Source organism: Arenicella chitinivorans (assembly GCF_014651515.1).
GTDB lineage: Bacteria > Pseudomonadota > Gammaproteobacteria > Arenicellales > Arenicellaceae > Arenicella > Arenicella chitinivorans.
The window spans coordinates 56,062-171,404 of the sequence record NZ_BMXA01000004.1; the positions used below are offsets into that span (position 1 = coordinate 56,062).

General features: G+C 49.7%; 98 protein-coding genes and 2 tRNA genes (2 of these 100 only partly in view). 42 read left to right on the plus strand and 58 right to left on the minus strand.

What is annotated here, in order from left to right; all coding sequences use genetic code 11:
- Positions 1-2,304 carry the 3' portion of a translocation/assembly module TamB domain-containing protein gene (locus tag IE055_RS12025; protein WP_189401413.1) on the plus strand. The gene continues 1,215 nt to the left of window position 1, outside the view, so only the last 2,304 of its 3,519 coding nucleotides appear in the window; its start codon lies beyond the left edge, outside the window; its stop codon occupies positions 2,302-2,304.
- 14 nt (positions 2,305-2,318) lie between these two features.
- On the opposite strand, the gene IE055_RS12030 is transcribed toward IE055_RS12025, so the two are convergent.
- A complete protein-coding gene (locus IE055_RS12030; protein WP_229794270.1) occupies positions 2,319-4,901 on the minus strand; it encodes a glycoside hydrolase family 3 protein in 2,583 nt (860 codons plus the stop codon).
- 398 nt (positions 4,902-5,299) lie between these two features.
- Here IE055_RS12030 and IE055_RS12035 point away from each other — a divergent pair, with 398 nt between their 5' ends.
- Positions 5,300-7,975 (plus strand): glycoside hydrolase family 16 protein, encoded by a 2,676-nt coding sequence (locus IE055_RS12035; protein ID WP_189401416.1) that lies wholly within the window; start codon positions 5,300-5,302, stop codon positions 7,973-7,975.
- Between the two features lie 58 nt (positions 7,976-8,033).
- On the opposite strand, the gene IE055_RS12040 is transcribed toward IE055_RS12035, so the two are convergent.
- Positions 8,034-9,221, minus strand: coding sequence for a helix-turn-helix domain-containing protein (locus IE055_RS12040; protein ID WP_189401419.1), 1,188 nt, complete (start codon positions 9,219-9,221; stop codon positions 8,034-8,036).
- Between the two features lie 352 nt (positions 9,222-9,573).
- Between IE055_RS12040 and IE055_RS12045 the strand changes: the two genes are divergently transcribed.
- The 5 genes from IE055_RS12045 (at position 9,574) to IE055_RS12065 (ending at position 17,484) form a co-directional block, all read left to right on the plus strand.
- Positions 9,574-12,444 (plus strand): TonB-dependent receptor, encoded by a 2,871-nt coding sequence (locus IE055_RS12045; RefSeq protein ID WP_189401422.1) that lies wholly within the window; start codon positions 9,574-9,576, stop codon positions 12,442-12,444.
- Positions 12,445-12,627: 183 nt separating this feature from the next.
- Positions 12,628-14,175 carry a tryptophan halogenase family protein gene (locus tag IE055_RS12050; protein ID WP_229794271.1) on the plus strand — a complete coding sequence of 516 codons (1,548 nt, stop codon included), beginning with the start codon at positions 12,628-12,630 and terminating at the stop codon, positions 14,173-14,175.
- 29 nt (positions 14,176-14,204) lie between these two features.
- The gene (locus IE055_RS12055) at positions 14,205-14,927 is read left to right on the plus strand and encodes a SapC family protein (protein ID WP_189401428.1); all 723 of its coding nucleotides are present in this window, start codon (positions 14,205-14,207) and stop codon (positions 14,925-14,927) included.
- A gap of 20 nt (positions 14,928-14,947) precedes the next feature.
- Positions 14,948-15,958, plus strand: coding sequence for a cupin-like domain-containing protein (locus tag IE055_RS12060; protein WP_189401430.1), 1,011 nt, complete (start codon positions 14,948-14,950; stop codon positions 15,956-15,958).
- A 35-nt stretch (positions 15,959-15,993) separates the two neighbouring features.
- Positions 15,994-17,484, plus strand: a complete 1,491-nt coding sequence (locus tag IE055_RS12065) for a tryptophan halogenase family protein (protein WP_189401433.1) — start codon at positions 15,994-15,996, stop codon at positions 17,482-17,484.
- Between the two features lie 4 nt (positions 17,485-17,488).
- Here the strand turns inward: IE055_RS12065 and IE055_RS12070 are convergent, their stop codons facing one another.
- Positions 17,489-18,499, minus strand: a complete 1,011-nt coding sequence (locus IE055_RS12070; protein WP_189401437.1) for a cupin-like domain-containing protein — start codon at positions 18,497-18,499, stop codon at positions 17,489-17,491.
- Between the two features lie 183 nt (positions 18,500-18,682).
- Between IE055_RS12070 and IE055_RS12075 the strand changes: the two genes are divergently transcribed.
- Positions 18,683-20,023, plus strand: a complete 1,341-nt coding sequence (locus IE055_RS12075; RefSeq protein WP_189401440.1) for a malectin domain-containing carbohydrate-binding protein — start codon at positions 18,683-18,685, stop codon at positions 20,021-20,023.
- An 86-nt stretch (positions 20,024-20,109) separates the two neighbouring features.
- Here the strand turns inward: IE055_RS12075 and IE055_RS12080 are convergent, their stop codons facing one another.
- The 3 genes from IE055_RS12080 to IE055_RS12090 all read right to left on the minus strand — a co-directional run bounded on the left by IE055_RS12080 (position 20,110) and on the right by IE055_RS12090 (position 27,886).
- Entirely contained in the window at positions 20,110-23,355 is a 3,246-nt protein-coding gene (locus IE055_RS12080) for a di-heme oxidoredictase family protein (RefSeq protein WP_189401443.1), read from the minus strand.
- A gap of 143 nt (positions 23,356-23,498) precedes the next feature.
- Positions 23,499-26,339 (minus strand): discoidin domain-containing protein, encoded by a 2,841-nt coding sequence (locus tag IE055_RS12085; RefSeq protein WP_189401446.1) that lies wholly within the window; start codon positions 26,337-26,339, stop codon positions 23,499-23,501.
- A 638-nt stretch (positions 26,340-26,977) separates the two neighbouring features.
- Entirely contained in the window at positions 26,978-27,886 is a 909-nt protein-coding gene (locus IE055_RS12090; protein WP_189401449.1) for a LysR family transcriptional regulator, read from the minus strand.
- Positions 27,887-28,012: 126 nt separating this feature from the next.
- On the opposite strand from IE055_RS12090, the gene IE055_RS12095 reads away from it, so the two are divergent.
- Positions 28,013-28,378 carry a DoxX family protein gene (locus IE055_RS12095; protein WP_189401452.1) on the plus strand — a complete coding sequence of 122 codons (366 nt, stop codon included), beginning with the start codon at positions 28,013-28,015 and terminating at the stop codon, positions 28,376-28,378.
- Between the two features lie 508 nt (positions 28,379-28,886).
- On the opposite strand, the gene IE055_RS12100 is transcribed toward IE055_RS12095, so the two are convergent.
- The 4 genes from IE055_RS12100 to dnaG all read right to left on the minus strand — a co-directional run bounded on the left by IE055_RS12100 (position 28,887) and on the right by dnaG (position 33,109).
- Positions 28,887-29,003, minus strand: a tRNA-Val gene (locus IE055_RS12100).
- Positions 29,004-29,100: 97 nt separating this feature from the next.
- A tRNA-Ile gene (locus tag IE055_RS12105) sits at positions 29,101-29,177 on the minus strand.
- A 47-nt stretch (positions 29,178-29,224) separates the two neighbouring features.
- Entirely contained in the window at positions 29,225-31,087 is a 1,863-nt protein-coding gene (gene rpoD, locus IE055_RS12110) for an RNA polymerase sigma factor RpoD (RefSeq protein WP_189401455.1), read from the minus strand.
- 192 nt (positions 31,088-31,279) lie between these two features.
- On the minus strand, positions 31,280-33,109 hold the full coding sequence (dnaG, locus tag IE055_RS12115; protein WP_189401457.1) for a DNA primase: 1,830 nt from the start codon (positions 33,107-33,109) through the stop codon (positions 31,280-31,282).
- 214 nt (positions 33,110-33,323) lie between these two features.
- Between dnaG and IE055_RS12120 the strand changes: the two genes are divergently transcribed.
- The 3 genes from IE055_RS12120 to IE055_RS12130 all read left to right on the plus strand — a co-directional run bounded on the left by IE055_RS12120 (position 33,324) and on the right by IE055_RS12130 (position 35,872).
- Positions 33,324-34,883, plus strand: a complete 1,560-nt coding sequence (locus tag IE055_RS12120; RefSeq protein WP_189401460.1) for a hypothetical protein — start codon at positions 33,324-33,326, stop codon at positions 34,881-34,883.
- Between the two features lie 61 nt (positions 34,884-34,944).
- Positions 34,945-35,652: a hypothetical protein gene (locus tag IE055_RS12125; RefSeq protein ID WP_189401463.1), complete on the plus strand. Its 708-nt coding sequence runs from the start codon at positions 34,945-34,947 to the stop codon at positions 35,650-35,652.
- 64 nt (positions 35,653-35,716) lie between these two features.
- Positions 35,717-35,872 carry a hypothetical protein gene (locus IE055_RS12130; protein ID WP_189401466.1) on the plus strand — a complete coding sequence of 52 codons (156 nt, stop codon included), beginning with the start codon at positions 35,717-35,719 and terminating at the stop codon, positions 35,870-35,872.
- A gap of 150 nt (positions 35,873-36,022) precedes the next feature.
- Here IE055_RS12130 and IE055_RS12135 read toward each other — a convergent pair whose 3' ends face one another.
- Together IE055_RS12135 and rpsU are read right to left on the minus strand one after the other, a co-directional pair.
- Positions 36,023-36,469 (minus strand): GatB/YqeY domain-containing protein, encoded by a 447-nt coding sequence (locus tag IE055_RS12135; RefSeq protein ID WP_189401469.1) that lies wholly within the window; start codon positions 36,467-36,469, stop codon positions 36,023-36,025.
- Positions 36,470-36,511: 42 nt separating this feature from the next.
- Entirely contained in the window at positions 36,512-36,727 is a 216-nt protein-coding gene (gene rpsU / locus IE055_RS12140; protein ID WP_113955348.1) for a 30S ribosomal protein S21, read from the minus strand.
- A gap of 259 nt (positions 36,728-36,986) precedes the next feature.
- Here rpsU and tsaD point away from each other — a divergent pair, with 259 nt between their 5' ends.
- The 10 genes from tsaD (at position 36,987) to IE055_RS12190 (ending at position 53,716) form a co-directional block, all read left to right on the plus strand.
- Positions 36,987-38,018, plus strand: a complete 1,032-nt coding sequence (gene tsaD / locus IE055_RS12145) for a tRNA (adenosine(37)-N6)-threonylcarbamoyltransferase complex transferase subunit TsaD (RefSeq protein WP_189401471.1) — start codon at positions 36,987-36,989, stop codon at positions 38,016-38,018.
- 212 nt (positions 38,019-38,230) lie between these two features.
- Positions 38,231-48,667 (plus strand): hypothetical protein, encoded by a 10,437-nt coding sequence (locus IE055_RS12150; RefSeq protein WP_189401474.1) that lies wholly within the window; start codon positions 38,231-38,233, stop codon positions 48,665-48,667.
- 94 nt (positions 48,668-48,761) lie between these two features.
- Positions 48,762-49,259, plus strand: a complete 498-nt coding sequence (locus IE055_RS12155) for a phage tail protein (protein WP_189401477.1) — start codon at positions 48,762-48,764, stop codon at positions 49,257-49,259.
- A 14-nt stretch (positions 49,260-49,273) separates the two neighbouring features.
- On the plus strand, positions 49,274-49,792 hold the full coding sequence (locus tag IE055_RS12160) for a phage tail protein (protein ID WP_189401480.1): 519 nt from the start codon (positions 49,274-49,276) through the stop codon (positions 49,790-49,792).
- A 13-nt stretch (positions 49,793-49,805) separates the two neighbouring features.
- Entirely contained in the window at positions 49,806-50,330 is a 525-nt protein-coding gene (locus IE055_RS12165) for a phage tail protein (protein ID WP_189401483.1), read from the plus strand.
- Positions 50,331-50,343: 13 nt separating this feature from the next.
- A complete protein-coding gene (locus IE055_RS12170) occupies positions 50,344-50,772 on the plus strand; it encodes a hypothetical protein (RefSeq protein WP_189401486.1) in 429 nt (142 codons plus the stop codon).
- An 81-nt stretch (positions 50,773-50,853) separates the two neighbouring features.
- A complete protein-coding gene (locus tag IE055_RS12175; RefSeq protein WP_189401490.1) occupies positions 50,854-51,705 on the plus strand; it encodes a hypothetical protein in 852 nt (283 codons plus the stop codon).
- Between the two features lie 13 nt (positions 51,706-51,718).
- The gene (locus IE055_RS12180) at positions 51,719-52,627 is read left to right on the plus strand and encodes a lipase family protein (RefSeq protein WP_189401492.1); all 909 of its coding nucleotides are present in this window, start codon (positions 51,719-51,721) and stop codon (positions 52,625-52,627) included.
- Entirely contained in the window at positions 52,624-53,121 is a 498-nt protein-coding gene (locus IE055_RS12185) for a GNAT family N-acetyltransferase (protein WP_189401495.1), read from the plus strand. Before IE055_RS12180 ends, IE055_RS12185 begins: the two co-directional genes overlap by 4 nt.
- An 82-nt stretch (positions 53,122-53,203) precedes the next feature.
- Entirely contained in the window at positions 53,204-53,716 is a 513-nt protein-coding gene (locus tag IE055_RS12190; RefSeq protein WP_189401498.1) for a TIGR00645 family protein, read from the plus strand.
- A 44-nt stretch (positions 53,717-53,760) separates the two neighbouring features.
- Here the strand turns inward: IE055_RS12190 and IE055_RS12195 are convergent, their stop codons facing one another.
- Entirely contained in the window at positions 53,761-55,179 is a 1,419-nt protein-coding gene (locus tag IE055_RS12195) for an MATE family efflux transporter (RefSeq protein WP_189401501.1), read from the minus strand.
- Positions 55,180-55,588: 409 nt separating this feature from the next.
- Positions 55,589-55,828: a DUF6356 family protein gene (locus IE055_RS18095; RefSeq protein WP_373299209.1), complete on the minus strand. Its 240-nt coding sequence runs from the start codon at positions 55,826-55,828 to the stop codon at positions 55,589-55,591.
- Positions 55,829-55,939: 111 nt separating this feature from the next.
- Between IE055_RS18095 and IE055_RS12200 the strand changes: the two genes are divergently transcribed.
- Positions 55,940-56,419: an Lrp/AsnC family transcriptional regulator gene (locus tag IE055_RS12200; RefSeq protein ID WP_229794272.1), complete on the plus strand. Its 480-nt coding sequence runs from the start codon at positions 55,940-55,942 to the stop codon at positions 56,417-56,419.
- A 429-nt stretch (positions 56,420-56,848) separates the two neighbouring features.
- Here the strand turns inward: IE055_RS12200 and IE055_RS12205 are convergent, their stop codons facing one another.
- The 6 genes from IE055_RS12205 to plsY form a co-directional block, all read right to left on the minus strand.
- Positions 56,849-57,994, minus strand: coding sequence for a helix-turn-helix transcriptional regulator (locus IE055_RS12205; protein WP_189401503.1), 1,146 nt, complete (start codon positions 57,992-57,994; stop codon positions 56,849-56,851).
- Between the two features lie 36 nt (positions 57,995-58,030).
- A complete protein-coding gene (locus IE055_RS12210) occupies positions 58,031-58,309 on the minus strand; it encodes a DUF6916 family protein (RefSeq protein ID WP_189401507.1) in 279 nt (92 codons plus the stop codon).
- Positions 58,310-58,418: 109 nt separating this feature from the next.
- The gene (locus IE055_RS12215; RefSeq protein WP_189401510.1) at positions 58,419-58,874 is read right to left on the minus strand and encodes an ester cyclase; all 456 of its coding nucleotides are present in this window, start codon (positions 58,872-58,874) and stop codon (positions 58,419-58,421) included.
- 90 nt (positions 58,875-58,964) lie between these two features.
- Positions 58,965-60,662, minus strand: a complete 1,698-nt coding sequence (locus IE055_RS12220) for a hypothetical protein (RefSeq protein WP_189401513.1) — start codon at positions 60,660-60,662, stop codon at positions 58,965-58,967.
- Positions 60,663-60,681: 19 nt separating this feature from the next.
- Complete coding sequence (locus IE055_RS12225; protein ID WP_189401515.1) at positions 60,682-62,031, minus strand: deoxyribonuclease II family protein; 1,350 nt, start codon at positions 62,029-62,031, stop codon at positions 60,682-60,684.
- Positions 62,032-62,143: 112 nt separating this feature from the next.
- Positions 62,144-62,758 carry a glycerol-3-phosphate 1-O-acyltransferase PlsY gene (gene plsY, locus IE055_RS12230; protein ID WP_189401518.1) on the minus strand — a complete coding sequence of 205 codons (615 nt, stop codon included), beginning with the start codon at positions 62,756-62,758 and terminating at the stop codon, positions 62,144-62,146.
- Positions 62,759-62,842: 84 nt separating this feature from the next.
- Between plsY and IE055_RS12235 the strand changes: the two genes are divergently transcribed.
- Positions 62,843-63,202, plus strand: a complete 360-nt coding sequence (locus tag IE055_RS12235) for a dihydroneopterin aldolase (protein WP_189401521.1) — start codon at positions 62,843-62,845, stop codon at positions 63,200-63,202.
- Between the two features lie 311 nt (positions 63,203-63,513).
- Complete coding sequence (locus tag IE055_RS12240) at positions 63,514-63,843, plus strand: hypothetical protein (RefSeq protein WP_189401524.1); 330 nt, start codon at positions 63,514-63,516, stop codon at positions 63,841-63,843.
- A 70-nt stretch (positions 63,844-63,913) separates the two neighbouring features.
- Here IE055_RS12240 and amaB read toward each other — a convergent pair whose 3' ends face one another.
- The 3 genes from amaB to IE055_RS12255 all read right to left on the minus strand — a co-directional run bounded on the left by amaB (position 63,914) and on the right by IE055_RS12255 (position 67,852).
- Positions 63,914-65,413: an L-piperidine-6-carboxylate dehydrogenase gene (gene amaB / locus IE055_RS12245; RefSeq protein ID WP_189401526.1), complete on the minus strand. Its 1,500-nt coding sequence runs from the start codon at positions 65,411-65,413 to the stop codon at positions 63,914-63,916.
- A 133-nt stretch (positions 65,414-65,546) separates the two neighbouring features.
- Complete coding sequence (locus tag IE055_RS12250) at positions 65,547-66,734, minus strand: acyl-CoA dehydrogenase (RefSeq protein ID WP_189401530.1); 1,188 nt, start codon at positions 66,732-66,734, stop codon at positions 65,547-65,549.
- Between the two features lie 17 nt (positions 66,735-66,751).
- The gene (locus IE055_RS12255) at positions 66,752-67,852 is read right to left on the minus strand and encodes a saccharopine dehydrogenase family protein (protein ID WP_189401533.1); all 1,101 of its coding nucleotides are present in this window, start codon (positions 67,850-67,852) and stop codon (positions 66,752-66,754) included.
- Between the two features lie 129 nt (positions 67,853-67,981).
- Between IE055_RS12255 and IE055_RS12260 the strand changes: the two genes are divergently transcribed.
- On the plus strand, positions 67,982-68,413 hold the full coding sequence (locus IE055_RS12260) for an Lrp/AsnC family transcriptional regulator (RefSeq protein ID WP_189401536.1): 432 nt from the start codon (positions 67,982-67,984) through the stop codon (positions 68,411-68,413).
- Here IE055_RS12260 and IE055_RS12265 read toward each other — a convergent pair.
- A complete protein-coding gene (locus IE055_RS12265) occupies positions 68,397-69,329 on the minus strand; it encodes an acyl-CoA desaturase (RefSeq protein WP_189401539.1) in 933 nt (310 codons plus the stop codon). The genes IE055_RS12260 and IE055_RS12265 overlap by 17 nt on opposite strands.
- A gap of 221 nt (positions 69,330-69,550) precedes the next feature.
- On the opposite strand from IE055_RS12265, the gene pyrF reads away from it, so the two are divergent.
- From pyrF to IE055_RS12285, 4 genes are all read left to right on the plus strand, one after another.
- Positions 69,551-70,372 carry an orotidine-5'-phosphate decarboxylase gene (gene pyrF / locus IE055_RS12270; RefSeq protein WP_189401541.1) on the plus strand — a complete coding sequence of 274 codons (822 nt, stop codon included), beginning with the start codon at positions 69,551-69,553 and terminating at the stop codon, positions 70,370-70,372.
- A gap of 3 nt (positions 70,373-70,375) precedes the next feature.
- Positions 70,376-72,082 (plus strand): SWIM zinc finger family protein, encoded by a 1,707-nt coding sequence (locus IE055_RS12275; protein WP_189401543.1) that lies wholly within the window; start codon positions 70,376-70,378, stop codon positions 72,080-72,082.
- A gap of 254 nt (positions 72,083-72,336) precedes the next feature.
- Entirely contained in the window at positions 72,337-73,113 is a 777-nt protein-coding gene (locus IE055_RS12280) for a hypothetical protein (protein WP_189401546.1), read from the plus strand.
- Entirely contained in the window at positions 73,110-74,489 is a 1,380-nt protein-coding gene (locus IE055_RS12285; RefSeq protein WP_189401549.1) for a glycosyltransferase family protein, read from the plus strand. The genes IE055_RS12280 and IE055_RS12285 overlap by 4 nt, the downstream gene beginning before the upstream one ends.
- 25 nt (positions 74,490-74,514) lie before the next feature.
- Here the strand turns inward: IE055_RS12285 and IE055_RS12290 are convergent, their stop codons facing one another.
- Positions 74,515-75,219 carry a class I SAM-dependent methyltransferase gene (locus tag IE055_RS12290; protein ID WP_229794273.1) on the minus strand — a complete coding sequence of 235 codons (705 nt, stop codon included), beginning with the start codon at positions 75,217-75,219 and terminating at the stop codon, positions 74,515-74,517.
- A gap of 85 nt (positions 75,220-75,304) precedes the next feature.
- Here IE055_RS12290 and IE055_RS12295 point away from each other — a divergent pair, with 85 nt between their 5' ends.
- Positions 75,305-75,616 carry a DUF6959 family protein gene (locus IE055_RS12295; RefSeq protein WP_189401555.1) on the plus strand — a complete coding sequence of 104 codons (312 nt, stop codon included), beginning with the start codon at positions 75,305-75,307 and terminating at the stop codon, positions 75,614-75,616.
- Here the strand turns inward: IE055_RS12295 and IE055_RS12300 are convergent.
- Positions 75,605-78,187: a M1 family metallopeptidase gene (locus IE055_RS12300; RefSeq protein ID WP_189401558.1), complete on the minus strand. Its 2,583-nt coding sequence runs from the start codon at positions 78,185-78,187 to the stop codon at positions 75,605-75,607. The genes IE055_RS12295 and IE055_RS12300 overlap by 12 nt on opposite strands.
- Before the next feature lie 19 nt (positions 78,188-78,206).
- Positions 78,207-78,671, minus strand: coding sequence for a MarR family winged helix-turn-helix transcriptional regulator (locus IE055_RS12305; protein ID WP_189401561.1), 465 nt, complete (start codon positions 78,669-78,671; stop codon positions 78,207-78,209).
- Positions 78,672-78,845: 174 nt separating this feature from the next.
- Between IE055_RS12305 and hppD the strand changes: the two genes are divergently transcribed.
- The 7 genes from hppD (at position 78,846) to IE055_RS12340 (ending at position 86,665) form a co-directional block, all read left to right on the plus strand.
- On the plus strand, positions 78,846-79,925 hold the full coding sequence (hppD, locus tag IE055_RS12310) for a 4-hydroxyphenylpyruvate dioxygenase (protein ID WP_189401564.1): 1,080 nt from the start codon (positions 78,846-78,848) through the stop codon (positions 79,923-79,925).
- A gap of 15 nt (positions 79,926-79,940) precedes the next feature.
- Complete coding sequence (fahA, locus tag IE055_RS12315; protein WP_189401567.1) at positions 79,941-81,260, plus strand: fumarylacetoacetase; 1,320 nt, start codon at positions 79,941-79,943, stop codon at positions 81,258-81,260.
- A 32-nt stretch (positions 81,261-81,292) separates the two neighbouring features.
- A complete protein-coding gene (locus IE055_RS12320) occupies positions 81,293-81,841 on the plus strand; it encodes a VOC family protein (protein WP_189401570.1) in 549 nt (182 codons plus the stop codon).
- The gene (gene maiA, locus IE055_RS12325) at positions 81,838-82,482 is read left to right on the plus strand and encodes a maleylacetoacetate isomerase (RefSeq protein WP_189401575.1); all 645 of its coding nucleotides are present in this window, start codon (positions 81,838-81,840) and stop codon (positions 82,480-82,482) included. The genes IE055_RS12320 and maiA overlap by 4 nt, the downstream gene beginning before the upstream one ends.
- A gap of 32 nt (positions 82,483-82,514) precedes the next feature.
- Complete coding sequence (locus IE055_RS12330) at positions 82,515-84,452, plus strand: acetoacetate--CoA ligase (protein ID WP_229794274.1); 1,938 nt, start codon at positions 82,515-82,517, stop codon at positions 84,450-84,452.
- Positions 84,449-86,173 carry an aromatic amino acid hydroxylase gene (locus IE055_RS12335; protein WP_189401581.1) on the plus strand — a complete coding sequence of 575 codons (1,725 nt, stop codon included), beginning with the start codon at positions 84,449-84,451 and terminating at the stop codon, positions 86,171-86,173. Before IE055_RS12330 ends, IE055_RS12335 begins: the two co-directional genes overlap by 4 nt.
- Positions 86,174-86,266: 93 nt before the next feature.
- On the plus strand, positions 86,267-86,665 hold the full coding sequence (locus IE055_RS12340) for a DUF6746 family protein (RefSeq protein WP_189401585.1): 399 nt from the start codon (positions 86,267-86,269) through the stop codon (positions 86,663-86,665).
- Between the two features lie 24 nt (positions 86,666-86,689).
- On the opposite strand, the gene IE055_RS12345 is transcribed toward IE055_RS12340, so the two are convergent.
- Positions 86,690-87,334: a TetR/AcrR family transcriptional regulator gene (locus IE055_RS12345; RefSeq protein WP_189401587.1), complete on the minus strand. Its 645-nt coding sequence runs from the start codon at positions 87,332-87,334 to the stop codon at positions 86,690-86,692.
- 106 nt (positions 87,335-87,440) lie between these two features.
- On the opposite strand from IE055_RS12345, the gene IE055_RS12350 reads away from it, so the two are divergent.
- Complete coding sequence (locus IE055_RS12350; RefSeq protein ID WP_189401590.1) at positions 87,441-87,878, plus strand: DUF1772 domain-containing protein; 438 nt, start codon at positions 87,441-87,443, stop codon at positions 87,876-87,878.
- A gap of 7 nt (positions 87,879-87,885) precedes the next feature.
- Here the strand turns inward: IE055_RS12350 and IE055_RS12355 are convergent, their stop codons facing one another.
- The 7 genes from IE055_RS12355 to IE055_RS12385 form a co-directional block, all read right to left on the minus strand.
- Positions 87,886-89,178, minus strand: coding sequence for a hypothetical protein (locus tag IE055_RS12355; RefSeq protein WP_189401593.1), 1,293 nt, complete (start codon positions 89,176-89,178; stop codon positions 87,886-87,888).
- Complete coding sequence (locus tag IE055_RS12360; protein WP_189401596.1) at positions 89,165-89,848, minus strand: ABC transporter ATP-binding protein; 684 nt, start codon at positions 89,846-89,848, stop codon at positions 89,165-89,167. The genes IE055_RS12355 and IE055_RS12360 overlap by 14 nt, the downstream gene beginning before the upstream one ends.
- Positions 89,849-89,858: 10 nt before the next feature.
- Positions 89,859-91,094, minus strand: coding sequence for an ABC transporter permease (locus tag IE055_RS12365; RefSeq protein WP_189401599.1), 1,236 nt, complete (start codon positions 91,092-91,094; stop codon positions 89,859-89,861).
- On the minus strand, positions 91,091-92,326 hold the full coding sequence (locus IE055_RS12370) for an ABC transporter permease (RefSeq protein WP_189401602.1): 1,236 nt from the start codon (positions 92,324-92,326) through the stop codon (positions 91,091-91,093). The genes IE055_RS12365 and IE055_RS12370 overlap by 4 nt, the downstream gene beginning before the upstream one ends.
- Positions 92,327-92,341: 15 nt before the next feature.
- Entirely contained in the window at positions 92,342-93,127 is a 786-nt protein-coding gene (locus tag IE055_RS12375) for an outer membrane lipoprotein-sorting protein (RefSeq protein ID WP_189401605.1), read from the minus strand.
- Positions 93,128-93,299: 172 nt separating this feature from the next.
- Complete coding sequence (locus IE055_RS12380; RefSeq protein WP_189401608.1) at positions 93,300-94,460, minus strand: DUF4785 domain-containing protein; 1,161 nt, start codon at positions 94,458-94,460, stop codon at positions 93,300-93,302.
- A gap of 11 nt (positions 94,461-94,471) precedes the next feature.
- Positions 94,472-95,293 carry a hypothetical protein gene (locus IE055_RS12385; RefSeq protein ID WP_189401917.1) on the minus strand — a complete coding sequence of 274 codons (822 nt, stop codon included), beginning with the start codon at positions 95,291-95,293 and terminating at the stop codon, positions 94,472-94,474.
- A 325-nt stretch (positions 95,294-95,618) separates the two neighbouring features.
- Between IE055_RS12385 and IE055_RS12390 the strand changes: the two genes are divergently transcribed.
- Positions 95,619-96,701, plus strand: coding sequence for a serine hydrolase domain-containing protein (locus tag IE055_RS12390; RefSeq protein WP_189401611.1), 1,083 nt, complete (start codon positions 95,619-95,621; stop codon positions 96,699-96,701).
- Here the strand turns inward: IE055_RS12390 and IE055_RS12395 are convergent.
- The 6 genes from IE055_RS12395 to IE055_RS12420 form a co-directional block, all read right to left on the minus strand.
- On the minus strand, positions 96,688-98,271 hold the full coding sequence (locus IE055_RS12395; protein WP_189401614.1) for a winged helix-turn-helix domain-containing protein: 1,584 nt from the start codon (positions 98,269-98,271) through the stop codon (positions 96,688-96,690). The two genes, IE055_RS12390 and IE055_RS12395, sit on opposite strands and share 14 nt — an antisense overlap.
- A gap of 59 nt (positions 98,272-98,330) precedes the next feature.
- Positions 98,331-99,053, minus strand: a complete 723-nt coding sequence (locus IE055_RS12400) for a ZIP family metal transporter (protein ID WP_189401617.1) — start codon at positions 99,051-99,053, stop codon at positions 98,331-98,333.
- A 138-nt stretch (positions 99,054-99,191) separates the two neighbouring features.
- Positions 99,192-99,587 carry a hypothetical protein gene (locus IE055_RS12405; protein ID WP_229794276.1) on the minus strand — a complete coding sequence of 132 codons (396 nt, stop codon included), beginning with the start codon at positions 99,585-99,587 and terminating at the stop codon, positions 99,192-99,194.
- Positions 99,581-99,958 (minus strand): hypothetical protein, encoded by a 378-nt coding sequence (locus IE055_RS12410; RefSeq protein ID WP_189401619.1) that lies wholly within the window; start codon positions 99,956-99,958, stop codon positions 99,581-99,583. Before IE055_RS12410 ends, IE055_RS12405 begins: the two co-directional genes overlap by 7 nt.
- Before the next feature lie 186 nt (positions 99,959-100,144).
- A complete protein-coding gene (katG, locus tag IE055_RS12415; protein ID WP_189401622.1) occupies positions 100,145-102,301 on the minus strand; it encodes a catalase/peroxidase HPI in 2,157 nt (718 codons plus the stop codon).
- A gap of 312 nt (positions 102,302-102,613) precedes the next feature.
- The gene (locus tag IE055_RS12420) at positions 102,614-103,048 is read right to left on the minus strand and encodes a MarR family winged helix-turn-helix transcriptional regulator (protein WP_189401624.1); all 435 of its coding nucleotides are present in this window, start codon (positions 103,046-103,048) and stop codon (positions 102,614-102,616) included.
- Between the two features lie 102 nt (positions 103,049-103,150).
- On the opposite strand from IE055_RS12420, the gene IE055_RS12425 reads away from it, so the two are divergent.
- Together IE055_RS12425 and IE055_RS12430 are read left to right on the plus strand one after the other, a co-directional pair.
- Positions 103,151-103,315 (plus strand): hypothetical protein, encoded by a 165-nt coding sequence (locus tag IE055_RS12425; protein WP_189401627.1) that lies wholly within the window; start codon positions 103,151-103,153, stop codon positions 103,313-103,315.
- 29 nt (positions 103,316-103,344) lie between these two features.
- Entirely contained in the window at positions 103,345-104,040 is a 696-nt protein-coding gene (locus IE055_RS12430; protein ID WP_189401630.1) for a siderophore-interacting protein, read from the plus strand.
- A gap of 92 nt (positions 104,041-104,132) precedes the next feature.
- On the opposite strand, the gene IE055_RS12435 is transcribed toward IE055_RS12430, so the two are convergent.
- The 17 genes from IE055_RS12435 to IE055_RS12515 all read right to left on the minus strand — a co-directional run.
- Positions 104,133-105,227 carry an alpha/beta hydrolase family protein gene (locus IE055_RS12435; protein WP_189401633.1) on the minus strand — a complete coding sequence of 365 codons (1,095 nt, stop codon included), beginning with the start codon at positions 105,225-105,227 and terminating at the stop codon, positions 104,133-104,135.
- A 604-nt stretch (positions 105,228-105,831) separates the two neighbouring features.
- The gene (locus tag IE055_RS12440) at positions 105,832-106,164 is read right to left on the minus strand and encodes a hypothetical protein (RefSeq protein ID WP_189401636.1); all 333 of its coding nucleotides are present in this window, start codon (positions 106,162-106,164) and stop codon (positions 105,832-105,834) included.
- A 217-nt stretch (positions 106,165-106,381) separates the two neighbouring features.
- Positions 106,382-106,999, minus strand: coding sequence for a CPBP family intramembrane glutamic endopeptidase (locus tag IE055_RS12445; RefSeq protein WP_189401639.1), 618 nt, complete (start codon positions 106,997-106,999; stop codon positions 106,382-106,384).
- A gap of 231 nt (positions 107,000-107,230) precedes the next feature.
- Positions 107,231-107,518 (minus strand): DUF3817 domain-containing protein, encoded by a 288-nt coding sequence (locus tag IE055_RS12450; RefSeq protein ID WP_189401642.1) that lies wholly within the window; start codon positions 107,516-107,518, stop codon positions 107,231-107,233.
- 409 nt (positions 107,519-107,927) lie between these two features.
- Positions 107,928-108,395 (minus strand): hypothetical protein, encoded by a 468-nt coding sequence (locus IE055_RS12455; RefSeq protein ID WP_189401644.1) that lies wholly within the window; start codon positions 108,393-108,395, stop codon positions 107,928-107,930.
- Positions 108,396-108,479: 84 nt separating this feature from the next.
- Positions 108,480-108,968 carry a YcxB family protein gene (locus IE055_RS18100; RefSeq protein WP_189401647.1) on the minus strand — a complete coding sequence of 163 codons (489 nt, stop codon included), beginning with the start codon at positions 108,966-108,968 and terminating at the stop codon, positions 108,480-108,482.
- A gap of 395 nt (positions 108,969-109,363) precedes the next feature.
- Entirely contained in the window at positions 109,364-109,771 is a 408-nt protein-coding gene (locus tag IE055_RS12465; RefSeq protein ID WP_189401650.1) for a GFA family protein, read from the minus strand.
- Positions 109,772-109,976: 205 nt separating this feature from the next.
- Positions 109,977-110,780, minus strand: a complete 804-nt coding sequence (locus IE055_RS12470; RefSeq protein ID WP_189401653.1) for a DUF4437 domain-containing protein — start codon at positions 110,778-110,780, stop codon at positions 109,977-109,979.
- An 85-nt stretch (positions 110,781-110,865) separates the two neighbouring features.
- A complete protein-coding gene (locus IE055_RS12475) occupies positions 110,866-111,219 on the minus strand; it encodes a hypothetical protein (protein ID WP_229794277.1) in 354 nt (117 codons plus the stop codon).
- Between the two features lie 62 nt (positions 111,220-111,281).
- Complete coding sequence (locus tag IE055_RS12480) at positions 111,282-111,629, minus strand: hypothetical protein (RefSeq protein WP_189401658.1); 348 nt, start codon at positions 111,627-111,629, stop codon at positions 111,282-111,284.
- Positions 111,630-111,740: 111 nt separating this feature from the next.
- Positions 111,741-112,268 carry a metallophosphoesterase family protein gene (locus tag IE055_RS12485; protein WP_229794278.1) on the minus strand — a complete coding sequence of 176 codons (528 nt, stop codon included), beginning with the start codon at positions 112,266-112,268 and terminating at the stop codon, positions 111,741-111,743.
- 31 nt (positions 112,269-112,299) lie between these two features.
- Positions 112,300-112,611: a DUF3658 domain-containing protein gene (locus IE055_RS12490; protein WP_189401660.1), complete on the minus strand. Its 312-nt coding sequence runs from the start codon at positions 112,609-112,611 to the stop codon at positions 112,300-112,302.
- Positions 112,612-112,690: 79 nt separating this feature from the next.
- Entirely contained in the window at positions 112,691-113,215 is a 525-nt protein-coding gene (locus tag IE055_RS12495) for a hypothetical protein (protein WP_189401663.1), read from the minus strand.
- A 102-nt stretch (positions 113,216-113,317) separates the two neighbouring features.
- Entirely contained in the window at positions 113,318-113,773 is a 456-nt protein-coding gene (locus IE055_RS12500) for an NUDIX hydrolase (RefSeq protein WP_189401665.1), read from the minus strand.
- Between the two features lie 227 nt (positions 113,774-114,000).
- Positions 114,001-114,216, minus strand: coding sequence for a BrnA antitoxin family protein (locus IE055_RS18105; RefSeq protein ID WP_189401668.1), 216 nt, complete (start codon positions 114,214-114,216; stop codon positions 114,001-114,003).
- The gene (locus IE055_RS12510; RefSeq protein ID WP_189401671.1) at positions 114,213-114,500 is read right to left on the minus strand and encodes a BrnT family toxin; all 288 of its coding nucleotides are present in this window, start codon (positions 114,498-114,500) and stop codon (positions 114,213-114,215) included. The genes IE055_RS18105 and IE055_RS12510 overlap by 4 nt, the downstream gene beginning before the upstream one ends.
- Positions 114,501-114,593: 93 nt before the next feature.
- A protein-coding gene (locus IE055_RS12515) for a DUF262 domain-containing protein (protein WP_189401674.1) crosses the window boundary here: on the minus strand, positions 114,594-115,343 show its end. The gene runs 852 nt beyond the window's last position; the window shows 750 of its 1,602 coding nt (coding positions 853-1,602); its start codon lies off the right edge, out of view; it ends in the stop codon at positions 114,594-114,596.

Consider the following 115,343-nt stretch of genomic DNA (forward strand, 5'->3'; position numbering starts at 1 on the left):
CAATCGCGCCCGATGCAGGCTGATCTCAACGTGCTACTCGGCATCGACCGTATCCGTGTTAACCAAGCGCGTTTCAGTAGCGGACAAACCATTGCGGAAGTAGAGGGCGAACTAGGTCAAACACTGGCCTTGAACTGGCGCTTAACTGCACCGGACTTGAACGATGTATTCCCGCAGCTTCATGGCCAGATCATCAGTCAGGGAAAAGTAAGCGGTAACCAGCAATCACCGATCATCGACGCCTCGCTGGATGCCCAGGCGCTGTCGCTGGGAGACCTAGCCATCGGCAGTCTAAATGCTGAGGCACAAGCCTCTCCGTACGATCCCAACGCACCGCTGCAAATCATGCTCGATCTCGGTGGCTTGCAGAGCAACGGCCAAATGCTGGCACAACAATTGACCATTAGTGTTGTTGGCACCAGTGCCCGCCACACGATGGACCTGGACGGGACACTCACACCGAATCGCGATCTATCGATCAATGGTACCGGTGGTTTCAATGCCAGCACCTGGTCCGGACGGTTTAACACAGTACAACTCACCGATCCGAGATTGCGCGATTGGCAATTGCAGGCTCCAATGGTAGTGACGCTAGACCAAAGTCAGGTCAGTGTGTCCAACACGTGCTTTGTCAACGGCGGGCAATCTGTATGCGGGGCGTTTTCTAGGTCACCGGCCTCCACCAACGCCAACGCCGAACTGCGAGATCTGCAACTAGCCAACCTAAACCGATTCATAATGCTGTACGACTTGCGCGCGTCAGGGGTTGCCAATGGAGAACTCCAACTTACTCAACGAGGGGCAGGCACTACCGCTCAGATTAGTGGCCAACTGCGATCAGACAATGCCATAATCAGCTGGGAAACCTTGAACGACGAGCAGTTAGAAACGGAAAGCCTGGCGTTTGAGTCGATAACCCTGTCGGTAGAACAACAAACTTCTTTGTCCGTGCGCGCGGACATTGAGCTGGAGAATAGTGACGGCGGTCACCTAAAGCTCGATGTGGCAAGGCCGTTCGGCAGCTCCGACTTTGAGTCCGCTCCGATCGAGGGCAGCACCACGCTGACAATTGCTGACCTATCTGTCATGCCGCCGTCGCTGTTGAACGACATCAACCTAAACGGACAGCTCGGTGTCGATGCCATCATTGCCGGTACACTCGCCGAACCGACGATTGATGTAACCGCCGATATCGACGATGCCGTCGCCCGAGTCCATCAGCTTGGCCTCAACTTAAAAAACATCAATCTCAAAGCCCGTTCCGACGGCAGCCCACAAATCCGATTAACTGGCGGGATGCAGTCCGGTGAAGGGCAATTGGATTTCGACGGCGTGATCGATGTCCAGCAGCTCAAACAGCCAACAATCAAGCTCACCCTGCGTGGGCAGGACCTGCAACTCGCGAACACCAACGATCTGCTCGCGGTCGGCGACGTAAACATCCAAACCCAAATCAGTAGTGCCTTGGTCGACGTCTCCGGCGACATCCTGATCAGCCAGGCCGAGTTGGATTTTAAAGTTCCAGAAAGCGCGGTACTGGCATCGGACGATGTGATTCTGGAAGGCGAAGATTCGCTGCGAACTCGTAGTAAACAGCGTCTCGACCTCGTCATCGACCTTGGTCCAAAAACCCATTTTCAAGCTCAAGGCTTGGACGCTACGCTGGCCGGAAAACTACGTGTGTATCAGAGACCGAATGGCATTGTCCGCGGCGAAGGGCAAATCAATTTGCGGAATGGACGTTACCAAGCATACGGGCAGGATCTGGCAATCGACCAAGGCAAATTGGTATTCACCGGAGGCAGTATTGATGACCCAACACTCGACATTCGCGCTCAGAAAACCGTCAACGACATGACCGCCGGTGTTGCCGTAAGTGGCCGCGCTCGAAGTCCAAGACTTAATCTTTATTCCACGCCAACCATGCCGGATCAAGACATACTGTCGGTGCTCATCTTTGACAAACCGGTCACTAGTCTGGGTTCACAAGACGGCATTACGCTGCTACGGATCGCTAATTCATTGCGCGGCGATGGACAAAGCCAAAGCATGATTGAAAAAACCACGGATAAGATTCAACAGACCCTTGGATTGACGGATTTAGCCTTGGACGTTAATGGCAACAGCCCCACAATTCAGGCAGGCAAACAACTGTCGTCAAAATTTTACGTTGGCTACGGTTATGGATTATTGGATGCGACTCAGTCGCTAATTCTTAAATATCAGTTGAATGATGCGTGGTCGATTAAAGCAGACGTCGGCGCCGACAGCGGCGCCGATCTACGATACCAGATAGAACGTTGAAACGTAAAACTGACTCAATTACAGGAAATCGCGGATTCCGAGTTGGTAATCACTATCTCAGAAAACGATAATTCCAGCTTACCACGCGACCGCAATTGGAATGGCACATCGATTTTTGTCAGGTTTGCACCAGCTTCGCTAAAGCACGACAAGGCTACTTGGATTGACTGCCACTCATGTCGAGGTAAGGCGCGCAATTGCGGGGCAAGATTGACGCTGCCGTTGCAGTTCACACCGCATAACATACTGAGGGTAACATCTGAATCCGAGATTTCCCCAATTCTGATCTGCATCCGCAAGACTGCCGAATCGCCAAACGTATTCGTCAAGTCCATCGGCTGGTCAGCAGTCAATGCGTACACAGCATCCCCGCCTGTGAACTCCAATAAGCGGGCGTCTTCTTGGAGTTCACGATCCAATGTCCGAATTTTTAGCCCCGCGACTTCCAGCACATTCGAGCTCATCTCCTGCAACTCTGTCACACGACCGGCCATTCCAGTCAGCGGCAATTGCACGGATTTACGGAATAGCACACGCTCTGTTACAGCTTTTTGGTGGGGCATTGGGACCCGTAATTCACTTAGGTTATCCGCGAACGTTGATGGTTCACCGTACCGCAGGCCAAACCCGTAGGGCAGTAGCGGGGCATAGTTCTCATCGCCTCGGTTAAGCACCGTTTGATCCGGACGAGCTGGCCATGAGAAGGACAGTCTACCTGTGAAATCATAACGCACGGTCCCATCGGGGGCTCGAAATAGCACGTCCGCCACACCTATACCTTCACTGCCAGGTAACCATGCAGCGACAAAGGCATCCGATGCGTTCAGTTCCGGGTTTACCCAAAGCGGTCGACCGGAAATAAACACCGATACGACTGGAATGCCTCGTGCCTGCAATTTTTTCAACAACGCCAAATCGCGTTTGTTACCTGCCTGATACTCAAGCGTCGCAATATCGCCATTCCCCTCGGCGTAGGGCTCTTCGCCAAATACCACAATTGCAACATCGGGTTTTTGCTGGTAATCGCCGTTAACTGAAAGTTCGGCCACGCCACCAGCTTCCGATACCCAGTGCTCAATCCCTTGAAATATCGACGTACCGCCTGGAAAATCATTATTTTTGTTGCCTGTGCCTTGCCACGTGATAGTCCAGCCACCGGACTGTTTACCAATATTGTCAGCGGCATCACCGGCGACCAAGACACGCTGATTCGGATTCAGCGGCAATAGCTGCGCGTTATTCTTCAACAATACTAACGACTCTCGAACAGCGCGTCGTGCGATTGCACGATGTTCCGGCGCACCAATGATTTCCAGCTTGCCAGATAATGCACGATTTGCCGGACTCGGCTTATCAAACACGCCAGCACGTATTTTGACCCGCAATACGCGACTCACGGCATCATTAATTCGGGATTCGGAAATCTCACCGCTTTTAACCTGCGCAATGGTATTAAACAGCAACGGCTTCCACGCATCCGATGGTGCCATAAATACATCGAGGCCAGCGTTAATAGCCTGACTGCAACCTTGATTGCTACAGCCTTTGATCTGGCCATGACCGAGCCAATCACCAACGACAAAGCCATCAAAACCCATTTTGTCTTTCAGTACATCGGTCAAAAGATATTTGTGGCCATGCATTTTTTTACCATGCCACGAATTAAACGACGCCATCACTGTCTGCGAACCCGCGCTCAAACCGCCAACGTAGCCCTGGGCATGCAAGTCAAAGAGATCTTGTTCTGACGCAATATTATTGCCCTGATCGACACCGTCTTGCGTACCACCATCACCCAAAAAGTGTTTGACGGTCGAAATCACGTGGTCATCATCCAAGAAATTCGACTCGCCATAACCGCCCTGAAGGCCTTTAACAATTGCAGCCGAATAGGCTCGGACAATCTCTGGGTCTTCTGAATACCCTTCGTACGTGCGCCCCCAGCGATCATCGCGCACCACGGCAACCGTAGGCGCGAATACCCAATCGATGCCGGTCGCCATAACCTCACGCGCCGTCGCACCAGCGATTTCTTCAATTAACGCAGGGTTATTTGTCGCACCTAGGCCGATATTATGTGGAAACAACGTAGCACCGATCACATTGTTATGCCCGTGTACCGCGTCGGTTCCCCAGATCGTGGGGATTGACGAGCCGTCCAACGTATCATCCACTGAGGCTTGATACATGGCTTCCGCTAATGCAACCCAATCTTGCGGCGTGGCATGCTTATTATTATTGGGGAATGCGCCACCACCATTTAGATATGACCCAAAGCCGTAGCGCCGCATATCTTCAACCGTCACATCGCGAATTTCAGGCTGAATCAACTGCGCTACTTTTTGCTCGAGTGTCATCCCAGCAATGATCTCTTGAATTTTGGTTTCGACCGACGCCTCTTTCGGTTTGATTGGTAGCTCTGGCCAAATTGAAAGATCGAAGTTACCACTACTAGAAGCGACTTTTTCGCCGTCAAATTTAGATAGAACTTCTCCGTTGACCTGAGGGGCATCATCGCAGGCACTAATTAATAGCAGTGCGATAGAGAGACCCAAGGCTCTCATAAAGGGGGCGATTTTGTGTTTAAGATTCGGCATTATTATTTTTATGTTTCGGCATTCCAATTGCTGTTTTATGAAGACGGTCATGCCACCTCCTAAGTCAGCATGACGAGTACCGAATAGTGCGTTAGCGCACTTTCGGGTTCGACCAAGTAATTACATATGACGTAATTTGTACAAGCTCTATTGCTCTGCGTTGCGCAGGCCACGATACTTTTCTCTGGGCTTACCCGCGCAGACTATTAATCGCAATGCACCCCCTGTAGCGACGCGTCCAAGTTTAAGCAGCCTCGGTAATTTGGTCGATTATCAAATTGGGCTGCACTAAATTAATAGTCATAAAGCGCCGCCAGTAATCAGCTTACTAAACGTCGAAAGGATTACCGATAAGAGCGCATGACTAAAATAAACAGCAACCATAAAGGAGAACTCACATGTCGAATCACCATTCGATGCGCCGTCGTGCAACCCTGCTCGCTGTCAGCGCACTAACTCTACTAACAAGTGGCTACAGTCACGCTCATCAATCCGAAGATTACCAATACTGGAAGCAAAGTCTGCGTCACGAATTTATGCTCTTGAAGCAAGGTTGGCGACCCGTCTGGCGGGATGAATTTTCTGGTCGTAAAATCAAACAGCGAAACTGGTCTCACGAAGTGAATTGTGTCGGCGGTGGTAATAATGAGAAACAGTGTTATACCGACCGCCCCGAAAACTCGTACGTGAAACACGGCAAGCTGCATATCGTGGCCCGGGAAGAAACCTTTAGCGGACCGGGACGTTATGACGACGATCCAAATTATGATCCCACGGACCAATCCGTCACGTTGCCGTATACTTCTGCGCGCCTGAGAACCAAGAATAAGTTTGACTTTAAATACGGTCGGGTTGAGGTTCGTGCCAAACTCACCGGCGGTCAGGGTATGTGGCCCGCGGTATGGATGCTGCCTACCGACAATGTCTACGGTGGATGGCCTAATAGCGGCGAGATCGACATTCTGGAAGCCGTTAACCTCGGAGTCTGGCCAAATGAAGTGCATGGCACACTGCATTACGGTCTGGCATGGCCACAATGGGAAAACCATGGCCAAACGTTGACGACCGACTTCAACCCAGCCGACGATTTTCATGTGTATGCGTTGGAATGGGAGGAAGGTGAAATCCGCTGGTACGTGGATGGCAAACATTATCAAACTCAAACGGCGGAAGGCTGGTACAACTATATTTGGAAAGGGCAAACCGAAGGGTTTGATGTCGCCAACTTTAATGCGCCGTTTGATGAAAAATTCCACTTAATTATGAATCTTGCCACTGGCGGCGACTGGCCTGGCAGCCCAGACACGAACTGGGCTGAGGACCGAGAGTTAGTGGTGGATTACGTTCGAGTCTATCAATGCAAACCGCGGCGTGGATACTGGTGGTTCGGCCACCGTCCCAACAAGCAAGATTGCGCAACCGTTGATCCGGATGTTGTGGTCAACTCCGACGCTGGTGCACCCGGCGTAAACGACTATCTAATCTATGACGATGGCGTTGAACCAGTCGAACTCGAACACAATGGTGCCAGCGTGACACAAGCCACTAACCCTGGTAGCTGGGAACTCGACCCAGGCACGGTATTTTTGAACGAAGTCGTGTTGGGCGACGAACGCGGCAACGTGCTTGATGTGCTCTTCAATGGAACCGGCAACGTGTTTTTATCCGCACAGAATATGGACCAAGCGCCCGAGTTCGACACCGGAGTACAGTTGACTGGTGGCGCCGGTTGGACCAACTATGGTGAAATTGAATTCAAACTGCGCGTGTTGGATGCCGCAGCCGACAGCCAATTCGTAGTGAAACTTGATAGCGGCTGGCCTAATCAGGGCCAGGTCGTGATCGATACCCCACCGAGCGGCGAGTGGCAGCAAGTGAAAGTAAAAGTGTCCGACTTGCTGGCCAACCCGAACCCTGACGGCGGCGGCGTTAACCTGAGCAATATTCAAAACTTGTTTGTACTCGAATACACAGGGACCAACGCCAGCATACAAATCGACGACATTCGTTTGCAATGTGCGATTAATACCGAGCCCGAAGTTTGGCAGCAAGATCAACTCTGCGGTATGTCACCTAAGGCAGCGCCACTGGTGCCTGTAGGGGACACGCTGGACATTTACAGTAATGGGATCACCTTGTGGCCGATTTACGACTGTTGTGGTGGTGTCGTAATTGCCGAGATCAACGACAATGGTGATAAGCAATTACAGTTCAGCTACGATAATGACCCCAACACGAATACGGTGACATTCTTCCAATCAGCCAGTCCTGCCGACTTGTCGAACTTTGCCGGTGGTACGCTGGAGTTCGATCTTCAGGTCTTGGCTCAACCAGGGAATCCAGCCGCAGATCCATGGATGATGAAAGTGGACTGTGTCCATCCGTGCAGTACCGGCGACATTCCATTGAATCAAAGTGTGGAAGGTGTGTTACCACAAACCGGCGTATGGCAACACTACACATTTAATATCAACGATCTCGTCGCTCGCGGCTTGAACCTGGCTTCGGTGGACGCCCCATTGGTGATCTTCCCAACTTGGGGCAGTCAGGATGGCGCAACCTTCAGGCTCGATAACGTTAAATGGACCAAGGGCGACGGTGCTGGCCCGCAATTGGCAACCCTGCCAGTCGATTTTGACGACACAAGTCAAATCTACAGCTTCTCTAACTTTGAAGGCGGTGTCGCCGAGGTGGTGGTCAACCCGCTGAGTAATAGTAGCAATGTAAGCGCACAAGTCGGCCGTATGTTGAAGTACAACGGCGCGGTGTATGCTGGTAGCACGCTAGCACTTGGCGAGTCGATTGATTTCTCACAAGGCACCACGATCACCATGAATGTGCTGGCGAATCGTTCAGTGCCGGTGTTGTTTAAACTAGAAGGGCTGAATGTCGAACTGAGTCAAACCTACTCCGGTTCTGGGGATTGGGAGCAACTGTCATTCGATTTCAGTGCTGTGGCCGGGGCCGGCGCCTCGGGCGTCACCTTAATCTTCGACCTAGGTGTCGCAGGTGATGCAGCCGGCGACCCTGGCAACTGGACGTTCTACTTCGACGATATTCAAATCGGAAACTAGACCTCACTCTGCCTTTAATGCGTGGCTTCGATCATCGTGCTGGGTGATCGAAGCCAGTTTACGCGCTTGAACTCTCCGCGGCCACTTTCTCGAGCTGCTGACTTCGATACTGCGTTGGCGTACAGCCGACCAGCTTCTTAAAAAAGGTGTTATACGTCGCCTTACTGTTAAACCCGCAATCTCCTGATATTTCGATCATGGTTTTATGCTTTTGGCTTGGATCCGCCAAGACGCGTTTTGCCTCGTCAATTCGATACGAATTCACAAACTCATAGAAGTTGGTCTTAAAGTGATGCTTGATGGTCACCGATAAGGTTCTTGGGTGCATCTCCAACTGATTCGCCAACTGTTCCAGATTCAACAAATGCTTCAAATACGGCTTTTCAGTAGCCATATGGGCCTCAATCCGTTTGGTCAAGGCGTCGTCAATCTTATATTTGTCTTCTTCCGTATGCGCTGGCTCCTCGGTGATATGCCCGTCGAACAAGGTTGAACGTTGCAGACTGAAGAACATCAGCGTAGTGATCAATGCGAAGGTGAGGTAGTTCCCCGCCAATCCGAGAGAATTAAAGATCGGGTCACTCAAATTTGGTGCAAAGTAGGTGACGATCAACACAATCACCGACCAACCGCGCACGCAGGTGAAAGCGATCACCAAAAAGCTGAGCCAACCAAAATCGATTTTCTCGATATTCGAATATCGATCTCGGATCTGTCGTCTCGCTTGACGCACGTCAATGACACACAAAACACCGAATGCCACACGCAGAATATCGCGTAAACCATTCAGCTTACCCATGATCGATGGCTGCTTAGCGCCCTCTTGTTGCTGCTCTAACAGCAGTAGTTTATCCGCCGTATCCTGCATATAAAAGGTGATCAAAATATAGACGGCAAATCCGATCGCAGGCAGTAAGTAGACATAGTCCTTACTTGACCACTTAAAGTCTCGATACAAAATCGATCGCGTGTACCACAGCAATAGCGGCCCCTCAAGCCACAGACCCAACTCGAATGCATGATAATAATTTGGTGATGCATTCAGCGCGATGTACTTAAAAACTTCGCCGTAGTTGACCAGGATATGAAACGGGATCGCGACTTGCGCCAAAAAGAAGCCGACCAAAAAATAATCACTGATCTGCCGTTCATGCTTAACGGTCAAGACCAAAACCACGAACAACAAGCTCTGAAAAGCCGTTGCCAACAGCAGCGTATCGTGAATATTGAAAATAGGAGCCGACATTGAATCCGATATTTTTATAATTATTGTTGGCGTAATTATAGTTGGTCGATCTGATTATGGACAGAATTGGTTCAAGACGGGTGGAATCAGCGTATAAATAACGGAATATGCAGTAACTTAGTCGCGTCGCCACGGAAATATTCCTAAATTAGCCTGGCATAGATGACGATGTGAATAGCGCAACAGGGTTTGGGCAGGGTCATCGCTCCACCGGGTGGCTTTTCTACGTACTACATTCGCATCCCATCTTTGTGCTTTACCACTTGTTCTCCACTGTATCTGCACGTGGGCACACGTGACAGTTGAGAAACACAAAAATTAGAATATTGTCACTTATAAAGAGAGGATAACCATGACTTCATACGTTCTTAACGGCGGCAAGACCAAGCTTGCTTGTGCCGTTTCGTCAGCGCTGTCACCGGTCTCAGCATCGCGCTCTGCGATGTTGGGTATGCTGGTGTGTGGTGCGATGATTGCGCCAGGTACGACCTTCGCTCAATCCGACGAACTAGAAACTCTGGAAGAAATCGTCGTTACCGGCTACCGCAGTAGTTTAGCACGCGCCACTGATTTGAAGCGAAACGCCAGCGGCGTCGTTGACGCGATTTCAGCCGAAGATATCGGCGTATTCCCTGACACCAACCTCGCTGAGTCCCTGCAACGTATCACCGGTGTTTCAATCGACCGTTCACGCGGTGAAGGGAGCCAAGTTACGGTTCGTGGCTTCGGCCCTGAATTTAACCTAGTCACACTGAATGGCCGTCAAATGCCAACTCATAATGGCGATAATCGTTCATTCGATTTTGCAGATTTGGCATCCGAGGGTATTGCTGGTGTGCAAGTGTATAAAACGGGTGTTGCCGACGTACCAACTGGCGGTATTGGTTCAACCATTAATATCCAGACTGCACGTCCATTAGATGCACCAGGCATGAAGTCTGTCGTGTCTTTGAAGGCGGTACACGACACGTCCACCACAAAAGGCGACGACCTGACCCCAGAAGTTTCAGGTATTTATAGCAACACATTCGCAGATGACACGATTGGTATCGCCATTGCTGGTAGCTATCAAAAACGTGACAACGGCGTCAACACAGGCACGGTAGGTGACTACAACAACTTCCCAGGAACTGCCGACCAAGATTGGGCGGCTGGTACCGCAGCATGGGGCGGCCTACCACGCGATGAGAACCAAATTAATCGTCCAGCGGATTCGGATATCTACGCAGTACCACAAAGCGTTGGTTATGAGATCGCCGAGTTCTCGCGTGAGCGTATTAACGGTCAATTAGCTTTGCAATGGCGCCCAAATGACAGCGTCACAACCACCTTAGACTATTTCTACTCAGAAGTTGATTTTGAGCGTACCTTTAACAATTACTCCGGTTGGTTCAACTTCGCTGGCGTGCAGTCTACGTACTCCGACGGTCCGGTTGCTTCACCACTGATCTACACAGAAGTTAACTCTGCAACTGATTTCGCAATGGCTGCAGGTCGCGACGGTACTCGCACTGAGAACAACTCTCTGGGCTTGAATGTTGAATGGCAAGTTAACGATAAACTGGCGTTAGAATTTGACTTTCATAGTTCAGAAGCCGAGCGCGGTGCTAGCGGAAATAACGGTACAGCGTCGCAATTGGCGATTGCCAGTTTTACCCGTCAACGCACTACGGCGTATCTGAATGGTGAGCTGCCAATCCTTGAGTTGGACTTAACTGGACCACTTAGCGCCGACGACATGATCGTGACCGGCAGCGTGTTTGATAACGAAGCGGCCAAGATGGAGATTCAACAGCTGTCGGCTGGCGGTGCCTATGAGTTTACTGACACCACATCAATCGATTTCGGTGTGCAGCTGACTGAGGTAGACAATCGATCGCAATTTTCGAACGTACAACGCGACACCTGGGGCGGCACAACTCAAGCTGGTGACATCGCTGACCTGTTAACCCCGGCATCAGCGGCTGACGCCTTTGACCAACTCTCTAACGGAAACGATTCACGTCGTCAAACCCAGTTCTTCGTGTTTGATATCGACGCGCTGATCGCGCGCACCGAAGCACTTGGTGCCACACAGTCTACCGGCGGTGATTGCGGTACTGGTTTATGCCCTAGCAGCAACTTCACGACGGACCGTATCACCGAAGAAGATTCCTCCGCAGCATACATCCAGGTTAATCTTGATCGCCAACTTGGGGATATTCCCGTCAGAATCAAAGCTGGATTACGTTATGAGGAAACCGACGTAGTCTCGCAAGCCTTAGTTCCAGTCTATGCGTCGGTGGTGCAACAAAGCGATAACGAGTTCTCAGCGATTCAAGCAGTGGATGCCAACGGCGCGGTTGTTCAGGATTTTACCCGTCTAACCGGCGAATACGACTTTATTCTACCCAACTTGGATATCCGGTTTGATTTGACCGACAACGTTGTGGCGCGGGCGTCGTATAGCGAAACAATTACACGTCCAAGCTTTGTAGACATCCAAGGCGGCCTGACGATCAATTCTTTGATTCGTGTAAGCGGTGGTAACGGCAATTCGGGCAACCCGGACCTGGATCCACTGGAGTCTAAAAACATCGACCTGTCTCTCGAGTACTATTTCGGCGGTAGTGATTACGCGTCGGTTGGCTACTTCAATAAAGACGTTAAAAACTTTATTGGTACGGCGATTTTCCAAGACCAAGTGCTGTTTCCAGGTTTGATTCATCCTGCCACAGGCGCGCCAGTCACGTTTGACGTAACTGCCCCGGTGAACAATGAAGATTCAAGCATTGATGGTTGGGAAATTGCGGTTCAAAAGACATTTGGCGACAGTGGTTTTGGTGTAATCGCCAATGCAACGATCGTGAACGGTGATCTGGAGTATGAGCCAACGAGTCTCGACACACAGTTTGTACTTCCAGGCTTAAGCGATTCTGCGAACCTGATTGGTTTCTATGAGAACGATCGCTTCCAAGCGCGCCTGATGTACAACTGGCGTGATGACTTTTTCAATGGAATCGCCGGTTCAGCAGCGGCTACACCAGGCCCGGTGAATGTCTCATCCTTTGGTCAATGGGACGTAAATATTCGCTACGTCGTGAGTGATAACTTGACGGTCTTCTTGGAGGGTCTGAATATCACAGAAGAAACAGTACGCACCTATGGTCGTGATGAACTTCAGGTTATTCAAGCGCTGCAAACCGGCGCTCGTTACAACTTGGGCGTGCGCTACGAATTCTAAACGTACCCTTCTGTGGACTGATAAATTGTAATTCAATTTAATCGCGAATCAGTCCACCTTGGCGGCGGGTTTCGACCCGCCGAGAGGATAGCGCCAAGGTAGGCCCGACTTGCCTCAGCGCTATCCTTTTTTTTAGTTCTCTTTTTATAACGATTAGCCTATTGTAGCGCTATGCATCAAACCATGAATAAAGTCGTCATCGTCGGCGGCGGCACCGCAGGCTGGTTGACCGCAGGTGTTTTAGCTGCGCGTTATCAGGCGGGCGAGCACGGTGTTGAGGTGGTTCTGATTGAATCACCGGATGTGGCCACAATCGGCGTTGGGGAAGGCACTTGGCCCTCTATGCGTGCCACACTTCAGTCAATTGGCGTGTCCGAAGCTGCGTTTATTCGAGAATGCGATGCCAGCTTTAAACAAGGTTCGTGTTTTCAAGGTTGGCGCAATGGCGGCGATAATCGTTACTATCATCCTTTCTCACTACCGCAAGGCTACAGCGAGCTTAATTTAGCGCCATTTTGGCAACCCCAAGCCGAGCAAATCAGCTTTGCCGATGCCGTTTCACAACAAAGCAGACTGTGTGAACTTGGCCTAGCACCCAAACAGGTATCGACGCCGGAATTTGCTTTTATACAGAATTACGGCTACCACCTCGACGCAGGCAAATTCGCCGATTTTTTGACACGACACTGCGTATCAAAACTTGGCGTCACCCATATTCGCGATCACGTCGTGGATGTGATACCGGACCAGAGCGGCTATATCCAAGAAATCAAAACACAGCAACACGGCGAACTACGCGGCGATATGTTCGTCGATTGTACTGGTTTCAGCAGCGTGCTCATCGGGCAGCATTATCAGGTGCCCATGCAGTCCATACAGCCGTATTTATTTAATGATCGAGCGCTGGCAGTACAGCTACCGTATACCGACCCCAACGCGCCTATTGCGTCTGCAACGCTGGCCACCGCACATTCGGGCGGTTGGATCTGGGATATTGGGTTACCTTCTCGACGCGGAGTAGGTGCGGTATATGCCAGTGACTTTATGCGCGATACCGAGGCAGAAGCGGCATTAATGACGTATCTGAGCAAACAAGTCGGTGCGACTATTGCGCAACAATTGACACCACGCACCATCAAATTTAACCCTGGTTATCGCGAACGATTCTGGCATAAGAATTGTGTCGCAATTGGACTATCTGCCGGCTTCGTTGAGCCGTTAGAAGCTTCCGCGCTGGTGATGGTGGAGTTTGCCGCCAAAATGCTGGCCGAGCAGTTACCTGCAAACCGCGAGACCATGATCATCACGGCAAAACAGTTTAATGAGAAATTTAATTATCGCTGGCAGCGTATTGTGGAGTTTCTCAAACTGCACTACGTCTTAAGCCAACGAAATGACTCGGAATATTGGTTGGCCCACCGCCAGACTGAAACAGTGCCGGACACCTTGCAAGCATCTCTCGATTTATGGCGCTACCAACCACCCTGGCATCTCGATACGCCGTATATCGATGAACTGTTCCCAGCCGCCAGTTATCAATATATTCTGTACGGTATGGGGTTTGTCACTGACACAGAAACACGCCGAATTCGACAACATGATGCGATGCAAACGAAAGCACATCAGTTGTTTCGCGAAAATGCCCAACGAACTCAACAACTCGCATCCGGCCTGCCTGACAATCGATCATTGATAGAACACATCAGGCAGTCAAAATGCGCCACACCATAACAACTAAAACAAACAATACATACAATGCTATGAGCAATTTTGAACTACTCAATCCAGCGCAACACAGCGATCTGAAGGTCATCACAGAACGCTCTGCCGACTACGGAGATGCCGTCAATTATGTCATGACGTTTCCGTTTGAATTTCGCAATATTCAGCATTGTTACCCGATCTTTTTTCAAAAGGATGCCACCAGTAGTGCGTTCTTCCCGATTGCCTTACTCGGTTTTGAGCAGAATGAGAATTTGTTCCTAGATAATCCCGGCTGGAATGCCCCGTATGTGCCGCTGATGATCCGTCGACAGCCATTTCTGATTGGCTATCAAACCGATGCAAATGATCCGAACCAACGTAATCCAATGGTATCCATCGACATGGATAACCCCAGGGTCAACGAAACCGACGGAGAAGCGTTGTTTTTGGAGCACGGCGGCACCAGTGACTTCTTGCAACAAGCCACTGAATCACTAGAACTGATCCACCAAGCACATGAACATAGCGCCAAGTTTATGGCGAAACTCGCTGAGCTCGAACTGCTCGAAGCATTTTCGATGACGGTCAAGCTAAACAACGGCAGTGAAAATCAGCTGTTGGGCTTTTACACCTTGAATGAGGAGAAAGTACAAAACTTGTCAGGTGATGTGTTATCGCAGCTCAACCAACAAGGTTTTTTGCAGCCGCTTTTTATGGTTATCGCGTCGCACTCCTGTGTGAGCGACTTAGTCGAGCGCAAGAATAAACAAGTGGCATAAAGCTACCCCAAATAGAACCAATGTCCATCGCAATCAAGTCAATTTCCGAAATCAGCGTAACGGGGGCAGATGCACTGCCAGCGTATATTTTTGACGCCAAGGAACCGCTTGTACTGCGAGGACTGGCAAGCGACTGGGAGATCGTCTCGGCCGCTCATGGTTCGGATAAACACGTCGCGGACTATCTACTGAATTTTGATCAGGGAACACCGCTTACGGTGTATCAGGGCAACCCTGAAATTAAGGGACGTATTTTTTATAACGAGTCGATGACCGGCTTTAATTTCGAGCGCACGCGACAAACCATGTCGGCGGTGCTGGCCGCCTTGTTTGCCGAAGCGGATGATGCGGAACCCAACACGTATTACGTGGGATCAACTCTGGTAGATCGATGGCTGCCCGGTTTTCGCGCTCACAATGACCTGCCTATTGGTCATCGCGAGCACCTGACCAGCCTGTGGTTCGGAAACCGCAGCCTGATTGCTGCACACTACGATGTACCAAGCAATATTGCCGTGTGTGCCGCCGGGCGTCGCCAATTTACTTTGTTTCCACCTGAACAAGCTGAGAATCTGTACATAGGGCCGCTCGATTTAACGCCATCCGGTCAGCCGATTAGTCTGGTTAATGCCGATGCACCAGAACTGGATCAGTTTCCTAAGTATCGCACGGCACTTCAGGCTGCATGTCAGGCGACACTCGAACCAGGCGACGCGATCTTCATACCAAGCATGTGGTGGCATCAAGTGAAGTCACTCGACGCCTTTAATGTGCTAGTGAACTATTGGTGGCGCGCGACACCAGCCTATATGGGCGCACCCTTGAATGCCCTACAACATGCGGTATTAAGTATTCGCGAACTACCGCCAGAACAACGCGTCGTATGGCGCGATATTTTCGAACGCTATGTGTTCGCCGCAACGGAACAGGACTGGAGCCACATTCCTAAGCATGCACGCGGCGTTCTGGACGACATTGATGAAGCGCGCGCACAAAGCATACGAGCACAGCTGCGCCGATTCCTGCAATAGGCGGGCGGCAACGATATTTAAGCAAGAGGGTTAACGTGGATTATCAGAAAATTAAACGAGTTGTTATTGCGGGCGGGGGAACCGCTGGCTGGATGGCAGCAGCATCTTTAGCCAAACTGTTAGGCAAGAATCTGGATATCTCACTGATCGAATCCGACGACATCCCGACTGTCGGCGTCGGTGAAGCAACCATTCCAACCATGCTCACGCTGCACGAATTGCTAGGCATCAATGAACGCGAGTTCATGGCCGAAGTCAACGGCACCTTTAAGCTCGGCATTGCATTCGAAAGCTGGCGCGATGTCGGTAAAGATTATATTCACTCCTTTGGGTTTACTGGTAAAGATTGCTGGGCAGCCGGCTTTCAACACTTTTGGCTCAAAGGCCAGCAACTCGGCATTGCCAAAGACTTTGGGCAATACTGTGCAGAATTGCTGGCCGCACAGCAAAATCGCTTCGCCGTGATGCCGAAAGGTGGCCTGAATTATGCCTACCACATCGATGCTGGCCGCTACGCCGGTTTTCTCCGACGTTTAGCAGAGAAACACAACGCCAAACGGATCGAGGGCAAGATTGTCAGCGTTAACCTGCACAACGAAACGGGCTTTATCGAATCATTGACACTGGCTTCGGGAAAAGTCATCGAAGGCGACCTGTTTATTGACTGTAGTGGCTTTCGTGGACTGCTGATCGAACAAGCGCTGCACACCGGCTACGATGATTGGTCACATTGGCTGCCATGCGATTCTGCTATCGCAGTACAGACCGAGTCAGTCGGCCCACCCATTCCGTATACGCGCTCGATCGCCCGTGAATCTGGGTGGCAGTGGCGCATACCACTACAAACTCGCGTCGGCAATGGCCTGGTGTTCTGTAGCCGCTATATGTCGGATGACGAAGGCATCCAACAACTGCTGGATAATATCGAAGGCAAACCGATTAACGAACCTCGTGTGATCAAATTCCTTACTGGAACGCGACGTAAGCACTGGAATAAAAACTGCATTGCGATGGGGCTTTCCAGTGGCTTTATTGAGCCGTTGGAATCCACCAGTATTCACCTGATTCAGCGCAGCATTACTCGTTTGATGCAGATGTTCCCCTACGACGGTATTCGCCAGCCCGATGTCAACGAATTCAATACGCAGATGCACGCCGAGATCATCAATATCCGCGATTTTATTGTGCTGCACTACCATGTTACAGAACGTACCGACTCGCCGTTCTGGCGCTTCTGCCGCTCGATGGATATTCCGGATTCGTTGCGTCACCGCATTGAATTGTTCAAACAAACTGGCCGTGTGTTTAAGGTGCCAACCGAATTATTTGGTGAGAATTCGTGGACACAGGTTATGCTAGGGCAGGGTTTGATGCCGGAGCAATATCATCCGATTGTTAATATGATGTCGGACGACGAGTTGAAGAACTTTCTGAACGGCATCGATCAAACGGCAAATAATTTGGTGAAGCAACTCCCGCAGCACCAGGAGTTTATCAACCACTATTGCAAAGCATCCGCGATGTGATCGCCTAAGTTAATCGCTCACGCAAGTACGCCAACACTGTTGCACGCTGATCAGCCGACATCTGGGTTGTGACATCGTGCAACGCTGGCGGTAGGTGGTCCACCGGGTCGCCTGTCTGATGGAACACAAAATAGTCAAATAACGCGCGCCAGGCTTCGCGTTGCGCTGCCGGTAAGCGCGCCATTGACATCATACTGTGCATCATACTGGCATTGGGCGATAAACCGTTTTCAACCTGTCCGCCCCACCAGTAGTTGATCAGAATGTTCAGGTCTTCCAACGCTTCGACCGCATGCCACCAGGCCGCAGGCATATAAATCGCATCACCCGGTGCAAGTTCAGCCTGCTGAGCGTTGTCTAAGGCTATTTCGAATCGAGGAAAGCGTGTTAGGTCCGGGGCACATAAATTCACCAGACTGATTGGCACACCACCAGGCGAATTCAGCATCGGCCCGACATACAGGTTTGCCACCTGCTCAGGCGGAAACAAGGTAAAACGTCGACGGCCAGCCACTACAGCGGCAATATTTAGGTCAGCGTCGTAGTGCGGTGCCACCAACGCGCGATTGCTAATCCACATGGTCGGCTTCACCGACGCTGGCAGTAAGGCCATTGGGTGCGTGTCGCGCATACCCGGAAATACGGTTTCGACATCCGCCGCCTGGATTGCGATGGCATGTGGCGCAGATTGAGTTCGCATTGCCAACAATTGATCCAACGTTGGCGCAAGTTCCGCCTGGACACTTTTAAAATTCACACCGGAAAGATCATCCGCATAGGAAAACGCACCCTGTATCTCCGGCTGACCAACCACCGTGAACGCACTGTGTTTTCCCGCATAGGACTTAAGAAAATCCACAACAGATTGATCATCTTGTTGTGATTTTTCGACAATCGGCCAGTCACCAACGAGTCCACGCATGACGGCGGGCTGCTGAATTGGCAATATTTCATGCTCAAACGTTCGCTGATCTACATTGTGCCATTCCGTGATCGGATTAAGTTTTTGATGCATAAGGACGCGCCTGATAAACAATCACAATTGGGCTAAGCATACGCCATCAGTTACGCACCTCGCGTATAAATTGCCGAATTCTAGGTTAGTTAGTCGCCGTGCAATCCAACGCTTTTTATAGTGTTGATCTGTGTGCTCACTCAGTGAGTCACTTCTGTATCCACCTATTTGGAGCTAACAATAATGACAATAAAACGATTAACTCAACGCCTAATATGTACCGGCTTGCTCACTGCCTCCTGCGTAAGTGTGGCGCAAACGCCAATCGATGAGACTGTGCAATTGGCAATCAATTATGGCGGCCCGGCGCACCATGGCGCAGATGGCATTGCCTATCAAGCCGACAATATTCATAACGGCAAGGTCGGCACAGTCGCGGACATTCGCGGCGCACAAGATCCCACCATCTTTCATACCTATCGAACTGGCGAAGTAGACCTTAGCTACCCATTAGACAATGGCGAGTACACCGTAACGCTGAGTTTTACCGAACCAGACGATGTAGCGGTTGGCGATCGCGTATTCGACGTGTTGATTGAAGGCGAGATGGTGATTCCAAACTTTGACATCTACCAGGCACGTGGCACAACCGCCAAAATGGCCGTGGTGTGGTCAATCCCGGCAGTCACAGTGCAAGATGGTCAGCTCGACATCCAACTTACAGCCGTTAAGGGAGAGCCGGTGGTGAGTGCGCTCGCCGTTCGCACGACACCACCTAAACGCGATGATTGGGAGCTGGTATGGCAGGATGAATTTGACTATGAAGGTGCACCAGACCCCACAAAGTGGACGCACGATATCTGGCCAGCGGGCAAGGTCAATCAAGAAGATCAGGCCTACACGGATCGATTAAAGAACGTTCGCGTTGAAAACGGCATGTTGGTGATCGAGGCCCATAAGGAGCAATACGACAATGCCGAGTATACGTCAGGGCGTATTCACTCTGCGGGCAAGGGCGACTTACTCTATGGGCGGGTTGATGTACGCGCCAAGCTGCCATATGGGCAAGGCACTTGGCCTGCGATCTGGATGTTGTCGACCAACCCATTCAAGTATGCAACTAATTGTAAAACTGCCGCTGAGTGGCAGGGCAATAATAAGTGCGATGCCTGGCCCAACTCCGGCGAAATTGACATCATGGAGCATGTTGGCTACGACATGAACCGGGTACATGGCACCGTACATACCAAAGCTTACTACTGGGTCATTGGTAAACAACGTCAAGCCACGATTGAAGCCGACAATGTCGACAAGCAATTTCATCTTTATAGCCTGATATGGTCACCAACGCGTATCGATATTCTGTATGACAACCAGCCATACTTTACGTACTTGAACCCGAATGAAGGTTGGGAAGGCTGGCCGTTTGATCACCCATTTCATGTCATCTTGAACATCGCCATGGGTGGCGGTTGGGGCGGCGCTGGTGGCCCTACCAATGATTCGATATTGCCAGCGCGTATGTTGGTCGACTACGTGCGCTTGTATCAATTACCGGAACACCTAACCAAACCAGCAAAATAAACCGTATAAAAAAACCCGGGTTGCACTCCACAACCCGGGTTTCTCGAGACCCCACGACTAGATAGTGTGGTGGGCTCTAGCCTCCACTACAAGGATTCCAAAAAGCGTAACAACGCGTTCTTATCGCTGGCCGACAAGGCTTGGTAATTTGCACGAGAATTCGCACCTTCACCGCCATGCCATAAGATGGCTTCTTCAATTGATCTAGCCCGCCCATCGTGCAGATACGCGTGATGCGGCGTACAGATTTCACCACCTTCCGCACCACTTGGATTGGTAACACCACCGGTGACGCAGGCGTGTAAACCAAGGCCCCATAATGGCGTGGTCCGCCACTCACGACCGCTGGCATCGCCTTCACCTAGATTATCTGCCAGGCCATCGCCCATATCGTGCAACAACATATCGGAATACGGGTGAATCGTCTGGTTCCGCGCTTCGGCCATCGGGTGATACGGGCTGGTTTGCAACGTTGGTGTATGACACCCAGCGCAACCGGTATTACTGAATACTTGCTTACCATAGACGATGGTTTGGTCTTCGAAACCCGATTCCCAACCGCGCTGCGGTCGTACACCCAAACCAGTCAGGTAAGTCACCAGCTTATCGATCTCAGCGTCCGGCAACATAGCGTTGTTGTTACTACAGCCTGACTGATTCGAACCACAATCCAAGTTTGGCATGAGCGACGTACGAACACCCATATCGGTATTCAGTGCCGACACCACTTGATGACGGATACTGCTGGTTCCGGCCTTCCAGCCAAAACGCCCGATGCGCGTGATCTGAGGATTGGCTGGATCCGCGACGCGATTTGCACGCCCTGAAATGCCATCGCCATTAACATCATTCGGATCTTCCAAGCTCTCTATCGTGGATTCAGGAATCGCCTCCAACAAACCAAGACCAACCAAACGTGGTGCGATACGCGCCGAAAAACGCGCTGGCGCGCCATTCTGGAACTGGTAGTTTGGTGCGCGTAGGCCATTTGCCACATTGGACCAGAATGCAATTGAGACTTCGCCTTCACCAGTGCCACCAACTCGGCGTGGTTGTAAGACCTTGCCGTACTGCGGATGCGGATTGCCATTGGCGTCGGCCGTTTTGAATACCCAGCGATCGAGCAGCTCATTATTTGGCGCCACTGGGGCACCACCATTACGCTCGTGGCAACCACTGCAACTGGCTTTGATGTATGGCTGACTTCCCGCTAACCCGGCTACTGTATTTAACACGCCATTTTCTGGGTCCTCATCGTGCTGACCATCAATAAATGAAGAGTGCAAAATTCGACGGCCTTCGAGGAATTTCTGACCATTCCCGTAACCGAGGTTGGTCGCCATTTGCATAAAGTGATCATTCGGCTCATCGGTGTACTGGTAATGAATGGTGGTGTTACCACCCAACCAATAAGAGGCCGGAATTTCGCGGCTGTCTTCCTGGAATTCACCACCACCCGGAACAAATTCACCGGCGTTTTCGGTGTACCACGGCACAATACCTTTACCGACGATATACAGAAAGGTGGTGCCGTAGTAATTGGCTTGGCCACGTGGGATATCGTTGCGACTGAACTGCGATATCTCGAATTCCAAGCGGTCGCCATTGCGGATCTCGCGATTGAACTGACGATTCAGATTGTCGGACTTAGTGTAGTTGTAGTACGTGCCGTCAAACCCAACGTACTGCATAATGCCACCGCCACTGTATTCAGCCACGGTATTACGTCCGAGGTACCACCAACGATTCTCAGCTTCGGAATCACTGAGCGGCCACAGGGTACGCACATTCATGGTGATGGTGTCACCACCTTTGGCTACGGTGTCAATGATTTCGATATTGCTGGCGCGGTGCTCAAAATAAAACTTGATGTAGTGATCGTAGGATTGGAACTGATCTTCTCGCGCATGGCGAGTTCGTGGTCGATCAGAGAAACGTGTTATTAGCGCGCTGCCGGTGTCGACTTGCGTGTCGGGCTCCAGCGGTGTGCTGCTGTTGTACAAGGGTGTCACGGTCGATGGTGGCGGAGTGGTCACCGGGCATCCATTTGCATCCACCTGGGTTCCTGGCGCGGTGTTGGGGCATTGATCGCTGCTGTCCGGGACACCGTCATTGTCGGAATCCGGATCGCTCGGGCCGTTGCTTAAGGTGCCGAATACGCGCATCTCAAAGATTGAATAGCCCCAATCATTCCCCGCACTGCGTGCGGTACCATACATACGCAGGTAACGATAACTGCCATTCACCGTCAGATCATCAGTACGATCGCCAACCTGACCGCCGCTGTAGGTATACAGTGGCGTCCAACTACTGTCATTGTTGGAGCCTTGAATCTGGTAGTTCGCGGCATTTGCATACTCCCAATCGATGCTCACGGCACTGATATCATAGGTTGCACCAAGATCAACTCGCAACCAACTTGGGTCTGTCTGAAAATTAGACTCCCAACGCGTGGTCGGATCGCCATCGAAGGCCAGTCCGGCGGCTTGCAAGGTGGTACTACCAATGGCAGATTTACCCAAGGCGATGTTGTTATTGCTCGGCGCCAAACTACCATATACCTTAAATTCATAGATTGAGTAGCCCCAATCATTCCCAGCACTGCGCGTGAGCCCATACATACGTACGTAGCGAAATGTGCCGCTCACCGCATGGGTGTCAGTGCGATCACCAAAACTACCGCCGGTCGCGTCATTCAGCACACTCCAATTGTTGCCGTCATTCGAGCCTTGCACCTGATAGTGCGCTGCGTTGGCTGCTTCCCAATCGATCGTGACACTCGACAGAGCATACGCAGCACCCAGATCCAACATCAGCCAACTGGGGTCGGTATTGAAATTTGATTCCCAGCGGGTACTGCCATCGCCATCAACCGCCAGTGATGCAGCTTGCAAGTTCGTGCTCCCAATCGCATTACTGCCCAAGGCAATATTGTTCCCAGATGGCGGTGGCGGCGGTGCCGCATCTTGATGCGTATAGGTTTTTACTGCGGTATCAAATGCGCCATTGGCACCCGTATCCCAGTAGGTAAACCAATACGTAATCTGATCCTGATTGTTTAAACCGCTGATATCGAGGCGGTTCACGCCATTCACAACCGGCATTCGCACATTCTGTTGTGGGCCGCTGTTAATCAGATAGTGTGCATCGGCCCAGGCCGACGTATTGATGTAGAGCTGCGCAGTGTCGCCATTGATGTGAACTGTACCGTTGTCGGCGTTTTGTGCGTGTGCTGCACTCATCGCGCATAGCAACGCAAACAGAATCGCGATTACGCGACTCGGATTGGTGCGCTGTGAGTTAGTCAGCGACTTGGATAATAAACTGATCATCGGATACTCCTGTAGGGTTGACGAGTAATCTGTGTTGCCAGTGTGTAGTGGTTGGTCGGCGCCTCAGACCATGTACCCGCCACACGTTAGCCCAGGTAGATGAGCCAAAACTTGTGGCGGGCACTGAAGGTGAAAGACAGGGCTTATTGTGACCCTAAGACCTCCATTTCATAGATTGAATAGCCCCAGTTATTACCGGCACTTCGAGTGGTGCCGTTCATGCGGACCCAACGATAGTTGCCCGACACATTTAAGGTGTCAGTGCGTGCACCAAATTGCCCACCGCTGAAACTCGCGATGGTGGTCCACGTTGCGTTATCGTTGGATGCCTGTACGGTATACGCTTCTGCGTTGGCCGCTTCCCAGTGGATTGTTACTTGCGACAGATTCGCACTGCCGCCAAGGTCGATCGTCAAGACACCGGGGTCCACATTGTGATTGGACTCCCAACGTGTGCTCGCATCACCATCAACCGCAAACGCCGCCGATTGCAACTGCGACGATGCCGTTGTTGACTTGTTCAGTGCCACATTCGTCGGTGTTGGACTGTTACCATGTACATAGGTCTGTGGCGCGGTGTCGATTACCATATTGCTGACCGCGTCAAAGTAGGTAAACCAGTAGCTGACTTGGTCGCCCGACTGTAACCCAGTCAGATCGTAGGTGTTCACACCGTTGGCTTGCGTCATGCGCAAATTCTGTTGAGGTCCACCATTCTTATTGTAGTGCACATCTGCCCAGCCGCTGGTATTGACGAAGAACTGTGCCACGCTGCTCGTTTGCGCGCTGATGCCGTAGTCTTCGCCTTGGCTGACCGGGCAACCAGTGACATCCACGGTGGTACCTGCTGGCGTGTTCGGGCATTGGTCCGCCGCATCATCGACACCATCACCGTCTGAGTCACTTGGCTGTTGTGAGTTCAAGTTGAATTCAATCCAGTTTAGATTCACCGCATCACCCGTAATATCGACACGCACGGTGTAAGTCCCCGCTTGTGCGATGTTCACCTGACCCAGGTTATGGGTTTCATACACTTGCCAGCCGCCGGTCGAGGTAAATGCGTCGCTGCCGACCACATTGCCGTTCAAGCTGATTGTGTAGGACGGGCCACTGGCGTTATCGGTTGCGACACGTGCTAACAGATCATAGTCCCCAACGCCGAGTTCCACACTGTATTCCAACCACTCACCTGCTGCGGTCCAACCCACGTTGTACGCGCCATTGGTGTCAGTCGTCGCCTCAATATCGACATCGTCGTTACGAGCTTCACCACCCGTGTTTCCGGCGGTTGTATCGAAATAGGCCACGTAATCCTGTGCTTGAATACGCTTAGTTTGTGGCGTGATCACAACGATCGGGCAACCATTAGCGTCGACTTGCGTACCAGGAGCTGTGTTCGGGCAATTGTCATTGTCATCAATCACACCGTCCCCATCACTGTCGGCTGGTGGATTGCCGCCACCTTCGTAGACAATATTGTCGATCGCATACTGAAAGGGTGCCGCAGGCAGGTTCGCACCGTCACTTGAGATGGCGAACATGTATTGCAACGACTGGATAGCGACTAGGTCACCGCGTAAATCCGCAACCGGGATTTCAACCTGGCCCCAGGCACCGTTTCTTACCAGTCCGTACTTAGTTTCAAAGGCCGGGAAGGTGATCCAATTTTCGTTGGTGTAGTTATCTGTCACACCAATTCGGAACGAGACATTGGCCGGAATCTGGATATTGAGTTTCAAAACACCTTCGGCAAAGTTACTCATGTCTCGAGGCTGATTGGTCTGAACCCCACCGCCAAACCAAGTGTTTTGACTGTCGTAGCTCCAAGCAATCACGTTGTCACCTTCAAACGGTGCGATAGACCCTTCGCTGCTGGTTGGATCCCAGAGGAAGACGCTTGAATCCACACCCGGCTCGAGTTTATTGGTGGTCGGTGTGTTATCCGTAAAAACGCCAAAGGTACCGGTTTCTGGTGTGGTCAAATCACCTTGAAACACTTCGCCGTGGCCGTTGTATTTGTAAATACGAATGTAGTCCACCAACATCTTGCCATTGTCTGGTGCCGTCACCTGACCCGCAGTCGCGGCGCTGGTGAAATTACCGCCAATCGCCATATTCATAATCAAATAAAATGGTGCGCGGAACGGGCCCTCATCAGAAAGCTCGATAGGCTCCTCGTACATATCATGCTCGACCCCGTTGTCAATGACGGTAAAACGCAGACTCTCAGGCGTCCAATAGGTACGGTAAGTGACAAAACGATCGTTCAAGGGGACCGTCGATACATACGCGTTGTCTGATTGCCAGGCCGTACTCGCAGCGCAGGTCTCATTGCCTGGAACACACGCCTGTTCTTCGTACGAAATTGCGTTGGCACCGGTAAAGTTGTTGATCGGTGGCGGGTCGGTTCGACCATCGTCGCTTGGATCATCATTGTGCGCATACCACTCAAGCCGAGCTTCGGTGCGATGCCCCATTTCCATCATGTCAATCTCACCTTTACGTGGCCAGGGCAGGGTTGACGTACCCAACATCCAAACAGCTGGCCAGTAACCCGTGTCGAGATTCGGAATTTGCATACGGTATTCAATCATGCCGTACTGCAGCGCCAGTTTGTTGGCCGAAAGTATCTTGCCGGAAGTAATCGGTCCGCCTGCTGGATGTTTAGCAATCAATTGTACGGCGGTATTCGTCGCTTGGCCCGGCGAAGGTTGGCCAGAGCTGATTGGCTCAATCGACACATTCGCTGTTTCATACGACTGCAACTCTTGATTGCCCCAACCGCACAAACCTTGCGCACAGCCGTTACCGACATCCACAGTCCAGACATCGCTGTTTAAGGTATCGAAATTGTCTGCCCAGAGTAATTCTCCGACTTGAGCTTGCGCAATCGCACTGAGCAGCCCCGAAGCCAGAATAAGAGATGAAGTCGCTACTCGCACAGATGTCTGTGCAGCGCGCGAGCGAGGTGATAGGTACTTCATTGCATTTGCTCCTAATAGTTATTCTTATGTGTTCGGATTTCAGGAAGGCAGCAGATGATCGCTCCGAAGCAGGATACGAAATTACCGAAGATTTTATCTCCACTACCTTCAATTCAGTGCCTTCTGAGTACTATTTGGCACTGTAATTTGAGTTAAAAATGAAACTCAGCAGATTGAGAACAACCAGCAGTGAGAGCGTATAGAAAGAGTCAGCTTACTCCACGGTGATTGCCCATCAGCACGCATACATTACTGTCAGTTATGAATGACAATCGACTAAGTTATGGTAGTTTCAATAATTTAGACGCCTTGAATAGCGCTCCAGAGTAGCGAGCTCTCAACACTCGAAGCGCAGATCGTACTCGGCGTAGTTGAACGCAAGCCCTAGATTTAAAGCGCGACGAACTGTCTAGATAAAAGAAAATTCAGGCATTTATACAGGCCGATCTAACGTGTTACTGCACAAGTTTGCCAGTTAGTGATGTTGCCCAAAATGAGTACAACCGGCTGGGTAATCAACGCAGTGGGACCGCGTAGCGTAATTCGAGGCAGCTGCCATCAGCCCTTCCACGTGTTAGTCTGAAATTAAATTACCCACGTTTGAATCTTCTCGTTGTTACGAAATGAATCTCACTTTTCTACCCCGACGACTCAATATGGTTGAAACTATATGCCTCGAACTGGTCCCATAAAGTTTGTGCTACTGGTCCTAATATTTGGTCCTTATTTTTAATCAGGTAATAGTCAAAGGTGACCCGACTCTGTATATCCTCTAAATTGAGCTCTAACAGGGTTCCATTATCAAGGCTTTTTTGAATCTGATGCTGAGGTAGCTTGCCCCAGCCCATGCCGCTCTCAATCAACATCTTCTTTGTGGCAAAGTCGTTCACATACCAACACCTTTGGCCATCTTGAACACCCCACCTCTTGTCCTTCGAATACTTCCCGGAATCTTGCACAACAATTTGGTATTCATTAAGCAGGTTTGTACTGGTCAGAAGTTCAGGATGACGGGCCAGTAGCTGCTCAGATGCGACATTAATCAGACAACCTGAACTCAGATAGTGCATTTTGAACTTTGTGTTTTGTATTAGCTCAGTACTTACCGGCGACAAACACAGAGTCGCCTGTTTCTCGGAAAGCGCCTCTACAGCACCAGTTAAACGCTCTTGCCTTAACACAATCTGTGTATCTGGGAATTGCTTTTGCACATGAGATAAGAGCGGAATGATACCTCGCAAATCATAAGAAGCTTCTGTTGCGAGAGTAATACTGGGTTCATTCCCTGAACTGATATGCCTAGCCATGTTCTGTAATGACGTGGCTTCATTTAACACTCGTAACGCATGTTGATACAGAATTCGCCCAGATTGCGTCAGTTCTAGCCGATACCCGGAACGACTAAACAGTGTCACCCCTAGCCCTATTTCTAACTGCTTGATGCTCTGACTTATTGCTGGCTGTGTTTTGTGTAAACGATCACTGGCGCCACGTAGCGACCCCAGTTCAGCAACGGATTGGAACATCAACAATTGATCAAGCTTCATAAATACCCCAACAAATAAAGAAAATGTTTATGTCATAAATAAAAACATTCAATATTATTTATATTATCACCAGATTAGTATGCATTTTCACTAGCATTATAGTTTTTAGGATCAACCGGAGAGAATATGAGTAAGTTCAAAACAATACTGGTGTGGCTATGCCTTGGGTTGGCTAGTCTGGCTTTTGCAGCAGCAGGGGCAGCCAAGCTGGCTGGTATCGAAATGGTCCATGCGTCTTTTGCCGAAATGGGGCTACCAATTTGGTTTGGTTACTTCATCGGTGCCTCTGAACTGGCAGGCGCTGTCGGTTTGTGGTTGCGCCGCACCAGCCGATATGCAAGCGCTGGTTTGTTTATCATTATGCTGGGCGCTACCTACTTTCACATAGTTTACGAATCATTTCCCAAGGCTATCCCAGCCATCGTTCTCGCAGGTCTGATGGTAGTTGTCTTCCTAACTCGCAAGACAAACTCAAATGACGACGCTCAGTAGCCTCAGTTACTACTGAGTTAATGCCCGCAGTATACCTTTCCGATGGTGGCGAACCGTTGCAACTCAAGGGGAAGCATAATCATGCAGAGCTGACTGATTTATTAAAATCACTGGTTACCATATTATCCACACCCGGCTTTCCCGCACTCGCTGTGCAAACTAATAGAATATGTAAGCGGTGCTACCGTTAAGAAGCAAAACACCGCGACATCCCTAATATGATATTTTCGGCCTACTTTGTTTATGGAATCTTTATCACTAATGAGCCAGGATGGAAATGCCGCGGTAATTGGAAAATCAACCACAACGACGATAGTTTGGTTTGCCAATAAGTAGCTTAGAGGCTAAACAATAGCCTCTTAGGGCCAGTCCAACTTAAAACGCGGTGGTTAAATTTTCTCTGCTGGGCCCACCTGGACTCGCACCAGGGACCAATGCCCGTTGTTATCAAGAGATGAGTCCACTGCGAACGGCGGTGCTGGACAGGAAGGTAACAGTGTCTTTTCTCTGGTGGGCCCACCTGGACTCGAACCAGGGACCAATGCCCGTTGTTATCAAGAGATGAGTCCACTGCGAACAGCGGTGCTGGACAGGAAGGTAACAGTGTCTTTTCTCTGGTGGGCCCACCTGGACTCGCACCAGGGACCAATGCCCGTTGTTATCAAGAGATGAGTCCACTGCGAACAGCGGTGCTGGACAGGAAGGTAACAGTGTCTTTTCTCTGGTGGGCCCACCTGGACTCGAACCAGGGACCAATGGATTATGAGTCCACTGCTCTAACCAACTGAGCTATAGGCCCCAGAGAAAAAGACACGCTCCTCGAGCGAGGAGCGCAATGATACAAAATTAGTTTTGTTCGAGGAAGCTTTTTAAGTGTTCAGAGCGACTTGGATGACGCAATTTGCGTAGCGCCTTGGCTTCAATTTGACGAATCCGTTCACGTGTCACGTCGAACTGTTTACCGACTTCTTCCAGCGTGTGGTCGGTATTCATACCAATACCGAAACGCATGCGCAGTACTTTGGCTTCGCGCGGTGTCAGACTTTCGAGAATTTCAGAGGTAGCGAACAACAAACCCGAAGTGGTGGCGGCTTCCATTGGCGCTTCGACGTTTTTATCTTCGATAAAATCACCCAGATTCGAATCTTCGTCGTCACCAATCGGGGTTTCCATGGAAATCGGCTCTTTGGCAATCTTGAGCACTTTGCGGATTTTGTCTTCCGGCATTTCCATTTTTTCCGCCAATTCTTCTGGCAATGCTTCACGACCTTTCTCTTGCAAAATCTGTCGCGAAATTCGATTCAGCTTGTTGATCGTTTCGATCATGTGCACTGGAATTCGAATCGTGCGCGCTTGGTCTGCAATAGAGCGCGTGATGGCTTGACGAATCCACCATGTAGCATAGGTCGAGAACTTGTAACCACGACGGTATTCAAATTTATCAACCGCTTTCATCAAACCAATGTTGCCCTCCTGAATCAGATCGAGGAATTGCAGACCACGGTTAGTGTATTTCTTGGCAATCGAGATGACTAAACGTAAGTTGGCCTCAACCATCTCTTTCTTAGCGCGACGTGCTTTCGCCTCGCCAATCGACATACGACGATTGATATCCTTGATTTCTTCGATGGGCACACCCAAGGTATCTACAATCCGCATCAACTTGGTTTGTGACATCACAATCATGGCCTGATTGTCTTCGATCTCGTCTTTCTTTTTGGCCGCCGCTAACAGCTTGTCGTAGAGCTTCTCATCGGTTTCGTTGCCCACAAATATCTCGATGAATTCTTTTCGCGAGATACCCGCTTCAGCAACCGCGATATCCATGATGGTTTTCTCAAAACCACGAATCACTTCCACTTGTTCACGAATCATCTCCCAAAGGTTTTCGATAACCTTGGGTACGAATTTGATCTCCATTAGGCCTTCAATCAGCTCGGCCTGCACTTTTCGTGCCTGCTTGCTGTCGTAGCCGTGGCTTTCAAGTGCTTTGGCATGACGTGCGTGTTGTTTACGCATCAAGGTGAAACGTTCGACGGCCTCGTCCATATCTGGACCGGTATCCACCGCCTTTTCAGAACTATCATCGTCCTCGTCATCATCGGCGTCATCACTCTCGCCGTCATCACTGTCGTCTTTGTTGTTCTGCGCAGCAGAACCAGACTGTACAGGATTCGGATCGATCTCGGCATTTGGGTCGATGAACGCCACCAGCAGATCGGTTAAACGCATTTCTTCTTTTTCGATTGCATCAAACGCATTCAGGATCGATTGAATCGCAGACGGACAGGCCGCCATCGCTTCAGTCGATTGACGGATACCGTCTTCAATGCGTTGCGCCAGATTGATCTCATCGGCGCGCGTCAGCAGATCAACCGTACCCATTTCACGCATGTACATGCGCACTGGGTCAGTCGTACGGCCAAACTCACTTTCAACCGCGGTTGCTAATACAGCATCCGTGTTGTCATCGTCTTCTTCTGCTTCCTTATCCGCCGCTGCTTTGTGCAATAAAGTGTCGGCATCTGGCACGCTGTCGAAGACATCAATCCCCATGTCGTTGATCATGTTAACTACCGACTCAATCTGATCGGTGTCATTCATGTCTTCTGGAAGATGGTCGTTGATTTCTCGATAAGTCAGGAAACCCTGCTCCTTACCTTTGAGAATTAGACGTTTGAGTTCGGTTTTTTTGCTACTCGAATCCATTAATGGAACCTCATATCAGCCCCTGCACCGTTCGAACGGAACAGCACATACAGCCAAATCGTGTAATGGGTTTTAAATCAGGTTAACGCTTAATTTTATAACATATATCATGAAAATTCGCGTTTTTTACAGTGAAACTCGTGTTGTTTGGCCTTTTTAAATAGGGACTTAGTCACGAATTATCAAGTACCATCACGATTTTAGGCTGTTTAAATAAAATTCGGTGAGTTGTTGCTTTCTGGCGTGCTCGGTCTCACTCAGTTCCGTAACCTTGGCTTTCTTGATTAAGGCTTCTAACTCGCCGTTAATTTGCTCCGGCTGCGATCGATTAAAATCCTCAATAATTCGTTGATTATTCATTCGAATCAGGTGCCGCGCTTCGTCGTCATCCAGTGACTCCTTATTATTGTGCGCATGGTTTGCAAGCGCCATCAGCGTATCGAAATAACTGGCTTGACGATAACGTTCAAGCAAGATTGCGGTCGTCGGTTTGTCAGTGGCAGCGCACACCGCATGAAGCTCCTGAATCGTGCCAATACCACGTACTTGCGTTTCAGGGATTGCATTCAACACCGTGAATTCCTCATAAAACTGTGGATACTGCAGAATCAACGACAACGCACGTCGGATCGGTGTGATGTATGTGTGCTGTTTACTGTGCGCCTGTGGCTTAGCCTGGCGTCGTGTCGAACCAACAGGTGGCGCAGAAGCCGCTTTGGCCGGCAACAGATCCGCTTCACTGACCTGAGTAATTAGAGACAACCGATCGACCAGTAGTTTCTTCAACACACCACCCGGTAGCTTTTCCAGCAGGGGACGCGCCAGCTTACTCAGTTTAGCGCGTCCATCAAGCCGGTTTACATCTGCTTGCGATTTTAATGTGTCTATCAAAAAATCCGGCAATGGCATGGCATCGCGCACTAACGCTTCAAAAGCCTCTTTGCCCACTTTTTTCACCATGGTGTCCGGATCTTCGCCATCAGGTAGAAATAAAAAGCTCATCTGATAGCCGTCTTGCAGCAACGGAAGACTGGTTTCTAATGCCTTCCAGGCTGCGGCTCGACCAGCTCGGTCACCGTCAAAACTGAAGGTGATGTTTTGTGTATGTCGAAACAAGCGCTGCAAATGCATGCTGCTGGTGGCGGTACCCAAAGTGGCGACTGCGTTGTCGATCCCGGCCTGCGCTAACGCCACCACATCCATATAGCCCTCAACCACTAGCACGCCGTCTGCGTCCTTGATACCCGCTCGCGCGCCATGCAAGTTATACAATTCCGAGCCTTTGTGAAAAATTGGCGTTTCCGGTGAGTTCAGGTATTTCGGGTTGCCTGCTTGTTCGTCGGCCTTATTCAGCACGCGACCGCCAAAGCCCACCACTCGGCCTCGATGATCATGAATTGGGAACATTATGCGATGACGGAAACGATCATAGACGCGTTTTTTGTCGTTTTCAGTCAACATGCCAGTATCAAGCAAGGCTTTTTGTGCTGACGTCGTGGCGCCATGCGTCGACATTAAATTGTCCCAACCAGGCGGCGCAAAACCAAGACCAAAACGCTTGGCAATCTGACCGCTTATTCCGCGTTGCTTTAGGTAGTCAATCGCCTGTTGCTTGTGAGTGTGTGCGCGCAATTGCTGCTGATAGAACTCATTGACGGTATCCATCAACTGGTACAGATCAATGCCCTGGCTAACCTTCGGTTTAGGCGTATGACCTTGCGACTCCTCAGGAATTTCCATACCCGCCAACGACGCTAACTTTTCGATCGCCTCGCGGAATTCCATGTGGTCGTATTCCATCAAAAAGCCAATCGCGGTGCCGTTCGCCCCACAACCAAAACAGTGATAAAACTGCTTAGCCGGCGAGACGGTAAACGATGGCGTTTTTTCGTTATGGAAGGGGCAACAGGCCTTGTAATTGGCACCGGCTTTTTTCAACGGAACGTATCCGTCGATCAGGTCGACCACATCCACGCGGTTTAGTAACTGATCAATAAAATGTTGAGGGATACGTCCGGCCATGTCGATATTCTACCTCGACCAAACCAAGAATAGGTGCTTTATCGACGACGCAACAGCCGATTTGGGTACGCTGTATTAATGTACGCCCTAGCTACGCCTAACGATATGTACTAAGCTTGTTAACTACGAAACGGGATTTTACGTGCTACTGGTTCAAACTCTACAATTCGTTGTAATACATTAGCATTCCTAAATTTGGGGGGAAGGTAGTTGTATGCGAAACGCAAAATTATTGCTGTTACTCGTGATCGCATTTGGGACCACTGCGGTTGACGGAAAAATTATTACCAAGTCGGTGAAATCACCCGTTGGGCTGCCCTGCAGCGATCTATTCAGCTACGCTGGGAAAACCTATTTCTGCGCCAAACACCCGATATATGGGGAAGAGCTTCATGCGTACAGTGGAACAGGCCCTCTTGGTACCACCACAATCATCGATCTTAGCGCTGGAATAGCCGGATCAAGGCCCTTTGGTTTATTCGAACTCAATGGCTTTCTGTTCTTTTTCGCTCAAACTCCCGCAGCCGGACACGCCCTCTGGCGCACCGACGGCACAGCACAAGGAACACAGCTCATTCGCTCTATCTCGCAGTCTTTCGGTGTTTATCCAACACCGATAAAATCGATTCTTGACTCTCGTGAAACGGTGGTTGGTCAGATCGCTGGGAGTGTTTACTTCGAAGGTTATTTGGATCCAAATGCTTCTGGTAATAGCGCGATGCCTGCAAAATTGTTCGTCAGCGATGGCACTTCGAGCGGGACTCAGGAAGTGATTGGCACCACGCTTGTTGCAGGCTCAGAAACCACCGCTAGGACGAACTATCTGGTACACAATAACGTGCTGTACTACTTGAGCGATGGGTCACTGAACGCAGTTTTCGGCAGCGCCAATAGCCTGGTCGCCAGTCTGCCTTTTAGCGCACAGCTACCCAAAACAACGTTCACCAAAATAAGTCATCTTAATAACATGGTGATCGATGCCGATGGCGAGATCTGGCTGAGTGATGGCAGCACCGGCGGTACCACACAATATCGGCAAGCAGTAGATCCCGGCGAGCCATACCATTTTCTAGTACCGATTGCTTCACGTAACAATCGCCTGCTTTACCTCCAACACCAGGCACTAGAAGCGTCCCCCAAGCTCATGATCACGGCATCGCCCAGTGATCTGGTACTGTTAGAACGTGATAGCGGCTTTCGGCTTTTAAACCCGGATCAGCCAGCATTTAATAATCACATATTACTGGCGGATAAACTGGAAGCCTTCACCACAAATGGAACGGTCATTGGCACTCTCTCAGTCCCGATATCAACCCTATACTCGGCACAACAAACCAGTACTGGATTCCTCGGATTCAGTGGTACACCGTCTGTCGTTGGCGCGCCAATCAGCCTGGTAAATTTTAATCCTGCAACGTTATCTACTAATCTACTTAAAAGCGGGTTGGGCAAGCCTAAGATTCTGGGTGAATCTGGAACATTAACGTTATTTAGCAACATCAAGTTAAACGGCAGCGGCGAAATATGGGTCACCAATGGTGGAGTTGGCAACGCTACGCTCGTCAAGTCAGGGATTGGATCGGTTGACATGACTCCACTACACCGGTTGGGCAATCAAAACTACCTAATTAATACCCCAAACTCCCTGGAATCTGGTGAAATTTGGCTCTCGAACGGATCCTCCGCTGGCACCTATCGATTAGAATTTGAGTACACACGCAGTTATAATGCAGCGGCCTTGAGCGCTATTGCGTCTTTTTTATTAGGTAGCTAACCGGTGCTCTGTGCCGCTAAGATAACATCGCCACATTTGAGTACTCAGTCGATAAAACCAGATGCAGAGCCAAAACATCGTGATCGGCCGCCGCTACAACGGCCCACCGGATTCCGCAAACGGCGGCTACACCGCCGGCTTGCTCGCGCGCGAGCTAAACGGCCCAGTGCAAGTTCGACTGGTGAGTCCACCGCCACTCGAGACGCCTCTTCGACTCGAAGCAGACGATTTAACAGCCTCACTTTTCCATGATGATGCCTTAATCGCAACGGCGGCGGTTTGCCAACTTGAATCGAGTACTCCTCAGTGTCCGGATAAACAAAGCATCTTGAATGCAAAGGGTTCCTACCCAAATTCACACCAGCACCAGCTTGCCAGCTGTTTTGTGTGCGGTCCTGCCCGCGACCCGAGTGACGGACTGGCTATTTTCCCCGTTGCATTTGATGATTATGGCGTCGGTAGCCTTTGGCGACCGAATCAATCAGTTCAAGATGAAGCGGGCCAAGTTCCCACTGAAATACTCTGGGCCGCCCTCGACTGTCCGGGTTATTTTGCGCATAGGCAAACCGAGCGTTTAATGTTATTGGGTTCGATGTCTGCTGAGGTGTTTATACGACCAAAAGCAGATCAAACCTTTACCGTGTGTGGCTGGCAAACGAAAGTCGATGGGCGGAAATTTTATTCCACAACGGCGATCTTCGACCAGCAAGGTCTACTTTGCGGAAAATCAGAACAGATTTGGTTTACACTCAGGACCGATAACAGCTAGATCCGAACAATACAAACAGAGTAGGGATGCTCTGATATAACAACGCGTACAATTATGTCCCCTCATGGCGATTAGCACACAGCTGATGGCGGGCGACGCAACCGCCAAGATTGCCACTAAAGCAGTTGGCAAGCCACGTGGATCAATGTTCAACGATAAAGTTAAAGCCTGCTTTTGTGCCGAAACCACCGCGAATGGGGACGCACTCTGGCGTACTTAGGGCAGCAAGCAGGGCACCATACCAATCCGCTCATTTCTTAGATGATGAATCTTAAGTAAATGCTCGCGATCTCGTGCACTCGTAATTCGAGTGTGCGTGCAGCAGAATTGCATCTACCACATCGCATTAAAACACGGAAGCTTAAATTGGTTAGGCGTTGAGTTTTGCTCGGATCATGCCGCTGACTTTGCCCATGTCAGCTTTTCCCTGAAGCTGAGCTTTCAATACACCCATAACTTTGCCCATATCTTTCATGGACTCAGCACCAGTGGATGAAATAGCCGCGGCAATCGCAGCATCGACTTCCTCGTCACTCAGCTGCTCAGGCATGTAGACCATTAAATTGTCTACGTGCGTTTGCTCTTTCTCTGCCAAATCCGCTCGATCACCAGCTTTAAATTGACTGATAGCGTCTTGCGACTGTTTGATCTGCTTTTGCAGAATCGCCATGACGTCGTCGTCGCTCAGAGCAACCCGGTCGTCAACTTCCTTGCGTTGGATGGCCGCACGTAACATGCGAATAGACTCAAGCTGCGATGCATTCTTCTCACGCATCGCAGTTTTCATGTCAGCCAGAATTTGTTCTTTCAGCGACATCGGTTAATCCTTCTATAACGAGATAGAAGATAACTGTCTGGCTTAGTACAAACGTGTTGTACGAATTCGACCACGAGAAGCACGTTTCATTTCACGCTTCTTCGCTGCAGCGCCCTTGCGCTTACGAACTGAAGTTGGCTTTTCGTAAAATTCACGGCGACGCATTTCGGTAAAGATACCGGCTTTTTCGCAAGAGCGACGAAAGCGGCGCAGAATGACGTCAAATGGCTCGTCGTTTTTAACTTTAACTTGTGGCATATCTTCTTTTTAAGTAACCTAAATTCTCTGCGAATGACAAATTAGTCATTCAGGACGCGCGATTCTAGCCGTTTGAATTTGGTTTGTACATACCTTTGCACTAATAAATTAGGTTACACAAGTTCGAACGCTTCCTGTTAATTTGGCCGACAAATCCAGATTGCTTTCAAAAATTGATTTATTTTCGCGCACGCCTATACTCGCCATCAGCTCCCGATCATCATACTAAGCTGTACCAACAATGACAGTGACTCCCTGAATGATTTACCACAAAACACCTCGAAGAGTTCTTGGAATCGAAACCTCATGCGACGACACCGGCGTTGCGATCTATGATGACGCCGAAGGCTTGCTAGGGCACGTTTTGTATTCCCAGATCAAAACGCATCAGGAATATGGCGGCGTGGTGCCAGAGCTCGCTGCGCGTGATCATATTCGCAAGGTCATTCCATTGGTCGACGCAGTGTTGAAACAAACGGGTTGTGATCCTTCTTCTATTAATGCTGTTGCTTATACTTGCGGCCCAGGTCTGGCTGGTGCGTTATTGGCTGGCTCAGCTGTGGCCAAAGGCCTGGCGTATGCTTGGAATGTGCCCACCATCGGCGTACACCACATGGAAGGGCACCTTTTAGCACCCATGCTAGAAGAGCGCGTACCGGCATTCCCGTTTGTCGCTCTACTGGTCTCCGGCGGCCACACGCTATTGGCCCATGTCAAAGGCATCGGGGAGTACCGCATTCTTGGCCAAACCCTCGATGATGCGGTTGGCGAAGCCTTCGATAAAACTGCGAAACTTCTTGGTCTCGGATATCCAGGCGGACCCGCGATCGCCCGTGTCGCCGAAACGGGTGATGGGACACGCTTCAGTTTCCCTCGCCCGATGGTTGATCGACCGGGAATGGACTTTAGCTACAGCGGATTAAAAACGGCCGCGCTTCAAGCCACTCAGAAAAATGATCTAGATGCGCAAACCGTCGCAGACATCGCCTGTGCATTTCAGGCGGCGGCAGTCGAAACCCTGGTCATAAAATGCGAGCGCGCACTGAAACATACGGGTACCGATCGACTGGTGGTTGCTGGCGGGGTCGGCGCTAACCTGCATCTTCGTGATCAATTACAACAGACGACTCAACGCCGTAATGCTGAGGTCTTTTTTCCGCGACTTGAGTTTTGCACCGATAACGGCGCGATGATCGCCCTTGCAGGCTGTAAACGTTTGCACCAGGCTCAAACCGAGTTTTCATTTGAGGTCAAACCTCGCTGGTCTTTAGAAGACTTACCTCCGGTTTAGCCTCCAACGAAGGCCCTTCCCCAAGGTCTCGATGAGTTGATTGTTCCTGCATTGCTAGTCCTTTCGTACTAGTGACAATATGCCCCCCCAACCCTATTATTTGCATTAACTTGGGTTAATGTGCTTTATTGACATTCTAGAACCTCACGAAACAAGAAGGCTGACTGCACAGCAACATGTCGCACTAACTCGTCACTAAGGGAAAAACCGCTATGAACACTCCGATTCTGTTCACTACACTGCGTCGTTCGTTGAAATCATCTCGTATCGTCTTGCTTTCGGCCTCCTTGGTAGTAGCGCCGGCCTGGGGGCAAACTGAACATGGGTCAGCCACGGTTGGTGGACGCCTCAGTAGCGACATGGCAGAGGCCTACCTCAGCATCTTCGCACCGATCTCCTCGTCTGAAGACAGCATCTTATTTCTAAATCCACGCTTGGCACTAAAGGATGAAGGCGAGAGCGAGGGTAACTTTGGTATTGGATACCGCAAATTATTTGGCGACAGTGCAATTCTCGGCGCCAATTTTTATGCTGATCGAAGTCGCACCCGATATGACAATAGTTTCGATCAATGGGGCTTAGGATTTGAGCTGCTGACCAACAACATCGACTTCCGAGCAAATTATTACAACCCGGGTTCGGATGTCATCATTGCCGCCACAGCAGACGTTGATACATTTTCGGAGTTTGTGGAAATCCAAAAACAGATTGAAGAGATGCGTGAAATAGAACGCCGCCTCTTGAACAGCCGAACCTCCTCCACATCGAGTGACTTTTATCGAGGCAACAACCTCCTCAATCAAACGCGCTCAACCACCCGAGACCGTTACCGAACAACGACCACCGACACCAAGACCACGACCACAACCACGACGACAACCAAGACCTTTACCGACCTTTTGTTTGAAATGCGCGAAGGCGGGCTAGAAGGGTACGATCTGGAGCTCGGCTATAAACTGCCCCTCAAAGACACCTTGCCAGAAGTCCGTATCTTTGGCGGTTACTATGATTTTGAGGGCCCATTCGACAGCGAAATCAAAGGTGCCAAAGGACGGCTTGAAGTACGTGCAGGCGATTACTTGACCTTTGATGCAGAGATATTTGAAGACGAAGAACTCCACGATACCGACTACTACGTCGGCGCCCGCATCAACATGCCATTCAGCTTCAGTCGTTTGTTCGATGGTAAAAATCCGTTTCTAGCCCGCAAGGATGACCTGCAACGTTTTCGCAACCGCCCGTTGTCCGAACGATTAGGCGAAGAAGTACTGCGCGATGTGAATGTCAAAACGGCCGAATCCGAGTTTGAGGAGAATATCGCTAAGCGACAGACCAAAGTTGAAGTGGATGTCGCCAAAGAAGTGGATGTTGACGTGGTGGTAACGTCGCGCGACAGTGAACGTGTGACACGTGACGATTCTGAGACGATATACACAAACGACGGTCAAGCCATTACCTTCACCCATGTCGACAGCAATTCCACCGGCACGGACCAAGGCACGTACGAAAACCCTAACACCAGTCTCACTTCCGCCAGTAACACGCAAATAACCGATGCCAATGACGTCATCCTGATTCATGCTGACAGTAACTTCGATGGCGAATCGGTAGACATAACTGACAATCAAATGTTGATTGGTCAGGGTGGCGGCATCGACACCAATATAACGACGGATCAAGGCACGATTGTCCTGCCGGATGCAAACGATGGCACCAATACGCCAGTCATCACCAATGGTGACATAAACATTAATTCACACAATGTAGTCGTAAGCAATTTAGCCATTGATGGCGGCAGCATCTCTACCGCGGCAGGTGGACACCATTCAGATATCACGATTACCAATGTCAGTGTTGCCAATGCCAGTGGCGATGCGATCAGCCTTGGTGATAATGGCGGTCAACTCGGTGGCACCATAACGTTAAGCGATATCGTCATTTCAGATGCTGGTGACGACGGTATCGACATCCAAAATCTGGTTCCAGACACACAGATTGTTGCCAACAATATCGATATTACGGGTGTTGGCGATGACGGGTTGGATATTGACGACCCAACTGGCAGCGCCACCAATGCAGCATTGAGCTTCACCAATCTGGCTATCGCAAATAGCGGCGACGCTGGGATCACTGTGTCCGGCTTAGGAGCTAACTCCAGCACCGAGTTTGTAAACACGTCGATCTCCAACAGCGGCACAGGCGGTCTTCGTGTTTCAGAACTCGGCACCGACGCCACCATGGCGTTTACGAATTTGGATATCAACAGCAGCGTCGAAAATGGCGTTCAACTGACCGACAACTCCGGCACACTGGTTTTCGATGCCGACTCAAGTCTGCAAGGCAGTGGCGAAGTCGCATTCCTAGTTCAAGGTGGCGATTCCGACGTCCGCTACTCCGGCACCATCGACCACACCGGCGCAGACGGTTTTGAGATGATTGAGCTCGACTCGACGCTGGCGGGCAGCAACATTGTTTTCGATAGTGAAGCAGCGGATGCCTTAGTCGACACCAACCTGGGTATCTATGTACACAGCAGCGCTGGTAATTTATCCATAACCGCAGACACGGAGTTAAGCGGTATTGACGGGGTCTTTATTAACAATTCCAGCGGCGACTACGCCTTTACCAATACACATTTAACCGACATTGACGGCACGCTTGACCCAGATGGCTCTTCGGATGGTGCGATCGACATCTTCGAAAACACCGGCACAATTTTCTTCGGTGAAAATAGCTCAGTCGATCAATCGCTGAACCTTGCCGCCGTCGCCGTTGGTGTGAACGCGGCTGGCGATGACAGTACGTTTGTATTCAATGGCACGATCAACGCTACGAACGGCAACGGCCTACAATTTGAGAATGCCGACGGTAGTTACACATTCGGCGGGGCAACAACGCTCAACGGCGGCAACGCGGGCATTGATATTCTGAATTCGTCCGATGGCGACTTTATCTTTGTCGACACCGATATCATTCACCCGACTGGTGTCGCGTTGAACATCAATGATGGTACCGCCAATGTGACATTTGGCGCCGATAGCTCGATCACACAATCCAATAACGCCGCAGCGGTACGGGTTGTGGATCACGCCACAGGCACATTAACCTTTATGGGCGATATCAGCGCTACCGATGGCGTTGGTCTACGGTTTAACAATGCCGATGGTACTTACAACTTCGGTGGTAACAATACGTTGAATGGTGGCAATGCGGCCGTCGACATCATCAACGATTCAGACGGCGCTTTCACTTGGACGGATCTGAACATTCTGAACCCCAACGGTCACGCACTGAATATTAACAGCGGCACGGCGACAGTAACCCTCGGGGCTGACAGTCAGATTGAACAAGGCAATGCGTTTAATGCGCTACGAGTAGTGGATCACAGCGGCGGCACCGTTACCCTCAATGGCACCATCAACGCCACCAACGGCAACGGCATCTTATTTAACAACGCGGATGGCACCTATGCGCTGAATGGCAACTCGACGCTCAATGGCGGCAATGCTGCGCTTGATATTGTAAACGGCTCAGCAGGCGACTTCACCATTCAGAATATGGACATTACCAACGCGAGCGGTATTGGCGTCAGGATCCAGGATCTGGACGGTGGGAATGTCAACTTCATCAATGGCAGTGTCGCTACCAACGCAACCGCGCCAACGGTGGATATTAATGGCGGTTCCGGTAATATTAATTTTCTGGGTAGCGATGTCACCCAAACCGGCACCGGGCTGGTGGTTGATGTTACCGACTTCGGCAACGGCAGCTCGAACATCTTATTTGATGCCTCGGGCAGCATAACGGCCACGACCGCAGGCAACCTTGGTATCCGCCTAAACGATAACAATGCCAACATCACACTCGCTAGCGCCAACATCGCTAACACGTCGTCACACGCTGTTCGATCGACCAACTCCTCTGGTCAGATCAACTTAAGCAATGTCGACATAAGCAATGCCGGTGGAGATGGCGTTCGCATCGCCAATCTTGACGGCACACTTCAGTTCCAACAAGGCAGTAGTATCGACGGCGCCGCCGGCAACGGCATTCATGTGATCGGCGGCGGTGCAGCGACCGAAGTTCAAATTCTGGGCACCTCAGGTGCGACGGACATTGCTAACGTCGGAGGCGACGGAATTGCGATCAGCAATACCACTGGCACGGTGACCATCTCAGACATCGACACGCAGAATGTTGGTGGATTGGCGTTTGACTTAAATAATACCGGCGCTGTCTCGGTTACCAGCGGTCTGACGTTCGCCGACATCGCCAACGGACGCTTCATTAACCAGACTGGTACGCACAACATCGTAAATGCCAGCCTGACAACTTTGTTAGTGAACGGTGGTAATGCCGATATCAATCTGACAAACACGACCTTTACCAACAACACCACAGACCCAACACTGACCGTCACCAACGGACACAGTGGCTCAATCATTGCTGACGTAAACTCTAGCTTTAACACCACCAATGGCACCGGCTTCCAATTCAGTAATGCGGACGGCGTATACACCTTCAACGGTACCAATATCTTCAATGGTGGTGACGCCGGCATCAATATTGTTAACGATTCAGCAGGCAACTTCACATTTGGCGTCAACAGTTCAATTACGAACCCGAGCGGTGTGGCGTTCAACGTCAACAATAGCTCAGCAACCGTTAATTACAACGGCACCATCACGCAAAACAATGCCGCTTCCGCTGTTAACATCAGCAACAACACCGGCGGCGCAGTGACGTTTGGTGGCCAAGTGACCGCCAACACGTCTACCGCTAACGCAGTTCGTATCGTCAACAACACCAACACCACCAGCTTAAATGGCGGCCTGAATATTGATACCACTAGTGGCATCGGTCTTCGCATCAACAACGGTGGTACGGTGAATGTAAGCAATGTGGCCGATGAATCAATCACCACCGAGTCTGGCACAGCTTTGTCAGTGACTGGCGCTGGCTCTGTCGCAAACCTCGCGCTGGATTCAATTAACGGTACTAATCTGGGTGGCAACGACGGCATCGTCATCGACAACACCGGTGGCGGCGATATCTCGGTTGGCAGCATAGATCTGACCGGTGGCGGTATCGATATCGATAATCACGCAGGCACCTTATCCGTGTCCGGTACGACCAATATTACCGGGGCGGCGGCTTCAGCCATCGACATCAACAACATCGTCAATAACATCACCTTTGGTGACGTAAACATTGGTGGTTCAGTCAACGGTAACGGCATCAGCCTCAGTAATATTGATGTCGCCGATATCGACTTAACCTTCGGCAATGTGAATATTGGCCAAGGTGCAGCTGACTTTATTAATGGTCACGGCATCGCTATTGCCGAAGTCAACGCCAACGGCACAAGTATAGCAACTAGCCCTGTTATGACGTTTGGCAACACCAATATTGATCATTATACCGGTTCTGCCATCTCGGTAATCGATACGACGCTCGAAGGCGGCATCGGTCAGGCGCAGTTGAATTTCGGTGACACCCTGATTGACAACACGCTCAACAGTACAGCCAACGCGGTCGATCTACGCGGCGGTAACTTCAGGAATAGCTTTGACAGTCTGTCGATTGATAAAAATAGCATTGGCGGCCACGGCGTTTTCTTCCAAGCAAATCGCGCCAATCTCAACATCGGTGGCTCTACAAACTCTGGGTTTGACGGCGGTGTTATCCAAGGCATTGCCGCTGGCTCGGATGCCATTTTGGTTGATTCTTTGGGCGCACCAGGACTATCCGTACGCCTCCGTCATGTAGACCTCAACCCCGACGGCTCATCAAATGGCGACCACGGCTATCGAAGTACTGCTTCAAACATATCCAATCTCCAAATATTTGACTCGCGCGCGCACGGCGTCGCCGGCGAAGCATTGGATGTCAATAACTCAAGCGAAGTTCGCTGGGGCGGCAATACGTTTAGCTCCGACAATAACGCGGCAGTACGCATCACGGGTGCCGGCACTGGCGCTGGGCAACGCACCCTGGTTAGTTTTGTTGGCGACGCCGCCGCAACTGCAAGTGGTCCAACCGTGGTGACGGATGCGGCGGCAGGCGGCATCCTCATCGAAAATGCCAGCCTCGGACAATTTAATGTTGGTACCTTCGGGGCACCGGATTTGGTTATTGGATCAAGTAGCAATCGTGTCTCAGGGCCTGGGTTGTCGCTTACGAATGTGAATACTTTCCCAGGCACAGCAGGTTTCTTCGAGGTAATTAACTTCGGTGAACTGGATATTTTTACCGACGGCGGCACAGGGTTACTGGTGAATAACAGCGCACTCACACCTGCTGACCTCGAACTCAACTCACAGGGCGGCACCGTCGACACCGTTAACGGCGCCGCGATAGACCTCACCAATGTGAGCTTTGGTGGTAGCGGTTTCAACCTGGACTCCGTCATTTCCTCCGATTCGACCAACAACGGGATCGCGCTCAGCGGCTTAGGCGGCGGCACATTCAACACCACGCAGCTCACCGCGAGTGGTGCGGACGTGGCCGCAATACGCATCCAGGGCACAAACACCTCGACGATCAACCTGGGCGATGTGGACCTCACGATCAGTGATAATAACGTGACCGGATTGGACATCAGTGGCGCGATCATCAATGGCGACCTAAGTGCCAGTGATTTTGACGTGACCGCCAGCTCGTCAACTGGGACGACTGCGATCAACGTGGTCGATGCATCCGGCAGCGGCGTAGTCCAGCTGGGCGACACCAACACCAACGGCGGCGAAAATGCCACCATAGCTGGCACGAATGTCGGTGTATTGTTCTCATCCAATACCAATCTTGCCTTTACCTTCGGGGATGGTTCCAACACCAGTCCAGACGGTATTCAGTCCGAAATCGACGCCACCACACCCATCAGTCATGATGGGTCGGGGCTGCCGACCAACGGTACCTACGATTTTAATGACGTTAACCTGATTGGCGATACTTCGACTCTGGCTGGTCCAGATGTGTACTACGTAGACGCAACTGGGTTGGGTACCGGCACGTCACAAACCAACGCAGGCAGCATTGCCGGTGCGGAAACCTCTGGTGCGGACGCTATTGTTCTGCTCGACACCAATGATAATGGCACTCAAGACAGCATCGATCAGGCCAACGCACCACATGAAAGCGGTGGTTTGATCAACTCACTGGAGTTAGACGACGGCCAAATCCTGATTTCACTGGTCGATGGTCAAACCATCGACCTCGGTGCCTTCGGTCTGTCTGGCGGTGCGCCAGCAAACTTTGAAACCAATGTGGGCTCCTCATCACAAATCACCGGCGATTCCAGCTTGGACTCGGTCACCGCAATCCTGACAACCAACAGCGGCGATACCGTGGTGATGAACGGTTCTGCAGTGGTTAACGGCAACACCATCACCAACACAGGCACAGGTAACGCCTTGTCTTCAACCCAACCGGCCACCAATGTAACGTTACAAATTAACAACAACACCTTAACCGGCGGCAGCAACGGGGCCGGTCTTTCAATCGACGGTTCTGGTACGGGTACCGTTACTATCACCGAGTTCAATGGAAATAATATCCGTGGCGCTGGCGGTAATGGAATCGACATCACTGATGTCACCTTTGATGCGGATCTCATGACCGCAGGCTTCCAACAGGTATTGGCTGGCAACACAGTTGTTGGCATCAACGCCGCTAACCGCGTACAGGGCGATGGCGTGCGGCTCAACAATGTTCTGGGCGACATCAGTTTTACCAATTTGAATATCTTTAATGACAACGGCACCGGCTTATATGTACGTGACGCGGGCGGCAAAACTGGTACCTTCTCTATTGCGATTGCCGGCGGTACCGTCGACACCACCAACGGCACAGCACTGGACATTGACCCGGTCTTGGCCAACATCGTATTAGGTTCGGTTTTCTCCACCAATGCCAATGGGCAGGGTTCCAGTGCGACTAACGCCGGTGGCGTGTTCCTAGATGGTGTAGATGCACAAGGCGGTGCGGGCGCAAACGCCGTTACAATCAATAATCTAGCGGTGACCAATTCCAACGATGCTGGCGTCAATATTCTGAATTCAACCGGTGCCTTCACATTTAACAACGCAGTGATCAACAATACCGGTTCCGCTGGTGGCGGCGTCGATCTGGACCTAGGCTCAGGCGACACGGCCACGGTTAGCTTCAATGGTTTGGACATCGTCACTAACAGCGGTACAGGGTTCGATGCCAATGGAACTGCAGGTTCACTACTGACGCTAACCACAACTGGTACCAATAGTATTAATACCGCTACCGGCCAGATTTTAAATCTGAATGACGTAACCCTGGGTAATAACGTTACGTTTACTAACCTAACATCGAGCGGTTCGGTAGCCAATGGAAATGCGATCTTTCTTAATTTAGTGGTTGGCAACACATTGAATGGTGGCAACGTGACGGTCGCAGGCACGAGTAATGGCGACGGAATTCATATTGCTAACTCAAGCACCAACACGACCTTTACTTCTATTGATATCGACAATGTCTCCGCCAATGGTATCCAGCTAACGGCTGCCGCAGATGCTGGCAACACCGGCAGCTTTACCGTCAGCGGACTAACTGACATTAATGGCACAGGCGCGGGTCAGTCAGCGATCGATATTAGCAACCAGGCTGGCGCAGTAAACTTTGCGAATGTAAATATTAATAATCGCGGCGGTGCAGGTATTGCGATTGATGGCTTCAATGATGGATCTCAAGATATCGACTTCGGGACGGTAACCATTAATAACCAATCAAGCTCCAACACCAGTGCTATTGCGATTGATAATATCAATGGTGCAGGTAGTACCGTCGACATTACCAACGTTGCAATCAACGGCAACGGTACCGGTGGGGCAGGTATTGCCTTGTCAAATAACGACGGTGCCACGATCAATATTAATGGCGGCTCTATCCAAAACGCCGGTGGCGCTGCGCTCAGCATCTCAAACAGTGCAGGCGATGTCACCTACGCAGGCACGATTAACAACACCGCGGGCCGCTCAGTCCAAATTCTCAATAACGAAAATGGCGCTGACATTACTTTATCGGGCGCGATTACCGATACAGGCACCGGTATCTTAGTCAACAGTAACAACATAGGTGGTAACGCCACCGTCAACTTCACTGGCGGCATGACACTGAATACCGGAGCCAATGATGCGTTTACTGCGACTAATGGCGGTGTAATCAATGTCACCGGTACCAATCAAATTGGTAATGCCTCACCTGTTACCAATCGCGCAATCACAATTACCGACACGCTGATCGGCACAAATGGTGTGACGTTCCAAAGTGTTAATCAAACCGGCGGTGGATCTGCCATCGTTCTATCGAACACAGGTAGCGGCGCCTTTAACATCACCGGTAACGGTGTAACGGGCGGCACTCTGGCAACCAATAACAATGGTTCTGGCGGCTCTATCACAGGGTCGACTGGCGACGCGATTTCACTAAACAATACTGGCCCGGTAACACTGCGACAAATGAACATTGGCGCAGCTGGCGGCTTGGGTAACATTGGTGGCAGTGGTGTTCGCGCCAATGCGGTGAACGGCCTGATCGTGGCGAACACCAATTTCCGAAACGTGGGCAACCAGGCAGCACCAGATGAAGCGGCGATTTTTATTACAGCGCCGTCTACCTCGAGCAATGTCACGCTTGCCAACAATCTGTTTAATCGTTCTTTTGACGACCATGTCCGCATTGAGAATCAAGGTAACGTTCTTGGAACAATCAGCGTCACCCAAAATAATTTCGACGATAATACCGCCAGCGGAGTCGGTAACGATGCCTTACTCTATATCGGTAATAATGGCTCGAACACCACGCTGAACGTCACTGGCAACCGCTTTCATCAAAGCGCCGGTGATCATATACAGGTTGGCCTAAATGGATCGGCTTCTGCGACGGTCAATATTGGTGGACCGAACGCAGCCGATGGCAACACCATGACCGCCAATCTCAACACGGTTTTGGGTTCGGGTATCACGCTTAGTTCAGGCGCATCTGGCGGTGGTTTTAGCGGCACCTTAAACTATTTGATTCAAAACAACAGCATCAATAATGCAAATGCTGCCGCGATCAATCTCAACCTCTCTGCCACATCGACAGCGACAGCCTTGTATACCGGTTCAATACTCAATAATCAAATTGGGACTGCTGGCAGCCCTGAATCAGCAGGGTTTGGTATCACGCTCACCGGCAACGGTTCTGGCACCTTGGAGGCCATCGTCAATAACAATACCATTCAAGAACACGATGGTGATTTTGCACTCACTATACAGGCGCGTGACGGCAATAATACAGTCGCCGTATCAGCTGCAAATAACACGTTTAGAAACACGACCAACGTAACCGGGTTCGGCTTGATCGGTATCAGTGCAGGGGCCACGGCCACTGATGCTGTCACTGTGTGTGTCGACCTCCAGAACAATGACTTTGCGGGTCAAGCGCCTTCTGCTGGCGGTGGCGCCGACTTCTTCATTCGTGAAGGCACCGGAACTAACACATTAATTTTACCGGGTTATGCTGGTGGTGCCACAGACAACGCGGCCGTGACCGCATTCATACAAGGTCAAAACACCGGTACACCGACTGGATTTGTTTCGAGTGGCGATGGTATCACTGGCACTGCCTGTCCATAGCGGGCAGTGCCATTCGGCTACTGGAATACAGAATTAGAACGAGGAGTAAGCACTAATTTTTTAACCACAGAAATGTGATAACACAGGAGACGTTATGTCTGAACCATTTTTAGCAGAAGTGCGTATGGTGGGGTTTAATTTCGCCCCCAGGGGATGGGCGTTTTGCGATGGGCAAATACTACCGATTAATCAAAATCAATCTTTGTATTCGCTGTTAGGGACGACCTATGGTGGAGATGGTCGAAGTAGTTTCGCGCTCCCCGACTTGCGCGGGCGTGTCCCCATGCATACGGATAATGGGGTTACTGAAGGCCACAAGAGCGGGGAAGAAACACACACCTTATCTGCCAACGAGATACCTCAGCATCAACACTACGCCCAGGCATCTACGAATAATGGCAGTGCGGTAGATCCGACTGGTCGGGTTCTTGGACAGGCGTTAAACGTATACGCCAATCCAACGGCCACCACGACACTTCGTGCCGGCTCCGTAACCAACGTTGGCGGGGGACAGGCACACAATAATATGCAACCAAGTATCGTAATCAATTTCTGCATTGCGTTGAAAGGGTTGTTTCCGAGTCGCAACTAAGGAGGGGAAAGAATATGTCACAACCATTTGTAGGTGAAATTCGAATGTTCGCCGGAAATTTTGCGCCGCGGGGCTGGGCTTTTTGCGACGGTCATTTGCTTGCAATAAGTCAGAATGATGCCTTATTTAGCTTACTCGGAACAATTTATGGTGGCGATGGAAGAACCACGTTCGGCTTGCCCGATATGCGTGGCAGACTACCCATTCATGCTGGCACTGGACCCGGCTTATCGCCACGCCGACTCGGTGCAAAACTAGGTAGCGAGATCGAGACGTTAACGGTCAACCAAATACCGCCTCACACGCACCCGATGCGCGCATCAACCACAACCGGAACCGACAATAGTCCACAGGGCAAGATGACTGCCGAATCACCATCGCTTGACATCTATGTAGAGGACAGTCAAACGGTAAATTTAGCATCAAGCGCAATAACGTCGGTCGGTGGAAGTCGGAGCCATAGCAATCTCATGCCATTTCTTTGTATCAACTTCATCATCGCCCTGTTCGGAATATATCCGAGCCGAAACTAAGGAGGGATTCAGTATGTCAGAACCATTTATTGCAGAAATTCGGATTTTTGCTGGTAACTTTGCACCTCGCGGTTGGGCTCTTTGCAATGGCCAACTGCTGCCTATTTCTCAAAATACCGCTTTGTTTTCTTTGATTGGCACAACTTACGGCGGCGATGGGCGATCTACTACCGCTTTGCCTGATCTAAAAAGCCGTGTTCCCATGCACCCAGGGCATGGACCTGGACTTACCTCTAGACGACTAGGGCAACGCGGCGGGACAGACACCGTCACTTTGAGTGAAGCGCAAATTCCTAACCACAACCACACCATGCGCGCAGGGAATATCCCCCTGGCAAGCGTACAAGCGCCGACCGATCAACGTTCACTTAATCGATCTGCCAATGGCAACGCCTACACTGCGGCACAAAACTTAGTCGTAATGAATGAGCAGACACTGCCCAGCGCCGGCGGATCGCAAGCCCATAACAACCAGCAACCATTCCTCGCCATGAACTTTATCATTGCGTTGGCTGGATTGTACCCAAGTCGCTCATAAGGAGGGAAATACAATGACTATCAATAAACACCGACGTGCCTTACTTCAAGGTGTCTCTTTAGGCGGCCTGGCAAGCGCGATCCCCTTAGCATCGGCAGCCACCGCAAAAGCTGCCGCTGATGCCCTTCAACGTAATGAGTTCCCCGTCCCTGATTTCGACAGTTTAATTGGTGATCTGGTCACCATAGACAATCAATCTGGATACCGCGTGAAAGCCGAAGTTGTTGAAGTGGCCGATCTCGCGTTTGACTCTAATGCTCACCAACGACCCGTTTACTTGCGACCCCGTGCCAAGCTCGTCAGGCTAGAAGTTCAAGGCGATGAACATTTTCAGGGCGACTTGTGCACGGTTAGCCATAAAAAATTGGGCCAACTTCAACTCCTGTTAACGCAGGTTCCAAATAAGCATGGAAAATTAGGCTTGGAGATTATTTTTAACTAGCTTGATACATGCTTTAACTGTTGCGCCATCAAATCCCCCACAGGACGGCGCAACCTTTGCTCATCCTCCGGGAGGTTAACGATGAATAAAGGAATATCCCTACTCGCCAGCGTCATAGTTGGCGGAATCTTTAGTATTTACACCACCAACACGCTTGCAGCTACTCATTACGCCTACATCGTCGATACTGGCTATCAGGTGCATTACGTCTCCTCAACCGGGGAGTCGACGGTTAAATCGAAACCGTACTTTGCCCTCAGTGTCAGCGCGACACCAGATGGCGGAGCTTGGGCCGTCTCGACAGATAGCGGTGATCGCGACCGCGGCGGCAATCTATTAAAATTACTCCCTAAGGGCAGCACTGAATGGAAGACCATTGCCATCGAAGGTGACATTGAAGTGTCCAGAGTCAGTAGTGACTTCAAAGGTAACGCCTATGTGATCGACGGCGAAACACAACAGATTCATCACATTGATACAACTGGCAAGATTCTTAAAGATTACGTTGATGAAACCCCATTTTTTTCCGTCAGCGCAGCCTTCACTTCCAACAGCCCGATCAACAACCAACTCTGGGGCGTCTGCGCTAAACCAGACGGAAAAATCGATAGCCCGCTTTATTACAAAGTGGATGACCAGGATTGGCGAAAGCGCGGACTCGGCGCGCGTGCGATATCAGGTTACTGGATGATCAGTGACGAAGGTCGCGTTGTGATGGCCGGAACCAACAATACCAAACCACAACCAAAGTCCCCACGCGACATGGCGAGCTCAATCAGCGTAAGTAGGAGCGGTACCATTTGGGTAGTGAGCCAAGAACCCAATATGCAAAAAGGTGGCGCGATGTTAAAGATCTGGGACGCCAAAGGCATCGAATCGAAGAATTGGATCACGGTGCCCAACATCGGTGCTACCTCAGTGTCCGCCCTATAGCGTCGACTACACGTTGCCGGTACTCCGCTTCAGTCTAATAATCAGTTTACTGCTAGCGCTAAGTGCCTGCGCGGTCACAGGGCATCATGCAATTTCGCTTGAGCAAACTTCCACCGTCGGCTTTGAGTTGTCGGAAGTTCTGCAGCTCGGTCAACTTGTTGAGTCTGCGTACGCCCTGTTTCACGAAGCTCAGTCCAACCCCAGCCCCGCAGCCCCCAAGCTGGCTGGGTACCGACCACTCGCAAACTTGTCTGGACGTGACGACCCCAAATCCAGTAAACGTGAATTCTACGGACATCTGCTTGAACCCCTTAATACACCCAATTCACTCATCATTTCAGTCCGGGGCACCAGTGATGCACAAGAATGGCTAGACGACATTAAATTTGAACATCGTCGCTTTTCAGGCGATCCGAATTTAGGTCACGTGGAGCTTGGCTTTAAAGAAATCTATCACTCCTTCGCCGTTCATGACTTTGGTACAACCGACGGTATTTCAATTGAGCAATATTTACGGCATCGACCTGATCTAAACCAAGTGACCTTGGTCGGACATAGCTTGGGCTCCTCATTAGCCACGCTACTGGCACTTGATATCAAAATAAAACGTCCCAACACGCAAGTCCGTCTGCTCACGTTTGCCTCGCCTCGAACTGGCGACAACCAATTCAGCGATGCATTTCAACGCCATATTCCAAACAGTCTCCGGATCGTTAACAAACCCGACTTGGTACCTCGCGTTCCGCCACGCGCATTCAAGTTTCTACACATCTGGCATGAATCACAAATTAATTCCAGACCATTAAGTCACATCAAGAACAGCGTGACTTGCTATCATAGCTTGAATACCTATTTACACGTGCTAACACACAACAACAAATTACCCGGTGTCGCCATCGACCACGGGTGTCACGCTGAATGAGTAAACAAGAATTACAACAACATGGCATTGTGTTTCGTCCAGAGACTGGGGACGACCGAGAGTTCTTGCGTATCTTATATGCTTCAACTCGTGAAGCTGAAATGGCGATGGTGCCTTGGACTAAGGAGCAAATAGAAGAATTTCTAGATATGCAGTTTGACGCGCAATCCAAGTTTTATGCCGAGCAATTTAAAGACGCTGAGTTCAGTATCGTGACTCAGGGTGGACGTAACATCGGTCGGTTGTATGTTGATCGAAGACCAAATGAAATACGCATAATTGATATCGCCTTGTTACCCAAGCACCGAGGACGTGGTTACGGTGACGCCATCCTGAGGCATGTTATGCAGATCGCTGCACGGGACGGCTTACCCGTTACCATTCACGTCGAGAAGAACAACCCCGCAATGCGACTGTATAAAAAGCTCGGTTACACCCTTCTTGAAGATCAAGGTGTGTACGATTTAATGCAATGGACGCATACCTCACCCTAATCGAACCATATCCTATATTGTGACTTCGGCAGATTGCGCTATTATTAGCAGCGATTGTTTTCACACCATTGTAGATACCTAAATGGAAAAGTTTTTTGAGCGACTCATGTACCGGTCCCGTTGGGTGCTGGCACCGATTTATTTTGGTTTAAGCTTGGCAATAGTGGCGTTGGGCATCAAATTTTTTATGGAATTAGCCCATTTATTGGTCGATATCGTCGTGTTATCTGAAGCCGATATGATATTGATTGTGCTTAGTTTAGTTGACATCGCTATGGTTGGCGGACTTCTCATTATGGTTATGATGAGCGGATACGAGAATTTTGTGTCCCAAATCGATATTGATGCCGACGAAGAAAAACTCAGCTGGCTTGGCAAAATGGATTCGTCGTCACTAAAAGCCAAAATCGCAGCCAGCATCGTCGCTATCTCATCCATCCATCTACTCAAAAAGTTTATGGCAGCAGAGTCTATCGACAACGACAAATTGCTCTGGTATGTCATCATGCACATTACCTTTGTCACGTCCGCTTTCGCCATGGGCCTGTTAGACGTTCTTTACGCCAAAGCAACAAAACACAAAAACGGTGACTAATAATAACGGGCTCTGATACTGAATCAGAGCCCGACACGTCTACTTCAGATTATCACCTGTTTCCAGTTGCCACGCCGTATCACCCAGACCGCCAACGCAGCAAACACCGTTTCCGAGATTAGAATAGACCAGAATACACCGCTGGGACCCAAATCGACCTCGACGGCCAACCACCAGGCTAAGGGGATTTCTAATAACCAAAAAGCAACAAAATTGATCACCGTCGGCGTTTTAGTGTCCCCCGCACCGTTCAAGCTCTGCAACGCCACCATTCCAAGCGCCATCAACGGGTAGCCATAGCAGAAAAAGCGCAAGCCTTCGGCACCAATCGAAACAATCGCAGGATCTGGGTTAAACACCGCAATCACAGTCTCAGCAAACACAACTAGCAAGATTGCAACCACCAATAAGGTCACAAAATTGAACTGGGCAGCCCGCCACAAGGACCGTTCCGCTCGATCCGGCCTATCCGCCCCGAGGTTCTGTCCAACCAGGGTCGCAGCGGCGTTTCCCAACCCCCATGCGGGCAGAAATGTGAAATGGATAACACGAACCGCAATGGTGTAGCCAGCAATCGCAACACTCCCGTACGGTGCCATGATTCGCATCATAAATATCCAACTCGATACCGCGATTAAAAACTGACCTATACCACCCAGTGATACCTTTGCCAGTCGCAACGCGACGTCCGTATTCAATCTCAATTGGGACGCACGTACTCGTATCCGCCCGCGCACATCAAATAGATGGTAGAGCTGATACGCAATCCCAATACTCCGACCGATCGTAGTTGCAATTGCAGCGCCAGTGACACCGTAGGCCGGGATCGGCCCCCATCCGAAAATCAATATGGGGTCCAGTATTAGGTTTACGCCATTCGCCAACCAAAGTGAACGCATCGCAATCGCGGCATCACCCGCGCCACGAAAGATTGCATTAAGAAGAAAGATATAGATGATGCTGATTGACCCGCCTAACATGACACTCGTATATCCAGCACCTTGGTCAATAGCCTGCGACGAAGCGCCCATTAAAACGAGAATCTCGTGTGCGTACAAAGCGCCAACAAGACCAATGGCAAGCGAAACTAACAGCCCGATCCATAAGGATTGCACGGCCACCACAGCAGCCGCTTCAGGATTTTTTTCTCCAACCCGACGCGCTACCATGGCGGTGGTGGCCATACTGAGGCCAATAGCGATGGCATAACACAGTGTGATAACCGCTTCTGTTAGACCAACAGCCGCAATCGCATCCGCACCAAGCTTGGCCACCCAAAACATATCGACGATGACAAATACTGATTCCATCAGCATCTCCAACATCATCGGTATCGCCAACAAAATGACAGCCGTGTTAATCGGACCGCGCGTGAAATCTCGTTCTTGATCTGCCAGACTGGTTTTTACGACCGTGCGAATCCACTGGATACGCCGACGAAATCCGTGTTTAGAAACTCTCATCTTTTACCTCTTAAGTCACCAATACCCATGCTTGGTCACTTTTTAATTCCTGTAATTCCCCACGTACATTAGGGAGATTCAGCGGCCTTTGTGTGTGTTTAGAGGGGACAACGGGGACCGCTTTGACCTGACCATTCCTTGCAGGTAAAGATGGATTTTCGTAAACGCTAAAGGTTAGCGCAAACCAAGCCTAACGGAGAAGACTACTTGGTGGCCGGAAACAGATTTACTTGCATGGTATCGACAGAACCCGTGTCGTCATTAGCAACACACTCTCTTGGGTAACTTTGTTCATGACGCACCTGTTTCCTTTAACGTTGAGCTGTCAACACAGCATTGAGATGACAATGATTATAGCCAGTTCACGCTAATGGGCAAACGTTGTTAATTAGAAAAGATGTTTTCTTATTCAATCAACCAAACAATCCCGGCCGGTTTTGTTCTGCCGTAAAGTTCGCTGAACTATCATTTGTGTATGTAAACGATAGATCAACAGGCTTGCCGTTTTTGGAAACAAAAATGGAAAAAGTGCATGCACAAAACAACAAACCCCAGCCACGAACAGTACGCCACTAAATCGAAGCGCGGTTAACAAATGAGTCCAATAAGTTTCTCCCACGCTTGCGGGATGTTCAGAAAATAAACGCATAAGTGTTGGTCAGTCCAAATCTGATTATTGTTAGATTATCGCGTGACGAATCGCAGCATCTTTCCCAACCCATGCTTTTCTTTTCATATTAGATAGAATATATATTTACGTATGAAAGAAATTATAGAAATTGATGCTATAGATCGAAAAATCATTAGTATCATGCAATCTGATTCGAGCAAATCCATACAAACGATCGCCGATCAAGTTAATCTTACGGTAAACCCCTGTTGGCGGCGCATCAAGCGATTGGAACAAGCAGGTATATTTGGCAAACGTACGGTACAACTTCATCACGCCAAACTTGGTCTGCGCATAACTGCATTTATCATGCTCAGAACCGATCAACATAGTGCGGCTTGGCTAGACCAATTTACACAAGCGGTAAACGCCGTTCCGGAAATCGTGGAATGTCACCGGATGACGGGGTCGGTGGATTACCTGTTGAAGGTATTTGTCCGCGATTTAACGCACCATGACCAAGTTTATCAGCGTTTAATCGGATTGGTGCCAAGTCTGGTCGATGTTTCATCAACATTCTCTATGGAGAACCTAAAACCTGGTGCGATCATTGAATCCAGCACTTACTGAGCAAAAAAAAACGGTAGCAGGTGGGAACTCACTCCACCGACTACCGTTTAGGTATATATGCTCAACTCCACCAGGATAATATAGAGCGAACAACCCTTGTTTCACTTTGGACTCTGTAACCCGCAGCTGAAACAGTGAGTTTCCTTTAAAAAGCTACCCAAATCCGGTTTTCCGAGCCTTAGTCCTCTCCTACAAAGTCCTAAGGTCAGTCACCAGTTTGTGTTCTTGAACGATAACTGGCAGCTTTTTCACCACATGTTCTGTAACTGCGTTTCCAACCGTTTGGTGTTGAAGGGGAAGGAGCAACCATTCCAAAAACACCGTACTCTCCGCAGCCACCCTACATTTAAATGCAATGTCGGGAACTCACATCGTTATTAGAGCAGAGTGACGTTCTACAATCGTCTGACTTTAGCGGGAAGGACAAATTTACCCAGATTGGGAGACCTGTCGAAAACTCGTCGGTGTCTGCCCGGTCACTTTTTTGAAGGCCGAATAGAATGATGAGCGCGAATTAAACCCAACATCGTTCGCAATCGTCAGCACCGTTTCGTCCGTGTTGATCAATCGCTCCATAGCCTCCATGACCCGTAATCGATTAACATAATCAAAAAATGTCTCTTTAATATCAAGACTTAAAGCTTGAGTAACATAATTTGGCAACACCTTGATTTCTTCTGACAAAGCTCGCAACGACAGGTTTGGGTCGCGATACTTACATTGCTTTTCCAATGCAAAACGTATTTTTTGCGACACGTCAGCTAACTGATCCGCAGACAATGCCGATTTTTGGTACTTACGCGTTTCTTCGTTGTCGTCCTTCTGAGTTCGAGCAATTTCAATGCGTAAATCCGGTCGCTGACGAAGTCCCCATACGGCAAAAAACCACACCAACGCCAATCGAGCAAGCCCGTGCCAAGGGTAGGTCGGGTTCGGCACGTGATACACCGAATTCGCAATCTCAGCACCCAACTCCAAAGCGATATTTAAAAGAATCAACCACAAAGCCCATTGAAACCACCTTAATTCTAGGTCTTCGGTGCTGGCAAATAGATTCATTAACTTACGTCGATAACTGGCCAGCCGGATCATGACAAACACGATATAGACCGTAAATTGGATTAACGCTGCCAGATTCAGAATGGTATTTAGAATCTCTAGAATCAAGGCACCACGCGAACCGCCAAACGTCGGGTTCCAGCTAACAAGACCCAAGATCACCGCCAGGATCGCCACGGGTACAACCGGGATTATAAAATGGTATTTATCCGTTCTACGCCAGCCCCGTGCATGCTCAGACGTCAATTCACGCACATACATCCAGAATAAGGGCGGCAACATGAGTTCGACCACGAGCTTAAACAAGGTCAGCTGCGCTAAGAACGGGATCCCGTCCGTGTAGAAAACCGGTTCACGAACAATAAAACAAAACTGCGCCACCGCATTCAGGGCAAAAAATACCGCCAGCGGCAGATACACATTGGAATGCACAATACGACGTGCCAATAAATGTGAGGCGAGTATTGATTGACCCATGGCCAGGGCCGAGATAACGACTGCGATCATAGACGACATAGAGCTACCTCTGTGCCGACTACGATGACAATGGCTTTAGGTAAAAATGGCCTCGTAGCACATTCCTTGATCATCTGGTCCAATCGGAACCAAAAATATGTCCGTACCTTCGCCGTCATTGCGTAAAGTGTAAGTACCTTGTTCAAGAATATCGTGATTGTCGGCACGGAATACGGCAGAAAATGGTTCAGAGCGGCCATCTTCGGCCCGTTCTGCCCGCACCGAACTGACCTCAATCAACTCCAATATTAATTGTGCTTGCGCTAATTCAAACTGTTGGTTTAGTCGAGCTTCGAAATCTTGTCTAGTTTTCATTTGTCTGTTATTTGGAGATTATATGAGAGTATATTCAGATCAGGCGATCAACGCACGTCCAATTACGCCAAACTGGTAAGCGCAGTGACATACTCCACCTAGCTAACAACTACGATTTCGGATTATTCACTGGGTGGACATCGCTCGGTTTACCCCCGTTCTGCCAATTCGAAACCGCTTTTCCGTCCCGAAAGGTGATGATGTTAGTACCAGAAGTTGTGATCTCAACACCATCGGAGCCAGTCCCCGTCATCGTCCAACGGATCGCGACTCTATGACCCTCACCCAGCAGATCATTAATTGTAAAATGCAAATCGGGATACGATTTTCGTAGGGATTCAGCCCATTTTATGGTGCCGTCTACCTTTGAGTGATGACCATTGTAGGTGTAGTCGTCGGCTAAACTGAATTCAACGATTTCGGTCAGCCCGTGATTGAACACGCCATCAAAAAAGAGTCGGGTGGCCTCTTTGTTTATCTCTGCGTCGACCACTTTCTGTACGCAACTACTGCTAAGCAGTACAACCGTCATAATAGCGCATACGTAGGTTTGTTTTACCCTCATCATGTTCTCCAATTATCGATATTCGGGCATTGCTGTGACAATCACATGGTCACAGCAATGCCTTACATTAGTTAAAATTGTAGTGCGCTATTAACGTCGTGGCAGCTTAGCCGTATGCACGTCCAAATTTGCGGGTTTAGGGTCTGCCAGATGTTGTTGCCATTGCATCCATTGCACAATCGAGATTGAAGTCTGAAGTGAATAATCTAATGAGATCCAGTCGGTTCTGTCGGAAGCCGCATAGTCCGGTTGACCGGGCAGGATATTCACCGGCCCCTGATCCGTATCCACAGTGGCGTTAAAGGGCTGCGCGGCCGGCGTACTCGCGAAGTAGATTGAGTCGATCTCTGAAAAGCCAATGTCCACTCCGTCTACTGACTTAATATTCGCCTTTACACCACTGGCATCGATCCACTTACCTTCAGCCGTTTGCATCGCACACTCAGACGTCAATCCACCAAATTGCGGCGCGATCGGGGGCACCTTGATATTTTGGTCTGCGACGGATGCGGTACCGTGGCATGACATACACGAACTGTACGCCTTGTCAGCTGGACCGTCTAACCGCGAATTACAACCTAGGTGACCCGGGTGGGCAAACTTGTCTGCACCACCATACGCATTCAACATATCGACAGTGTCCCAGTTAATCACCATGTCCTCGAAACCGTTTTGTCGGGGATTCTCGGGATACGCTGAAGCCAAAACACCGGCTGGTGGTGTGGAATTACCCCACATCAAGCCCAACAATGAAATTCGATTCCAAGGGTTCGGCTCATCAGCCTTACGTTGTCCATCCGCCACAAAGGTACCAAACACCCATTCCGTGCCCCTAGCACGTGGCTCTTTCACCGCAATATCAAATTGCAATAGCGTAACCGGTCCATATTCATCTAAGCTGCGTGGGCATTGCTGACTCTCTTCGGCCATCGTGCATTGCGCGGCGCCCGTGGTGGATTTGCAGCCACAGAAATCAGGCGATGAGATGTTCGCTTTCCAAGCTGGCAGATTGCTCAACATGGGCATCTGCGCTGGCGATAGGGTCGTGAACAGCGGTTTACCAACCACCGCCCCAGTGGCGAACGACACATTCTGAGTTGGGATTTTCGCGGTGCCATCTGCCTGCCAGATTGTGCCTAAGGTGTACGCCGCGGTGGGGTTAAAGTATCCAACCGCCCACATGGTGCCTTTCGCAGCCTCGGGCGCGGTGTTCACACTAAAACTTACGGGTGCTTCACGTGTAAGACCGTGCGTAAACTCTCGCCCAGCCAATACGTTATACGTTTGAAATGGAATGTTGTACCAAGCCCGCACCCTGTTGTTACACACATCCCAGTCAGTTTCTACATTGCCACTGTTGATGTTGCCTGCTTGTATATACTCCATCACCAGCCAACTGTACTCTTCACCCAGTTGTTGTTTGGTTTCAGGGTCTGTGGCCGGGTCGAACAATGCATCAAAGCGTTCTGCTCGCCACGGCTGTGAAGCCGACTCATCCACCAACTCACGGGGGAAATCATCGCTCAATCGAAACACCGGCCCCTGGTAGCCTGACGGCGGCTGGTCACTCACTAGTTGACCCTCATACATCTCAGGAAACTTTGGATCCTGCCAGTAGCTAGGATACGTTCCCGTACAAGTCCCCGTGTCTGCGACTGGCTGCGCTACAGGCGGTTGTACCGGTTTCACTGGCTTCGATTCCGTTGTTACTTGTGGTTGTTCTGTTTGGGCATTACAGGCTAAAAGCAGCGAACAGAGTATCGCTAGTATCAGCATTCGTATTTTCATGATCATTCTCCTTGCGTGGTTATTTTGACTGTAGGCTGGTTGAATTTGGCGCGAGTGGGGCAGTGTCACCACGAATGAGGTCAGCAAGACTGGCGGCCAATTGTGCGTTCTCGACCACGTAGAAAGTGCCTCCTCGACCATTCTGGCTACTGGAACATTTCTGATTTGGGTAAGCCGATCCAGGTGCCAGTGCACCTTGCTGGTTCATGTCACCGAAGATCGCTATCGATGGCCTGGCCCCATCGTTGACCGCAAATTTTGCGTGATTAAACTCGTTACCAAGACCACCTTTGAGACTAAAATCCGTACCATTCCACGAGCCACTGGTGGCAATACTCACAGCGCCGGCTGCTCCCAGTTGATCATTCCAGCAACGCAACGGCGTGCTTCGATCCGTCGAAGGAATGGCGGGGTCAGTCCACCAGGTCGCGGTCCGCAGATCAATGCCTCCAAGCTGGGCTGACACCAATTGCCAGGGCGGTACATGCAGGGCAGACGGCTTTGATATAAAACGCACGCCACTGGACAAAGTGACATTGATCACGTCGGTACTGTTCGACTGCTTACCCAGAGTTTGCACCAATAACTGGATCGAATCCGGTCCGCCATTTCGCACCAGCTGCGGTTGCCCGACATCTGTGACCACACTGGCGTTCGCTAATCCCGCGATCACATGAGCCAAATCTTCCGGACTGAGTCGCAATGCAAAAAAGTGCTGTGCGACTGCGATATCATCGTCCAGTGATACACAACCTAAAGTATTTCCTCCAGCTTGCCGAGGATGCTGCTGATTACCGGCACCAGGCCAGGCCGGGGTCGTGACCTGCAGCACCAAACCTTCACCATCGTCATTCCAAGCGACCACACCTTTGGCGTGACCCCAAGGCGCTGAACAGGAATTTTCACAGCCTACGATTTTCGGCTGTTCATAGAATTGATCATTCCAGACAACATAATAATAGTTGCCCTCATAGATTTGTGCGAACGTTGCCCCCAGCGGATCCTGATCGCTGTCGCCTAAGCAAACTTGTCCTTGGCTCAACGTTGGGGCGGTACTGTTAGCCGCAACAAATTGCTGGCTGTAACCGTAACGATAGTTCTGCGGTTGGCCGCCAAATGGACAAGCACGACTCGCTTGATTAGCGCAACCGGGAAACTTAGCGGCATTGAACTTAAATGAAAACCACCAGTCCACCGCCTTGTCTGCATGAATGAGTGGCTTCGGCGCGATTACACTATCTAATGCAACGCCATCTAAGGGCTGGTTTGTGCTTTGGTCAGCACTGCATGCTTGACACAGGGCAGCAATCGATAGAATTATCAACCAAGCTCTTGCTAGTTTCCTTATTTCAGCGTGATATTCGTCCATTGCTCCTGTCTACAGTAATGTCGCTCATTGACAACTGTAGATCAGGTTCGCATATTCACGTTGGCGCTGCTATAGCACGATTGGATTAGACTGAGTTGGTTCAATCGACTGTTCAGTCCGCTTTCTTGGCACCTATTTTGGTCTCCGTACCTTGGCGAAGTCGATCAATATTTGCACGGTGGCGCTGGAACGTAAACGCAACGATCCAAAACACGGCACCAACCAGTTGCAATTGATCCGGTTGATTAAATAGTGCAAAACTCGCCAAACCGGTAATGGCACTGGCAACCAACGCGGCGAGTGATGAGTAACGGCTTATCGCTGCCGTCATCACCCAAACCAGTATAAAGACCAGCACGAGCTTCCAGCTCAACGCCGCAAACACGCCGATCGCCGTTGCGACCCCTTTACCACCTTTAAAACCAAAGAACACCGGAAATAGATGCCCCATAAATGCGGCAATCGCAACCAGTGCCAGAATACCGTTCGACACACCGGCATATTGCGCCATTAGCACCGGAATCAATCCCTTTAATAGGTCGCCCAGCAGCGTCAGTATCGCTGCTGCCTTACTGCCACTTCGTAGCACATTGGTGGCACCGGGGTTGCCACTACCAACGTTGCGCGGATCATCCAGTCGAAACAACTTCGACACGATAATCGCACTCGAGATAGAACCCAATAAGTAGCCAAATACAGGCCATAGGAAATGAGGGATAGCCGACATAACAAGCAAGGTCTTGATCTAGTTTGTACTAATTGTACTGTGTTAGAGTTACGAAGGTTTAAAATTTAACTTAGAAGATCAACATTGGACCTAATCTATTTGAACGGCCTTGAGCTCAAATGCACCATCGGCGTTTGGGATTGGGAGCAAGCAATTCAGCAAACACTGCATGCCGATGTTCAGGTCGGCACGAATACCAGCTTACCAGCTAAAACAGACGATTTAGCTGACGCAGTGGACTACCATAAAATGACGGTCCGGCTTCAGGAAGTTGCAAAAGCACAAAATTATGCCTTGCTCGAAACACTGGCGGAAAAGATTGCTGACTGCGTACTCACCGAATTTGCCACCGATTATGTCAAGATTAAGCTGGACAAAGGCGCTGCGGTCAAAGGGGTTCGTCACGTTGGTGTCATAATCGAACGAAAAAGCGCGCATCGTTGAATCCAGAAACTGGGTATTCGGTCGGACTGAATACAGTCTCTCGATGATCTAGGCCAAAACCATAAAACCATGAATAATCAAAATGTTATAGAATAATCCCATCAATAACTCTTAACTGTCACATAACCGTAAAGATTTATATATCAACACAAACATAACCACAGGTAATTTTTGTCATAAAAATTTGTCACTGGTCGACAACGGATCTACGGCGGTAAATTAGTCATCGCTAACTGATTGCATGTGCAACGGCGTGGATCAATTGGTTTTGCAATAAGTCCCTTGTAAACCTGATTGTTGGAGTATTTGCCATGATGACCAAAGCCAAAAAATTATTGTTAAATTGTTCTCTGTTCGCTGGTGTGATTCTCACATCCGCCGCACACGCTACCAGTGTGGACGCCGATTTAAGTATGTGTGCTGAATCCGCGCTCGCGGCCAAACAGTTACGCGCTAAAAAACTCAGCGTGGAAGTTCCAGATGATGCTCAAGGCAGCTTGGATCACAGTGAATCTCGTCGCTTTCGGGAATACTACATCAGCCTAGCTAATCCGCAGTCTGGTGAAGAACTCGGTCTGGCGAAATGCCGTATCGGGGATAAATCCGAATCCCCAGTCGTCGAATTCGTCGCCAGCCTGTAATGCCTGATGACGTGCAAAAAAAAGCCCATGTCTTAAAACATGGGCTTTTTTAATGGTTTAATAGAACTGTTTAGAGATTAAATTCTATGCCTTGTGCTAGCGGCAAATCTGACGAGTAGTTCACCGTCGATGTCGCACGGCGCATATAGCCTTTCCACGCGTCTGAACCAGACTCACGACCACCGCCTGTTTCCTTTTCGCCGCCAAATGCGCCGCCAATTTCGGCACCACTGGTACCAATATTCACGTTGGCGATGCCGCAATCACTACCGACTGCTGATGTAAATTTTTCAGCTTCACGCACATCGTTGGTGAAAATAGCGGAGGACAATCCTTGAGGTACATCATTATGCAAGCTGATCGCACGATCCAGATCGGTGTAGCGATACACGTACAAGATCGGGGCAAACGTTTCGGTTTGTACCGTCTGATCAGCTTCTGGCATCTCCACAATTGCTGGGTTTACGTAGTACGCATGCGGGTAGGTGTCTTCAAGCGCACGTGAACCACCAACGACCTCACCTCCGTTCACCATTGCCATGTCCAAAGCAGACTGCATGGCATCAAATGCTTGCTTATCAATGAGTGGGCCGACCAAGGTTGATTGTTCCATCGGGTCGCCAACGCGAATTCCACTGTAGGCTTTCTTAAGCGCTGGCACCAGCTCACCATAAATATCGTCGTGCACAAACAAACGTCGTGTCGACGTGCAGCGTTGCCCGGCAGTTCCAACCGCACCAAACAGAATGGCGCGCACCGCCATCTCCAAATTCGCGGTTGGCGCCACGATAATCCCATTGTTGCCACCAAGCTCAAGAATGGATCGGCCAAAGCGTGCTGCCACTGCTGGACCCACTTTACGTCCCATGGCGGTACTGCCTGTGGCACTGATGACGGGTACACGTGTATCGTTCACCAGTTGTTCGCCAACGTCAGCGTGACCAACAATCACCTGCGACAAGCCGTCCGGGATATCTCCGACTTCCGCCGCCGCCAGATCAAACAGTTTTTGGCAGGCTAGGGCAGTGAGTGGGGTTTTTTCCGAAGGCTTCCAGATCACACTGTTGCCGCATACCAGTGCCAGTGCCGAGTTCCAACACCAAACCGCAACCGGGAAATTAAACGCAGAGATAATGCCTACCGGGCCAATTGGATGCCAGGTCTCAGTCATACGATGACCAGGACGCTCTGAAGCAATGGTTAAACCAAACAACTGTCGTGACAGACCAACGGCGAGGTCACAGATATCAATCATTTCCTGAACTTCACCAAGCCCTTCCTGGTAAATCTTGCCACACTCCATCGACACCAGTGCGCCGAGTGCTTCTTTATGATCGCGCAGCTTATTTCCAAGTACGCGGACCAACTCGCCGCGTTTCGGAGCTGGCACATTTTTCCAGTCTTCAAACGCTTGCTTCGCTTTACCGATGGCGGTATCGACTTCAGCGGCACTGTGCGTTTTAACTTGCGCAATCGCGTTGCCATTAACGGGGCTGGTCACAACCAGGTCGCCATTATTTAAATCATTTTCACTCAAACCGAGTGCGGTAAATACAGATTCGATGTTCATGTTCTCACTACTTTTTGGGAGTTAGAAGTTTAGGTTTGGTACTCATGGTGACGACCTAGTGCCGATCTAACGATGCTCTCACTCGATCAAGACCGGAAAACAATGCGAGTGCAGAAGACCGCGTCGCAGGTCGTCAATAAAAGGCTTGGATACCAGTTTGTGCGCGGCCCAAAATCAGTGCGTGGATATCATTGGTGCCTTCGTAGGTATTCACAGTTTCCAGGTTTAGCATATGACGCATCACCGGATACTCGTCTGAAATACCGTTACCACCATGCATGTCACGCGCCTGGCGCGCGATTTCCAGCGCTTTGCCGCAGGAGTTACGCTTGAGTAGCGAAATCAATTCAGGCGCTAACTGACCTTGTTCTTTTAAACGGGTGGCACGCAAACAGCCCTGCAATCCCAGCGATATCTCGGCCAGCATATCGGCGAGTTTCTTCTGAATTAGCTGATTCGCAGCCAACGGGCGTCCAAACTGTTTGCGATCTAAGGTGTACTGGCGCGCTGCGTGCCAACAGGCTTCAGCCGCGCCAAGTGCACCCCAGGCGATGCCCAGACGCGCACTATTCAGACACGACATCGGACCCTTCAGGCCACTAACGTTTGGTAACATATTGGCTTCCGGCACAAACACATTGTCCATTACGATTTCGCCGGTAATGGAGGCACGCAATGAAAGTTTGCCCTGAATCTTAGGTGCAGTCAGACCCTCGTGGCCTTTCTCTAAAATGAAACCACGCACAACGCCATCGTCGGTTTTGGCCCAAACCACAAACACGTCGGCGATCGGTGAATTAGAAATCCACATCTTGGCACCGCTCAAGCGGTACCCACCATCGACGGTTTTAGCGCGACTTACCATACTTGACGGGTCTGATCCGTGATCAGGTTCGGTTAATCCAAAACACCCAATCCACTCGCCACTGGCCAGTTTAGGTAAATATTTTTCTTTCTGCGCATCTGAACCAAAAGCATGGATAGGATACATGACGAGACTGGATTGCACGCTCATCATTGAACGATAGCCGGAGTCAACACGCTCCACTTCGCGTGCAATCAAGCCATACGAGGTATAGCTCATACCGGCGCAGCCATAGCCTTCGAGCATGGAACCGAGTAGGCCCAATTCACCCATTTCACGGAAGATCGCAGGATCGGTTTTCTCTTCACGAAATGCGTCGATGACGCGGGGCTGCAGTTTACCTTGCGCGTATTGATGCGCCGTATCGCGCGCAAGGCGCTCTTCGTCAGTTAACTGTTGATCAAGATGAAAGGGGTCTTCCCAGTCAAACTTACTCCACTGTGATTTGGAACTCATACTGTGTCAGGTCTCGCTTATGCCGCGGCTTGTGTTGCTTCAGGTCGCTTATAGTATTGCCCAAACCGGTTGTTAATAAAGTCTTCAAACAACACGTCTTCTTGTTTGACAAACCCTTGCTGCGGCAATTTGCCTTCAGCCATCAGGTCCAATGCCGTACAAATGCCTGCTGCGGTGGTGATTTGGATCGCACTCCAAAGCTTACCGTTAATGGTCTGACTATAATTTTTGCTGGCGTAGGATTCTTGCACCAGCTGACCATTTTTCATGCCGCTGACATTGATGAACACCAATACCACATCCTGATAAGTGAGTGGCAATGAATTTTCGAAGATTTCTTTGAGCAGATCGCGATTGTCTCGCATCCGCAAATCATCTAACAGCATTTTCATGATGTCACGGTGACCTGGATAGCGCACAGTTCGATAGTTTAGGTTTTTTACCTTACCCTCTAAGGTCTCACACAAAGTACCTAGCCCGCCCGAAGTGTTAAAGGCTTCATACGCTACTCCGTCCAGGGAGAACGTCTCTAACTCTTCGAGCGGGGGTACCTGCATCAACTTTCCCTCAACGATTGCCTCGCAGGGATTGCAGTACTCATTGATCAACCCATCGGTTGACCAAGTTAAGTTATATTTCAACCCGTTCGACGGGTATTTGGGCAAAGCGCCAACACGCATATGGACATTGTGCAAGGTGTCGAAGTGCTTACACAGCTCATAGGCAGCAATAGTAATAAACCCCGGCGCCAAACCGCACTGCGGCATCAACGCCGACTTGGCATCTCTGGCTAATTCTTTTACCAAGTTTGTGCATGCAACATCTTCGGTCAGATCGAAGTAGTGTACGCCCGTGGCGGCGGCAGCTTCAGCTACGTATTTGGTGATATGGAATGGACATGCACTTAACGCCGCGTACTTATCTTGCATCGCCGCATTTAAGGCATCTCTGTCGGTCACATCCAGCACTAGCGTGCTAAGATTTTTATGTGGTGTTAGACGATCTAAATTGCTTTGTTCCAAGTCCGCGACAGTTACGTGGTAGTCCCCACATGAAGTCAACATTTCAGTAATAATTGCGCCGATTTTACCGGACCCTAGAAGCAACACATTTTTCATTATACGTACTCAATAAACAGGCATTAATTTTAATGTCCATTAGCTTATTGGCAATTTATGTCGATGTGGATAGCCAGATTGTGCATATTGATTGTTTAAAATGATCATTTCGACAATAATATAATCATTATGATCATCGACGGCAAAGATAAGCAGCTCATTGCATTACTCAGCACCAATTCTCGCGAAAGCACCGCAAATTTGGCCCGCAAATTGGGTATGTCGCGTACCACGGTCACCAATCGCATAGAACGGCTTGAGAAGCGCGGCATTATCAGCGGCTACACCGTGCAGTTCAGCGAAGACTACGAGCGCGGCCAAATACAAGCGCACGTGATGATCAGTTCCGATCCGAAGTCCTCTGCCAAAATCGTCAATGCGCTAAAGTCGATCCCAGCTGTACGTGCACTGCATGCGGTGAATGGCAGCTATGAACTACTCGCTATGGTAAGCGCCGAGTCGACCCATCACCTTGATGACGTGCTGGATCAAATCGGCAACACCGACGGAATTCTCAAGACCACCACGTCTATTATTCTGTCGACTAAATTCGCTCGCTAACTGACAAGCGTGTTAGATCACTCCGCTGCGTAGCGGTTTCAGGTAACACCAGCTGTGTCGCAATACCGAGTCTGGCCAGACCACTCAAGATCCACCAACCAGGGTCCCACTGACCAGACTCCAGACCCATACGCGCGGAATACGGAAAGGCGTGATGATTGTTGTGCCAGTTCTCTCCCATCGCCAACAATGAAGTCCAGCGTACATTCTGGCCTTGCACGGCGGCCTTCTCGACATGCCAGCTCCGGTGCATGTGCTTACTCAACTCGTCATTGTGCGCGAAGTAGCCGATTAACCAGTGCCCAAAAATACAGCTGATGACACGAGCGCAAATACCCCAACAAACCCAGGACCAGCCACCAAAATAGAAGAACAGCACGGCCCAAGGAAGTTGTTGTAGCATCCAGGTACGCTCCATCCATTGTACCGCTCGGTCTTGTGCAATAGCGGGCTCAGGAACAAAACACGGCGGTGTCGTTAACTGAATGTTGCAACATACCTGCCACCACAAATCTCGGTACCAAACACCGCTCTGAGCGAACATGGCATGGCAGTGTGTCTGACGCTGAGCCCAGTCGCGCAGATCATGTGTATACAGCATGCCCATCGGACCCGCTATTCCGGTTACCGTGCCTAAGTGAATCAATAACAGGCTCAACCAGCGCGGTACGCGATAGGCTCGATGAATAAATAAGCGGTGCATCCCGAGCGAATGTCCGAGACACAGCACCAGCCAGGTTGATACCACATAAAGTACCAGCCCTGACCATGAGAAAAACGCAGTGAGGCCAAGCGACGTACCGATCAACATAGACAAAGCCCACATTGATTTGGTAAACGACGTAACGACGCGACCATTGCTAGCGTCAGCGATCTGGCCAGGGTGATCAATGCGTGGGTTATGGTATGTATGCATAGTGTATTCCTCCTGTTTTTTTCAAGTCTATCCAATCTCACCCTTTGCAGTCTTATCCATCTATAATTCGTGAATAAACTCTTTCAAACCCCGCAACAATTCACGTTCAGCTATTTCCTAAGTTATAGATTTGTATAATTGTGCTGTGTCTGGTCGCCATATACTTAAAGAGCACCCAGAGACCATCTATAATCAGGCAGAGGCTCCTCAACATTCAGACTATGAACTTCATTCAAAAATTAGAAGCACAATGGGCAACAAGCAATTCGCTACTGTGTGTCGGACTAGACCCCGATTTGACTCGCATTCCGTCGCATTTACAGGAGCACGCTGAACCGATCTATCAATTCTGTCGCGCCATTGTCGATGCGACTCATGACGTGGTGTGTGCATACAAACCACAAATCGCCTACTTCGCCGGTGCCGCCGCAGAAGATCAGCTACAAAAACTGATGGAGTATATTCGTCTTGAATACCCGCATATTCCAATCATTTTAGACTCCAAGCGCGGTGACATTGGCAGCACCGCCACTATGTACGCCAAAGAAGCCTTTGATCGCTATCAAGCGCACGCAGTAACCATTAACCCTTATATGGGGCGCGACTCTGCACAGCCATTTTTGGATCGAGCGGACCGTGGTGTGGTGCTGCTGTGTCGCACCTCCAACCCAGGTGCCGCCGATCTACAAGACCTTGAAGTCGATGGTCAGCCGTTGTATGAGCGGCTCGCAAGCATGATTGCACAGGACTGGAACGCCAATGGAAACTGCAGTTTGGTGGTCGGAGCAACCTGGCCAGAACAAATGCGTAAACTGCGTAAAATTGCCGGTGACATGCCATTTTTGGTACCTGGCGTCGGCGCCCAAGGCGGCGACGTCGAAGCCTTGGTCAATGCCGGGCAGACCGCCAATGGCACGGGCTTGATAGTAAACAGTGCGCGCGGCATCATCTATGCTGGATCCGGATTCGACTTTATGCAGCACGCACGTGATGCCGCAATCGAAACCCGTAATCTGATTAACCAGTATCGTCATCAATCATAGGCTGTGAAGGCTCTCAGTGAACAAACCTTCAAAACCCTGGCTGGTGACGCCGCGTTCCAACAGGGACACCACTTTTACACTCAAGGGTTGGTGCACGGCCTACAAATTCATCAGGATCGCATTACCGCACAATTGGGTACAGAACCACCATTTGCGGTCGAGCTGCGACATACCGCGCGCGTCTTTGAAGGCAGCTGTGGCTGTCCAGAGTCTGCTGGTTTTGACTTTTGTGCGCACTGCGTAGCAACGGCACTTGCGTACTATTACACTACGCAAACCAATCAGGAGTTGAGTGAGGTACCTTCCGATGACCTACTGCGGCGGTATTTGGATACGCTCACGAAACCGCAATTGGCGACAGCGCTCTACGACTTTTTGGAATCACACCCAGACATCCTAGCGCACTGGCAACTCAAAGCTTCGATCGCCTCTGGTCAGCTCTCTTTTTCAGAGATTCGCAAACAAATCACTCGTGCACTGCCGTATCGATCCGGTGGCCTGTGGCGCCCCAAAGACGTCAATGCATACTTCTCTACAGCTGCGGACTTACTGCGCATGCTCAGCGAACCAGTGTTGGCATTGCCGCCAGAGAAAATCGATAAGCTGTTGACCTACACACTGGAACGGCTGGAAAAGGCACTCAAAAATATCGACGACACCGCCGACAAACGGCAAATTGTCATCGTATTATTACGCACTTGGTTACGCGCCATGTTGGCATCCAACACCTGGAGCGACGACGATAAAATTTCGTTCCTGAGCGAACACCTTCGCGCGCAATCTTTCGCCGCACAAACGCTCGACTTGCCGGAAAGCGTCGACGACTTAATCAGCAGCGACGCCGCAACCAAGGTTTACTCACAAATAACTCGATACTGGGAATCCCTAAGCCCTCCGGGACATGCTTTCAGTGATCAGGGCACGCACTATCACTATGTTGAGCAGCTACTAATCAATCGTGCTCGCCAGCTGGGCGACACTGAATTGGAGTTCGATGTATTGGTCAAAGGCGCCACCACGGTCGACCGTTGCCTTCAACTAGTCGACTGGTTGCTTAAGCACCAAGACTTTAGTCAAGCAGAAAAGTGGTTACATGTCGCTGGCCACTTCGATGAACCCGATGCGCGCGAGTTACAAGATATCGAGTTGATGCAGGTAAAGCTATGGAAGGCGCAGGGTAATTTCCAAGCCGCACTGGCCGCGGAAGTTGCGCGTTTTGATGAAGACGAAGATCTGGACACCATTCTGAACGCAATCGAAACTGCCACACACCTTGATCTTTCCGAGCAAGTCCGTGATCAGGCAATTCAAACTTTGCAAGCGCGTCTGCGAGAAGGTGACAGCAGCCTTCGCAACCGGCGACGCGCTGACACATTGGTACAGCTCTTTCTGAATAGTCACCAAGTTGCGCCTGCTGTCGAGCTGGCAAAACGCACACCACTAAGTAACCAAAGCCTGAAACAAATCATCGTGGCCAGCCACCAACACCATAGCCCTGCAGTGTCGTTAATACTGGACCTCACACAACGATTAATCGACACCGACACCGATCGACAATATCAGCGAGTAGAGCATTTTATTCGTAATCAAATGCGTGTCATCGATCAAGCAAAGAAGTCAACCTTCGCTGATTCGATACGAGCGCTCGCGGACAAACCAGAGAACAAACGTCGACCAGGCCTGTTAGCCAAGTTAAACGCAGCGCTTTAATCAGTTAACGGTGTAATGGTCACATCAACTAGAGTACTAACCACTCAAATGCCTGCAGGTAGTCTTCTGCTTAGATCCTCGTTTGAGTACCGCGCGGCCTTCGATCAAGCAAGAAGCTGCACGCAATTTCCCGGCAGTGCAGTATCAAACCACATCCAAACGTATTTTGGTGATTGGTGCCCAGTACCCGTTAGTTTGATATAAAGTCGAACAGCCATCGGCACTCAGGATGTACACCAGAACCAAGCAACAACATGAACCAATTTTCCTCAGCTAAAACTTTCTTGATCATGGCGCACCCAGGCCACGAGCTTCGAATTCATGGCTGGCTTGCAGCGAATCGACCCGATACGTGTTTTCTCACTGACGGTTCTGGGCGCAGTGGTATAGACCGGCTGTGCTTCTCACGTCGGACACTGACAAAGGTGGACAGCCTACTCTTGGGATCTGATGATGTGTGGAGCGATGACCAAGCCTACACGGTGATATTGAGCGGTGATCTCGACGCTGTTACCCGCAGAATAATCCGTATGTCGGATCACATTCATCGGGCCGGAATACATACCGTCGTATGCGATGCCATCGAGGGCTTCAATCCGGTGCATGATCTATGCGCCGTCATGGCTGCGATAGCCTGTCAACGGATTCAACGTCGCCATGGCACTATTATTACGTTATTGTCCTTTCCATTGGAAGGACATCCGCAGTCGATGGCAAATACTGAATCTATGCAATTGTCACTGAGTTCGACCGCATGGAATCGAAAATTGAATGCCATTCACAAGAACACAGCACTGCTTGACGAAGTCGCGCGTAGTTTTAAGCGACACGGCCAAGAAGCTTTTCAAACAGAAGTTTTATCACCATTTGATCTGGAGTCCGAATTGCGCGCATTGAGCATAGAAAAGCCGTTCTACGAGTCACATGGTGAAAAGCGTGTAGCAACTGGCGCGTACTCCTTTGTCTTGAGATTTAAACAACACTTTCGACCCCTGGTCACTCGTATTCAGAACTGGGCGGCAACTCAATGAGAGTCCTGCTGACCAACCATCGCTTGTCATCACGAACCGGTACCGAGCTGTATATTCGTGACATCGCCTTAGCACTGTTAGCTCAAGGTCATGAACCGATTGCTTACAGTCGGTTATTGGGGCCGATTGCTCAGGAACTACGTGCTAAGTCGGTCCTCGTGATTGACGACCTGGCCACACTGCGAACTCCGCCCGACATAATCCATGCTCAACATCATCTTGAAGCCATGACCGCATTGACACATTTTCCCCAGGTGCCGGCGATTTTAGTGTGTCATGGCTGGCTGCCCGCCGAGGAAGCGCCGCCATCCCATCCGCGTATTGTGCGCTATCTTGCTGTAGATGAACTGGTACGACTGCGATTGATCGAAGAATGTGGCATTGCAGCCGAGAACGTAGCGACCAATCTGAATTTTGTCGATCTAGATCGTTTTAAACCCCGTACACCACTGCCTGCTAAACCACGACGCGCACTGGTATTTAGCAACTACGTAAACCGAGAGAACATTCTTCCCAGCTTGCATAATGCGTGTGCGAAAAACGACATCCAACTCGATGTCGCAGGGCTTTCGGCCGGCGCTGATCTGTCTGCCCCTGAATCCGTTCTGGGAAACTACGACATCGTGTTTGCCAAGGGTCGCGCTGCGTTAGAAGCCGCCGCCGTCGGCTGCGCGGTGATCGTCTGTGACGCCGCCGGTCATGGCGATATGGTCAACAGTGCAAACTTCGATCATTATAGAGCCTACAATTTTGGGTTACGGTTACTGCGAGAATCCGTTAGTGTGGCGACGATATCCACGCAACTGGCACAATACAACCCGGATGAGACCGCTCGCGTAACGGCAAGAATGCGCACCGAGGCCAACTTGCTGGATGCTGTGAGGTCGTTAATTCAACAGTACCGAGAAGTCCTTGCTGAGTACGATCAGCACGAACATGATGCGTTACAGGACGCGCATGCCGTTTCAAACTATCTGCGCCATGGTCCGATAACGGCCGATTTCAGTCAATTTAAATACGCGCAATTTTCACATGAACTGGCGCGAGCTAAAGAATACGTGCAGCACCTGGAATCCCAGTTGATGCAAAAACAGGCGGGATTTGAAAACGCACAATCCGTATTGGCAGCGCAAGCTGACCAACTAAAGATGAGCCAAAATGCACTGGATGAGGCACGACAAGCACTACAGCAAGCACAAACGGCGCAACGAGAGGCAGAACGGCAACATCAAACTGCGCTCGAACAAGTATTGCTATCACACCAGAATGAACTCGCCAAAATAACAGACTCTAGGGTGTGGCGTGCTCGTGAAAGGCTGGTATCCATTGCCTGGCTTCGCACGCTTTATCGACGCCTGGTGGTACGCAATCGTTAAGCTGAAATTCATTCCCGCTTTAGTCTCAACGCTGCCGTTCGATACGTAGCCAAAATTGGCTGTCGCAGTCCATGCCATCCAACTCAGTCAGCACCAATCCGCGCTCTTTGCATTGTTGTTGGATCCACACTAGCGAATGACGCACGATACCCGGTGTGGTGGATTCATGACTTGTCCCCACCCAGAGGTCACCTTGATAGTCATCCTCGGAACCCAACGGAGGTAAATACGAGACGATGAACTTGGCGTCACGGACGGTGTTCTCCAGAAACCCATCCAACATCACCTGAATATGTCGCTTACTGCAATGCGTCCAGATTGAACATGCCAGAAAATAGTCAAACGGCTCGGCAAATCCACCGGTGTCAAACTCAGCATTAAAATTAAATCGCGGTTGCTTATCCAACAACATTTTTGGCTCGAACAAAAAGTGCCGTCCATGTTCAATGCGTTTCCGAGCCGGATCAAACCCGGCGTAACCGCCAGTATCCAGAAACCGAATCAACCAGTAACCAATCCGCAAACAGCCACAACCAATTTCCAACACCTTGGATTCCGGACACAAGCCCTGTTCGAGTAGACGCACAAAGTGCGATCGACCGGCCGTTTCAAAGGTTTCCTGAGGCACTCCCAAAAAACCATTTGCTTCAATCATTCTATCCGCTCGCTGACGTAAATCGGATACCGGCATAACGTTCTCCCGCACAAGAAAATCATCTGATACTGCCATGACTGGCATAAAGGTATACTGCGATTTACACTGTAACCATTACTTGGTCACACATCAATCTAACCCCTGACAGACTCCTTCGAATATGAAACAACGCCGTATCGAAATCTATTCTGACGAACCCGATAACAGCGTTGTGCGCATCCCTGACAATCCATTCCCCGCGTCGGCCATCCAAGGGGATTCTTTATTTCTACTACACGGTGAAGCGATGGATCTGGTGGACGAGTTAAAACACAATCCTGGCAGCGACTCGTTTTATCGTGCATACCGTATCGCGAGCGAACTGGAACAACGCCTACGCCACTACATCGAGGTATGTGAGCAACACGATATCGAACTCAATTTCGATATCGTGTGCAGCGTCGAGGATTACCAAGAACTGTTATTTGACTGAACTCCCCGCGGCGGCCACTGACTCAAGGTACGCATCAAACGCAGCTTGATGGCGTTGCTTTAAGTTGACACACTGCTCGGAACTAGCCTTGGCTATCTCCCAGCCTCGCGTCATTCCTTCATACGAACTCGCTACTTTTGAATACAACGCATCCGCTAACTGGATGGTGTCGGTGTCACAGCTACGAGACACATATTGCGGTATGCGTGTCACGTGATAATCCGGTATCTTGTTTGCCAGTGCATCCAAGTTTTTACTTAACCATGCGTAGAACGGGGTTGGATCATCTTGCACGTTAACGACCGCGCTGATCACAGACATGGTATCCGCTGGGTTAATCGTATCGCCCATCGCCAGATCTAGGACTGCCAGCATAAGCTTCTCACCCTTGAAATTCAGCGCTCTTTGAATGACCGACTTTACGTTCGCATCGCGGCTCGCCGTGAGTGCTTTCTCGTAACGTACCAACCACTTTTCATCACCGCGTTGGGCTACTGCACGCAGAGCTCGTGCCGCCATCTGACGTTGCTCGAGTTGAGGGCTGGATAAAAACCCGGTAGCCAAGTGTGCGGCAGCTTCGTGCACATCCGCATTGTCGGAGTACGTACTTAGCAAGCCAAACGCACTGTGTCGTAATCGGAGCTGATCATCCGAGTCTTGTTCACGGTCGACCGTACCCAACGCGTTAAACCAGTGGATCAAACGCGATTCTACGAAGTTACCAAACGCCGCCTCGTTGTTCGAATCAATCAAGTACTCAAAACCTGCCAGTACGCTCACGACACTGCGCGCCACGGCGGGGTCTTTTTGTGCTGACAATGCTTCAAGCACCGTCATAAACTCGGTGAAGCCAAGCTCGCCTGCGTTCAGCAATGCTTCGCTATTGTACAAAAGCGCTTTTTTTTCGCGCACCGTCAGGGCATCTAAATCCATCAACATCGCAGCAAGCTGATTACTAGGAATACGCCAGCGGTAGTAGCCATTGGCTTCAGTATTTGGGTATATCCAATCTGCGCCGGCCAGAGCTGGAAAGGTCTGTCGCTGCGCATTCAGTAACACCTGCTGGCTAACAATTTCTCCATCTCGTTTAAGCTTGAGGCTCAGTGGTACGGTCCAACCTTGATCAGGGACATCGGCGCCAGTAAGGTGATATCGTCGCTGCTGAACTTGACCCTTGGCATTAAAATCTACCATTGGATAACTGGGCTGTTCCAAATAGGTACGCATCATCGACCCCACATCGGTCTTAGACGCATTGCTAAGTACCCGCCACAAGTCATCTGCTTTGGCATTCCGCCAGGCAAACTCCGCCATGTAATCACGGACTGCCGATTGAAACGCCGCACTGCCAATCTGTGACTCGATCCAATGTAAGATCGCCTCGCCCTTGCTGTAATTCAGCCCCAGGCCATCCATCACGTCAGCCGCGACGCGGACGGTTTTCTTCACTGGCTTGGTCGTTTCTGCTGCATCTGGGCCAAACGCACGTTCTGCGACCAACCGAGTTTTGTAGTTATGCTCTGGGTACAGATCCTGCATCAGGCGCGCCGCCATAAATGATGCGAAGGCTTCATTCAGCCACAGGTCGTCCCACCACGCCATCGTCACTAAGTTGCCGTACCACATGTGTGCCAACTCATGCGCGATCACCATTAGTGGTGTGGATTGTTCAGCCAGTACCGGGGCTTGACCACGCAATAAGATTTCACTTCGATACGTCACCAAACCGACGTTCTCCATTGCACCATGTGTAAAGGTCGGCACCGCGACGAAATCCAGTTTTTTATACGGGTAGGGCTGACCAAAATAGGCTTCGAGATAGTGGAGAATTTCAGCAGTGCGTTCGGCAGCAAACAACGCTTCCTGGGCCTGGCCTTTCGGCGTGTAAATGCGCCCCGGAATAGACAATCCCGGTATCGGCACCGAATCGAATTCGCCAACGGCAAACGCCACCAGATAGCTTGGCATGGGTTTGGTTTTTTCGAACTGTACGGTTTGAACACCGTCATTGACGACACGTTTTTGCACCGGCGTGTTGGACAACACAACGTGCTTCTCCGGCGCAGAGATGGTTACCTGGTAGGGAATTTTAGCGTCTGGCTCATCAATACCCGGGAACGCTTTACGCGCATGCATGTCTTCAAACTGGGTAGAAATATAATTGCGGCCATCAAAGCGTGACACATATGCACCATCCGATGTGTTGTTGATCTTGCCTTGATACGCAATCTTGAGCACGTAGTTTCCCGGCGAAATGGTGGCACCGGTACTGGCATGTTGAATGTCGTGTTGCGCCGCTTCAACCGTCATTGGCCAAACTTGGTCACCTTGGGTGAGCACCACCCGATCCAGCACCAAACCAGACTGATAAAATTCGATGTGCGAAACTTCGGCAGCGACCACCAAATGGATCTGCGTATTGCCCTGAAAGGTCGCAACGTCCGGGTCCAATGTCAATGTGATCGCCTGAAACTCAGGGGTCACATCATCGCTGACTCGATATGCAGATGATTCAGCGTGTACGCTCACGGAAAAAACCACGAGCGCAAAAAATAGGGTTAAATACTTCATAATGTTTAGGTGATAGGGGTTATGAGTTCAGGTCAATGGTATCTGTCTGATCGTATAAACGATCAAGCAATGCCTCGAACAGCGCCTGTTCTTCGGCGTTGAAACAGGTCAGCAATTGATCTTCGTAATCGTAAGAGACAGGAACGATTTGTCGATACACGTCCGCGCCCGTTTTGGTTAGCGCTAAGTTCTGACGACGACGATCCGCACTGTCGACTTCTCGCACCACTAGGTGGCGAGCCAGCAACTTTTGCAATGAGCGGCTCACAATCGATTTTTCGATTTGAATCTTCGCCGATACTTCGTCAGCCGACGCGCCAGGGTATTCGCCAAGCACCGCCATGATGCGCCATTCCGTGACGGATAAACCGAACTTATCTTTATAGGTCTGTGCAATGATACCGCTGATTCGATTCGACAAGGTTGCCAGTCGATACGGCAAATATCGTTCTAGGGTAAGGATATCGGGGCGGGGCTTGCTCATTCAGTGTGCTCGTTGGTGGTATCAACCTTGGCCTGTCCCATAATCGGATAGGTTTGCAATTAGTTGCAATACCAACTATATTAGTTGCAATAACAACTATTCTAGCTCGCGATCGATCAAAGCGCAAAGCATGGTTTCTCGATTGCGCAAGCTATCAACCTTAGAGACATAGTCATGACTGATTTATTCGACAACCCAATGGGCCTGTGCGGCTTCGAATTTATCGAATTCGCGTCCACCAAGCGTGGTGTACTGGAACCGGTATTTGAAATGGCCGGGTTCACCAAGGTGGCCGAACACCGCTCCAAAGATGTGCACTTGTATCGACAAGGCGGGATCAACCTGCTGATCAACTACGAGCCCAAGAGCGTCGCGTACTACTTCGCGCAAGAACACGGTCCTTCGGCCTGCGGCATGGCGTTTCGCGTTAAAGATGCGCAATTAGCCTATAGTCGTGCACTGGAACTTGGTGCACAGCCGGTTGATATCCCTACCGGCCCGATGGAATTGCGGTTACCAGCGATCAAAGGTATTGGTGGCGCACCGCTGTATTTGATTGACCGATTTGAAGAAGGAACATCAATCTATGATATCGACTTCAAGTTTATCGAGGGCGTAGACCGCCATCCAGAAGGTTGTGGTTTTAACATTATCGACCACTTGACCCACAATGTTTATCGAGGTCGCATGCAATACTGGGCGGACTTTTACGAACGCTTGTTCAATTTTAAAGAAATTCGGTACTTCGACATCAAGGGTGAATACACCGGTCTGCTCTCTAAAGCACTCACCGCGCCAGACGGCATGATCCGTATCCCATTGAACGAGGAAGCCTCTAAGGAGACCGGGCAAATTGAAGAATTCTTAATGGCCTATAACGGAGAGGGGATTCAACACATCGCGTTTTCCTGCGATGACCTACTCGCCTGCTGGGACAAACTCAAAGCCCGCGGCATGCCGTTTATGAGCGCACCACCAGAAACCTACTACGCCATGCTCGACGAACGGCTACCGGGTCACGGTGAACCGGTCGACGAACTTAAAACCCGTGGTATCTTATTGGATGGCAGTACCGAAAATGGCGATCCGCGACTGCTACTGCAAATCTTTTCTGACACGTTGATTGGCCCGGTATTCTTTGAGTTTATCCAGCGCAAAAAAGATGACGGATTCGGCGAAGGCAATTTTAAAGCCCTGTTCGAGTCCATTGAACGTGATCAAATCGAGCGCGGCGTAATCGCCACCAACCCATAAATCAGTAGAGAAACCATGATGAGTGTCAACCACACGCACAACCCTGCGTTAAAAAGCTGGGTCGAGAGCGCCAACCAACCTGACAGTGACTTTCCGATCCAGAATCTGCCATTTGGTATCTTTCGCCGCAGAGGCACATCTGAACCTTTTCGCGCCGGCATTGCGATTGGTGATCAGATTTTGGACATGCAAGCGGCGCACGCCGTCTCGGCATTCGATGTCGCACTCGATGCCAGCTTGAGCGCCTTGAGTTTGCCAAAGTTAAATACATTCATGAGCTTGGGACAGGGGGCGTGGTCGGCGGTGCGAGAAGCGGTATCCGCAGCCTTAGCGGTGGGCTCATCGTTGCAGGACACCTTGGCTGAATGCCTGGTTGCACAATCTGAGGCCGAATACGACGTGCCTGCCCACATCGGCGATTACACCGATTTCTACACGTCGATCAACCACGCGACCAATGTAGGGAAATTGTTTCGTCCAGACAATCCACTGTTGCCAAACTATCAATGGATTCCGATTGGGTATCATGGACGCAGTTCATCAATCGCGATTTCCGGCCATTCGTTTCACCGGCCGAACGGTCAGCTCAAAGCACCCGATGCCGAGGTCCCGGTTCTGGCACCGTGTAAACGACTCGACTATGAACTCGAAGTCGGTATCTATATTGGCACAGAGAGCCCATTGGGCCACCCGGTAAAACTGGCCGACGCTGAGCAACACGTGTTTGGCTTGTGCATGTTCAACGACTGGTCAGCGCGCGATATCCAGGCTTGGGAATACCAGCCGCTGGGGCCATTTTTATCCAAAAGTTTCGCTTCCACGGTGTCACCTTGGATCGTTACCATGGAAGCATTAGCACCGTTCCGTCAAAGCTGGACCCGCCCTGCGGAAGATCCGCAACCTCTGCCTTACCTCGACTCACACGATCATCGCAACACTGGCGCCGTGAACATGCATCTTGAGGTGTTAATCCAAACCGCCAAGATGCGTGCCGATGGGGTATCGCCCGAACGCCTTGCCCTTAGCAATTTCAATCAATCTTACTGGACAATCGCGCAAATGGTCACGCACCATACCGTCAATGGCTGCAACCTAAAACCAGGCGACTTTTTTGGCAGCGGCACTCAATCCGGCATTAGCCGTGACAGTGTCGGTGCCTTAATAGAGGCCACCGTTGGTGGTCGTGAACCGATCACCTTGAGCAACGGCGAACAGCGTACTTTCTTAGAAGATGGCGATACTGTGACCCTGAAAGGCTGGTGTCAAAATGACAGCGCGGTTCGCATCGGTTTCGGAGAAGCGGCTGCCACGGTGTTACCCGCTATCGACTATTAGTTCCGGCACCCAGCCGACCTAGAGGAGGAGACATGCACATTGAGAAAATCCATCACGTTGCCTACCGGTGTCATGACGCCAAGGAAACCGTTGAATGGTATGTAAACAACCTTAAAATGGATTTCGTTCTAGCGATAGCCGAGGATCAGGTACCGTCTACTAAGGAGCCTGATCCGTACATGCATGTCTTCCTCGATGCCGGGCAAGGTAATGTATTGGCCTTCTTCGAACTCCCAACCAAACCGCGTATGGCACGCGACCCGAACACACCGGAATGGGTACAGCATATTGCGTTTAGAGTGAGCGACATGGAGACTCTATTGGCCTACAAAGAACACTTGGAGGCCAATGGTGTTGATGTTCTTGGCGTCACTGACCACTCCGTGTTTCATTCTATCTATTTCTTCGACCCGAATGGTCATCGCCTAGAACTATCGGCACCCGACCCTGAGGAAGCAGCCAAGTTGAAACGACTCGACGCGGTTAAATGGGACATGCTCGAAGAATGGTCGAAAACCAAACGCGCACCCAAGCACGCCGAATGGTTGCACAGTAAAGAGTTTACCGAGGAACCATCATGAAGCTGGCGAGCTACTTCCGCAGCACCGCGGCGTATCGTGTACGAATTGCGCTGAATTTGAAGCAAATCGATCACTCATTGGTGCCGATTCACCTGCTGCGCAATGGCGGCGAACACAAACAACCAAATTACCAGTCCCAAAACCCAGAGGGCTTGGTGCCGGCACTGTTTATCGAGGACCGGGTATTGTCGCAGTCACTGGCGATACTGGAATATCTGGATGAAACCCATCCGACACCGCCGCTGCTCCCTGGCGACCCGCTGGATCGCGCCTATGTCCGTGGGCTGGCACTGTCAATTTGCTGTGACATTCACCCATTAAACAATTTGCGCGTTTTGCAGTATCTAAGCGGCGATTTAAACGCGTCAGATGAACAAAAAAACGCCTGGTACCAACACTGGATCGCGACCGGCTTCTCGGCACTCGAAACACGACTCGCAAACCATGATTCAACGGGCGAATTTTGTTTCGGCGACACACCCAGCATGGCTGACCTATGTTTGGTTCCGCAGGTCTACAATGCTAACCGTTTCAATTGCCCTTTGGACGATTACCCGATCATTCAGCGAATTAATGCGCGTTGTTTGCAGGAACCCAGTTTCACTCTAGCCGCTCCCGAGAACCAAGTGGACGCGGAATAACACAATCACAGGCGAACCTCACCATGACTGGTATGTCGACCCCCTTATGGCAACCCGACCACGCTCGAATCGAGCAAGCCAAACTCACTCAATTCGCTCGACAACATAACTTCGAAGTCAGTGATTATCAGTCGCTGTGGCAATGGAGTGTCGACCATTGCGACGCGTTTTGGTCTTCGCTCTGGGACTTCTGCGATGTAGTTGGGAGCAAAGGTCAGGAAGTGATGCTTAGCAGCGCGGCCATGACGGACACCAAATGGTTCCCTGCCGCGCGTTTAAATTACGCTGAGAACCTGCTTAAAGGCGCACGTACGTTACCCAGCGACCAATCCGCATTGGTGTTCTGGGGCGAGGACAAAGTCAAACGTCAACTGAATGCCTTGGAATTGCACGCTGCGGTTTCACAATGTCAGCAACTTTTGCAAGCCAAGGGCGTACAGCAGGGTGATCGCGTCGCTGCCTTTCTCCCCAATTCCATAGACGCGATCATCGCTATGTTGGCTACCAGTTCGTTAGGCGCCATCTGGTGTTCAGCCTCACCGGACTTTGGGGCCGATGGCGTACTTGATCGATTTGGCCAGATTGAACCCAAAGTCCTGTTATGTAGCGACGGCTATTATTACGGGGGAAAATGGCTGGATTGTCGTGATAAGAATAGGGCAGTCGCTGCGGCATTGCCAAGTCTGACCGCGTCGTTTTGTATCGACTATCACGCACGCGATGAGTGTGCATTTCGCACCGAGTTAGCGCAGTTTCCAGTAAAGGAAATTGAATTTGCACAACTGCCGTTCGACCATCCATTGTTCATCATGTTTTCATCAGGCACCACTGGAAAACCAAAGTGTATCGTACATGGCGCGGGCGGCACCTTACTTCAACACCTCAAGGAACATCAGCTCCACAGCGATATTCATCCCGGTGATCGCCTGTTTTATTTCACCACCTGCGGCTGGATGATGTGGAACTGGTTGGCCAGCGGTCTCGCCAGCGGTGCTACCATAGTACTTTATGATGGCAACCCGTTTGCCGGGCGTAAGCAGGTTCTATTTGATTTAGCCGAACAAAACCAGGTAACGCATTTCGGTACCTCAGCGAAGTTCATCGAAGCGTGTAACAAAACCCAACTCAAACCAAAAGAAACACATGATTTGTCGAGGTTGCGGGCGGTTTTCTCCACCGGCAGCCCACTGGCACCGGAAAGTTTTCGCTATGTGTACGAACATATCAAACGGGATCTGCACTTAGCATCGATCTCTGGTGGCACGGATATTATTTCCTGTTTTGCATTGGGCAATCCCACCCAAGCAGTGTGGCTCGGCGAACTGCAATGCTTAGGGTTAGGTATGGCGGTGAACGCCTTTGACCATGAGGGCCAGCCCACCAAAGGCAAGGGAGACCTGGTTTGCACCAAACCGTTTCCTTCCATGCCGGTTGGATTCTGGAACGACGACGGTGGCCAGCGCTATCACAATGCCTATTTTGCCACCTACGACAATATATGGTGCCATGGTGACTTCGTCGAACTAACCGATCACGAGGGGCAAACGCATCCCGGCATGATCATTCACGGTCGGTCCGATGCCGTACTAAACCCAGGCGGGGTACGGATTGGCACCGCTGAAATTTATCGTCAAGTCGAAAAAATTCCCGAAGTCGCTGAATCCATCGTTGTCGGTCAGGATTGGCAGAACGATGTCCGCGTGGTGTTGTTTGTGAAGCTGCAGGACGATACGGAGCTGACCACCGAGTTACAACACAAGATCAAACAATTGATTCGCGACAAAGCCACGCCTCGGCATGTCCCGGCCAAGATTCTGACAGTAACCGATATTCCTCGTACCAAGAGCGGCAAAATAGTCGAGCTCGCGGTACGCGATGTGGTGCATGGCCGAGAGGTCAGCAACTTAAACAGTCTGGCGAACCCCGAAGCCTTAGCGTATTTCAAAAACCGGTTTGAACTCACCACATGATTAGCCAACAAGACGTCATCGCGCAGCTGCCTGCGCATTTACAACCGTTTATCGCCATTCAGGATTATTCGGCCTATTCACCACGCGACCACGCGGTTTGGCGCTTTTTACTGCATCAACTGCGTTACAGTTTGCGTGACTCAGCACACCCGACTTATTTTGAGGGACTGGCGAAGACCGGCATTGGTCTGGAAGCGATCCCTCGAATTGAAGAGATCAACCTTTGTCTAAACAAACTCGGCTGGCAAGCGGTTGCTGTTGACGGCTTTTTACCGCCCGCAGTATTTATGGAGTTCCAAGCGCGTAAAGTGCTTGCCATTGCCCTGAATATTCGCTCCTTCGAACACATGCTGTACACACCGGCCCCGGATATCATCCACGAGTCAGCAGGCCACGCTCCGTTCTTGGTCGACATCGACTATGCAGAATTTTTGCAACGCTTCGGTGAACTTGGGATGCGGGCGATCGCCAACGATCATGACATGGCGATTTACGAAGCCGTGCGACAGCTATCAATTGTCAAAGAAGATGGCAATTCAAGCCAAGCAGACATTGCTACCGCTGAGGCCGAGGTCGAACGACTACAAAACATGAAAGTCGCTCCATCCGAAGCAAACCTGCTGGCGCGACTGCATTGGTGGACGGTCGAATACGGTCTGGTCGGCGAGCGAGATGACTACACCATCTACGGCGCAGGCCTGTTGTCTTCTTTGTCTGAAAGCCAAAGCTGTTTGGACGACCATGAAGTCGACAAACGGGCACTCACATTACACGCCCTCAACACCGCGTACGACATCACCGCGCCGCAGCCGCAATTGTTTGTCACGCAATCCTGTCGTCACCTAAGTCAGGTGTTGGAAGAATACGGCCGCCACATGTGTTGTTTTCGCGGCGGCGCCAGCGCGCTGGAAGAGGCGATGTCCGCAGGCACCGTGGTCACCATACATTATAACTCGGGGTTGCAGATTGCTGGCAAAATCAGCCGTGTAATCACGGATCCAGTAGGCAATGCCATTTATATCAATACCGATGGTCCAACTCAGCTAGCCTATGAGAATACCGAGCTGCCAGGTCACGGTATTGAATATCATGCACAGGGCTTCGGCTCACCCATCGGACGCTTGCGTGCCATGGAACGCTGCTTGTCCGACTACACCGTGGATGAACTCAAACGTCACCACATCGAAATAGATACCAAGGTAACCTTACATTTCTTGTCCGGCATCACGGTACAAGGCACGCTGACATCGATAATTCGACGGCGCCAACGTAATATCTTGTTTAGCTTTACCGAGTGTACGGTGACGGACGTCGACGGCAATGTCTTATTTGATCCGAGCTGGGGTACCTTCGATATGGCCATCGGCGACGCGGTTGTCTCAGTGGCCGGTGGTTCGGCAGATCAAACTGCGTATCCGATGTATAAAGCACCGTCATATAACGTGACCGCGGCGCAAAACGTGAGCGACGAAGCGCGTGCGCAATATGAATTTTATACTCGATTGCGCACCCTACGCGAGGCGCAAAATGACGACCCGCAGCTAATCGACCAAATCCTGAACGACGACACGCTGGATTGGCTGATCAAATTCGAAGCCTATGAATTAAGTCAGTCTCACGCGCTGAAACAACAATTAGAGCGCATAGCATCCAACAGCACGGACGATATTCGCGTGTTGATTCAAGGCGGGTTACAACGATTGGCGGCGACGGCTAACTGAACGGATGTTATCAGAATAAATTCTGCTATCACCGACCTGCAAGCTAATGTAGAATGATTCGCAATTGCATTAACTGTTTTCCTTCACACACTCATGAAATACATATTCTTGGCTCTTCTGTCGCTTTCAACCTTAAATTTCAGCTTAGCCACACATGCCAATGAACAAGCCGTTCAGCATAAGATTGTGGCTGACATCACCGAACTAGAAACGGCCAAATCGGTGTTTAACCGTACTACCGCTGAGTTAAAAACCAAACAAGAGCTCAGTGCCACCGAACTGCATGAAATCCACATGATTACCTACTCTTTGGAAAAAGCGGTGGCGTATTTTGTTGACACCAATCAGGGACAAGCACAAAAAGACGCAGAGCAGCTGGCAGGCGTTGTTGAGCTGGTTCATATTGCGTCTGAAAATAATCGTAGTGCGGAAACCCGCGTGTATCTAGATGAATACTTTAAACTGGCGGATGCTTTTTCCACCGACTGGTGATCTACGATCTTATTGTTTTACGGGCTACGCATCGAGCACACCGTGTAACGCCAGACCGACCATCTCATTGAGATCAGGCCATGAGTAACCGCTGATAGTCACACGGTTGTGAATAATTCCCTGTAGAAAGCACAGCAAGGTATCCAGTTTTTGAGCAACCACCGCCGGTGGAAACGCATCCGCACAAACAATACCGAAAACATCGGCAAACACCTGGTACCGCGTCATCAAGTCCGGGTCATCAATAAACACACTCACGTCTGACTGACTAACGCCTTCGGTCATATACACCAAACGGTAGTGCTCTGGGTTGTCGACCCAATACGATGCGTAGGCCGTAGCCAGCATCTCAAGCTGCTTGCGGGGCGGCTGCGCTTGGATATCCAACCCCGCCAAACCGCTGAATAGCTCTTCAAACACGGCGTTCCACAAGGTGTGCAGAATATCCAGTTTGGAGCCGTAATACTGGTAAAGCGTCATGGGCGAACAGCCAACCTCACGCGCAATGCGTCGCATCGAGATAGTACGATAACCCTCGTCCTGAAATAAACGCAGAGTTGCCTGTGCGATGTCGTTACGCATTCGCTGGCGTTGCGCGTCAGACAGTGCCGGTCGACCGCGCTTGCCGGTGGTTAAATTTACTTGCTGCGTGTTGGTGTTACGTTTCATATTTTCTGTTCAAGACAAACAATCGTCAGGAATTACTTGCTTCTTGGTCGACCTTTTAATAAATTATACGCGTATATTTTAATAGTGGGAAGCCTCGGAGCACCGCATGATTGACCTTTTGACTCTGTTCACAACCTTGATGCTTGGACTATTCGCAGGGAGTCTGTTAACCGAAGCCATGATCTTGGTTCCGTACTGGCGACGCATGGAACCTACTGAGTTTCTCAGACTGCATGGCACGCTTGGCCCCAGGTTGTTTCAGTTTTTCGCTCCGCTGACTACCTGCGCCGTGGTCTTGGCCATCGTAACTGCCGTGCTGGTCGGCACTGAGAATTCAGCATGGTTGCTCGCTGGTGTGTTGAGCGCAATCGTGCTGTCGCTCTTTTTCATCTACTTCCGCAAAGCGAATAATCGTTTTGCCACGCACACAATCACTGCTGAGGAATTGCCTGATGAACTAGCACGATGGTCTACTTGGCACTGGCTTCGAACAGGAATACTCATCATTGCCTTTGCCAGCTCCATTTACGGTCACACGGCTTAAATCGAGCTTAAAAATAAATCGACAATTGCGCAAGCAGGTGATAATCGCTCGCGAGATAGGTCGGCTCGGTATTGGTATCGGTAAGCGCAATACCGCCATTCTCGGTACCGTCCGCGCCAAACGGCAAATTCACTGACACAACTAGATCGGCGTTCTGCAACCAGTCGTAATTCGCCGAAAGCTGCACTAAGCCGGATTGATCGCGCACATTCATAAACAGGGAAGGGGTCAATATCATTCGCGGCGACATCTCGACATTCGCAACTAAGGCGGCATAGTAGCGGCCCAATGAATACAGCTCCCCGCGCACGATTCGATCGGTGAGTTGAGTGTCAACGATCAAATCTATCGTCGAGATGGTACTTTTATCCAGTCCATAACCATTGTAATAAAGTTCGGCGCTGCCACTCCAATTTCGACCCGCCAAGACCCACGAATAGCTGACACTCGCAACCGCTGACGCCACCCAATCTGTGTCAGTTTGCACCCAGGTGATATCGCCACGCGTGATCGCATCACCAAGGTGTGAGACCAACCCGATTCCCAGCACGGTGTCGTCATAATGCTGTGCTAATAACAGGTCGTACTCATATTTGTCAGTCAACGCGTGGTATTTAAGTGCCAGTGACGAGACCGACTCCGAAAGCTTGCCAGTCGAAGCCTCACGCCGCGGGACCATGACCAATTGCCAGTCGTTTCCGGACTCTAGCAACCACTGGGCATACACCATGTCATCACCAGTTTTATACTCTTTGTCGACGGCAGCAGGGTCAAATGGATTAAAGATATCCATCGGATTAAACACCAGGCCATTGCCCCAACTGACCGCCTGTCGACCCAAGCGCACCACAGCCGCCTCTGCGGTGTAGCCTACGTTCAGCCGATCCAATCGATGCACCAGTACGTGATCAGCCTCGCGCTGCTGATGGTTTAAATCAAACACACGGGCGTCATCCTCGCCGATGCCACCCGAATTTAAAAGTGGCCCCAAGTTGGATTCAAAGTAGTCCGTCTGGTGGCTGTGCAGCCCAGAAAACTGGTAGTCCATTTGCAGATCCCACGCGCCTTGTTTTTTGTGCAACTTTCCACGCAAATCAATGGTGCTCAAATTGACGCTGGTGGTGTCGTACAACTGCGGTGACGCATCGGCACTGTCTTGCGGATACCCTGTCACACTGTGAGACAACTTTACGTGGCCACCCAGTTGAGTTTGACTGGCAAGCGCCTCCGGACACACACTTTGACCGAGCAGCGCGGCGACCCCGGTGATAAAAGCCGTCGCTAACTTAGCGGGTCTCATCTGCCACAATCTGACCATCGACCATTTTTATCTGGCGTTTAGCATAGGCCATCACCCGTGTGTCATGCGTGGCAATCAGAAACGTCACCTTGTGGTTTTGATTTAACGCCACAAACTGTTCCATTAGCTTTTCCATACTGCGAGTATCCAGATTGGCCGTAGGCTCATCCGCCAACACCAGTTTGGGTTTACTCACAATTGCACGTGCCACTGCAACGCGCTGTTGCTGACCACCCGAGAGCTGGGCGGGTAGCCGGTGCTCCATGCCCAACAATCCAACTTCTTCCAGAATGGCATTCGCTTTTTCATGTCGCTCCGAGGCTGGGATACCTTGAACCTGCATCACGAACTCGACATTTTCTCGCGCAGTTAACACTGGAATCAAATTGTAAGCCTGAAAAACAAAACCAATTTTGTGCAATCGGATATCAGCCAACTCGCTTTTGGACAGGTTATCGATCCGCTGACCGTCGAGTCGCACCTCACCGCTGTCCAACTCATCGAGGCCGCCAATGGCATTCAACAAAGTGGTTTTGCCTGACCCGGAAGGCCCCGACAAACAGACGAACGCCCCTTGTTCAAACGCCACGGACAAATGATCCAACGCTTTAATGACGCTGTCGCCTTGTTGAAAGTGTTTGCACAAATCAAGACATTCAATTGCAGACATAATGCACCTGTTAGGTTTTGGCCAATGCTTCGACGGGGCGATAACGTGATGCCTTCCAAGCCGGCATAAAACCCGCGAGTAGGCCTAAAACGATGACCACGCTGCTGGCCAAGACAAAATCCAGCGTCGTCAGTGACGGTGTGAGTACCGTGCTCATACCCGCCATTTGCAGACCCTGTGCGATACTCGACAGATCGATGCCATCCATCAAAGGCAGAATCGTCGCCAAGGCCGTCAGATTACCGATGATCAGCCCCAACACCAGTAGAATAAAGGTTTCACACATTACCTGATACAAAATCGTCGCCGGTTTCATACCCAAGGCTTGCATGAGTCCGATTTCTCGTACCCGCTCGAACACGGCCATCATCAACGTGTTTACCAAGCCAAACGATAATGCTAAAAAAATGATAATCATAAACACCAGCACGAAGCCGTCCATCACATTGGCCATCAAGCCGAGATAAGAATTCAGTGCATACCAAGGAAGGCTAACTTGTTGCGGTGAATCGTGCGCGCTGATTTGCGTGAATAGTGTCTCAATATCGCGTGCATCCTCACCATTCACCGCGATCTCAGACACCATGCCCGGAATACGCAACATGGATTGCGCGGTCAACTTACCGGTAAACACAAACATTTCTTCGTCAGCAACGACGCTCGACTTAAATACACCGACGATCTTGAAGCCCCGATCTGCAACATTGTTCTGCGGGTCCTGCGACATAATCACCACGCGTTTGCCTACCTGGGTTTCCAAGGTCGCCCGCAGTTTTTCACCAATGACAATACCTTGCTCGTTCGGGTCTGCAACAAAACGTCCACGCTGAATCACAGAATTACCAAATCCAAGCTGCGGCTCGTACTCCGGATCAATACCCAGCAACATCACACCACGACTTTCTCGCTCACTGGTGATCATGGCTGGAACACGAACGCGTGCCGACCAAGCCGTCACCGCGTCACTATTTAAAACCGCACGTAGCTCTTCGTTTGGTTCCGGCATACTGTTCTCAATATTCGGATCGTCCACATAATCAGGGTGATGTATCTGAATGTGCCCTGGCAGGGAGTTCAACCCATCAACCAACATGCCGTTCACCATCCCTCGCATAAAGGCACTCATAAAAATCATCGCCCAGACGCCGAGCGAAATCGCCACCAGCATAATGGTGGTGCGTCGACGATTCCGCCACAAATTCCGCCAGGCAATCCGGACTATGATTTTTAGGTTCTGGTGTGTCATGTTGCGCGCATCGCCTCAACGGGATGTAAACGCAAGATCCTCAGTGCCGGGTACAAAGTCGCCACCAAACTAAACATCATCACCACGACGGGCCCCATCAACACTGACAGCACACTGATCTCGGGGTAGAGTCGACCCGGCAGATTAAAACGTTGTGCCATTTCTTCCATGCCAGGAAAATACAAGCCCACATGCTGAAAATACAACACGATTAAGCCACCAAACGCGACACCAATCACTAAGCCCAACATACCCATGAGGAGCGATTCGAGCATCACCAAAGCTGAGATCATACGCGGCTTCACACCGAGCGACATAACCACACCAAACTCTCGAGTTCGCTCCAGTACTGACATCAATTGCGTGTTCATCACGCCCAAGGCCACCAGCAATATTAAAACACCGTACATAAACCAGGCACTGGTGAAGTCGGCCTGAATTGCCTGTTCCAGACCCGGATTGAGCGCGCGCCAGTTATGTACCTTAAGCTTGGACTCTTGGTCGGCCAACAAAGCTAACTGCTGACGGATCTGTTGTGTAGCGTCGACATCGCCCTCTAAGGTATCGAGCGATACCACAATGCTGTGACCATCGCCGCGCATAGCAAACGTTTCTTGAAAATAGTTCAATCCAACCAACGCCATCGCGCGATCGGCATCCGATAGCCCTGAATCAAAGATCCCTGCTACGGTTACAATGCCGGCAGCGAAGGAACCGTCTTTGCCGCTCCCGAGAAGGGTGACCTCGTCACCCAAACTGACTTTAAGGTTTTTCGCCATGACCTTGCCCAACACGATTTCGGGGGCGCTGCTACTATTAAGATATCGGCCTTCAGAAACCAATCCCGACAAGGCTGTCACCTGCGGCTCGAATTCTGGTTCCACGCCAGTAATCTGGATTCCAAAAGTTCGTTCTTGGCTTGATGCTAAGGCGAAAGTTGACGCGCGGGCAGCGTATCGATACGGCGTTCGTTGTCGTAGTGACGATACCAGCGTATTGATGTCTGACACCGTGCGATCCAATTTTGGCGCGTCTAGATAACCTTGCTGCTGGATTTGCAGATTGCCAGAAAACATTTTTAACGTGTTGCCAATCATCATGTCGTACTGGCCCAGCTGTAACGAGATCGAGAACACCAGCAACATGTTAGAAAAAATCATGGCCATTGCCGTTAGCCAGGTGCGACGCTTATGTCGCCAGAGATTCCGCCATGCTAGTTTTAATGTCAGCATACGCGGTGGCCGATCTTAGTCTCGCGGATTGCGCAAGTTAGACAAGGTGAATAGATTGCCTGGAATGTCGATATCGAAATCTATCGTGTGTGTCTCAATCAGCGTCCATTCGTCAGGCTGGTCGACACGGCCCATGCGAATTTTGTTCGCCACCGGTTTGTCATCCATCATGGTCACCTGCTGCGCCTGCATGACCTTCACTAATTGATTATCCTGATCCCAAAATTCGTGACGCGTCATTACAAAATCGTCCCGCACAGTGATCACCTCTTTACCCCAAACCACGGGTGCGTCCTCATGCGGTGTCGAAGTGATGGTGTAGTAGGTGTGTGCGTCCTTCGTCTCGGTTTGACTCAGAACATGATCATAATGATCAAGAATATCGGTCGCTTTGCTAACGTCACGATTAGAAAAATCACTCCCCATCCAACTTTGATTCATCATCGAGGATGGTATTTTAATAATACGATTTACCTTCGGCGAATAGGTCCACATATTTTTGCCATTCAGCAAAGTGCCGTTACCAACATCGCGCTTCGGCGCAGTCACTCGCACCAAGGACTGATCATCTCCCTGGCTCCAAGCACTCATCGTGGTGCTACGCTCCCAGTCGGGTCGGTGCACGGTCATTGTCATTTGCGAGTACGAACTCAATCCCCGCCAGTTATCCATGGCTTTTCGAACCAAGGCATCGGCCGTCACCGAGGCCGGTTGCTCGGCCATGCTTGCATCGTTGGCACTGAACACGCTGCCTGAGCACAAGCACAAAGATAAGTTCAAAAAGATCAAAAATGCGCGCATCAGTATTACCACGGTCGGTTGATAGAGAGCCGATCCGGGAGGAGTTGCCCGGTAACTCGCCGTTTTAGCATGTCAACACCAAAACGACTCTCCCCTATGCTACACAAAAAAACGCTCCGCCACATTAAAAACGCCCCACCGAGGCAGGGCGTTTGTATTTAGGGCTGGTCGCCTAGTCGACTAACCACTTTCCCTCGCGCGCATCCAGCGCCGCCATTCTACTTTGATCCAACAATTGCACACTCTGGACCACATAAGGTGCGGACAACCCAGACTCTTTAAACAACGCTTTGTCGATCGGAAAACTGACGGTCTGCAATCCACGTTCCAACCAGTCCGCATAGTAGGTCAGACTAATCGGCTTCAGACTCCCGTCACGAGCCGTTCCGGCGACCAACGCTCGCACCTCGAAGCGGCCTTTTTGCTGCACATTCAGACCCATCACCATGTGGCCTTTACGGGTTTTAATTGACGCTACTGTTGCGGTGGCATCGTGAATATCCAGCGCCACCTTGGCAATGCGGCGTGTCTCAACCTGCTGATCATTGATTACCGTTGATTCCACTTCCAGCTGCCACAATTCTCCCGGCGCGCGCTGGGTATCGATATCCAGCTTCCAATTGCCTCGAATTCCGCTACCTTGGCCCATCGACTTAATCGGAAAACGTCGTCCATCGGGCGCTACCAACACAGACTTCATGCCCACGGTCTTCACTTTTCTGGCGGATGTCACGTGTGCGTTGAAGTCCAACTTTTCGCCTTTAGCATAGGCGTTTTTACGGCTATTCACTTTCAACTTAATGTCACTGTTATGATCTAGCACGTAGAGCAAGTAACGATCATCTTTCTGGACCGGCGTTTTAGCCTTAAGTTTAAAGCGACCACGGCCCATGTCAGCCGGAATCTTCATCACCTCAGAATGCTTAAACAAGGTTGGCGCGGCCCCGCGCAAGGCCTCCGAGGTCTGCTTCATCTGAATACTTGGATCCGCTACCGAACGTTGGGTCTCACCTTTATACAACTCCAGATCGAGCGGCAGCGGCGGCAGGGCATTGCGTGACGTGGCCTTTCTTAATGCGGTGAGCTTCACTACCGCGCTATCCGCATCGGTTGCCAGTTCCACACCTTGGTTAAGTTCCTGACCAGACACTTCTCGGTAATACACCTGGCTTTCCTGCGATGCACCATTGCCTTTAAGACTCTGTTTTTGGGTGCCGTCGACAAGATGGGAATACTGCACTTTGTCACGGGATACCGGCAATTCACCGGCGGCTTGAATGGAGGTCGATATCGTGAGTACGCAAGCGACCAATACGAGGTTTGACTTTTTCATGATGGTTCTCCTTACAGATCGTTACGTAGAATGACGTCGAGATTAAAGCATTGGCGACGACTCTGGTTGTGACTCAAAGGTTCACCACCAGCGGTGTATGTGGTGTCATAAAACCACAAAGAACCCGCTGCGTTCTGCGAGGTACAATCGACGAATCCGTCAGCACAACTGTTCAGCCATGCTTTGGTAATTTCAAGGCCGAGGTTTAAGGTGTAACCTCCGCAATAGCTGTCTGAATCCCACACGGCGGTCTCGACATCTGAGCCAACGATGTTCCAAAAGCCAACCGGCAGCGTGGGCCGACCGGCGGTACCGAGTAGCCAATTGGTGTTGTAGTAGTCCATCCAGCTGGTCTGCTGCATACGCACCGCGTCTGACTGATATCCGAGTAGCCAACCTAAGGACGCTTCGAAAACGTTGCCTGACATTACCGCATCCGCCAGTGGTGTTCCTGCGCTGGTGGTGCCAATTGCATTCACCCAACGCACTGAGTTGATGATGGTTGGATAGCGACTGTCCCAAGTAGGATTGGACAGTATCCAGCGCATCACGTTACCCCCGTTGGAATGGGTAATAACCACAAGGTCGTCAATATTACGGGCGTTGATAAAGTTATACAGCTGAGTGGCCAAACAACCCGATGATGCGGCATCCCACATGTACTCTTCGAAATCACAATTCACCACAAGCAGATTATTGCTGTCTGCCAGGCCAAGTCGGATCGACTCCACCATGCCAGATTCCCAATAGTCATCGTAGGCGTTTGTTTGTGCACCGGTTCCGTGCACCAGGGCAACCCCAGTTACCGAGAGTGCTGATCCACTGCTGATCATTAAGGCAAATGCCAAAATGTATTTAGTAATTTTCAATTTAGAAATCACTGTGCTCCTCCAAAAATGGTTTTTGTTATTTGGGTACGGGAACGTACTGCAGCTCCCCCCATCAACAGTCTTACCAAAATGTTAGACAAATGGTCAAATATTTGGCAACGAAAGATGCGTTAAGAACAATTGCATGACGGTTCATCGCATCAGGCAACACCTGAAACCAGCCAAACTTTAGAAATCTTTAGCTTTCTTTAGCCAAGCGTCAGGCACCCAACAATGCGAGTAGCCATGCTGATAACTCGATCAACCCAATCCTAGAATCGTAAACGGTATGACAACCCAACAACGCGTTTTACTCGCCACCATATTCGGCCTCATAGTTACTCAGCTTGCACAAGCGGACCCACAGCTCACAGAACTCGAACAAAAGATTGCCTCTAAAGAATTTAAGTCCATTAGCAGTGTACTTGTGCAACAGCAGAACAAACTTCAGTACGAGCAGTACTTCAACCAAAGTGATGCCGACCAGCTACACGATATTCGCTCAGCCAGCAAATCCATCACTGCCATACTCTTTGGTCAAGCTATTGCTCTAGGACTGTTTGAATCTGTCGACCAGCAAGTACTGCCCATATTCAAAGACAAGTTACCGATGCAGAACCCGTTTCCAGCAAAGACAGACATGGCATTCGCAGATCTACTGATGATGAGCTCGCCGTTGGAATGCAATGACATGGCACACTTCTCTGCTGGCAACGAGGAACGCATGTATTTGCGCAAGGACTGGGTGCAATTTGTACTCGACCTGCCCGAGCGTGGCACGCCACCCTGGGGCACTCCGGATCATGAATTACCGTTCGGTCGCAGTTTTTCTTACTGCACAGGCGGTGTGTTTCTGGTCGGTGCGGCGATTGAGCGACAAAGTAAACAGCACCTGGATCAATTTGCGCAGCAGCATCTGCTGGACCCGCTCGGTATTACGCAGGTCTACTGGCCACGCTCGCCGCTCGGCATTGTTCAAGGCGGCGGCGGTGCACGGTTTCGCTCACAAGACTTAATCAAGCTCGGACAATTAATACTGGACCGTGGAGAATATCAAGAGCAGCAGGTGATACCCGCCGACTGGGTAGATGACATGCTGACCCGACGCGTCACCGCTATGCCGGACCGGAATATCGATTACGGCTATCTATGGTGGATATTTGAATTTGAGAAGAATGGTGAAAAAATCATCGCCTATGCGGCATCGGGTAATGGCGGTAACTACTTGTTTGTGGTGCCACGTTTAAATGCGGTTGTTCTAATTACGTCGACCGCGTACAACACGCCGTATATGCACACTCAGTCACAAGCTATTTTCGCCGAGCACATACTCCCAGCGCTGGCGATGCCACCACAAGTCAATCCTCAATAGTCTTCGTGATATCCAAAAAGCCAGCCGGCAGCCAGTCTGCGCGAATGACTGACTGCCGCTCGGCATTGATCTGGTTTTGTAGCGTGTCCATCAACTGCTGAAACTGTGGTGTTTGGTGGAGCGGACGAAAGGGGGCAAGACGCCGTAAAAGCCCGATGTCGCGATAACCAAGTTCGACCGCTTGCTGCAACGCACGGATGGCCGTATCCGCATCTTGTTTCGCCATATGGTAAACCGCTATATCGATCCAAGCACTCGGCCAGACCGGCCTCTCATCTGCCAGGCTTTCTAGTCCCAAACTCGAATTCGGTTTAGATCCGGGTAACAACTGCGCGGTGAACCAGTACCGCCAAACTTGAAGATCCAACCGCTGCGCAAACGCTGGCAGGATCGCGTCTAGTCGCGCCATAGCCGCGCCGTGTTCACCCGCGTCCCAAGACACCATGGCACGGATCAGGTGCAGTTCCGGTCGATTCACTCCCCGCGCAATTGCTTCTTCCGCTAACTGATCCGCGCTTTCCAATCGACCAATAACGTAGAGAAACTCGGCGCGTGATTTGGCCGCAAACACGCTATCCGGGTTCAACTCATCGGCGACCGTATACCAATGTTCTGCCAGCAGATCGAACTGCAATAGACGCAGCGTATGTGCGAGTTGCAGATAGCGATAGTGTGCATCTGAATCAAGAACCAAGAGACCGGTTTTCATTGCGTTGGCCAAGTCACCTTTAACGCTAAATAAGTACGCGAGACTACCAGCTACCCGCGAATTTTCAGGGTCAGACAGCAAAGATTGTTGGTAAGCTGAAATAGCCGCATCCAGCTCGCCAGCTGCGTCCAAGGAAAAGCCAAGCGCCCAAAGGGCCGTTGCAGACTCTGGCTCGAGTTGAACTGCGCGCTGTGCGAGTACGCGCGCTTGATCTAGCGTTTGTCGGTTACCGTTAAACTTTGTGACTTCCTGCGAGTAAGTCGCACTCAACCCAACCAAGGCCTCAACACTATCGGGTGTTTCAGCCAACACACGAGCAAATAAATTACGAGCCAGACCATTGCCCTTGGCATCAAATTGATCGTAGTAACGCCAAGCCTGAGCAAGTGCTGCTTCATTCAGCGACAAAGCTGGTGCACCAATTCTGACGCCTTGTGGCTCTCGACTCGAATACGCGTACGCAACAACAGCGCAGATCATCAATCCGACTACTGCGATCAGATCATTTCGCCCTAAACTGGGTTTACGTACTACGGGGTTGGCATCGTCCACCAACTCAACTGCCGGTATCCATCGGTACCCACGTGAACGCACCGACTCAATGTACGTGGTAGGGTGGCCATCCAATGCCAGCTGCTTTCGTAGTATCGCCACACGTTGGGTCAGCGTTTCTGGGCCGACCACCTGCTCAGACCACACTTGAGTTAATAAGTCATCGCTATCCGCCGTGGCTGGTGCGCGCTGAATCAACGCCAACAGTAGATCAAACGTTAGTGGTGACAGCGTCATGAGCTCGCCAGCGCGATGAACGGTGCGTAGCGAAGGATCAATGAGCAGGTCTGCTGACTGGTATTTTTTCATCGGAACGAGTCTAAGCAGGCGCTACCAATCGGTCAAAATGAATGCAGAAGTGACGACGCCTACGCAAGCTGAACTAACATTTCACCATACAACGCCAGACAAAAACCACAAACAGCGCCGATTGGTGGGGCCCAATGCTTCTCGAGACGCGATTGCGGTGCTATGTCCTGGAAAATCAAATAGATGATGCCGCCTGAGGCAAACAACATGATCGCCCCCAATATCGCCAGGTAATCCGCCAGCACATAAAACCCCAACAGCCCGGCAATCGGTCCCAAGGGCACCAGCAACACCATCGTGGTTAACGTTTTTGAGGTACTGCCGTGTTTGGCACCGTTCAATTCACGAAACGAATTGAATCCCTCCGGCAAATTTTGCAGCCCGATCAACGAGGCGAGTAACAACGCCATTGGCGACCCTGTTGCCACCAAACCACCCAATGCGATGGCTTCTGGCACGTAGTCCAACACCATGCCCATCAACTGCGGTGACTCTCTTCGTTTCAATCCCAAGTGACGCTCAAAGGCAAAAAACACCAACGCTCCTAGAAACATGATTGGAACACCCGACGTGGAATGCGCCATGCTCTCAAGGCCTTGTGGTACCAAGACGACCGATACGGCACCGAGCAGCAAACCGCCGCCAAATGCAATTACAAAGTGACGGAATTCGTGCTCAAGCCACGCAGGGCGAAAATGCGTAACCGTGGCGATTAGCCCACCAACCGGAATACACGCCCCAGCGCCCGCTGTAAGTAAAATTATAAAAACCCAATCCGGCATTGTGGTTTACTCTGGTGATCCCTAGATGGCTGCGGATCATGACACTCAGTGCGGTCCCCACTGTTACGAAAATTGTACGCCCGTGTTAAAGCGAATTGGGGCAACGACAAGCTTTTCGTCAAATCAACCATTGTGCGTCTATGTTTCGGTGTCGTTAAATGGTTCAGCGGCGACTTGGTGTGGGTCTTCGTAGACGATGTATCCAGGTCTTTCAGTTCGAAGCATCGCCGTTTGCAATCCATGATGATCGAGGATTACCACCAACTCTCTCAGTTTAGCGATGTGCTCCGTTGCACTATCCTTAAACCAACTAAGCGCGACATTCTTAGAGTGGGGCTTAGTTGATCTTGAAAAGGATGTTGGCTTTTTAAGGTTATAACGAAACCATTCATAAATGTCGTCATAACTCGATTGCTCGTGCGGCAATAGTGAGCCCGCATACTCTAAATCCGACATGGCTTGAAAAACACCTTGTCGCCTGCCTGACTCGATATCAACATTCTGCACTACGAAGCGGACATGCATGCCTAACATTTTATGCCTGTCCGACGCGCAGAAAACCACGCCACAAGCAGAATGACGGTAAATATTGCGGCGACGGTTAAACTGCCAACGTTGACATAATCGCTTTGAATATAGGTGTGAAAAAAAGAAACCCACATCGCCATAGACAAAAGAAACCAAACCAGTACGCCTGTTGATGGCATTTTTGAATGGTATTGGCCAATTCCATATATCTTCAAACCCCGCACATGCATTTCCTGCATCTCTGCTGCATGATCCGCGCATGCAGAACTGCACACGAGGCCAGTAGGCACTTCAGTCGCACATTCTTGACAAACTCCTTTTAGACAGGACTTGCAGAGCCCCACCGCATTGATTGCTTGATGTTGAAAGCACTGCATAGACCAGCTCCTAGGTTGTCCAGTGGTGAATCTACTTTATTGCCATTTAGGCGCCGCCTAAACTATATATGAATCAGGTGGTTTTAGACAAACCGAGTTGTTGTCGATGGTGCACGCTGCGTTGAATGTCCAGTCGGCAATCCACTGACCTCACGCCGCTTATTCGCGGCGCGAGGATTTACGTAATCAGTTTTGGTCAAAGCGATCCGAGTTCATCACCTTAGTCCACGCGGAAATGAAGTCCTTTACAAATTTTTCCCGGTTGTCATCCTGCGCATACACCTCGGCATAGGCACGCAAAATCGAGTTAGAACCGAACACCAGATCAACCCGTGTTGCAGTCCACTTAACAGTGTCGGTCCCGCGTTCGCGGATTTCGTATAAATTGGCGCCAGTAGGTATCCATGTGTAATTCATGTCCGTCAGGTTGACGAAAAAATCGTTACTCAACACACCTTCGCGGTCAGTGAAAACGCCGTGCTTAGTCCTGCCGTAGTTAGCGCCAATTACTCGCATTCCACCGACCAACACCGTCATTTCCGGCGCGGTCAGGCCCATGAGTTGACTGCGGTCCAACAACAACTCTTCGGCACTCACCACGTAGTCTTTCTTTGACCAGTTTCGGTAACCATCATGAAGTGGTTCTAGGTCGGCGAAGGAATCCGCGTCGGTCATTTCAGGTGTTGCGTCACCACGACCTGGCGTGAACGGCACATTGACATCGAATCCAGCGGCTTTAGCCGCTTGTTCCACACCTAAATTTCCCGCCAATACAATGACATCCGCAACACTCGCGCCGCTCTCGGCCGCAATCGGCTCAAGAATCCTAAGCACACTAGACAGGCGTTCGGGTTCATTACCAACCCAGTCCTTCTGCGGTGCCAGGCGAATCCGAGCACCATTTGCGCCGCCACGCTTGTCGGAACCACGGAAAGTGCGCGCACTGTCCCAAGCTGTGGCGACCATGTCGCTCAGGCGCAATCCACTCGCCGCGATTTTGGCTTTAAGTTTCTCGACATCATAATCCGTATTACCCGCCGGCACAGGGTCTTGCCAGATCAAGTCTTCTTGTGGTACTTCTGGACCAATATAGCGTGGCTTCGGTCCCATGTCGCGATGGGTAAGCTTGAACCATGCTCGGGCAAAAACGTCTGAGAAGTACGCTGGGTCTTGATAAAAACGCTCAGAAATCTTGCGGTACTCCGGGTCCATTTTCATCGCCATATCCGCATCGGTCATGATTGGGTTATTACGTTTTGACGGATCTTCGGCATCGACCGGCTTGTCTTCTTCTTTGATGTCAATGGGCTCCCATTGCCACGCACCTGCGGGGCTTTTTTTGAGTTCCCACTCGTAGTTGAGTAGAAGCTGAAAATAGCCGTTGTCCCATTGAGTTGGATGTGTCGTCCATGCGCCTTCGATCCCGCTGGTTACCGAATCGCGGCCAATACCGCGCTTGGTTTTGTTCAACCAGCCAAAACCCTGGTCTTCGAGTTCGCCACCTTCCGGATCAGCACTCAGCAAACCGACATCGCCATTACCATGACACTTGCCGACGGTATGACCGCCGGCCGTCAGGGCGACGGTTTCTTCATCATTCATGGCCATGCGTTCAAACGTTACGCGTACATCCTGTGCAGTTTTTAAGGGATCAGGGTTGCCATCCACACCTTCCGGGTTAACATAGATTAAACCCATCATCACAGCCGCCAACGGGTTTTCCAAGTCACGTTCTCCAGAATAGCGACTTCCCTCACTGCCACTGGGCGCCAGCCATTCTTTTTCCGAACCCCAGTAGGTGTCGATTTCAGGGTGCCAAATATCTTCGCGGCCGAAGGCAAAGCCAAACGGTTTCAAGCCCATTGACTCATAGGCAATGGTGCCAGCATAGGCGGTCAGATCAGCCCAACTAAGCTTATTACCGTACTTTTTCTTGATCGGCCATAAGAGGCGACGCGCTTTATCCAAGTTCACGTTGTCTGGCCAGGAGTTAATCGGTGCAAAACGTTGGTTACCCGTAGCCGCTCCACCGCGACCATCTGCAACGCGATAGGTGCCAGCAGCGTGCCAGGACAAGCGAATCATCAGGCCACCGTAATGCCCCCAGTCGGCCGGCCACCAATCTTGGCTATCGGTTATCAATGCCAGTAGGTCTTGTTTGAGCGCGACGAAGTCTAGCTTTTTTACTTCATCGCGATAATTAAACTCAGCCCCAAGCGGATTCGTTTTAGTGTCGTGCTGATGCAAAATATTAAGGTTTAGCGCCTTTGGCCACCACGCCATATTGGACGTGTTGCTTTTGGTTGCACCACCGTGCATCACAGGGCATTTTTTGTCAGACATTGGTTCTCTCCCGATCGTCATTCGATCATGCTAGTACGAGCCACGTGGGCCTATACCATTCAGTATCCGCCAAACCCAACGATTAATCTAATCGATTAATTGCAAGACTTTGATAGTTTTCAGCGAACATATAGGCGGTGTATTAGTGAATTAGCAAAACTGCTATGTGAGTTCGCCAAGTTTGGCGCCAGAAATAGCCAGCGGAACCCACCTTGAGGCGACTACCTTATTAAGCCTCAATGCGAAATGAGGTCATTTATTACCATCAATAATCCCCGAAAAACCCGGGGGGGAACCTGGGCTCCTCAGCGCCTACTCCTGGCTTTGTTCTAAATTCTTAAGCATCTGCTGGGCTACAACGAAGAAGGTATGCATGTCACCCTCAGCTATTCCTGCCGTCATAGAGTGTTCTACTCTGCTAGTAAGTTTAGATAAACTTGCCTGCATTTTCTCCCCCGTTGGCGTTAGCAGTAAAAACTGGCTCCGTTTATCCTGCGGGTTAGGAACTTTTTCAATCAACCCAAGATCAATCAGACCGCTGATCAAGCGTGTGATTTGAGCCTTGTCTCTTTGTATTACGCTGGCGACATCCAACGCCGTGCAATGCGAACGCCGATGGACTATTTTCATTACCCTTACTTGCATTGGAACAAGTCCTAATGCTTGTATTTCTAGCTGAATAGCGAGGTGTTTTTTAACAGCATGGGCCAAACAACGAACTGACTCAATCGCACTAATGTCTGCCACGAATAACTCCCTTTTTGGAATTTGGTTGACAATATCAACCACATTAAATTATAGTAGATATTATCAACTATAGTTGAACGGCATTGATTTTGGAATTCCATGATGGCCGCAAGTACAGCGGCTACGCATTTGGACATCTCCGAGTTTGGTCGATTTGCAGTGGCGTACAGGCAAAACCTTGTTGTTACCTTTACGCAAGATCCAGTAATCGTACTGGGTATGACGTTGGCAATTACGCTTAAGCAGCAAACCTTCATGAAAAGCTAATATCAGGTACTGTTTCTATGAAAATGCGAATGACACAAGTTGCACAAATAGAAGATTTGGGGCCACATATGCGCCGAATTACATTAACTGGCGAGGATTTAAACGACTTTCCTCCCGACCAAGAAAGCGCTCATTTTAAAGCCATTTTTCCGCAACCAGGTCAAACTATCCCTAAGCTCGGAATATATCCGGGCTTCAAAAAATGGATGCGCTCATACACCGTCCGCGCCTTCAATGATCAAACCAAGACATTGACGGTCGACTTTGCAGTGAATGATCACAAAGGGTTAGGCACGGACTGGGCGGGTAGGGCCCAGGTCGGGGATTACCTCGGTATTGCTGGGCCTGGCGATACGAAACACACAAATTACGCGGCAGACTGGCATTTACTAGTTGCCGATCTGACGGCACTGCCAGCCGCGGCTGCGGTGTTAGAAAAACTGCCAAGAGACGCTAAAGGCACCGCGCACCTACAGGTTCCAACCGCGCAAGACAAGCAGCGTATCAATTACCCTAAAGACGTGAATATCAACTGGGTAATTAATCCGGACCTAACCACAAATCGATTGCTGAACGCAGTTCAAAATACACCCTGGTTGGAAGGCGAACCTGCGATCTTTATTGCTGCGGAAAGCAGCCAGATGAAAGCGATTAAAAAGTACGTAAAAAGGATGCCAGGGTACTCGCGTCAACAAACTTACGCATCAGGCTACTGGAAAGCCTAATGCTACCAGTTGTTGATCTCAGCAAGCCCAAATAGAAAATAAATTCACTGCGCATGGGCATAGTCGCTCACGGAGTGAAACTAATCTGGTACTTACGGCTTTGCCAAGCGTTTGGTAAATAGCTTCCGAGCTTGCGAGATGGCCATCGAGTGCGCATACGATTGCTCCCCAGTTTGAGCACACACTGGTACCAGCTTTTTACCGTTGGGCGTGCAAACTGAAAGAAATACATAATGTCCCGCGTCAGGCAGCATGGTGATATCAGACTCGGGTACCAATTTCGCAGCGACCAAGGCATTCGTCTCGGCTGGTGCTACTGCATCCGCTTCACCGGCAATGATCGAAACCGGTATCGATATGGCTTTCAGGCTCTTGGGGGAAGTTGCTTGGACCAAGGCCGGCGCCATAACGAAGACTGCTTTTGCAGATGGAATCGAATAGTCGTTTTGAGACTGAGCAAAGTAGTCTGCTACCCGTGGGTCCTGAACCACGTTTTGCATATCAGGCTCAGTAATTGAGAACTCTACTTGCGGTCGACAAACACCATCACCTGGGTTTTTCTGGCAAAATTCCGCAAAGTGCGCTCGATCAACCTGTGCGCCGCCCAGCAGCAATGCGGTAAACCCACCGGCGGAAAACCCCGCAACGCCAACCCGCTCAGGGTCAATATGAGGACCCAACACTTCATCTCGTTGTATTCTTTCAAACGCCAGTCTTAAATCCACGGCTCTTTCCCACCAAAGAATGCCACCTTCAATCGTCATTTCATCACCGCCATTGTTACCCGGATGATCGACAGAAATGACAATAAATCCTTCTTTAGCCATCGCAGTTGCAAACCAACCCATCATTCGAGCTGTTCCACCAAAACCATGCGATAACAAAATGACTGGGCGACGCCCTGAGCTATCTGAACTGGTCATGATCGGGGCATTAAAGCTTACTGAGCCCACCACGAACAGTGGGTCTTGTGGTGGCCCAATCACCACTGGCTCTACAATCGAGTCGGACTTCGCCGGGTACCATACCGTGACCCTCAGTGCCGTATTACCTGTTGCGTCTCGCACTTCACCTGAAGGTTGAGTAGCTATTCTTTGCGTTTCGCCGACCACCTGCGCTGCGGTCACACATGAAAAAACGGATGCCGCGATCAGACCAACGATTGCGTAATACCGGTTAAAGCCCATGCCTATCTCCTCTATAGTTCTGTTTTATTAGTCTACCGGACAAATTACAGTGCCGACTGCGTTTGATTGTGTGGTACGTATTGGAGTCACCACTTGTTTGTACCAGCTTGTCGTTAATCTATTTACACAGCTTCCCTGCGAATTAAGATCCCTGTCAGTTGCTCATTACCAAAGCAACATAAAAAACAACTTAAAATCATCATCTTCGCATGGCTTCGTGTTACTACACTCGTTACAAGGACATGCGGAGTAATGCTTGGAGCACGCTGTTTAAGTCGAGCGTTTAAAGACAGTGACTGCATCATATCTCTAACACTCGGTAGGTGGTGTTCCACATGTCACAAATATCTGATAGCTCATCGCACACACTGCCTTCACGGCTGCTTTTGAGTAATATGCACAAATTTCGCCCCTTGCCAACAACGCTGTCATAACCGGGCAAAGAACAGACGCGCGAAAAGAAAACCTTTTCATCTTCTGCACACTTAAAAACTGGGCCGGCGATCTCTATTTTCATTTTCAAAGATTGCACATAATACCGAACGCGGCATCGACTCAACCGTACAATACCGTTAAATCGACGCTGACTCTGCTGGCTATGTATTTATTCACTGACTCTCGTAAGTTCTACCCCATCCACTGTCATTTTCCAGACCCCGTCAACTTCATGCGGTGGGGAAGAAACATCAAATGTTGTTGTCATAAATAGAATACCGACCGTGAAATCATCACCAACAAACTCCTTTAATGGCGCGTTAACTGAGGTGGAACCGCCCCCCTTGATGCGCTCATACGCAACCGTGCCATCCTTCAGAATCAACAACTCCATGCCAGTACCTTGCCACTGCCCGACGTAATCTCGGCGTTCTTCAGGAAGCGGCTCCGCACAACCTGATAAAAATAGGGTCATCGCAAGAACAGTCAAATACTTTCTCATTTGGAATTTCTCCTTGTTTTAAAGCAACGAAAGAAAGCCAATAACCAAAGACCACGAAACACACAACTGGCAATCACAAAATCGATGCAGTGCGGGCGTGCAAGTCATTGAATGCTTTGACCTCGCATTGTTTTATTTTGAATACACATAAGCATAATCGTACAGGAATATCGGGCGGAACGATCGTCGCGAACACGACATTACAAGGCGAGCTTGATTAGTCCACTTTGATCTGATCATCACTTTTTTCAGCCCAATAACCTAATTTATCTTGTTGAGCTGAAATCAAGAGACCTGGCTCTATCAATGCTGAGATGACAAAGTGAGCCGCTATACATGGAGCTAAACTACGATCGCCAACCCAGTAAACAACCCCCAAAGCTAAGCCTAATAGACTCGTTGATATGGCTGCATTGATACCGGCTTTAATATTCCTGACTCCCCAAATTAAGTGCGCAGCGCCAAAGAGCAAACCAGATACCACGATCTGAATAGCGATAGAAAAATCTTCGCCAGCTAGGTAATCCATCACCCACTTTCTAAAAACCAGTTCTTCAACGATCCCAGCACATACCGCTCCAACAACGGCAACAAACTTCAGAAAATCCAACTTAAACATATACTGCTTTACGTCAGAAATTGAGGCCGCACCGTAACAATATAGAACGGTTACAACCATGGCCAAAAACCAACTTAATAGCGTTCCAGACCCTTCACGGGTAAATCCCAAATACGCGATAAATCCCGGAGCGTTGGGCACCATATTGATCACGATAAATGTACCCATTGTTGAGATTAAGATGATTAGGATTACGAATACAGATTTATGTTCCATTGTGTTCTCGCTGCAGATTAACACCCAAATATCGGTTCGAGGCTTTTTACTTTTAGCCAGCCTTTAGTCCAGCGCGCCGCATACCTATTTACCCAAATGCAGGGTGTAACCATTTGGGGACGTGATGAGAGGTCCTACTAGTAGACTCAAAACTGGTTCGCGACATTTCCTGCGCCATCCATTTCTTACGCCAAATAGTCACCTAATCTGGACCAGAAACTTAGCGAACTGTTATGTGCTGGACTCGATTTTAGCTAGCTCCCTTTTGATGAAAATCTCCACAGGAATAAAAGCAAAAGGGATGACCGAAGCAACAATGACCAAAAGCCAAATAACAATAGGCCAAGATTGTTTATGTGAAACTACTGCCGACAGGGACAGATATAACAAAAACAGAATGCCATGCCCCATGCCAAGATAAAAAACAAGTTCCCTATTTATAACACCAAGCGTGACACACAATATAAGAAGATAAGACAATCCTTCTATCAGGCTTACAACTCGAAAAAACTGTAGCATTGAGTTTACTCTATATTTGCCTTGACACCTAAAACCACAGTTGTAGGCAACGCCAAACGGCGTGTGGCTGTCCGGTCATGGTGGGGGTTAATTGAATTACTGGTTATGAGCCTTCTTTTTCGTGGCAGTGAAACGTAGCTATCTAGTCACCAAAAAACTTGTGTAAATTAGGCCGAAGCAGAGCAAAGCTTTGGCCAAACAACGGCACCACTTATTGCGCATGCAGATCTCTAGATCAATAGACTTAAACGTTGTTGGATATGGTAGCGAATGTATAGATGAGTCTCATAGGTAGATTTAACATTGCTTCAGCAGGCCGCAATGTAGTCAGGGTTTTTAATAGCTTAACGTGGCAACACCAAACAAACAACATCGTGATAGTCTTGGTGGCCTAGCGTGATACGCTATGTTATGTGTTTTTTTGGGAAAGTTCATCTAAGTAATTGATATATTTGCTCAAACCATAAGGCTTCTTCCTTGTCTTGCCTGTTTCTAAATCAAAGCGATAAACATGGCATTCAGGATCATCAAGCTTTATAAAATACATCCCCTCACCGTAGTCTCCACCAATGATAAAGTGCCTAGGCTCGATCCACTCTGTAAACATACTTTGCCTTTGCTTGAGCAGATTCTTTCTCGATCCGTGGATAAACAGCCGCTTCAAACTACCCCAAAAAGTACCATCATCTAGATCATCGATACTGTCTCTTTCTAAGATATAACCCCGGTTAGATTCAATGATGGAAACAACATCCGTATCAATGTAGGTGGTGAATCTGTCATATAGTTTATCGGCATTTTCATCATCAATAAGGTTGCAGTACTTTTTAGGGAGCGAAACATTGAGGGCGTTTTCAACCGCGCTTGATGGCTTCATAAAGATCTTATTTCTACTAATTACTCCGCACCAAACTACTAGCGTGATCTCGCAGGGACCTGAGGAATGAGCGGAGTGAACTTGTTATACGTTTTTTTCAAATAGCTCTCGTATTTGATCTAGTTGTGCATGATTAGTGAGCTTGTTATCCGGCAGCCAATTATAGTGCTTTGGTCCTTGAAACAAAAGAAAGCCGTCTTTGACTCTGATTGCTTTTGTAAACACATCCCACCCGAGTTTAACCTCAGCCTTATCACTCTTTGAATAGAGACCGTGTTCAGAGAAGGTCAAGACTGCGTCTTCGTTTCCGTATGGAGAATTACGCACGTTTCTTTTTATAACTAAGTGGTCAATTTTGTAACTAAACACAATAATCAGACACATCGCAAAGATTATTGCAGCAAAACTAAAAACCTTCTCGGAAATCAAAACCCATATTAGAAATGAGAATAAGGTCAAACCAAGCAGCTTAATCAGTAAGAATACGTGACGCAACGGTTTAGTTTTTCGATACCGTTTAAAGCCTTCGACGTAATAACATTCGTCCCCACATATTTCGTAAACGACATCCATTGTTACTTATCAGCCTCTAAAAATAGACAGGTATCTATTCGCACGTCACTGTTAGCTCTGTTAGCGTATTCGTTAAACAACCTTTTCAAATCCTCCGTCATTTTTATCTCCGTTTTACGAACTTTGGGTTGTTATGTTTTAACAGGTTTTCTCCGACAAACTATAAGACTGTGTCGACACCATTAAGAAGAGTATCTCGCTCAACCCAATCTCGAAAACTTTATCTCCAGTAAGTTGTATTGGTGTTGCCCAACATCATCAATTGCATATTCCTAGTTTTAGCACCGGGCGGCATGGGGATCGACTTATGATCACCAAATACAATTTCTTAATGCCAGTTTCTTGCCACATCGATAGTTCGGGGTACCTTACAAACTTGTTGACTATTTGCACCTCTATTCAGGAAAGCCTGTGAATTCTTTAGCGTGTAAACCAGGCTGCAACCAACAAGCTTGTTCAGAAGTAAATATATTTGCTTGCGGTCGTATTTCTGGGAATCGATTTAGCGAACCTGCCGGAACAATTAGCGAACTTCGAGATTTGTTTAGAAAAGGAACTGCTGAACCACAAGAAACGCAGAATGACTTTGAAAACTCCCTAGTCGGATGTTCATAATTTTTGATGCTATTAGTACCTTGGGTCCATTCGATATTATCAGGGTCGGTAAACAGGTTTGACGCAAATGCAGAGCCAGTTAGTTGCTGGCACTGCCTACAATGACATTGATAAAAAGCATTAAAGGTATCATCCAATGTAAATTTAACTGCGCCGCACAAACAGCCGCCATTCAGTTGAGTAGCCATATATATAATCTCGAGAAATTAGCGTTACACCAATAGACGAAAAAGCCAACCTGTTAGTGTGGTGACCTTTTCATGCTTCGTTAGGTATCTTTCTACTTTAAGAATAACCATTATTCCTGCGTATCACCAACGCCTTTAAAGTGCGCGGGCGATTTATACGCGTCTGAGCGCTCGAAGTGTGCAATAGTTGTTAACCTTGTGATAGCTACTCAACGATATACCTTCCGTTTGAGTTTATGTAGAGAACTACTGCATTCTCAACATTTATTTTATGCTTACCTTTAGCTTCAGATCTAAAGAAACTACTTGGTGATAGCTCGGTTTTCTTTTTCTCGTTATTCCACTGATGAAACGCTTTACCTCTTACCACTACAGCCTTTAACCCTTGATCGTTTTCGATCGTGCCTTTGAAGCCAGTTGGAAGTTTGACAAAGCTGCCATTGGCCGACTGAGGCGCCCCCCATAAGTACGCTATTTGTGCCTGGTTTTTCTTTAGCCACTTCACATCTTTAGTATCGAGCCAAATCAAGTTACGCTCGTCTACGTTAATTGGGCGCTCCCCATTATCGAACGCCTTATCATCAGAAAGAACAAGATAGGGACCGCTGTCAATTTCTAGGTAGATTAAGTTGTCTTGCCCGTTCGCCGCTGTGATATGGGTTTCGCCCGCTGGTTGCGTCCAAAATGAACCCGTTGATAGCCACATTTTCTCTGCTGCGGGGTCGTCGTTATGCAGGAATCCTTCAATCACGACGCCACGGTAACTGATGTTGTGAATATGTGGCGGCGAAGAGAACCCTTTCTTAAATTTCACCAGCATACCGGTTGCTATATCTTGGGTACGATCTCCCCATAGGTTCGCTGCTCTGGGGCTTGCATCACCCCTGAGAGGATTAAGCAAACCCCACTCTATATTATCCTTGGCTATAACTTTGTAATCCTCAGCTTTTGACGCTAGCGCAGTCGTACTTATCACAAGCGCAAATACATAAAGTTTTAACTTATTCATAGTTCACTTTTCTTGTCTGTTCGTAGTACGAAAGTTGCCATTCGCCGCAAACACCAACGCATGATGGAAATAGTGTTTTGCCTAGTTATATAGCCCACTCAACCCCATCAACTCCCGCTATCCCTTGAGCGATCTGCTCGATTAGTGCTTTGGCTTTCACCTCGGGAGCTTTGTCCGCCTTACTGAATAATTTCTTCAGAATCGAAACGTTTTGCTCCGGCCATATTTGCCAAATTGGAGGAGAGGATTCTTCGTCGTTTTTACCCATAAAAAGTGTAATTACTTCATTATCGATTATACACTCAATAGAGCACATGCAATCTTCGTCAACCGGGCTACCCAGCTTATACCCAAGCTTGGAGAGCTCATCTCGGAAATACATTAGCATTCCCATATTGTTCTTAAACTTATCCGTCTTTAGATATAGGTTTAGGCTCATTTTCTAACTCTCTCGGTCGACGCATAAAGCTCGCATGAAAGCCGAGCAACTTGTTACGATTTTTACTGTTCGTACATTAGATAAACATCTGTTCCATTTGGTGCTGAACTGAGTTGTACTTTAATGTTTTTTTCCCCGTTCTTATAAGATAGTACTGTAGTTCCCTCATATTCTTTGATACTTAGAGGCTCTCGATATTCCTCTTTATAAAAAGCAATAACTTCTTCCACCGTTATAGAGGTGACATACCTCAACAAATGCACCGGTGCGTTCTCGTCAGTTACCTGCTCAAGCACTCGCACGTTTTGTATCACCGGCATGCCATTAAAGTCTGAACCGTTATCCCCACCGCCAACTCCACAAGCGCTTAAATTGCAAAGTAATAGTACTAGTATTATATTTTTATTCATGTGGCTCTCCTCATTGGTTCATAATGCTTCATTAAGAGGCAAAAAATTATTGGCTAAAATTAGCGACGAAGAAGCAAAAGCCAACTGCTTTTTGTCCTTTTGAATGACTGGCTATATCCGTCTTCCCGTTGACAAAAAATGAACCCAATCGTTGCGGTTTCTTTTTTTACTTTCAGTTACAGCGCTCTGATAATCATAAGGAACTTTGATATTTTGAACTACCCATTCAGAGCGTATTTTTTCAACAATCGAATATGACGCATGATAATTATAGTTTTCCATAGAGTGAACCACGGGGTCTTCATCTGTATATGCTTGCAAGCCAACACTTCCAGGATTCACTATGAGCTGGCCACTACTCAAACTTACAGCCCTGGGAATATGAGTATGACCACAGCATATTAGCTTTGATTTTTGACCTGCAAGTAAATCTATGATTTCACTATCTGAACGAAGCAACGCATAACCTCTACTGACATCTTCCAACAAATAAACTAAATCATTGTTTGGAGTTCCGTGACAAAAGTAGACATCTTCATTTACTTGTTTATCAGAAGGTAGTGACCTCATCCATCCCAGCGTTTTGAACCTAGGTCGTTCAAAATTGATTGTTGTCGGACGCCCACTTAACTTTTCCACCTAGAGTAGCTCTTCATATGACTTGGAAGTTTTACTCGGCAAGACGCACCTCACCTAAGCGCATATCGCATAAATCGCCTTCACCTTGAAGTAGACGATTTTCAACTAATGCCTCTACTCGCATACCAAAAAAGATATCAGGTATGTTGGTTAACAAGCGCTGCTCATCCGATTTCATAAGTGCGTCAGCCACGATCATAGCCACCTTCTGAAAACGATCAGTTGAAAATGACAACAGCCAATCATCTATTAGCTGAATATCGGATTCCTGCGATGAACGTACTGCATCGATATCTTCCTGAGATTCAAACCTCGAAATTTGCTCTGTGTTTAATCTACCCAAAAGATTTAGGTAAACCTGGTAGCGAGTGGAGCAGCATTTTCCGGATTCAACTTGCTGATGGAATGAAACTTGAGCCACATTAGGCATCTGCCACTTTGACTTTACAACTAGGGCACACTTTGATCCCCAAACCAACTTTAGAGGTTTTACCCTCTGTCAGAAACGGCAATCTCTCTTGGCATTTCGGGCATCGCCAAACTGCTCTGCCGAGGAAAACTAAGCAGGCGAACGATATAAGCATAATTATTAATTCGCCAAGCGTCGTATATCCACTGCCCTTTGCCGGCAGAATGGGTAAGCTTAAGACTTCTTGGTTTGACACAAACAGAAAACAGGCAAACCCAACCAAAAGTGCAAAAGAAACAGATAAACCTAACCACCATTTAGTGTTGTAAAAAGCTTTTATAACTGGGCCTTCCTTTGGCTTGTTTAGAAAATACGCCAACACTAACGAACCGGCAAAGGCTGAAGAACTCACTAAAAATTCGCTCGTGCTTGACGGTAAATTCTTAAATATCGCTAGCATCGAAAACAACGCCACGGCTCCCGATACCGCAATAATCACTCCTATACTAATATTTAAAAATATCTTGATATAGGTCATATGTGACTAACGACGCGGCAAATTGTCGAAACGAATATGGTTGTTATTTACTAAGCAATACAAAATTAAAACTCCATCGTGGAAATGAGCTTGACCGCCTTACTATGCACTTTTCTTATTTCTCAGAATAGATTCCAATAAGTCAGGGATACAATCGGGCTTAAATAAAACTGAATCCACATATCTCATTTCAGAATGGGTCCACCACTTCCAATTTTGAATCGTACATTTCTCTTCATCTGTCCATTCTGCCGCGAAGACCTCTTCTTGCGAGGAACAATTTACCAAGTAATACTTCTCTCTCCATAGCGCGGGTACTGACCTGGCCACTGCGAAGACTGCTTCTCGCTCAAGCAATAACGGTCCAATACAGTTTCGCAAACCCGTTTCTTCATATAATTCTCTTGAAGCGGCGTCCAGCACTGATTCCCCCTTCTTTAGCTCACCACCCGCAGTAGCCCAGAACGGTTCTGGCCTATGCTCATCCTGATACTGAAAAAGTAAAAGCTCATCTTTTTCATTGACGATCAACAGCCTTGAGCAATATCGAACTTTCATTACTTCTCCAAGGTTCTCATAGAGCGTTAACGATGGAAGGGCATTCGGCTATTTCTTGTTATTGACCTGTATTTCGGTGTCTGAAAGTATGGTGGAGTGGATGTCCAAATTACTTTCATTTTTCATGGGTAGGTCCGAAACCTAACGCCTTTAATATTGGCGCCGCTTTCCAGCGGCGTTCATGCGTGCCATAGGCACACAAACATATTTGAACTTGTTACTGAGTACTACTTCCAAGATAGGTCAGGACGCCGATCATTCTCAACACAATCCTTTAAGTACAAATTGATAAGACTCTGGTATGCAATACCAGTGTCTTCAGACATGTCTTTGAAATAGGAGATAACATCATCAGACATTCTGATTGTGACTTGACGCTTCAGCTTTGAAATATAAGGGTTTTTCCTTACCTTCATTTTTGAGAGATCGTATTCTTTCTTCATAATTTAGGACCTAAGTAAAATTTTCTTTCCTTAGCTGTAGCCTTACGAGCCGAAATTATCCTGATAGTTGAGCCATCATCTCGTTCGCAATGAACCACGATAAGTATTCTAGATTTTGAACTTTTCCCGAGCATTAGGAATCTGTCTTCTTCATCAGAATTCTGAGCATCAAAAAATTGCTGGGCATATTCATCGAAGAAAACCGAGCGAGCTTCATCAAACGAAACCTTATGCTTCTCAAGATTTGAAGTCGCTTTTGAGTCATCCCATTCAAAATCAATCATACATACATTATATGTATAAAACTTGACCTGGCAAATGAAATCTCAGTAACGCTTAAAGCAGCGGCGCATTTATGCGTCCGCTGCCATTACTTGTTATATGCTCTCGCCTTTTGCAAGTTTACTAATATCTTGGAGCATCAATTTAGCTCTTTCATCTAGAAACTCTGAATATTCAAGGGTTGAGTAATCTACTGAAGCAGGATCAGGCAGATAGTTCGAGCTAAATACATTTTTTGCCTCGACACCCAACTCAGAAATTAGTCTCGGCAAATAATCATTCGGATGATCATCACTTATCGCATTGTTTTCTGAAGCTGCCAACATACAAAAATTTGCAAGACTATTATGCTCTCCAGGCGCCTTAATCCGTTTTAAATGAGCCTTGGGGTAAATATGGTGGAATTGTTTGCTATTGTAGTTTGATAGCGCCACCTCTGGATCAATTTGAGCTCCATTAGTAATATTTCGTGGCCCTCTTAAGGCAAGTAATATTATTAGAGCCCTAGATCTAGAGTTATTACTTCTAAATGCCAGCCTTTTGAATGCTTCTGAGGTAGGGATGTTTCCAAACGATTTTTTGGGGTCTTCTCCATTTACTACAAATGAGTCTATTGCCTCCAGATCTTGAGAAACAAAAGATTCTGACGCGCCCCTGTATCGCTCAGAAAATGCACTAAGCCAAAACCATTCTCTAACACGCCTTATATCTTCTAGGCTTAATGTCTTTCTTTTTGAATAAATATATGACAGTACAATTGCGATTGCTTCATAAGGAAGAAAGTCCCAGCTGTAAATTTTAAACTCTGTTTTGAGAAGGTCCACAGTCTTTAATAGTGCGGATTT

Excerpts from the sequence above, each read along its gene's own strand:
- IE055_RS12160 (WP_189401480.1), top strand. The coding sequence starts at position 49,274 with ATGTCACAACCATTTGTAGGTGAAATTCGAATGTTCGCCGGAAATTTT.
- IE055_RS12240 (WP_189401524.1), top strand. The coding sequence starts at position 63,514 with ATGATGACCAAAGCCAAAAAATTATTGTTAAATTGTTCTCTGTTCGCT.
- IE055_RS12165 (WP_189401483.1), top strand. The coding sequence starts at position 49,806 with ATGTCAGAACCATTTATTGCAGAAATTCGGATTTTTGCTGGTAACTTT.
- IE055_RS12475 (WP_229794277.1), bottom strand. The coding sequence starts at position 111,219 with ATGAGCCTAAACCTATATCTAAAGACGGATAAGTTTAAGAACAATATG.
- fahA (WP_189401567.1), top strand. The coding sequence starts at position 79,941 with ATGATGAGTGTCAACCACACGCACAACCCTGCGTTAAAAAGCTGGGTC.
- IE055_RS12320 (WP_189401570.1), top strand. The coding sequence starts at position 81,293 with ATGCACATTGAGAAAATCCATCACGTTGCCTACCGGTGTCATGACGCC.
- IE055_RS12340 (WP_189401585.1), top strand. The coding sequence starts at position 86,267 with ATGAAATACATATTCTTGGCTCTTCTGTCGCTTTCAACCTTAAATTTC.
- amaB (WP_189401526.1), bottom strand. The coding sequence starts at position 65,413 with ATGAACATCGAATCTGTATTTACCGCACTCGGTTTGAGTGAAAATGAT.
- IE055_RS12355 (WP_189401593.1), bottom strand. The coding sequence starts at position 89,178 with ATGAGACCCGCTAAGTTAGCGACGGCTTTTATCACCGGGGTCGCCGCG.
- IE055_RS12330 (WP_229794274.1), top strand. The coding sequence starts at position 82,515 with ATGTCGACCCCCTTATGGCAACCCGACCACGCTCGAATCGAGCAAGCC.
- IE055_RS12335 (WP_189401581.1), top strand. The coding sequence starts at position 84,449 with ATGATTAGCCAACAAGACGTCATCGCGCAGCTGCCTGCGCATTTACAA.
- pyrF (WP_189401541.1), top strand. The coding sequence starts at position 69,551 with ATGAACTTCATTCAAAAATTAGAAGCACAATGGGCAACAAGCAATTCG.
- IE055_RS12040 (WP_189401419.1), bottom strand. The coding sequence starts at position 9,221 with ATGTCGGCTCCTATTTTCAATATTCACGATACGCTGCTGTTGGCAACG.
- IE055_RS12305 (WP_189401561.1), bottom strand. The coding sequence starts at position 78,671 with ATGAGCAAGCCCCGCCCCGATATCCTTACCCTAGAACGATATTTGCCG.
- IE055_RS12225 (WP_189401515.1), bottom strand. The coding sequence starts at position 62,031 with ATGGACGAATATCACGCTGAAATAAGGAAACTAGCAAGAGCTTGGTTG.
- IE055_RS12175 (WP_189401490.1), top strand. The coding sequence starts at position 50,854 with ATGAATAAAGGAATATCCCTACTCGCCAGCGTCATAGTTGGCGGAATC.
- IE055_RS12030 (WP_229794270.1), bottom strand. The coding sequence starts at position 4,901 with ATGCCGAATCTTAAACACAAAATCGCCCCCTTTATGAGAGCCTTGGGT.
- IE055_RS12375 (WP_189401605.1), bottom strand. The coding sequence starts at position 93,127 with ATGCGCGCATTTTTGATCTTTTTGAACTTATCTTTGTGCTTGTGCTCA.
- IE055_RS12410 (WP_189401619.1), bottom strand. The coding sequence starts at position 99,958 with ATGCAGTGCTTTCAACATCAAGCAATCAATGCGGTGGGGCTCTGCAAG.
- IE055_RS12300 (WP_189401558.1), bottom strand. The coding sequence starts at position 78,187 with ATGAAGTATTTAACCCTATTTTTTGCGCTCGTGGTTTTTTCCGTGAGC.
- IE055_RS12075 (WP_189401440.1), top strand. The coding sequence starts at position 18,683 with ATGACAATAAAACGATTAACTCAACGCCTAATATGTACCGGCTTGCTC.
- IE055_RS12125 (WP_189401463.1), top strand. The coding sequence starts at position 34,945 with ATGCAGAGCCAAAACATCGTGATCGGCCGCCGCTACAACGGCCCACCG.
- IE055_RS12455 (WP_189401644.1), bottom strand. The coding sequence starts at position 108,395 with ATGAAGCCATCAAGCGCGGTTGAAAACGCCCTCAATGTTTCGCTCCCT.
- katG (WP_189401622.1), bottom strand. The coding sequence starts at position 102,301 with ATGTCTGACAAAAAATGCCCTGTGATGCACGGTGGTGCAACCAAAAGC.
- IE055_RS12080 (WP_189401443.1), bottom strand. The coding sequence starts at position 23,355 with ATGATCAGTTTATTATCCAAGTCGCTGACTAACTCACAGCGCACCAAT.
- IE055_RS12170 (WP_189401486.1), top strand. The coding sequence starts at position 50,344 with ATGACTATCAATAAACACCGACGTGCCTTACTTCAAGGTGTCTCTTTA.
- maiA (WP_189401575.1), top strand. The coding sequence starts at position 81,838 with ATGAAGCTGGCGAGCTACTTCCGCAGCACCGCGGCGTATCGTGTACGA.
- IE055_RS12120 (WP_189401460.1), top strand. The coding sequence starts at position 33,324 with ATGCGAAACGCAAAATTATTGCTGTTACTCGTGATCGCATTTGGGACC.
- IE055_RS12295 (WP_189401555.1), top strand. The coding sequence starts at position 75,305 with ATGAAACAACGCCGTATCGAAATCTATTCTGACGAACCCGATAACAGC.
- IE055_RS12095 (WP_189401452.1), top strand. The coding sequence starts at position 28,013 with ATGAGTAAGTTCAAAACAATACTGGTGTGGCTATGCCTTGGGTTGGCT.
- IE055_RS12390 (WP_189401611.1), top strand. The coding sequence starts at position 95,619 with ATGACAACCCAACAACGCGTTTTACTCGCCACCATATTCGGCCTCATA.
- IE055_RS12195 (WP_189401501.1), bottom strand. The coding sequence starts at position 55,179 with ATGAGAGTTTCTAAACACGGATTTCGTCGGCGTATCCAGTGGATTCGC.
- IE055_RS12130 (WP_189401466.1), top strand. The coding sequence starts at position 35,717 with ATGGCGATTAGCACACAGCTGATGGCGGGCGACGCAACCGCCAAGATT.
- IE055_RS12090 (WP_189401449.1), bottom strand. The coding sequence starts at position 27,886 with ATGAAGCTTGATCAATTGTTGATGTTCCAATCCGTTGCTGAACTGGGG.
- IE055_RS12425 (WP_189401627.1), top strand. The coding sequence starts at position 103,151 with ATGGCCGCAAGTACAGCGGCTACGCATTTGGACATCTCCGAGTTTGGT.
- IE055_RS12290 (WP_229794273.1), bottom strand. The coding sequence starts at position 75,219 with ATGGCAGTATCAGATGATTTTCTTGTGCGGGAGAACGTTATGCCGGTA.
- IE055_RS12260 (WP_189401536.1), top strand. The coding sequence starts at position 67,982 with ATGATCATCGACGGCAAAGATAAGCAGCTCATTGCATTACTCAGCACC.
- IE055_RS12465 (WP_189401650.1), bottom strand. The coding sequence starts at position 109,771 with ATGGCTACTCAACTGAATGGCGGCTGTTTGTGCGGCGCAGTTAAATTT.
- IE055_RS12255 (WP_189401533.1), bottom strand. The coding sequence starts at position 67,852 with ATGAAAAATGTGTTGCTTCTAGGGTCCGGTAAAATCGGCGCAATTATT.
- IE055_RS18095 (WP_373299209.1), bottom strand. The coding sequence starts at position 55,828 with ATGCGTTTATTTTCTGAACATCCCGCAAGCGTGGGAGAAACTTATTGG.
- IE055_RS12450 (WP_189401642.1), bottom strand. The coding sequence starts at position 107,518 with ATGCTACAGTTTTTTCGAGTTGTAAGCCTGATAGAAGGATTGTCTTAT.
- IE055_RS12360 (WP_189401596.1), bottom strand. The coding sequence starts at position 89,848 with ATGTCTGCAATTGAATGTCTTGATTTGTGCAAACACTTTCAACAAGGC.
- IE055_RS12045 (WP_189401422.1), top strand. The coding sequence starts at position 9,574 with ATGACTTCATACGTTCTTAACGGCGGCAAGACCAAGCTTGCTTGTGCC.
- IE055_RS12185 (WP_189401495.1), top strand. The coding sequence starts at position 52,624 with ATGAGTAAACAAGAATTACAACAACATGGCATTGTGTTTCGTCCAGAG.
- IE055_RS12035 (WP_189401416.1), top strand. The coding sequence starts at position 5,300 with ATGTCGAATCACCATTCGATGCGCCGTCGTGCAACCCTGCTCGCTGTC.
- IE055_RS12385 (WP_189401917.1), bottom strand. The coding sequence starts at position 95,293 with ATGATCAGCAGTGGATCAGCACTCTCGGTAACTGGGGTTGCCCTGGTG.
- IE055_RS12470 (WP_189401653.1), bottom strand. The coding sequence starts at position 110,780 with ATGAATAAGTTAAAACTTTATGTATTTGCGCTTGTGATAAGTACGACT.
- rpoD (WP_189401455.1), bottom strand. The coding sequence starts at position 31,087 with ATGGATTCGAGTAGCAAAAAAACCGAACTCAAACGTCTAATTCTCAAA.
- tsaD (WP_189401471.1), top strand. The coding sequence starts at position 36,987 with ATGATTTACCACAAAACACCTCGAAGAGTTCTTGGAATCGAAACCTCA.
- IE055_RS12350 (WP_189401590.1), top strand. The coding sequence starts at position 87,441 with ATGATTGACCTTTTGACTCTGTTCACAACCTTGATGCTTGGACTATTC.
- IE055_RS12430 (WP_189401630.1), top strand. The coding sequence starts at position 103,345 with ATGACACAAGTTGCACAAATAGAAGATTTGGGGCCACATATGCGCCGA.
- hppD (WP_189401564.1), top strand. The coding sequence starts at position 78,846 with ATGACTGATTTATTCGACAACCCAATGGGCCTGTGCGGCTTCGAATTT.
- IE055_RS12370 (WP_189401602.1), bottom strand. The coding sequence starts at position 92,326 with ATGCTGACATTAAAACTAGCATGGCGGAATCTCTGGCGACATAAGCGT.
- IE055_RS12435 (WP_189401633.1), bottom strand. The coding sequence starts at position 105,227 with ATGGGCTTTAACCGGTATTACGCAATCGTTGGTCTGATCGCGGCATCC.
- IE055_RS12510 (WP_189401671.1), bottom strand. The coding sequence starts at position 114,500 with ATGATTGATTTTGAATGGGATGACTCAAAAGCGACTTCAAATCTTGAG.
- IE055_RS12405 (WP_229794276.1), bottom strand. The coding sequence starts at position 99,587 with ATGTTAGGCATGCATGTCCGCTTCGTAGTGCAGAATGTTGATATCGAG.
- IE055_RS18100 (WP_189401647.1), bottom strand. The coding sequence starts at position 108,968 with ATGGATGTCGTTTACGAAATATGTGGGGACGAATGTTATTACGTCGAA.
- rpsU (WP_113955348.1), bottom strand. The coding sequence starts at position 36,727 with ATGCCACAAGTTAAAGTTAAAAACGACGAGCCATTTGACGTCATTCTG.
- IE055_RS12055 (WP_189401428.1), top strand. The coding sequence starts at position 14,205 with ATGAGCAATTTTGAACTACTCAATCCAGCGCAACACAGCGATCTGAAG.
- IE055_RS12400 (WP_189401617.1), bottom strand. The coding sequence starts at position 99,053 with ATGCCGGATTGGGTTTTTATAATTTTACTTACAGCGGGCGCTGGGGCG.
- IE055_RS12280 (WP_189401546.1), top strand. The coding sequence starts at position 72,337 with ATGAACCAATTTTCCTCAGCTAAAACTTTCTTGATCATGGCGCACCCA.
- IE055_RS18105 (WP_189401668.1), bottom strand. The coding sequence starts at position 114,216 with ATGAAGAAAGAATACGATCTCTCAAAAATGAAGGTAAGGAAAAACCCT.
- IE055_RS12265 (WP_189401539.1), bottom strand. The coding sequence starts at position 69,329 with ATGCATACATACCATAACCCACGCATTGATCACCCTGGCCAGATCGCT.
- IE055_RS12155 (WP_189401477.1), top strand. The coding sequence starts at position 48,762 with ATGTCTGAACCATTTTTAGCAGAAGTGCGTATGGTGGGGTTTAATTTC.
- IE055_RS12150 (WP_189401474.1), top strand. The coding sequence starts at position 38,231 with ATGAACACTCCGATTCTGTTCACTACACTGCGTCGTTCGTTGAAATCA.
- IE055_RS12060 (WP_189401430.1), top strand. The coding sequence starts at position 14,948 with ATGTCCATCGCAATCAAGTCAATTTCCGAAATCAGCGTAACGGGGGCA.
- IE055_RS12190 (WP_189401498.1), top strand. The coding sequence starts at position 53,204 with ATGGAAAAGTTTTTTGAGCGACTCATGTACCGGTCCCGTTGGGTGCTG.
- IE055_RS12445 (WP_189401639.1), bottom strand. The coding sequence starts at position 106,999 with ATGGAACATAAATCTGTATTCGTAATCCTAATCATCTTAATCTCAACA.
- IE055_RS12495 (WP_189401663.1), bottom strand. The coding sequence starts at position 113,215 with ATGACCTATATCAAGATATTTTTAAATATTAGTATAGGAGTGATTATT.
- IE055_RS12135 (WP_189401469.1), bottom strand. The coding sequence starts at position 36,469 with ATGTCGCTGAAAGAACAAATTCTGGCTGACATGAAAACTGCGATGCGT.
- IE055_RS12480 (WP_189401658.1), bottom strand. The coding sequence starts at position 111,629 with ATGAATAAAAATATAATACTAGTACTATTACTTTGCAATTTAAGCGCT.
- IE055_RS12395 (WP_189401614.1), bottom strand. The coding sequence starts at position 98,271 with ATGAAAAAATACCAGTCAGCAGACCTGCTCATTGATCCTTCGCTACGC.
- IE055_RS12050 (WP_229794271.1), top strand. The coding sequence starts at position 12,628 with ATGAATAAAGTCGTCATCGTCGGCGGCGGCACCGCAGGCTGGTTGACC.
- IE055_RS12285 (WP_189401549.1), top strand. The coding sequence starts at position 73,110 with ATGAGAGTCCTGCTGACCAACCATCGCTTGTCATCACGAACCGGTACC.
- IE055_RS12500 (WP_189401665.1), bottom strand. The coding sequence starts at position 113,773 with ATGAAAGTTCGATATTGCTCAAGGCTGTTGATCGTCAATGAAAAAGAT.
- IE055_RS12210 (WP_189401507.1), bottom strand. The coding sequence starts at position 58,309 with ATGAAAACTAGACAAGATTTCGAAGCTCGACTAAACCAACAGTTTGAA.
- IE055_RS12220 (WP_189401513.1), bottom strand. The coding sequence starts at position 60,662 with ATGAAAATACGAATGCTGATACTAGCGATACTCTGTTCGCTGCTTTTA.
- IE055_RS12250 (WP_189401530.1), bottom strand. The coding sequence starts at position 66,734 with ATGAGTTCCAAATCACAGTGGAGTAAGTTTGACTGGGAAGACCCCTTT.
- IE055_RS12380 (WP_189401608.1), bottom strand. The coding sequence starts at position 94,460 with ATGAAAAAGTCAAACCTCGTATTGGTCGCTTGCGTACTCACGATATCG.
- IE055_RS12205 (WP_189401503.1), bottom strand. The coding sequence starts at position 57,994 with ATGTCGTCTATGATCGCAGTCGTTATCTCGGCCCTGGCCATGGGTCAA.
- IE055_RS12215 (WP_189401510.1), bottom strand. The coding sequence starts at position 58,874 with ATGAGGGTAAAACAAACCTACGTATGCGCTATTATGACGGTTGTACTG.
- IE055_RS12070 (WP_189401437.1), bottom strand. The coding sequence starts at position 18,499 with ATGCATCAAAAACTTAATCCGATCACGGAATGGCACAATGTAGATCAG.
- IE055_RS12345 (WP_189401587.1), bottom strand. The coding sequence starts at position 87,334 with ATGAAACGTAACACCAACACGCAGCAAGTAAATTTAACCACCGGCAAG.
- IE055_RS12085 (WP_189401446.1), bottom strand. The coding sequence starts at position 26,339 with ATGAAGTACCTATCACCTCGCTCGCGCGCTGCACAGACATCTGTGCGA.
- plsY (WP_189401518.1), bottom strand. The coding sequence starts at position 62,758 with ATGTCGGCTATCCCTCATTTCCTATGGCCTGTATTTGGCTACTTATTG.
- IE055_RS12440 (WP_189401636.1), bottom strand. The coding sequence starts at position 106,164 with ATGAGAAAGTATTTGACTGTTCTTGCGATGACCCTATTTTTATCAGGT.
- IE055_RS12200 (WP_229794272.1), top strand. The coding sequence starts at position 55,940 with ATGAAAGAAATTATAGAAATTGATGCTATAGATCGAAAAATCATTAGT.
- IE055_RS12365 (WP_189401599.1), bottom strand. The coding sequence starts at position 91,094 with ATGACACACCAGAACCTAAAAATCATAGTCCGGATTGCCTGGCGGAAT.
- dnaG (WP_189401457.1), bottom strand. The coding sequence starts at position 33,109 with ATGGCCGGACGTATCCCTCAACATTTTATTGATCAGTTACTAAACCGC.